Here is a 113,949-nt window from a genome sequence, read left to right as displayed (position 1 = left end):
GAATTCTGGCCGCGCGTCATCGACAGATAGACGTCGGCCAGCAGCTCCGCGTCCAGCAGCGCGCCGTGCAACTTGCGGTGCGCGTTCGAGACGCCGTAGCGGTCGCACAGGGCGTCCAGCGAGTTGCGTTTGCCCGGATGCATTTCCTTGGCGTTGATCAGGGTGTCGATCACGCCGCTGCAATGCGAGACGAAGCTCGGCAGGCCGAGGCGGCCGAACTCGTGGTTCAGGAAGCCCAGGTCGAACGGGGCGTTGTGGATGATGACTTCGGCGCCATCGATGTAGGCACGCAGTTCCTCGGCGATTTCGTGAAACTTCGGCTTGTCGCTGAGGAACTCGGTGGTCAAGCCGTGGACCGCGAGCGCGCCTTCGTCCGAGTCGCGCTCGGGGTTGATGTAGCGGTGGTAGTTGTTGCCGGTCAGGGTGCGGTTGACCAGTTCGACACAGCCGATTTCGATGACGCGGTCGCCGGTTCGTGGGTTCAGGCCGGTGGTTTCGGTATCGAGGACAATCTGGCGCATGGCAGGCTAGTAATGAATTGAGGCAAGCCCGCAGTATAACGCAAGCGAGCTCTTCCTAACGGCGCACCGTGGCCGCTCCGCGGTTCGCCAGCACGTCCGCGCGCTCGTTGCCGGGATGCCCGTTATGGCCGCGCACCCAGCGCCATTCGACCGCGTGCTGCTGCTGGGCCTGGTCGAGCGCCTTCCACAGATCGTCGTTTTTGACGGGCTCCTTCGCCGCCGTTTTCCAGCCGCGCGCCTTCCAGCCGTGGATCCATTCGGAGATGCCCTTCTGCACGTACTGGCTGTCGGTGTGCAGCACCACTTCGCAGGGGCGGTTCAGCACGCCCAGCGCCTCGATCACGGCCTTCAATTCCATGCGGTTGTTGGTCGTGTTCGGTTCGCCGCCGAAGATTTCCTTCTCGTGACCATCAGCAACCAGCAGCGCGCCCCAACCGCCCGCACCGGGATTGCCCTTGCAGGCGCCATCGGTAAAAATTTCCACTTTCGTCATGCCGCCTGGTCTTTCCTTGTTTATTCTCTGTTGGTTGCCGGGACCGCTTGCGGCGCCCGGCTGGACTTCTTGTTCCACGCCGGCCCGATCAAGTGCATGCCCTTCACACGCTTGATCGCGTGCACGATGTAGACGGCGCCCAGGTAGGGCCACCATTTCTGCCCTGCCGCTTCCATCATGTCGAAGCGGTTGATCCACTGGGCCGTGCGAAACGGCGGCGCGTAACAGCCGAAGTGGCTGCGCGTGACGCCGAGATTCAATAATTTTAACCAGTCTTTCATGCGCGGCATAGAGATGAATTCGCCTGCCGCCGGCAGGTAGCCGCTGCGCGTGACCTTGCCGATACCCTGGCGCACGCCCCACAGGCTGGCCGGATTGAAGCCGCAGATGATGACCTGGCCCTCGGGAATGAGCACGCGCTCGACCTCGCGCAGCACCTGGTGCGGCTCCGCCGCGAACTCGAGCACGTGCGGCAGCACGACCAGGTCCAGGCTCTGCGAGGCGAAGGGCAGCTCGGCGAAGTCGAGGGCGACGGCGACCTGCTTGCCGTTCGCGGCAAACTCGAGTTCGTCGAAGGTCGAAGTGCGTGTTGCCGCCTGCCACTTGTTAGGCATGCGGTTGGCGGCCAGCGCATCGATCTGCGGCACGCCGATCTGCACCGCGTTATACCCGAAGATATCGGCGGTGAGCTCGTCGAGGCAGGCTTGCTCGAAGGCACGCACGTAGGCGCCCGCCGGCGAAAGCAGCCATTCGTCGAGCGCTATAATGGATTTTTCGGATGCAGCGCTATCCATGACTACCTCTTATGCAAACCAGACCTGATTCCAGCGGCGAGAGCGCCGCGCGTAATGATTTGAGTGTGTTAGCCGTGCCCGCGTTCAAGGATAATTACCTTTGGCTGATTCACGACGGCAGGCAGGCCGCGGTCGTCGATCCGGGCGACGCCGCGCCCATCCTGGCGGCGCTGCGCGAACACGACCTCGCTCTTACCTCCATTCTACTCACCCATCACCATGCTGACCATATCGGCGGCGTACCGGCGCTGCTGGCGCACTATCCGGTGCCGGTATTCGGCCCGCGCGACGACGGCATCGACGCCGTGACGCGGCCGCTGGCCGAAGGCGACCGGATTACCCTGCCGGGACTCGGCCTGGAGTTCGCCGTCATCGACGTGCCCGGCCACACGCTCGGCCACATCGCCTACGTGCGCACCACGCCCGGGCTGCACTGGCTGTTCTGCGGCGACACGCTGTTCGCCGGCGGCTGCGGACGCTTGTTCGAAGGCAGCCCGGCGCAGATGGCGGCCTCGCTCGCCAAGCTGGCCGCGCTACCCGAGGATACGCACGTGTACTGCGCGCACGAATACACACTGGCGAACCTGCGCTTCGCGCAGGCCGTCGAACCGGGCAACGAGGCATTGACGCTGCGCATGCGCGAGGAGAGCGCCAAGCGCGCGGCCGGGCTGCCGACCGTGCCGTCGAGCATCGGACTGGAGCGGCGCACGAATCCCTTCCTGCGCTATCGCGAGCCGGAAATCGTCGCCTCGCTCATCGCCGCGGGCAAGCTGCCCGAGGGCGCCGCGCCGGTGCAGGCCTTCGCCGCCCTGCGCGAATGGAAAAACGTCTTCTAGACGAAACAACGGCGCCGTCCTGGAGGACGGCGCCGTCGGGTTTGCTTCAGACCGCGATCAGATTTCTTCGTACAGCGGCAGCGTCAGGAACTCCGCGAACTCTTCCGAGGTCGACATTTGCTCGAAGATGACGGCGGCACGCGCATAGCTCGGGTTGTCGCCGTTCGGCGCGGCTGCTTTCGCCTTGGCCAGCTCTTCCGGAATCATGGCACGCACCATCTCGGCGGTGACCTTGCGGCCGTCGTCCAGCACGCCTTTCGGCGAGCGGATCCATTGCCAGACCTGCGAGCGGCTGATCTCGGCGGTGGCCGCGTCTTCCATCAGGTTATGGATCGGCACGCAGCCATTGCCCGCCAGCCAGGCGCCCAGGTAATGGATGCCGACGTTGATGTTGTAACGCAAACCGGCCTCGGTGATCGGCGCTTCCGGCTTGAAGTCGAGCAGCTGCTCGGCAGTCACTTCGACGTCCGAACGCTGCTTGTCGATCTGGTTCGGCTTGTCGCCCAGCACCTTGGTAAATTCCGTCATCGCCAGTTCGACCAGGCCCGGATGGGCGACCCAGCCACCGTCGTAGCCATCGGTGGCATCGCGCGCCTTGTCGGTGCGCACGCCGGCCATCGCGGTGTCGTTCTTCTCCGGATCGTTCTTGATCGGAATGAGGGCTGCCATGCCGCCGATCGCCGGCGCATTGCGCTTGTGGCAGGTCTTCAGCAGCAGCAGGGCGTATGCCCGCATGAAGGGGGCGGTCATCGTCACCTTCGGACGGTCGGCCAGGCAGAAGTTCTTGTCGAGCTTGAATTTCTTGATGCAGGAGAAGATGTAATCCCAGCGGCCGGCATTCAGGCCGGCGCTGTGTTCGCGCAGTTCGTACAGGATCTCGTCCATCTCGAAGGCGGCGAGGATGGTTTCGATCAGCACGGTCGCCTTGACCGTGCCGCGCGGCAGGCCCAGCGCTTCCTGCGTCGCGATGAAGATGTCATTCCAGAGGCGCGCCTCGAGGTGCGATTCCATCTTCGGCAGATAGAAATAAGGACCTGCGCCGCGTGCGATTTGTTCCTTGGCATTGTGGAACATGAACAGGGCGAAATCGAAGATGCCGCCGGAAATGCGCTTGCCGTCGACCAGCACGTGCTTCTCGTCCAGGTGCCAGCCGCGCGGACGCACGACCAGCGTCGCAACCTTGTCGTTCAGTTTGTAGCTCTTGCCGTTCTGCTCGAGCGAGATCGTGCGGCGCACCGCGTCGCGCATGTTGATCTGGCCGGTGATCTGGTTGTCCCAGCTCGGCGCATTGGAGTCCTCGAAGTCGGTCATGTAGCTGTCGGCACCCGAGTTCAGGGCGTTGATGACCATCTTGCGCTCGACGGGACCGGTGATCTCGACGCGGCGGCATTCGAGCGCCGGCGGAATCGGCGCGATCTTCCAGTCGCCGTCGCGGATGTGCTTCGTTTCAGGTAGGAAATCGGGGCGCTCGCCGGCGTCCAGGCGCTTGGCGCGTTCGACGCGCGCGGCCAGCAATTCCTGGCGCCGCGGCTCGAACTTGCGAGTCAGCATCGCAACCAGCTCGAGTGCCTCGGGCGTGAGGATGGCGTCGAAACCGGGCTTGATGTCGCCCGAAATTTCCAGGCCTTGTGGAGTGGCGATGGTCATGTGGTGCTCCTTCTTGGAAGTAGATGATCGTGCGTGCGAACGTCAAGTATAAGCCAGCTTGGCGTTTGTCTTATCATCAAGTATATTCAACACAAAGTACTTAAACGATACATTTACGCACTTCATTCGTGCGTATTTGTCACAGATCGGAGCGGCATGGGCAAGTTCAGGGAGATGGCCACCTTCGTCGAAGTCGCCGCGCGCGGTAGCTTGTCGGCGGCCGCGCGCGCCGAGGGCATCGCGCCGGCCATGATCGGGCGCCGCCTCGATGCGCTGGAAAGCCGGCTCGGCGTCAAGCTGCTGCAGCGCACCACACGCCGGCTGGCCCTGACCGACGAAGGCGCGGCCTTCCTGGAGGATTGCCAGCGCATCCTGGCCGACATGGACGAGGCGGAAACGGCCGTGTCCGAGCGCAGCGCGCATGCACGGGGCCATCTGCTGGTGTCGGCGCCGGCCGGCTTCGGGCGCCAGCACGTCGCGCCCCTGCTGCCCTCCTTCCTGGCCGAACACCGCGACCTGACGGTCAACCTGAACCTGAACGACCGGGTCGTCGACGTGGTCGGCGAAGGCGTCGACGTGGCGATCCGGATCGCCAGCCTGGCCGATTCGAACCTGGTCGGCGTGAAGCTGGCCGACAATGCGCGCGTGGTGGTGGCCAGCCCGGCCTACCTGAAGCGCCACGGCACGCCGCGCACGCTGGACGACCTGGCACGCCATAACTGCCTGGCGATCAGCAGCGAAGGCAGCCAGCGCGGCTGGACCTTTCGCAACCATCACAAGACGGTCACGCTGAAGGTGGCCGGCAATCTGGTGTGCAATGACGGTGAGGTCTTGCACGACTGGGCGCTGGACGGGAAAGGACTGGCCTGGCGTTCGATGTGGGAAGTCGGCGCGCAGATCGAAGCGGGCCAGCTGGTGACGGTGCTCGACGATTACGCGGCGCCCGGCAACGATATCCATGCGGTGTTTGCCCAGCGCCGCCATCTGCCGCTGCGCATCCGTGTCTTCGTCGACTTTTTACGGCGTGCATACGCGCATGCTGATTACTGGCGACCAGCAAACAAACCGGCTCCGGCACCCTGAACGGCCCCTGGGCGGCGCGCCGATGCGCCTTCAAGGCCGGTTCGGCAGCGACATTTCCGGAACGTTGGACGAAAAAAAATCCCCGGCAAAGCCGAGGATTTTTCATCGGTAACTCAGACGATTAGATCGGCTGGATGTTCGATGCTTGTTTGCCCTTAGGACCCGAGGTCACGTCGAACGAGACGCGCTGGTTCTCTTGCAGGGACTTGAAGCCTTGGCTCTGGATAGCCGAGAAGTGCGCGAACAGATCTTCGCCGCCTTCATCAGGGGTGATGAAGCCGAAGCCCTTCGAGTCATTGAACCATTTAACGATGCCAGTTGCCATTACAATTTCCTATTTCAGTTAAGTGGGCTTACGCCCGTTTATGATCGTTTGAAGAAGCAAGAAAGAAATGACAGACAGACTGCACTACTAGCTCGAACCCAACGATCCCGTATTATACCGAATAAAACCGCTTACATGCGATTTTTGTAAAATAAAAAAGCGGGCCGCATGACAATGCTGTACATCAACTTCACGCAGCCTTCGTTCTTTATCGGCAGTAGGGACAATATAGGGTATCGACTGGCTTCAAGTTTGCGCTGTATCAAACGGCTCGCCGCTGGATTTTTAACTTACGGCAACAGCGAAAACGCGGCGCTATGGTATGGGGGCGCCGGACTGGTCATCCCGTTGCGGACAAATTCGTCCAGTTGAGACAGCCAGGCCTGCCAGTCGTTTTCCCCGACGATCTCGAACGCGGTCAGCACCCGCAGGCGCTGCTCTAGGGCGCGCGCACCCTGCCCCAGCTCGCGAAAGCCGAACGTCACGGCCGCGCCGGCGAGCGTGTGCAGCAGCGACTGCAGCTCGGCCGCGCGCTGGGGCGCCGGCGCGGCGGGATCGAAGTCGGCGCCGGCCTGGCCGAGCCGCCGCAGGGTCGCCGGCAGGCCGTTGCGGAAGCCCTCGTTGGCCTCGGTCAGGCGGACAAAGAAGTCCGCATCCACGGAGCGGACCATGGCTTACTTGGTGCCGAAGATGCGGTCGCCCGCATCGCCCAGGCCGGGCACGATGTAGGCGTGCTCGTTCAGGTGCGAGTCGAGCGCGGCGACATACAGCTTGACCTTCGGATGGGCGTCGTGGAAGACCTGGACGCCTTCCGGCGCGGCCACCAGGGCCAGGAAGATGATGTGCTCGTCCGGCACGCCGCGCTTTTTCAGCACATCGACCGCGTGCACCGCCGAGTTGCCGGTGGCCACCATCGGATCGCAGAGGATGAAGGTGCGCTCGGAGGTGTCGGGCAGGCGCACCAGGTATTCGACCGGCTCGTGGCTGACCGGATCGCGGAACACGCCGATGTGGCCGACGCGCGCCGACGGCACCAGTTCCAGCAGGCCGTCGCTCATGCCGATGCCGGCCCGCAGGATGGGCACGATGGCCAGCTTCTTGCCGGCGATGACGGGCGCGTCGATCGTCACCAGCGGGGTCCGGATCGAACGCGTGGTCAGCGGCAGGTCGCGCGTGATCTCATAGCCCATCAGCAGCGTGATTTCCTTGAGCAGCTCGCGGAAGGTGCGCGTCGAGGTGTCGTGCTCGCGCATGTGCGACAGCTTGTGCTGGATCAGCGGGTGGCTCAGGATGAAAAGGCTGGGAAAGCGCGGGTCTTGTTTCATGATGGACGTATCGGATGTGCTGTGAACGAAGCGTAAGCGCGCCATTATCCCAGTCGCGCGCGCTTTTGTCGCGCTCCCGGCGCAGAAATTTCATACGGCGGTGCAAGGCGGCGTGCCGCGCTGCGCGCTGCCGGCACGGGCCGGCAACCTGCCTGGTTCCGGACGAGCGCTCAGACGACCAGGGCCCGCCCGAGGATCGCCTCGAAATCGGTGTCGGCCGGCAGCCGCCCGAAGGCGCCCCCCACATCCTGCGCGATGCGCGAGGCGACGAAGGCCTGGGCCACGAACGGCGGCGCATGGCGCAGCAGCAGCGCGCCCTGGACCGCGATCACCACCCGCTCGGCCAGCCGGCGCGCGCCGGCTTCGACGGCATGCGCGATGTCGCCCTCGAGCGCACGCACGTAGGCGGCAAAGCGCGCGTCGAGGTGCGCCGCCGGCCGCAGTTCCGCGTCCAGCGCCGCGCGCGCCGCTTCCGGATGCTTGCCCAGCGCGCGCAGCAGGTCCAGGCACATCACGTTGCCGGAACCTTCCCAGATCGAGTTGACCGGAAATTCGCGGTACAGGCGCGCCAGCGGGCCGTCCTCGACATAGCCGTTGCCGCCCATGACTTCCATCGCCTCGGCGCCGAATGCGGGGCCGCGCTTGCAGAGCCAGTACTTGCCGGCCGGGGTCAGGATGCGCGCGAGCGCCGCTTCTAGCGGATCGCCGGGCTGGTCGAAGCAGCGCGCCAGGCGTAACGCGAAGGCGGTCGCGGCCTCGGATTCGAGCGCCAGGTCGGCCAGCACGTTCTGCATCAGCGGCTGCTGCGCAAGCGCCTTGCCGAAAGCGAAGCGGCCGCGCGCGTGGTGCAGCGCATGGCACAGGGCGGCTCGCATGATGCCGGCGGTGCCGACCACGCAGTCGAGCCGGGTGAGGCTGCCCATCTCGAGAATGGTTGGAATTCCGCGTCCGACGGCGCCGACCAGCCAGCCGAGCGCGCCGGCGAATTCGACCTCGGACGAGGCGTTCGAGCGGTTGCCGAGCTTGTCCTTCAGACGCTGCACGCGGATGGCGTTGCGGCTGCCGTCGGGCAGGAAGCGCGGCACGAAAAAGCAGGACAGTCCTGCACTGCCTCCCGCGTCGGCCTGGGCCAGGATCAGGTGCGCGTCGGACTGCGGGGCCGAGAAGAACCATTTGTGGCCGACGATGCGCCAGGCTCCCTCGCCCTCCTCGCCGAAACGCTCGCGTGCCTCCGACGGCGGGATCTCGGTGGCGCGCGTCGTGTTGGCGCGCACATCGGTGCCGCCCTGCTTTTCCGTCATGCCCATGCCGATCAGGGCGCCATGTTTCCGTTCAACCGGCAGCGAGCGCGGATCGTATTCGTTCGAAAGGATCTTCGGCAGCCAGCGCTCGCCGAGCCGGCCCGCGCGGCGCAAGGCCGGCACCGATGCATAGGTCATCGTCACCGGACACTGGGCGCCGTTTTCGACCTGCCCGAACAGCAGGTAGGCAGCGGCGCGCGCGACCTGGGCGCCGGGACGCGGGTCCAGCCACGGCGCGCAGTGGGCGCCGGCGCCGATCATCATCCCCATCAGCGCGTGCCAGGCCGGGTGGAATTCGATGTCGTCGACGCGCCGTCCGGCGCGGTCGAAGCTGACCAGGCGCGGGACGTTGCCGTTCGCCAGGCGCGCCAGGTCGAGTACCTCGAAGCGGCCCAGGCGGGCGCCGAGCGCGTCGAGCCGCCCGAGGGCCCAGGCCGCACCCTCGCGCGCCACGGCTTCCCCCAGCGCCGGATCGCAGCGCAGCAGGTTGACGTCGCCGAAAGGCGGCGCCTGGTTGAAGACCTCGTGTGTATCGAACTGGTCCATGGCGGCTCCTCGCTGGCTGGACACTTGCAGGGCTGCAATGTTGCAATAAAGCATCGGAACGGCGGTCCGTGCTTTCGGTAATGCAACTTTTGCGCCACAATGACCCTCCGGGTTGACGGCGCATGTTAGCGATCCTTTAATACGCTAGCGCAAATCGCCCCGTCGGACAAGGCCCTGCGCTAGCGCAAAGGGCCGTGCGGAAAGACTGGCGAGCCAGTTTTTTTAGTGCCTCTTGGCATTTTTCAGTGATAAAGTGCCCCGTGGTTTGTTAAACTCCCATGGCTTCGCCTGGTCCAGGTACCCGCACATAAGGCAACTATTTCAACGATGCGCTCTACTTCAGCCGCCGTGCCGTTCGAACAGCCGCGTCCCGCGCCCGCGCCTGGTCCAGAGGGTCTGATGGAAGCGGCCGGCGATTGCGTCTTCCGGATCGCGCCGGGCGGCGCGATCCGCGCCGCCAGCCGCCGTGCGCAACGCCTGCTGGAGTCGCCTCTGCCGCTCGAAGGCGCTTCCCTGTTTTCCCTGGTGCCGGACGCCGACGGCGCCGCCCTGCGCACCGCCGTCGCCGAAGCCATCGCCACCGCCGAACCGGTGCTGGCGCGCGCGCGCCTGCGCTGCGCCGCGCACGAGCTTCCCTTCGAGCTGCGCATCGCCGTCCTCGAAGACGGCGACACCCTGCTGGTGGTCGGCCGCGACATGAGCGCGCAGCAGGCCACCGAAGAGCGCCTGCGCCACATGGCGACCCACGACGCCCTGACCGAATTGCCGAACCGCCTGCTGTTGTCGGACCGGATCCGCATGGTGATCGCCAATGCGCGCCGCTCGGGCCAGGGCTTTGCCGTGGCCGCGATCGGCATCGACGGCTTCAAGAAGGTCAACGACGCGCTCGGCCGCGCGGTCGGCGACGCCGTGCTGTGCCAGGCCGCCGCGCGCCTGCGCAAGACGATGCGCGACAGCGATACGCTGGCGCGCGTGGGCGGCGACGAATTCGTCGTCATCCTGCCCGGCACCGCCAGCGAAGCGCAGATCAAGCTCGTCACCGGGCGCCTGCTGGCCGCCCTGCAGGCGCCGTTCGAGCGCGATGGCCACACGATCTACCTCGGCGCCTCGGTCGGCGTCGCGCTCTACCCGCAGCATGCCGAGGACGACCATGGCCTGCTGGCGCTGGCGGACGCGGCCCTGATACGCGCCAAGGAAACCGGCAAGGGCCGCGCGATCGTCTACAGCGTGCGCGAGCATGGCCTGCCGCAGCACGACATCTCGCTCGAGGCGGCCATGTTCACGGCCGTGCGCGAAGGCGAATTCCTGCTCTACTACCAGCCGATCGTCGACGCCAGGACGCGCCTGATCGAAGGCTTCGAGACGCTGATGCGCTGGAAGCACCCGACCCTGGGCATGGTGCCGCCGGTGCGCTTCATCCCGATCGCGGAAACGAACGGCCTGATCAACATGCTCGGCGCCTGGGCCCTGAAGGCGGCCTGCGTGCAGCTGCTGCAGTTCGAGCAGGCGGCCGGGCGCGAGCTCTACATCTCGGTGAACATCAGCCCGCGCCAGTTCCGCAACGATAAATTCCTCGGCGTGCTGGACGAGGCGCTGGCGCTGTCCGGCATGCCGGGCAACAAGCTGGTGCTGGAGATCACCGAAGGCACGCTGATGGTCGACCCGCAGCATGCCGAGGCCATCCTCACCAGGATGGCCGAGCGCCGGGCGCGCATCGCGATCGACGATTTCGGCACGGGCTACTCGTCGCTGGCTTACCTGAAGCGCTTCCCGATCTCGGTGCTGAAGATCGACCGCGCCTTCGTGAAAGACCTGCCGGGCGCGCCCAAGGAAACGGCCATCTGCAGCGCCGTGATGGACATGGCGCGCCACCTCGACCTGGTGGTGGTGGCCGAAGGCGTCGAGACCGAGGAGCAACTGGGCTGGCTCTCGACGCGCGACTGCCGCTATGTCCAGGGCTACCTGACCGGCAAACCGATGCCGGCGCACGTGGCCCTGGCAGCCCTGCACGACAACCACTACACGGCCTTGCTGCCGCCAGATCTTCGGGCAAGTACATCATGACCCCCTCCTCGACCGAACGCGTCCCGGCGGCCACGCCCGACGCCACGCTCTCACTGTTGTGGGAACGCATCCGCCGCCAGGGCGACATGCCCGGCTTCACGCGCGCCATCAACGCCATCCTGGCCTCGATGCGCGGCGAGGACGAGCACGAATTCTCGATGACGCAAACGGTCCTGTCGGACCCGGTCCTGACCCAGAAGGTGCTGCGCCTGGCCAACAGCGGCATGTATTCGGCCTTCGGGCAGCGCATCAACACGGTGTCGAAGGCGGTACTGGTGCTCGGCACCGAGGCAATCGGCCATCTCGCGCTGGGCCTGAAACTGATCGAGGAACTGTCGAAGAACACGCCCGATTCGGCGCATGCCCACGTCGAGATGGAGAAGGCGGTGCTGGCCGGGATGGTGGCGCAGCAGGTGGCCGCGCGCGCCGCCGCGCGCGACCCGGAGGAAGCCGTGGTCTGCTCGATCCTGCATTCGCTGGGCCGGATGATGGTGACCTTCTACATGCCCGAGCGCTGGAGCCGGATGCAGGCCCAGGCCGGCGCCGGGGCCGAGGGCGCCGCCGCCCAGCAGGTGCTGGGACTATCGCTCGAGGCGCTGGGCCGCGCCACCGCCGAGCATTGGGGCCTGCCGCGCAACCTGGTGGCGGGCATGCGCACGCTGGAGCCGGGCGAACGCCAGGACGGCTTCGAGCACGACGACTGGCTGGCCGCGCTCGGCACGATGTCGACCCGCTGCGCGAACTCGCTGTGGAACGACGATGAAGCCGGCGCCCTCGAGGTGGCCGCGCTGGCGCAGGCGTTCGCGCCGATGCTGGGCGTGGCGCCGGACCTGATGATGGCGGCGATCGATACCGCCAAGGCGACCGCCGCGGCCGACCTGACGATCGCGCCGCTGGCCAGGCCGCAGGAGAAGCAGGCGCAGGCCGAGGGGCAGTGGGCACTGCGCGCGCGCCAGCGCGAGGCCGGCAACCGGATCCTGATGAGCGGCGTGGCCGACATGCGCGACGCCGGCGTGGCCGTCAATCCGGGGCAGATGATGTCGATGGCGCTGGAAACGGTCTACCAGGGACTGTCGTTTACGCGCGCTTTCGCCTTCCTGCGCAACCGGCGCGAGGGCAAGTACCTGGCGCGCATGGGCTTTGGCGAAGGCGCCAGGGCCATGATGCCGAACCTCGCCTTCGGCGACGCCTACGAGGCCGACGTCTTCCATGCGGCCCTCGCCAGCGACCGTGTGATCTTCATCGAGAACGCGCGCGATCCGAACTTCGCCGCCAAGCTGCCCGGCTGGTGGTGCGGCACGCTGTCGCAGGCGCGCTGCTTCGTCGTCATCCCGATGTGCATGAACGGCCAGCCGGTCGGCTTCATCTACGGCGACTGGGACGACAGCTTCCCGTCGGTGCACCTCAGCCAGGCCGAATTCTCGCTGCTCAACGACGTGCGCGCGCTGGTCGTCGGCGCGCTCGAGCGGCGCGCCCAGGCCGAGCCGGCGGCGGCCGCCAAACCGTGAATCAGATCCGCGGCGTGTCGACGCGCACGTCGCCGCACTGGGCCCGCCCCATCAGGGCGTGATCGATCAGCACCAGGGCCAGCATCGCTTCGGCGATCGGCGTCGCGCGGATGCCCACGCAAGGGTCATGGCGGCCAAAGGTCTCCACCATCGCCGGCTGGCCCGCCTTGTCGATCGAACGGCGCGGCACGCGGATCGAGGACGTCGGCTTGATCGCCAGCGACACCGTGATGTCCTGCCCCGTCGAGATCCCGCCCAGCACGCCGCCTGACTGGTTGCCGACAAAGCCGCCGGGCGTCAGCTCATCGCCATGCTCGGAGCCTTTCTGGGTCACCGCGCCGAAGCCGGCGCCGATCTCGACGCCCTTGACCGCGTTAATCCCCATCATCGCGTAGGCGATGTCGGCGTCGAGCTTGTCGTAGATCGGCTGGCCGAAACCGACCGGCACGCCGGTGGCGACGACGTCGATGCGGGCGCCGATCGAGTCGCCCGCGCGGCGCAGCTCATCCATGTAGGTTTCCAGCCGCGCCAGCAGCGCCGCGTCGGCGGTGGCCGCGAAGAACGGGTTGTTCGCCACGTGCTCCCAGCCCTGGAACGGAATGGCGATCTCGCCCAGCTGGCGCATGCAGCCCATGAAGCCGATGCCGTAGCGCTCCTTCAGCCATTTCCTGGCCACGGCGCCGGCGCCGACTACGGGCGCGGTCAGGCGCGCCGACGAGCGGCCGCCGCCGCGCGGATCGCGCACGCCGTACTTGTGCCAGTAAGTGTAGTCGGCGTGGCCCGGGCGGAAGGTCTCGGCGATGTTGCCGTAGTCCTTGCTGCGCTGGTCCTCGTTCGGGATCAGCAGCGCGATCGGCGTGCCGGTCGTGACGCCTTCGTAGACGCCCGACAGGATCTGCACCCGGTCGCTTTCCTGGCGCTGCGTCACGTGGCGCGAGGTGCCCGGCTTACGCCGGTCGAGCTCGAACTGGATGTCGGCTTCCGACAGGGCCATGCCCGGCGGGCAGCCGTCGATGACGCAGCCGATCGCGGGACCGTGCGATTCGCCGAAGGTGGTAACTGAGAATAGCTTGCCGAAGGAATTACCAGACATATGCGTGGACGTCGAGAATGCGAAAAGGCCATTCTACCAGCCCGCGCGATCCGCGGCCGGCGCCTGGCTATTCCTCTCAAGAACGATCATTCGTTTCCTAGTAGCAATAGACTTTCCTTTGAAACCAAGAATCCATCTGTGCGTCCAGCAATGTCCGCTATACTCGGTCGGTATGAAATGCAGAGCCCGATCATGGAGACGCAACAATAATGCACGCATCGCTTACGCCCGGATCGGTCCAGCCCGGCCTCGCGCCCGACGTGAACGACGACCTGGTCTTCCTGGGTGAAGCAGCGCTGCAAGCGCGCGCAAGCCGCTCCGGCTGGCCCATCCTGATCGTGGACGACGATGCCGACGTCCATTCCACGACCACCTTCGCGCTGGCCGGGCTGGAAGTCCAGGATCGTCCGCTCGAATTCCTGCATGCCCATTCGGCGCACGCGGCGCGCGCCCTGCTGGCGAGGGAGCCCGGCATCGCCGTGATCCTGCTCGATGTCGTCATGGAACAGCCCGACGCCGGCCTGCACCTGGTGCGCTACATCCGCGAAACGCTCGGCATGCTCGACGTGCGTATCATCCTGCGCACCGGGCAGCCGGGTTACACGCCCGAGATGGAAGCGATCCGCGACCTCGACATCAACGACTACCGCACCAAGTCGGAACTCACCCGTACCAAGCTCTACACGACGGTCGCCGCCGCCGTGCGCGCCTACCAGCAGCTGCACGCGCTCGGCATCGGGCGCGCCGGCCTGGAGCGCATCGTCCATGCCGGCACCGAACTGATGCGCCTGCATGGCGCGCGCGACGTGGCGCGCTCGGTACTGCGCCAGGCCTGCGCCCTGCTCGGCCAGCACGCCGGCGGCGTGCTGTGCGCGCGCGACCCGCTCGGCCTGCGCGTGCTCGGCGCCGCGGGCGGCGCGCTGCACCTCGAAGGGCAATTGCTGGAACCGCAGCACGATGCGCAACTGGCCGGCGCCGCCGGCGACGCCCTGGCCGATCGCCGCGCCGCCTTCGGGCCGACTTGCCTGGCGCTCTATTTTCCTGGCAAATCGGGCCGCGATTTCGCCGCCGCGATCCCGCTCGCGCAGCCGGTCGGCGAGGGCAACCAGCGCCTGCTGCACGTGTTCGCCAGCGTCGTCGGCGTCAGCCTGGACAATGTCGAACTGCTCGGCCGCCTGAACCGGGCCGCCTTCTTCGACCAGCTCACCGGTCTCCCGAACCGCACCCAGCTGGTCGAGGATCTCGACAGCCTGGTGCAGGTGACCGCGGACGTCACGCTGGCCCTGGTCGACCTCGACCATTTTGCCGAAACCAACGACGCGCTCGGCCACCAGTTCGGCGACCAGCTGCTCGTCACCGTCGCCCAGCGCCTGCAGCGCCAGCTCGACCCGCGCCTGACGGTGGCGCGCATCGGCGGCGACATTTTCGCCGTGCTCGGCATGAGCCAGCTCAATACGCCGGCCGCGATCCAGGCGCTGTTCGCGCCGGCCTTCTCGATCGACGGCCAGGACGTACAGGTCTCGGCCACGCTCGGCCTGGTGCGCTTGAGCGAGCACGACGGCAGCGGCACCGACGCCCTGAAGGACGCCGACATCGCCCTGAAACGCGCCAAAACCCAGCAGCGCGGCGGCCACTTCTATTTTTCGCGCAGCATGGGCGTCGAGATCCGCGAACGGGTGCGCCTGATGCACGCGCTGCGCGGCGGCTTCCAGCGCGGCGAGCTGTTCCTCGCTTACCAGCCGCAAGTCGACCTGGCCACGCACCGCCCCTTCGGTGCCGAGGCGCTGCTGCGCTGGCGCCTGGAAGACGGCACCATGACTCCACCCGACCGCTTCATTCCGATCGCCGAGTATTCGGGCCTGATCGTCGAGATCGGCGCCTGGGTGCTGCGCGAAGCCTGCGCCGAACTGGTGCGCCTGCGCGGCGCCGGCCATGGCGACTTCACGATGTCGGTCAACGTCTCGCAAGCCCAGTTGCGCCATCCGCAGTTCATCGACGTGCTGCGCCGCGCGCTGCTCGATACCGGCGCGCCGCCCGAATACATCGAGCTGGAAATCACGGAATCGATGGCGATGGAAGAGCCGCAGCAGCTGGTCGAGATGCTGGCCTCGATCAAGCGCACGGGCGTGTCGATCGCGATCGACGATTTCGGCACCGGATTCTCGTCGCTGTCGCACCTGCAGCGCCTGCAGGTCGACCGCCTGAAGATCGACCGCGCCTTCGTCACCGAAATCACGGGTTCGGCGCGCGGCAGCAGCATCGCCGAGATGGTGATCCAGCTCGGGCGCAACCTGGGCCTGTCGGTGATCGCCGAAGGGGTCGAGGACGAGTGCCAGGCGCAAATCCTGCACGCGCTGGGCTGTCCGCTGGCGCAGGGCTACCTGTTCTCGCGGCCCTTGACACCGGAAGGCTTGCTGGAGTGGCTGGGAGCGCGGCGGCGCGATCAGGCCGCGTGACGCAAGGGCGGCCGGGGGCGGCGGCGACGCGCCTGCCCGTCCAACGGACTCAGTCCTCGGTCGCCTGCTCGGCCGGCCAATCCCGGATGTAGGCCTTGAGCATCCGGTTCTCGAAACTCTGCGCCTCGAGCACCGCGCGCGCAACGTCGTAGAACGAAATCACGCCTTGCAGCGTCCTGGCATCCATCACCGGCAGGTAGCGGGCATGCTTTTCGAGCATCATGCGCCGCACTTCGTTGACCTCGGTGTCGGGCGTGACGGTGATCGGACTGTCGTCCATGTGCTTGCGCACGGTACCGGCGCCGAGCGAGCCGCCGTTGGCATGGAGCACCTTGATCACTTCGCGGAAAGTCAGCATCCCGACGAGATCGCCATATTCCATGACCACCAGGGACCCGATGTCTTTTTCCGACATCGTTTCGACGGCGTCGGCGAGCCGTGTTTCGGGAGTCACCGTGTAGAGGATATGACCCTTCACTTGCAGGATTTCTGAAACTTTCATATTAGCCACCCCGGCTTCTGTTGGAATATTCACTAATCTATTTCTTTGTCTAAGACATAACACGAATGTAGCCTAAGCCTAGCAGAAAATCCAGTTACGCAGGGCGGAAAGCCGTTCTCGGCTTGCAAGGCCATGAAAGAATGCTACGATGCCGCCCATAATTATTCCCTGACCAGCGAAAGCGGAGACACTCATGAGCGGTCCACACTATCCGGGCTTCGACACCCTGGCATTGCACGCGGGCGCGGCGCCCGACCCGGCCACCGGCGCGCGCGCCACGCCCATCCACTTCACGTCCTCCTTTGCTTTCCGCGATTCCGACCACGCCGCCTCACTGTTCAACATGGAACGCAGCGGCCACGTGTACTCGCGCATTTCGAACCCGACCAATGCGGTGCTCGAAGAGCGCATCGCCGCGCTCGAGGGCGGCGTGGCCGGCATCGCCACGGCCAGCGGCCAGGCCGCGATGTTCCTGGGCCTGTCGACGATCGCCGGCGCCGGCTCGCACATCGTCGCATCGCGCGCGCTCTACGGCGGCTCGCACAACCTGCTGGCCTACACGCTGAAGCGCTTCGGCATCGACACCACCTTCGTCGACCCGCGCGATCCCGACGCCTGGCGCGCCGCGATCCGGCCCGGGACCAAGGTCCTGTTCGGCGAAACCCTGGGCAATCCGGGCCTGGACGTGCTCGACATCCCGCGCATCGGCGCCCTGGCCCACGAGCACGACCTGCCCCTGATGGTGGACGCCACCTTCACCACGCCCTACCTGCTGCGTCCCTTCGACCTGGGCGCCGACCTGGTCTTCCATTCGGCCACCAAATTCCTGTGCGGGCACGGCACGGCCATCGGCGGACTGCTGGTCGACGGCGGCACCTTCGACTGGCACCGGGCGCATGCGCGCAGCGGCCGCTTCGAAGAACTGTGCGAGCCGTACGAAGGCTTCCACGGGATGGTGTTCGCCGAAGAGTCGACCGTCGGCGCCTTCGCCCTGCGCGCGCGGCGCGAAGGCCTGCGCGACTTCGGCGCCGTGATGAGTCCGCACAATGCCTTCGCCATCCTGCAGGGGATCGAAACGCTCGGCCTGCGCATGGACCGCCACGTCGCCAACACGCGGCGCGTGATCGACTTCCTGCTGTCGAACCCGGCAGTGGCCTCGGTGTCCTATCCCGAGCTCGACACCCACCCGGACCACGCGCTGGCGAAAACGCTGCTGCCGCGCGGCTGCGGCGCCGTGCTGACCTTCAACCTGAAGGGCGACCGCGCCGCCGGCCGGCGTTTCGTCGATGCCCTGAAAGTGTTCTCGCACCTGGCCAATGTCGGCGACGCCAAGTCGCTCGTCATCCACCCGGCGTCGACCACCCACTTCCGGGTGCCGCCCGAGCAGCTCGCGGCGTCCGGCATCACCGCGGGCACGATGCGCCTTTCGGTCGGCCTGGAAGACGCGGACGACCTGATCGAAGATTTGGCGCGCGCGCTCAAGGCGTCGCAGAAGGGAGCATGAGAATGGGTACAGGCCTGACCCTCGACATCCAGGGCGAACCAGCTTATTGCTACACCGGCGGCAAGCCCTTCGATGCGGCGCTGCCGGCCGTCGTCTTCATCCACGGCGCCCAGAACGACCATTCGGTGTGGGGCTTGCAGTCGCGCTGGTTCGCGCACCATGGCTACGGCGTGCTGGCGGTCGACCTGCCGGGCCACGGCCGCAGCGGCGGTCCCGCGCTGGGCACGGTCGAACAGATGGCCGACTGGCTGCTGGCCGTGCTCGACGCGGCCGGCGTGCGCAAGGCGCTGCTGGTGGGCCACAGCATGGGGTCGCTCGTCGCACTGGAAGCCGCACGGCGCGCGCCGCAGAAGGTGCGCGCGCTGGCCATGCTCGGCACCACCTATCCGATGAAGGTGTCGGACGCCCTGCTTGCCAGCGCGCGCGACGACGAGGGCGCGGCGATCGACATGGTCAACATCTGGTCGCATTCGACCATCGCCCCCAAGCCCGCGAGCCCGGGCCCGGGCTTTTCGGTAATGGGCGGCGCGCGGCGCCTGATGCAGCGCATGTCGGCCATCAACCCCGACCGGCTGTTCTACAACGATTTCTCGGCCTGCAACGCCTACGCCAACGGCGAGGCGGCCGCGCAAGCGGTGCGCTGCCCGGTGCTCTTCATTTTCGGCAGCAAGGACATGATGACGCCGGCGCGCTCGACCCGGACGCTGACCGGCGCGATCGCACACGGCAAGGTGGTGCAGGTCGACGCCGGCCATGCGCTCATGAGCGAGCAGCCCGACGCCGTGCTCGACGCGCTGGACGCGTTCGCGCTCTCGCTCGAGACCACGCCCGGACCTTGACGCGACCGCCCGGCGGCCGGGCCGTCGCATCGCGCTAGCGTTCCATGAAATAGCCGCTGAGCGGCTGGTCCAGTCCCTGCGCCACGGCCGTCTCGACCTGCCGCGCCAGGCCGGCGGCGTCGAGCGACAGGTGCGATCCTGCCACCTGCTGCGCATTCGGCGCCAGTGCGGCGCGCGCGCCGCCGAAGACGAACAGGCGGTACACGTCGGCCACGCGCAGCTTGTCCGGATCGGCCAGCAGGACCCAGCTGTCCGATCCGGCGCGCGCCGCGCCGCGCCAGCGCGCCGGCGAGGGTGGCTCGGCCTGCACCCGCCCGACCCAGCCGGCCGCCACCATCTGCTCGAGCAGCAGGCTGATTTCGTCGTAGCCGATCCGGGTGTGGAGCCGGATCGCGCTCGCGCTCACCAGCGCCGAACCGGTCGCGTGCGCGCCGCCGTGCAGGACCTTGAGCACCGCCATCGCGTCGACGAACGCGCCGCCCGGCGCCGGCACGTGCCACCAGCGCTCGTACTTCACGACCGGCAGCGCGGCCGCGACCACCGCGCCGAGCAGCGTGATCAGCCAGGACAGGTACATCCACAGCAGGAACAGCGGCAGCGCCGCCAGCGCACCATAGATGATGGCGTAGGTCGGGAACTGGCGGATGAACAAGGCGAACAGGCGCTTGGCCAGCTCGAAGGCGATCGCGGCGGCCAGCGCGCCCCAGAGGGCGTCGCGCCAGTCGACGTGGCGGTTCGGCACGGCCACGTACAGCAGCGTATAGGCGCCGGTGGTGAGCGCGATCGAGGCGATGCTCGACAGGACGGTGCCCAGCAGCGGGACCGCCCGGGTCATGCCGCCGGTGGCCGTGAACAGCTGCGCCGTCAGCGAGATCGACAGGCCGAACAGCAAGGGGCCGAGCGTGATCAGGGCCCAGTAGGTCAGCATGCGCTGCATCAGGGGGCGCGGCTGACGCACGCGCCAGATCTGGTTGAATACGCGCTCGATCATGCCCATCATCGCGGTCGTCGTGAACAGCAGCGCCACCGCGCCCAGCGCCGAGAGACCCTTGGCCTTGTCGGCAAACTGGGTCAGGTTGGCGATGATCGTGTTCGAGATCGCCTTGGGCATCAGGGCCTGCGCGAAATACGTCTCCAGGGCCGTGCGGAGCTGACCGAAAATCGGAAACGTGGTAAAAATCGCTAGCACGATCGTCAGCAGCGGCACCAGTGCCAGCGTCGTGGTAAAGGTGAGGCTGCCTGCTACCTGGGGCAGCATTTCCTCGCGCAGGCGACGCCGCGCGAAGCGCACCAGGTCGCGCACTTCAGGCAGGCTCAGGCCGCGCACGCGCTCGACGCCGTCGCCGAAGATCTCGTTCGTGGAGCGCGAAAGCGCATGAACTGTTTTGGAAAGCATGATCTCGTTTCAGATTCGCCCAAGGTGGCAATGGCTCGAGCAAAGCATTCTATAATACCAACGATGAACCCGACCTCCCTGACTATTCTCGTGTTGTACTACTCGCGCCATGGCGCCACCCGCAAGCTGGCCGAGCTGATCGCCCAGGGCGTCGAAAGCGTCCCTGGCATGGAGGCCCGCATGCGCACGGTACCGGCGGTCTCGACGGTGGCCGAAGCGACGGCGCCCGCCATCCCCCAGGACGGCGCGCCCTATGTCGAACTGTCCGACCTGGCCGAGTGCGCGGGACTGGCGATGGGTTCGCCTACGCGCTTCGGCAACATGGCATCGGCAATGAAATACTTCCTCGACGGAACAGCCGCCGAATGGCTGGCCGGCACCCTGTCCGGCAAACCGGCGGTCGTGTTCGCCTCCACCGGCAGCCTGCACGGCGGCCAGGAAGCGACGCTGCTGTCGATGATGATTCCCTTGCTGCACCACGGCATGCTCGTCATGGGCCTGCCCTATACCCAACCCGAACTGATGACCACGACCAGCGGCGGCAGCCCCTACGGCGCCACCCACTGGGCCGGCATCGACGGCGACAAGCAGGTCACCGAGGACGAAAAGCGCCTGGCCGTGGCGCTCGGACGCCGCCTGGCCGAAGCCGCCGCAAAGTTGCAATACCCTTTGCACGGACCACGCTGATGCAAACCCAAAAAATCTTTCATGCCGGAGCGATCGCCAGCCTGATCCTGCTGATCGGCTGGCTCGTGGCCTGGGAAGCCTGGGTCGCCCCGCTGCAGGCGGGTGCCTGGCTGCTGGCCCTGAAAGCCCTGCCGCTGATGCTGCCCCTGCGCGGCGTGATCAAGCGCGACCTGTACACGCTGCAGTGGTCGTCGATGGTGATCCTGGTGTACTTCGCCGAAGGCGTGGTGCGCGCCTGGAGCGACACGCGCGAACTGTCGCGCATGATGGCGCTGGGTGAAGTGGCGCTGGTCTGCGTGTATTTCGCCTGCGCCCTGCTCTACCTGCGTCCCTACAAGAAGGCCGCGCAGCGGATGGCAAAGGAATTGCTCGACAAGGTAAAAGTGCCGCATGACTGAGGATTTCCTCGGGCGCTGCCGCGAGATCGTCGGCGCGCCCTGGGTGCTGGCGGCGCAGGCCGACATGGCGCCCTACCTCACCGACTGGCGCGGCCGCTTCACCGGCCGCGCCCGCGCCGTGCTGCTGCCCGGCAGCACCGGGGAAGTGGCGCAACTGGTCGCCGCCTGCGCCGCCAGCCGGGTGCCGATCGTGCCCCAGGGCGGGCGCACCGGGCTGGTGCTGGGCAGCGTGCCCGATGCCAGCGGCGCGGCCGTGGTGCTGTCGCTGCGGCGCATGGACCGCATCCTCGAACTGGACACGACCAACCGCACGATCACCGTCCAGGCCGGCGCCATCCTGCAGCAGATCCAGGACGCGGCCGCCGGCGCCGGCCTGCTGTTCCCGCTCTCGCTGGCGGCCGAAGGCAGCTGCACCATCGGCGGCAACCTGTCGACGAATGCCGGCGGCACCGCCGTCCTGCGCTACGGGAACACGCGCGACCTGTGCCTGGGCCTGCAAGTGGTCACACCCGGCGGCGACGTGTGGGACGGTTTGCGTGGCCTGCGCAAGGACAACACCGGCTACGCCCTGCGCGACCTGTTCGTCGGCGCCGAGGGCACGCTCGGCGTGATCACGGCCGCCGTGCTCAAACTCTACCCGCAGCCGAAGGCCTCGACCACGGCGCTCGTGGCCATGGATTCGCCGGAACGCGCGCTCTCGCTGCTCTCGCTCATGCAGGACCGGTGCGCCTCGAGCCTGACGGCCTACGAACTGATGTCCGACTTCTGCCTGCGCCTGGTGGCCGAGCATTTCCCGCACCTGCCCTGCCCCTTCGCGCGCAGCCATGCGCAGTATGCGCTGCTGGAAGTGTCGAGCAGCGAATCGGAAGCGCATGCGGTGAGCCTGCTCGAAGGCGCGATCGAAGCGGCGCTCGAGGGTGGCCTGGCCGACGACGCCGTGGTGGCGACCTCGCTGGGCCAGTCGAGCGCCCTGTGGCAGCTGCGCGAGCACATCCCGCTGGCCCAGGCCAGCGCCGGCAAGAACATCAAGCACGACGTCTCGCTGCCCATTTCGCAGATCGGCGCCTTCATCGCCGCCACCGATGCCCGGCTGGCCAGCGCCTTCCCCGGCTGCCAGGTGGTCTGCTTCGGCCACCTGGGCGACGGCAACCTGCACTACAACGTGGCGCCCATGGCCGGGGTCTCGCACGACGCATTCCTGGCCAACCAGGATGCGATCAACCGCATCGTGCACGACAGCGTGGCCGCCTTCGGCGGCTCGATCTCGGCCGAACACGGCATCGGCGCGCTCAAGCGCGAGGAGCTCAAACGCTACAAGGACCCCGTCGAACTGAACATGATGCGCGCCATCAAGGGCGCCCTCGACCCGCTCGGCATCATGAACCCCGGCAAAATCTTGTGATGCGGGGAGCGCATCGATGAAGACCAGGCACGCGCCCGACAGCGCGCAGCCCGGCGCAGGCGTTGGCGGTGCGATGTCCGGCCTGAACGTCCTGGCGCGCTGGCTGCTGGTCGGCGAATGGCGCGCCCATCCGCTGCGCGCCGTGCTGGCGGTGGCGGCGATCGCGGTCGGCGTCGCCATGGGCTTCGCCATCCACCTGATCAACGCGGCCGCCTTCAACGAATTCTCGAGCGCCATCAAGAGCCTGTCGGGCCAGGCCGACGTCCAGGTCGCCGGGCGCGAGCCGCTCTTCGACGAAGCCATCTATCCGGTGCTGGCGCAGCACGAGGGCGTGGCGCTGGCCTCGCCCGTGCTCGAGATCCAGGCCGCGGTGCCGGGCGCGAAAGGCTCGCTGCGCCTGATCGGCATCGATCCGCTGCGCGCCGGCCTGATCGCGCCCGACCTGATGGGCGTGCCCGCCGAAGGCCGCGCCACCGACGTGCTGGCCGACGATACCGTCTTTCTCTCGCCCGCCGCCCGCAGCTGGCTGGACCTGCGGGGCGGCCCGCTCACGGTGCGCGCCGGCACCAGCGACATCGCGCTGCGCGTGGCCGGTCCGGTGCAGCGCGCGCGGCCCGGCCAGCGCTTCGGCGTGATGGATGTGGGCGCCCTGCAGTGGCGCTTCGGCCAGCTCGGCAAGCTATCGCGGGTCGACCTCAAACTGCGCGACGGCGTGAACCGCGCCCAGTTCGAGGCGCGCCTCGGCGCCAGGCTCGAACGCGATTTTCCCGGGCGCTTCCGGGTCCAGCAGCCGAACGACAGCGACCAGGAAAGCCGCAACAACAATCTCAGCCGCGCCTACCGCGTGAACCTCACGGTGCTGGCCCTGGTCGCCCTGTTTACCGGCGCTTTCCTCGTGTTCTCGACCCAGGCCTTGTCGGTGATGCGCCGGCGCAGCCAGTTCGCGCTCCTGCGCGTGCTCGGCGTCGAGCGCGGCCAACTGCTGCGCCAGGTGCTGGTCGAAGGCGCCAGCCTGGGCGTCGTCGGCGCGCTGCTGGGCGTGGCGGGCGGCTACGCGCTGGCCGCCGCCGCCCTGCGCCTGTTCGGTGGCGACCTCGGCGCCGGCTACTTCCCCGGCATCAAGCCGCAGGTCGTGTTCACGCCGGTGGCGGCCCTGGTCTTTTTCGCGCTCGGCCTGGGCGTGGCCCTGCTGGGCTGCCTGGGGCCGGCGCTGGAGGCGGCGCGCGCGCGGCCGGCCGTCGCCCTGAAGGCCGGCAACGACGAAGCGGCGCTGTCGCACCTGTCGCGCCTCTGGCCCTCGCTGGCCTGCTTGGTCCTTGCCGCCCTGTTCGCCTTCGCGCCGCCGGTATTCGAGCTGCCGCTGTTCGGCTACGCCGCCATCGCCCTCCTGCTCATCGGCGGCATCGGCCTGATGCCGCGCCTGGCGTCGGGCAGCTTCCACCTGCTCGCGCGCCTGCTGGAGCCCGCGCCGCGGCCGCCGCCGGTGCTGGCGCTGACGCTCGCGCGCCTGGCCAATGCGCCGGGCCAGGCCTCGATCGCGCTGGGCGGCATCCTCGCCAGCTTCAGCCTGATGGTGGCGATGGGGATCATGGTGGCCAGCTTCCGGATCTCGGTCGACGACTGGATGCGGCACATCCTGCCGGCCGACCTGTACGTGCGCAGCGCCGCCGGCGGCAGCTCGGGCTTTTTCGGCAAACCGGAACAGGAGGCCATCGTGCGCGCAGCCGGCGGCGGCCAGGTGCAGTTCCTGCGCACCCGCCCGCTGTCGCTGGCCGCCGACCGTCCGGACGTGATCCTGATCGCGCGCGACATCGACGCCGCCAATCCCGGCCGGCTGCTGCTCCTGGTCGGGGACGCGGCCCCGGTGCCGGCCGGCGCGCGCCCGGCCTGGGTCTCGGAAGCGATGGTCGACTTGTACGGCGCCCGGGTCGGCCAGACGCTGGCCCTGCCGCTGGGCGGCAAGCCGTCGCCCTTCTTCGTTGCCGGCGTCTGGCGCGACTATGCCAACCAGTCCGGTTCGATCGTCGTGCGCCTGGCCGACTACCGCGCCCTGACGGGCGTGCCCGAGGTCACCGACGCCGCCATCTACGCCGGCGGCGCGGCAAACGCCGACGGGATCGAGCGGGCGCTGCGCGCGCTGCCCTTCGGTTCCGCGCTGCAGCTGGCGCGTCCTGGCGAGATCCGCGCCATGAGCCTGCAGATTTTCGACCGCAGCTTCGCCGTCACCTACCTGCTGGAGGCGATCGCCATCGTCATCGGCCTGTCGGGCGTGGCCGCCACCTTTTCGGCCCAGACGCTGGCGCGGGCGCGCGAGTTCGGCATGCTGCGCCACGTGGGCGTCACGCGGCGCCAGGTGCTCGGCATCCTCGCCGTCGAGGGCGGCCTGCTCACCACGCTGGGCGTGGCCTGCGGCTTCGGCCTGGGCCTGTTGATCAGCCTGATCCTCGTCTTCGTAGTCAACCCGCAATCCTTCCACTGGACCATGGGCCTGCACCTGCCCTGGGGCTTGCTGGGAACGGTCGCCGCGGTGCTGGTGGCCGCCTCGGTGGGCACCGCGCTGGTATCGGGCCGGTATGCATTGTCCGGCGGCCCGGTGCGCGCCGTCAGAGAGGACTGGTAATGCGCTTGCTGCTACTGCTGCTCTTGTTCGTCGCCGGCCTGGCGCAGGCCGCGCCGCCGGCTTTCGCGCCCGTCACGCCCGGCCGGCCCCTCGTCTTCCCGCGCGACTACGGCGCCCATCCCGATTTTCGCACCGAATGGTGGTACGTGACGGGCTGGCTCAAGACCGCCGCCGGCAAGCCGCTCGGGTTCCAGGTGACCTTTTTCCGCAGCCGCACCGAACACGATCCCGCCAATCCGAGCGCGTTCGCCCCTCACCAGCTGGTGATCGGCCATGCGGCCCTGTCCGACCCCGGCCACGGGCGCCTGGTGCACGACCAGCGCAGCAGCCGCGCGGGCTTCGGGCTGGCCTGGGCCAAGGCGGGCGACCTCGACCTGAAACTCGACGACTGGCGCATGGTGCGCGCGCCCGACGGCAGCTACCGCGTCGCGCTCAAGTCGTCCGAACTGACGCTCGAACTGACGCTCGCGCCGACCCAGCCGGTCCTGCCGCAAGGCGAAGGCGGCTATTCGCGCAAGGGTGCCGCGGCCAGGCATGCCAGCTATTACTACAGCCTGCCGCACCTGGCGGTGACCGGCGTGGCCGGCCGCGCGGGCGCCGTCGAGCCGGTCACGGGCAGCGCCTGGTTCGATCACGAATGGTCGAGCGAGGCGCTGCAGCCCGAGGCCAGCGGCTGGGACTGGATCGGCGCGAATCTCGACGACGGCTCGGCGCTGATGGCTTTCCAGATCCGCGCCAGGGACGGTGGTAAACTATGGGCGCACGCCACCGTGCGCGGGCCCGATGGAAAGATCACCCGCTACGCGCCCGGACAGGTGGGATTTTCTCCGCAGGCGCGCTGGAAGTCGCCGCGCACCAATGCCGAATACCCGGTCGCCACGACGATCACGACCGGGGCCACGCGCTGGCAGATCTCGCCCCTGCTGCAGGACCAGGAACTCGACTCGCGCCGCTCGACCGGCGCCGTGTATTGGGAAGGCGCGGTGAGCGTCGCGCGCGACGGCGTGCCGGCAGGACGCGGCTACCTGGAGATGACGGGCTATGTACGCGCGATGAAACTTTGAAGCAGCGACTCCGGCCACCAGAACAACAAGCAGAACAACAACAAGCGACACGATGACCAAGCGTTCTCCCGGCAGTACCGATTCCGCCTCCAGCAGCGCAGCAGCACGCAAGGGCAGCCTCTCCGCCTTCAAGGGCCTGCTGCCCTTCCTGCTCCCTTACCGCCGCCAGTTCATCCTGGCCGGCATCGCCCTGCTGTTCGCGGCCGGCGCCACGCTTGCCATCCCGGCCGCCTTCAAGCAGATGATCGATCTCGGCTTCGGCGCGCAAGCGGGCGAGCACAGCATCCGCCATGTCGACGCCACCTTCCTGGCGCTGTTCGGCGTGGCCGCCGTGCTGGGCGTGGCCACGGCGGCGCGTTTCTACATGGTGTCCTGGCTGGGCGAGCGCGTCACGGCCGACATCCGCAGCGCCGTCTACCGCCACGTCGTGCACCAGAGTCCCGAATTCTTCGAAAGCACCCAGACCGGCGAGGTGCTCTCGCGCCTGACCACCGACACCACCCTGATCCAGACCGTGGTCGGCACCAGCATCTCGCTCGCGCTGAGAAATACCCTGCTCTTCGTGGGCGGCCTGGCGATGCTGTTCGTGACCAGCGCCAAGCTGACCGCGATCATCCTCGCCTTGCTGGTGCTGGTCATCGTGCCGATCGTGCTGTTCGGCCGCCGCGTGCGCAAGCTCTCGCGCGACTCGCAGGACCGCATCGCCGACGCCTCGGCCCTGGCCGGCGAGATCCTGAACGCCATGCCGACCGTGCAGGCCTATACCCACGAGAAGATCGAGGCCGAGCGCTTCGGCGCCAGCGTCGAAGGCGCTTTTCAAGCGGCCATGCAGCGCATCCGCGCCCGTTCCCTGCTCACCATGCTGGCCATCGTGCTGGTATTCGGCACCATCGTCTTCGTGCTGTGGCTGGGCGCGCACGCGGTACTGGAAGGGACCATGACCGGGGGCGACCTCGGCCAGTTCATCCTGTACGCCGCGATCGTGTCCGGCTCGATCGGCGCCCTGGCCGAAGTGATGGGCGAAGCCCAGCGCGCCGCGGGCGCCACCGAGCGCCTGCTCGAATTGCTGGCCGCCCGCTCCGACATCCGCAACCCAGCGCATCCGCGTCCGCTCCCGGCCCGCTCCTCGAACGGCGCGGCGCTGGCCCTGCACGACCTGACCTTCGCCTATCCGTCGCGCCCGGAGACGGCGGCCCTGTCGCACCTGACGCTGTCGATCCGCCCCGGCGAGACCGTGGCCGTGGTAGGCCCTTCGGGCGCCGGCAAGACCACGCTGTTCCAGCTGCTGCTGCGCTACTACGATCCGCAGTCCGGCGCCATCACCCTCGACGGCGTCGACATCCGCGACCTCGACCTGCATGCGCTGCGCGGTGCGATCGGCATCGTCCCGCAAGACACCGTCATCTTCTCGGCCGACGCCATGGAAAACATCCGCTACGGCCGTCCCGATGCCGGCGACGAGGAGGTGATCGCCGCGGCCAGGCTGGCCGCGGCCCACGAATTCATCGAGCGCCTGCCCCAGGGCTACCGCTCCTTCCTGGGCGAGCGCGGGGTGCGCCTGTCGGGCGGCCAGCGCCAGCGCATCGCGATCGCGCGCGCGCTGCTGAAGAACCCGCCGCTGCTGCTGCTCGACGAAGCCACCAGTGCGCTCGACGCCGAATCCGAGCGCCTGGTGCAGGGCGCGCTGGAAGCGGCCATGGTCGGCCGCACCACCGTCATCATCGCGCACCGCCTGGCCACCGTGCAGCGGGCCGACCGCATCGTCGTCATGGAAGACGGCCGGGTGGTCGAAACCGGCACCCACGCCTCGCTGGTGGCGCTCGGCGGCATCTATGCCAACCTGGCGGCGCTGCAATTCCACCACGTTCATGTGGAGCATTAATTATCGAACATGGTGTTGTTTTGCAGCAAAAGATTACCGGATTTTCCGATATTTATAATTGACTGAGAGCAAGCAATCGGTATGATCGGCAATATCAACCATTGCCCCTCTCCGAAATGACTAATCAATACCACCCTGCAAACTGGAACGTCGGTACCAAAGTCAGCGCCTTCAGCTTCGCTCTCGTCGGCGCCATCATCGCCACCCTGGTACTGATGATGACATTTACAACCGCCTCGATGCTCGAGGAGCGCGCCACCCACAACATGCAGAACGAGCTCAAGGGCGTCGTCAGCACCGTGGAACTGTTCAACCGCACGGTCTCGAGCGAAGCGGTCAGCTTCGGCAAGATCTTCGCGTCCGGTTTCGGCGGCACCTTCGAAAGCGATCCTGCCGCCATGGTCGATGTCGGCGGCAGGAAGGTGCCGTCCCTGAAGCACGAGGGCACCGCCCTCAATCTCGATTTCAGCGCGCCCGACCGCTTCAGCGCCTCGACCGGCGGGAATGCCACCATTTTCGTGGCCGACGGCGACGACTTCGTGCGCGTCAGCACCTCGGTCAAGAAGGAAAACGGCGAGCGCGCCGTCGGTACCCAGCTCGACCGCGCCAGCCCGGCCTACGCCGCCCTGAAGGACGGCAAGGTCTATGTCGGTCTCGCCAAGCTGTTCGGCAAGCACTTCATCACCCAGTACACACCGGTGCGCGATGCCGGCGGCAAGATCATCGGCGCGATGTATGTCGGCGTCGACATCAGCGGCGACGTCGCCGCCCTCAAGGAGCGCATCCTGTCGATCAAGGTCGGCGACACCGGCTACTTCTACGTGCTCAACGCCGCCGCCGGCAAGAACTACGGCGAGCTGCTGGTGCACCCGAAACGCGAAGGCGACAACCTCCTCGACAGCCGCAGTGCGGACGGCCATGCATTCGTGAAAGAGATCCTCGAGAAGAAGACCGGCATGATTACCTACGACTGGCAGAATCCGGGCGACAGCGGCGCGCGTGAAAAGGTCGTCGCCTATGCCCACTTCAAGGACTGGAACTGGGTGATCGCCGGCGGCACCTACCGCGAAGAAATCACGCAGGAAGCTTCGCGCCAGCGCAACAGGTTCATCGTCTTCGGCCTGGTCGCCCTTACGGTCTTCGCCGCCGTCCTCTATGCGTTCGTGCGCGCCACGGTGACCCGCCCCCTGGCCGCCGCCCGCGACGCCGCCTTGCGCATCGCCGAAGGCGACCTGACCGTGACGATCGAACGCCGCCACGCCGACGAGATCGGCCTGCTGACGGAGGCCATGAACGGCATCAGCAGCAAGCTCTCGGCGGTGGTGGGCAAGGTGCGCATCGGCGCCGAGCAGATCGCCAATGCCTCGAACGAAATCTCGACCGGCAACCTGGACCTGTGCACCCGTACCGAACAGCAGGCCAGCAGCCTGGCCACGACTTCCTCGTCGATGGGCGAGCTGACAGAGACCGTGCGCCAGAACGCCGAGCACGCGCGCCAGGCCAACACGCTGGCCGTCTCCGCCTCGACCATCGCCCAGAAGGGCGGCAGCATGGTGGCGCAGGTGGTCGACACGATGGAGTCGATCAACCAGTCTTCGCGCAAGATCGCCGACATTACCGGCGTCATCGACGGGATCGCCTTCCAGACCAACATCCTGGCGCTGAACGCCGCCGTGGAAGCGGCACGCGCCGGCGAACAGGGACGCGGCTTCGCCGTCGTCGCCAACGAGGTGCGCAACCTGGCCCAGCGCAGCGCCGCCGCGGCCAAGGAAATCAAGACCCTGATCGCCGCCTCCTCCAGCGAAGTCGACGCGGGCCGCGAGCTGGTCTCGAAAGCCGGCGCCACCATGAACGAAGTGCTCGCCAGCGTCGGCCGCGTGACCAGCATCATGGCCGACATCACGGCCGCCAGCGCCGAACAGAGCAGCGGCATCGAGCAGGTCAACCGCGCCATCGGCGAGATGGACGACACGACCCAGCACAATGCGGCGCTGGTCGAAGAAGCGAGCGCGGCCGCCCAGGCGCTGCACGACCAGGCCGACGAACTGGCGCGCGCGGTGCGTTTGTTCAGGCTCGACGACAGTACCGCCGCGCTGCCGGCACCGGTGCGGCACGCTGCGCTGACGCACGGTTGACGCACGGTTGACGCGCGGTTCAGGCGGGCCGGCTGCCTGGGTGGGCACGCGTGCCCGCCCAGGCGCTTCGCCACCGCTTCCCACGCCTTCGTCGACGGTGTAAAGTTGCCTGCCACCCCAGGAGCCCACCTTGACCGACGCTGAACTGATCCGCCGCTGCGACACCGTCTTTCCCGGCCACCGCGCCCGGACTCCCGCCGAGATGTACGCGTGCATGGCCGCCTGGTGCGACCGGCACAGGGTCGAGCACGACATCTACGGCAGCGGCGACCTGGTCGAAGCCTTCGAGGAAAAGATCGCCGCCCTGCTCGGCTTCCCGGCCGCCGTCTTCTGCATCAGCGGCACCATGGCGCAGGCGACCGCCCTGCGCCTGGCCTGCGAGGAGCGCGGCAAGGCCCCGGCCGCCCTGCACCCGACCTCGCATATCTTCGTCCACGAGCGCTCCAACTACCAGCTTCTGGACCACTTCGATGCGCTGCAGGCCGGCGAGCGCACCCGCCCCTGGACGGTGGCGGACCTGGAAGCCATTCCGGACCGGCTCGGCGCCGTCGGCCTTGAAATCCCGATGCGCGAGATCGGCGGCCAGCTCTCGCCCTGGCACGAACTCGACGCCATCAAGGCGCACTGCAAGGCGCGCGGCGTCCACCTGCACATGGACGGCGCGCGCCTGTGGGAGGCGCAAGCCGGCTACGGCCGCAGCGCGCGCGAGATCGCGGCCGGCTTCGATTCGGTCTATGTCTCGCTGTACAAGGGCATCGGCGGCCTCGGTGGCGCCATGCTGCTGGGCAGCCGCGCCTTCGTCGAGCGCGCCGCCGAGTGGTTCCGGCGCCAGGGCGGCAACGTCATCCACCGTTCGCCCTACGTGGTCTCGGCGGCGATGCAGTTCGACGCCCGCCTGGCCGCGATGCCGGACTATTTCAGCCGCACCGAACTGCTCGTCGAACTGCTGCGCGCGCACCCCGAGATCCGCGTCAATCCCGCCAAGCCGGGCGCCAACATGCTGCACCTGCACCTGGACGTGGGCCGCGCGCGCGCGCTGGCGATCCGCGCGGAGCTGGCCGAGCGCCACGGGATCTGGCTCTTCAACCGCGTCTCGCACGGCCCGCTGCCGGACACCAGCTACTTCGAGCTGTACGTGGGCGACAACCTGCTCGCCATTCCCGAAGAGCGGCTGCGCGCGGCGCTGGCCATTTTCGCAAGCGCCTTGCGCATCGGTTAAAATAGCCCGTTTCGCCGCAAGGACAGCAATGCGCCAATACCTCGACTTCATGCGCCATGTGAGAGAGCACGGCGCGCTCAAGACCGACCGCACGGGCACCGGCACCCTGTCCGTCTTCGGCCACCAGATGCGCTTCAACCTGGCCGACGGCTTTCCGCTGGTGACCACCAAGAAGGTGCACCTGAAATCGATCGTGCACGAACTCATCTGGTTCCTGCAGGGTTCGACCAACATCGCCTACCTGAAGGATAACGGCGTCTCGATCTGGGACGAATGGGCCGACGCCGACGGCGACCTCGGCCCCATCTACGGCTACCAGTGGCGCAGCTGGCCGACCCCGTCGGGCGAACACATCGACCAGATCAGCCAGGTGCTCGAACAGATCAGGCACACGCCGGACTCGCGCCGCATGATCGTATCGAGCTGGAACGTGGCCGACATCCCGCGAATGAAGCTGCCGCCCTGCCACGCCTTCTTCCAGTTCTACGTGGCCGACGGCAAGCTCTCCTGCCAGCTGTACCAGCGCAGCGCCGACATCTTCCTGGGCGTGCCCTTCAATATCGCCTCCTACGCGCTGCTGACCCACATGATGGCGCAGCAGGCGGGCCTGGAGGTGGGCGACTTCATCTGGACCGGCGGCGACTGCCACCTCTACGCGAACCACCTCGCGCAGGCCGATCTGCAGCTCGCGCGCGAACCCTTTCCGCTGCCCAGGCTCGTCATCAAGCGCCGACCGGAATCGATCTTCGACTATCGCTTCGAGGATATCGAGGTCGTGGATTACCAGTCGCATCCGGGGATCAAGGCGCCGGTGGCGGTGTGAAGTCCGGGCGGCCGGGCGGGCCGGCGCGCGACCGCGCCACGCCTGGCTGCGTCCTCGCTCTCGCCTGGCGCCCCCTGCCGGACCGGACCCTGGTAGCGGCCGACCGCATCGAAACCCTTGCCGGTACGGGTATCCTGGGAGACCTGCATGCCGACGCCTGCTCGCCGCGCCAGCTGCTTCTTGCCGGCGGCCCCGCATACAGCGACCTGGCACTTCCTCCGCATGCCTTGCGTGAAAACCTGCTCGTCGACTTCGATACGGCCAGTCTCGGTTCCGGAACGGTCCTGCAGATCGGCGCGACCGTCCGCTTACGCATGATGTTCCAGTGCGAGGCCTGTGGGCTGCTCGATACCGTCCAGCCGCGCCTTGCCCGGCGCATCGGGGACCGGCGCGGCATGCTGGCGCGGGTGCTGACAGGGGGCGTCATCCACAACGGCGACCCGGTGCGCGACCTCGGCCTGCTGGAATCTCCCTGGCCGGACGACTGGCGCGAGCGCGTGCGCCGGGTGGTCGAGGCCGTGCCGGCCGATTCGGTCATCGAATACCGCCAGCTGGCTCGCCTGGCCGGCATCCAGTCGAGCTACTGCCGCGCGTTTCCGCGACTGCTCGCCGGCCTCGGCACGGCCTGCGCGGCAAAGGCCGTCGCCGCGAATTCGCCGGCGACGCGCCCGCGCTGGCAGGGCGAGGGGCTGTTCGGGCGCTGGTGAGCACCGTGGCGCCGCACAAGGGACTTGACACGCCGTCCCACTCGCGACACCATCTGCCCTCCCCACATGCTCAATCGACAAGGACTACCGACATGCGCGCGCCCGCCCCCGCTTTCCACCGCCACGGCGGGAACTTCCGAGGGGATGCCCGATGAGCCGCCTGACCCTGGTCGTGGCGATCGACGCGCAGCGCGGTATCGGCATCGCCAACCGCCTGCCCTGGCACCTGCCCGAGGACCTGGCCCACTTCAAGCGCGTCACGCTGGGCCAGCCGATCATCATGGGCCGCAAGACCTTCGATTCGATCGGCCGCCCGCTGCCGGGGCGGCGCAACATCGTCATTACCCGCAATCCCGGCTGGCGCCACGAGGGCGTCGAGGCGGTCGCTTCGCTGGAAGCGGCGCTCGCACTCATCGGCGACGGGCCGGCCAGCATCATCGGCGGCGCCCAGGTCTTCGCCGCCGCGATCGACCGCGCCGACCGCATGATCGTGACCGAGATCGCCCACACCTTCGACTGCGACACCTTCTTTCCACCGATCGACGCCGCGGCCTGGGTCGAAGCCGCCCGCGAGACGCACCATTCCGAGGCCAACGGCGTCGACTACGCCTTCGTAACCTACCTGCGCAAGGGCGCCGCCGCATGAGCGCGCCGGCCCGGCACTGATGTGCGCCAGACACGGCCGCATCCCGCTACCCTAGTTGCAAAGCCATTAGGTCGGCTAGTAAAAAAACTCACACCGGGCAGCGGATTTTCTGCGAAAATCCGCTTCTTATTTTTCGGTGCCGTGCGTGGCGGACCGCCCAACCCGGGCGGGTCCGCTCCCACGGCGCTTCGCATTGGAGCTGTCAATGAAATTTCGTTTCCCCATCATCATTATTGACGAGGACTTCCGTTCCGAGAACACGTCGGGCCTGGGCATCCGCGCGCTCGCCGCGGCCATGGAAAAGGAAGGCATGGAGGTGCTCGGCCTGACCAGCTACGGCGACCTGTCGCAGTTCGCGCAGCAGCAGTCGCGCGCCTCGGCCTTCGTGCTGTCGATCGACGATGAGGAATTCGGCGGCGGCTCGATCGAAGAGACCGATACCGCGCTGACCCGCCTGCGCGCCTTCGTGCAGGAGATCCGCCACAAGAATTCGAACATCCCGATCTACATCTACGGCGAGACCCGCACCAGCCGCCACATCCCGAACGACATCCTGAAGGAGCTACACGGCTTCATCCACATGTTCGAGGACACGCCGGAATTCGTCGCGCGCCACATCATCCGCGAAGCCAAGGCCTATCTCGATTCGCTGGCGCCGCCCTTCTTCCGCGCGCTGGTCAACTACGCCTACGACGGCTCCTATTCCTGGCACTGCCCGGGCCACTCGGGCGGCGTCGCCTTCCTGAAGAGCCCGGTCGGCCAGATGTTCCACCAGTTCTTCGGCGAGAACATGCTGCGCGCCGACGTCTGCAACGCGGTCGAGGAACTCGGCCAGCTGCTCGACCACACCGGTCCGGTCGCCAAGTCCGAACGCAACGCCGCGCGCATCTACGGCGCCGACCACTGCTATTTCGTCACCAACGGCACCTCGACCTCGAACAAGATGGTCTGGCACAGCACCGTCGCGCCGGGCGACATCGTCGTGGTCGACCGCAACTGCCACAAGTCGATCCTGCACTCGATCATCATGTGCGGCGCGATCCCCGTGTTCCTGATGCCGACCCGGAACAACCTCGGCATCATCGGCCCGATCCCGCTCGAAGAGTTTACGGAAGAATCGATCGCCCGCAAGATCGAGGCCAATCCCTTCGCGCGCGAGGCGAAGGACAAGAAGCCGCGCATCCTGACCATCACCCAGTCGACCTACGACGGCGTGGTCTACAACGTCGAGACCCTGCGCGAAATGTTGGACGGGAAGATCGAGACCCTGCACTTCGACGAAGCCTGGCTGCCGCACGCGACCTTCCACGACTTCTACAGGAACATGCACGCGATCGGCCGCGACCGCCCGCGCGCCAGGCAGTCGATGATCTTCTCGACCCAGTCGACGCACAAGCTGCTGGCCGGCCTGTCGCAGGCCTCGCAGGTGCTGGTGCGCGAATCGGAAACGGTCAAGCTCGACCAGGACGCCTTCAACGAAGCCTTCCTGATGCACACCTCGACCTCGCCCCAGTACTCGATCATCGCCTCCTGCGACGTGGCCGCGGCCATGATGGAAGCGCCGGGCGGCACCGCCCTGGTCGAGGAATCGATCCTGGAAGCGCTCGACTTCCGCCGCGCCATGAAGAAGGTCGACGCCGAATTCGGCAACGACTGGTGGTTCAAGGTCTGGGGCCCGAACACCCTGTGCGAGGAAGGCATCGGCACCCAGGAAGACTGGATGATCGGCGCCGACGACGACTGGCACGGCTTCGGCAAGCTGGCGCCGGGCTTCAACATGCTCGACCCGATCAAGGCGACCGTCGTCACGCCCGGCCTGTCGCTCGACGGCCAGTTCGGCGAGAGCGGCATCCCGGCCTCGATCGTGACCAAGTACCTGGCCGAACACGGCGTGATCATCGAGAAGTGCGGCCTGTACTCGTTCTTCATCATGTTCACCATCGGGATCACCAAGGGCCGCTGGAACACCCTGGTGACGGCGCTGCAGCAGTTCAAGGACGACTACGACCGCAACCAGCCGATGTGGCGCGTGATGCCGAAGTTCGCCGCCGCCAACCCGCGCTACGAAAGCAGCGGCCTGCGCGACCTGTGCACGCAGATCCACACTTTCTACAAGCAGTACGACGTGGCGCGCCTGACGACCGAGATGTACCTGTCGGACATGGTCCCTGCGATGAAGCCGTCGGACGCGTTTGCCAAGATGGCGCGCCGCGACATCGAGCGCGTGGCCATCGAAGACCTCGAAGGCCGCACCACCGCGATCCTGCTGACGCCTTACCCGCCGGGCATTCCGCTGCTGATCCCGGGCGAGCGCTTCAACAAGATCATCGTCGACTACCTGCGCTTCGCGCGCGACTTCAACGAGCGCTTCCCGGGTTTCGAGACCGACGTGCACGGGCTGGTCAAGCGCGAGGTGAACGGCAAGCGCGATTACTTCGTCGATTGCGTGAAGCTGGACTGATTGTTACGGTCCCGATGCGCAAAGAGGAGCCGTGGGCTCCTCTTTTCCTTTGCAGGCCAAGGCCGGCATGCGCTTGCGGGATCTTCAGCGGCGCCTGAGTTCGACGACCGGTGCCGGCACGACGGTGCTTGCCGCGTTCATCTCGCCGCGCGCCTGCACGATCACGCTGCGCGCCGCCGTCAAGCCCAGCACGCCCATCACGCCGGCAACGAGCAGGTCGGGCCAGCCGCTGCCGGCCTGGTAGACGCCCAGCGCCGCCAGCATCACGGCGACGTTCCCGATCGCGTCGTTACGCGTGCAGAGCCACACGGAGCGCATGTTCGAGTCGCCGTTGCGGTAGGCGAACAGCAGCGCCGCGACCAGGACATTGGCCGCCAGCGCCGCCAAGCCGATCGTACCCATGGTGGACGCGTTCGGCACAGTGCCGGCCGCCAGGTGCCAGAGCGCGCTGCCGATCACGAACACGCCGTAGCCGCCCATGGTCGCGCCCTTGACCAGGGCGGTGCGCGAACGCCAGACCGGCGCCATGCCGAGCACGAACAGGGACACGCCGTAGTTGGCCGCGTCGCCGAAGAAGTCGACCGCGTCGGCCAGCAGCGAGACCGAGCCCGAGGCCCAGCCGCCGGCCAGCTCGACGACGAACATGGACGCGTTGACGACCAGCGCGATCCAGAGGATGCGCCGGTAGACGGGATCGACGGGCGGCTTGTCGGGCGAACAGCCGCCGCTGCAGCAATCGGCCATGACGGCCTCCGCTAAAAGTGATACAGATTCAACAGGCCGCCTTCGAAAACCGTATCAGGTTTTCGGCAGCGTGACGCCGACCTGGCCCTGGTATTTGCCGCCGCGGTCCTTGTACGAGGTTTCGCAGACTTCGTCGGATTCGAAGAACAGCACCTGGGCACAGCCTTCGCCGGCGTAGATCTTGGCCGGCAGCGGCGTCGTGTTCGAGAACTCCAGCGTCACATAGCCTTCCCATTCCGGCTCGAAGGGCGTGACGTTGACGATGATGCCGCAGCGCGCGTAGGTCGACTTGCCGAGGCAGACGGTCAGCACGTTGCGCGGGATGCGGAAGTATTCGATGGTGCGCGCCAGCGCGAACGAATTCGGCGGGATGATGCAGACATCGCTCTTGACGTCGACGAAGGAATTCGAATCGAAATTCTTCGGGTCGACGATGGTGCTGTTGATGTTCGTGAAAATCTTGAATTCGTCGGCGCAGCGGATGTCGTAGCCGTAGGACGAGGTGCCCCAGGAGATGATGCGGCGACCCTCTTCCTCGCGGACCTGGTTGGGAGAAAAAGGCTCGATCATGCCGGTTTCTTCGGCCATGCGGCGGATCCATCTATCGCTCTTGATTGCCATGCTGGGTTCTTTCAGGATTGCTCGGAATGTTGCGATTTTACGCGAAAAGCGGCCGGCGGTCCCTCTCGAACGCCGCCCTCAGGCCTGCTCGCGTGCCGGCGTTGCCTTGTCCGCGAGGCGGCTGCCGAGCAGGCGCTTGACCATCTCGTGCGTGAGGCGGGCGGTGCGCTCCGGATGCTCGAGCGGATACAGGTGCGAGCCTTCGGTCATCACGAAATGCTCGCCGACGAGCTTGCGCGTCGACGCCAGCCCCGCCTGGCGCAGTTCTTCCGAGTCGACCGCGCCGATGAAGCCGACCGGCACCGGGAAGCCGTGGCGGATCACCTCGCCCATATGGTGCGGTAGCGAATTGTAGATGGCCGTTTCGACCGCACGGTCGAAGCGCAGCTGCACGCCCTCCGGATGCGGGGCCAGGCCGACGTCCAGGTAGTCGTCGAGCACGCCCGGCGCCCAGGCCGCGAAGAGGTCTTTCGCGATGAAGTGCTCGTAGGCGGCGGCGCGGCTGGGCCAGACGTTGCGGCGGCGCTCCGAAAAGCGCGCCGGCGAAAAGCGTGAACCCTTGCCCAGCAGTTTCACGAGGCGCCAGGCCAGCGCGCGCCAGCCCGCCACCACGGGCGAATCGAGCATCACCACGCAGCGCGCCAGCTCGGGACGGCGCGCGGCCACCATCGTGCCGAGCATGCCGCCCAGCGAATGGCCGACCAGGATCGCCGGACGCCCGTGGCCTTCGAGGTGCCCGATCAGCTCGTCCACCAGCCCGCTCCAGCCGTCGCCCACCGGGAAGCGCGGATCGTGCCCGACCATGTCGGTCATGCGCACCTCGTAATGCGGGCGCAGCGCGTCGAGCAGCTGGCGGTAGGTGCCGGAAGGAAAACTGTTACCGTGACAGAAATGCAGCAGGGGCTTGGTCATGAATGCGCGCGGCCAGTCGAAAGGAGCCCCGATTGTAATGTGACAGTCACCCGTGCGAACTTCGTTTAGAGGGAAACACCTATCGTCGGCGTCGCCGGATGGCCGCCGACCATGCCGCCATCCATAATCGGCCATTGCAGCGGGGGCCATCGCAGCGGGTGCCGCCGCGGAAGACGGCCGGCCTAGCGTCCGTGCCAGTAGCGCGCGTGCTCGCGGCGGTAGGAACGCGCCCTGACGGTAGCGCCGAATTCCAGGCCGATAGCCCCCGCCTCGTCGGTGCGCAGGCGTTCGATGGCGTGCTCGCCGTAGCGCGCGAACACCTCTTTCTTGGGGTGCTTGTAGCGATTCCTGTGCCCCACCTGGAACAGGGCAATCGACGGCCGGACCGCCGCCAGGAAGGCCGGCGTCGACGAGGTGCCGCTGCCGTGGTGCGGCGCCAGCAGGACGTCGGCGCGCAGTTTGCCGGCCGCGTTCGCGACCAGGGCCGCCTCCTGCGCCGCTTCGATGTCGGCCGCCAGCAGGATTGCCCTGCCATGCGCCGCTATGCGCAAGGTGCAGCTGCGCGCATTCGCCTTCAGGGATGGGTCGTCATAGCTGGCCGGTGTCGGATGGAGCATCTCGAAGACGACGCCGTCCCATTCCCAGCGCTGCCCGCCGACACACGGCGTGTGCGCCTTCGCGCCGTGCACGACCCGGTGCCCCGGTCCCAGCGAACTGGTCACATGGTCGACGCGCAGCGCCTCGAGCAGCGTGGGCGCACCGCCCGCGTGATCCAGATCGCTGTGCGAAACCACCATTGTATCGAGACGCCGGATGCCGCGCGCCCGCAGGTAGGGCAGGATCACGCGCCCGCCCGCATCCTGGCCGGGCGCGTACCGGGGGCCGGTGTCGTACAGCAGCCGGTGGCCGTGCGTTTCCACCAGCAGCGCCATGCCCTGGCCGACGTCGAAGGCGGTGACGTCGAAGCGGCCGGGCTCGGGCCGGGTCGGCTGCAGCAGGAACAAGGGCAGCCAGGCTGCCGCGCCGGCCCAGCGATGCGGCCAGCCGCGCGGCGCCAGCATCCATCCCGTGCCGATCAAGGCCAGCGCGAATAGCGGGGGCGGCGGCGCGGGCGCGCTCCAGACGGCCAGCGGCAGCGCCGCCAGCCATTCGAGCACCCAGGCCAGCGACGCGAGCGCGAGGTGCGCGCACCACAGTACCGGCTGGGCCAGCGGCGCCGGCAGCAGGCTGCCCGCCAGCGCCAGCGGCGTGACGACGAAGCTCACCAGGGGAATGGCGATCGCATTGGCGAGCGGACCGACCAGCGACACCTGCGAGAACAGCAGCAGCGTCAGCGGCACCAGCCCGAGCGTGACCGCGTACTGCGTGCGAGCCGCCAGCCGCAGGCTGCCGCGCCAGCCGGCGCGCGCGCGCCCCACCCGGCCCAGTCCCGCGTACAGGATCGCCCCGACCGCGCCGAACGAGAGCCAGAAGCCGGGCCACAGCACGGCCCAGGGATCGAGCAGCACGACCAGCCCGAGCGCCAGGCACAGGATGCGCGACACGCTCGTCGTGCGTCCCATCCACAGCGCCGCCGCCACGACCGCCAGCATGTACAGCGTGCGCTGGGCGGGCACGCCGAAGCCGGCCAGCAGCACATACAGCAGGGCTGCGACGGCGCCGCCGAGCGCCGCCACCTTCTGCGCGGGCAGGCGCAAGGGCAGCTGCGCCCGGGTGAAGAAGGAACGCCGCCACAGGCAGGAAAGCATGAATGCCGCGAGGCCGGCGACCATCGTGATGTGCAGGCCCGAGATGGCGACCAGGTGGCTGACGCCGGTGCGGTTGAACACGTCCCATTCGGGCTGCCCGATGCCGCGCTGGTCGCCGACGACCAGGGCCACGATCACGGCGGCATAGGGTTGGCCTTGCAATGCGTCCAGGATGCGCGCGCGCAGGGCGTCGCGGCTGCGCTCGACCAGGTGGCCGGGCGTGAGGACGAAATCGTCGAGCCGGCGGTTGCCGCCGGCCGCGCGCACGTAGCCGGTCGCGCGGATGCCCTGCCCCAGCAACCAGGCTTCATAGTCGAAGCCGTGCGGGTTGGCGTTGCCGTGCGGGCGCTGCAGGCGCACCGTCAGGCGCCAGCGCTGGCCCGGACGCAGCTGGCCGGGTTCGCCCTCGCCGCGGTACCACGACAGGGCCAGCGTCGGCGGCACCCGCGTCGCGGCGGTCAGCACGCGCTCGACCGCGAACTGGAAGCGCACGCCCTGGCCGGCATCGTGGGGCAGCTTGGCCACCGTGCCGACGATCTCGATGTCGCGGCCTTCGTCGGCCGCGTCGAGCCGGGGCGCGAGGCTCAGGTGGGCGATGAAGGCGGCCCAGCCGAAGCCGGTCAGGACGCCGGCCAGGGCGGCGCGCAGCACGCCGCGCATGGCGAACAGCAGGGTCGATGCCGCAGCTGCGCAGGCGGCGATCTGCCAGAACTCGGGCAGCGTGGCGCGGGTTTGCAGGAAGGCGGCGCCGGCGACGAAGCCGAGGATGGTCGAGCGCATCGGGCGCCGCCGGGCATGGTGCCGTCAGGCGCCGTTCGGCATACCGGTTTCGCCGCCCGGGTCACCGGCTCCGGCGCCGGCGCCAACCTGCTCGCCGGGCGCGGTCGCAAGCCGCACCAAACGCCAGGCACCGCGGCGCTCGATCGACCTGGCGGCGTGCGCCGGGCGGCCGAAGGCGCCGGGCGGCACCGCGAAGGTCGCCGGCGGCAGCAAGCTTCCGAGCGCAAACCAGCGCGTTCCATCCAGCGCACGCGGGTCTTCGCAGCGCCACCAGCCACTGGCCGGGCACGCCAGCCCCGTCGCGGCGAAGCTCCCGACCGGCACCCGCTGCTGCTCCATGACGCTGGGACCGGTGCCGGCGGTGGTGATGCTGGCGGACGCCGCCGGCGTGGCCTGCGCCAGCGGCAGCGGCGACGGCACGCGCTTGCGGTTGCGCTTGTCGACCAGCTTCCACGAGGTCTGGGTCTGCGACTCGAAGCTCGGCTGCACGCCGCGCAGCTTCTCCCACAAGGTTTGCGGCGGCAGCAACAGCGCCTGCGGCATGCGCTCGCCCTTCGCGATGTACTGGCGCTGCCCGCCCAGCACGCCGATGCCGTTGCCGCCGGCGCTGCATGACCACCAGCCGCTTTCGGGGCAGCGGTCGCCGGCCCAGGCGTAGGTGCCGAGCGGCGTCGGCGGCGGCACGGCTGCGACAGGCCTGGGCGGTTCCGACGGACGCAAGCGGATGCTGGACGAAATCTTGTCCCAGAGTGCCATGGCGGCATCTTCCGACAAGGAAGTGGGAACCGGCTCGTCGGCGCCTTCGCCGGTGGTCATCTTGAACACAAAGTGGGGAGCGAGCACGTTGTCTTCCGTTCCACCCGCCTCCCACCAGAACGAGTAACCGACGGTGTCGTTCATCTCGGCGACCCGCTTGACCAGTTCATCGCCGGTAACGCCGCCAATCGTGCGCGGGGCCGCGCGCAGCGTGGAAATGCGCCATTGCTCCGCCAGCGTCGACGTCGCCTGCGTGGCCGCCGCCCTTTCGAGCAAGCCTTGGGAAGCGGGCTTGTTGCCGGCGGCCAGGATGGTCAGGAATTCGATGTCCGGGTGGCTCGGCAATTGGGCCGACATCATCACTTGTTCGCGCTGGTGAGGGGTCAGCGGATCGCGAAACCAGGCGCGGTCGATGCAGAAGCCGGGTTCGGTCGGAATCTGGTTGCGTGGATTCGGCACCAGTTTGGCGACAAGCCTCGGCAGATTGTCGATATTGTCAGGGTTATAATTGTTCGCTGCCAGGGCAAAGCTCGTTCCCTGGCCATGCACCATGGCTTCGATCGCGACACCTTCATCGCGGTAGCGTTCCAGTGCCAGGCCATTCGCCTGGGTGCCTTCCGTCACCTTGCGGCCATGGACAAAGATCTTGCCGACAACGCCGTTGTCGGTCTTGACCTCCCTGACCGATTCGAGGTTCCTGTTTCCGCCAAACTGGTCCGGCGCCGCCCGCAGCTCGGCTTCGCGCCGTGCAAGGCGAACTTGAAAATCGGCTTGCTGCTCGTCGACGGACGAGATGTCGAATCCATGGATGCGCGGCCTGCGCAGTTCGAGGCGCGTTTCGTCGGGCAGATCGATCAGGAACCTGCCGATGCATACCGTTTTCATTTTCTGCGTCATGCGCGCCACCTTATCCTTGTCCTGTTGCGCAGCAGCGCGTCGTTCCACTGCGCCGACCGCCCACACAATCGCCAGGGCGGCGACGACGAGTCCCGCCAGCAGCGCCGCCGGCCCGCTCCGCCGCCAGGGCTTCACGACATCTCCTGGACGATCTTTACCACCAGGCGCAGCGTCAACATGAGCATGTCGGGATGTTTGTACGCACCCTGATGGTCATAGCCCTGGGTCGCGAACACCTGCATGACCTTGCCTCGCGGCGCCATGCCCGACTGCTGCGGAACCGTGCCGTCGCCGCGGGCGTCCTGCTGTTCCAGCGTGAACAACAGGTTCGCCCGGCCTTCCACGCGCACGCGCCGCTGGCCCAGCGCCGTGTGGCCAATGGTGCTTGCAGCGCCGACGTTCGCCGCGGTAACGACGGTCGCCGCTCCCGCCTGTTGCCAGGCAACCCAGCGTACCTGGCCGTAGGCGCGCTTGCGCTGATCGTCGCCGTAGAACGCATAGGTATTCGGATGGTAATAGTCGCCCAAGGTACGGTGAAATTGCTCGGCAGTGGCAATGGCCGTCCTGATCGCTGCTTTCACGCCGCCCTTTTCTTCGATATATTTTCCAGCCGGATCAGCCAGTGCCGGGTTGATCAACCGGTACCACGAATCCATGTCGCGATACAGGTCGTACGGATTGGGCGTCCTGCTGCCCGGAAGCTGCAGGCAGTCGCGCGTTGTCGTGACCTGGCCCGCGCCGTTCGCATGTCCGCCGCTGCTTGCGGGCGGCGGCGCGCCCCCCGTCATGACCCGCACGTGCAACCAGGGTCCGGGATACAGGTGGTTCGGCAGCAGCTCGAGCGCGCCGGGCGAAGTCGACAGCACCGGCGTGGTTTTTTCGGTCGTCTCGCCCAGGATCAGTGCCAGCCTGGAGGCGGCCAGGTCGTCGAGCGGGCCGTTGTCCGGACTTGCGCTTTCGGTACCACAGGCCAGGCGGCGGTAGGCGGCCGGCGCGCCGAGCGCCGGCATGACGCCATGGATGACCCCGGCGATCTTGTCCGGAATGCGCCTGGCGCAGGCGCGCGCGACGAGGCCGCCCATCGAGTGCGTCACCAGGATCACCCGGTCGCAGCGCTGTTTTGCTCCGGTCCAGAATGCGATGATCTCGAGAATGCGCCGCTCCAGCCGGCGCGACGACCGCTCGCAATCGTCAAGCCAGTTGTAGCCGACGGCGTACACCGGAAAATTGTACTGCGCATGTTTTTTGAGATGGGCCAGCGTCAGCGGTTCGAACTCGCGCAGCCCCCATTGGGCCGGCGCGCACGCCATCACGTCGCGCCAGTGCTTGCGCGGGACGCTGCCGGTACCCTTGTAGTCGGGCTCGAAGGTATGGTTCAGGCGTATCTCGAGCGCGTCGAGCAGGGCGCCGTACGAGTCGGCGTGGACTTCGCCCCAACCGCGCGCACGGGCGTCGGCCACCGTCAGCACATTGCCGTAGGCGGCGTTCTGCAACATGACCGGGCCGCCATCGTCGACTTCCAGGGTCGCGCCGTCGAACAGCCGCTGGCGGTCTTGCGGCGACACTGTCTTCCATTGGTCCGACGCGTTCAGCCCTTGTTTCATGCCGTTCGGCGGGCGCCAGACCACGCCGCCGGGCACGGCCTTCGTGTTTTTCCCGTTGGACGCACTGCCAGGGGGCGGCGTGCGCTTGGCGCGCAGATTCGTGCCCATGATGCCGGGCACGAAGATGACCGGCACGACACGGTCGGCGGGCACCAGCGCCAGCCCCATGACCTTGTAGTCGGTGGACGACGTAAAGGAGTCGATCGCCCAGCCGCCGCCGGGCAAGGGGGATGGTGGCGGCAAGGGTCGGGTCGGTTCGCTCATGGTCGATTCGGGGCGGGACTCAGGCAAGCAGTTCGAAACGCACCGGCCCCAGGGTGGCCGTGGTGACCAGCTGGGTGCGCCCGGCGGCGTCGCTCACGCCGCTGACGGTCGTGCCGTCCTCGAGGTGGGCAATGTAGCGCTGGTGCGCGATCGGCTCGAGGGTCTGCCTGTGGCGCAGCACCAGGCGTTCGTCGGCGCGGATGCTCGACTTGGCGAAATCGAGGGTCGCGGGCGTGCCGCCAGCTGGACTGTCGTGCACGATGGCGGCGGCCTTCACCACCTGCTTGCCCCTGCATTGCTGGACGATGGTTCCATCCGCCCACTCCGTTTGCGCGCCCTGCGAAACGATGCGCACCAGCGGCGCCTCGATGTGGATGGCTTCCGACGAAATCAGGCTGATGCGGCCCGACGACTTGATCTCGACGCCGCCCTGGTGCGCTTCGAGCGTAAGGTTGCCGCGCGCGGCCACCAGCTTGATGCCGAGCGCATGCGCGAATGCGCTGATGCCGCGCGCGGCGCGCACGAACACGTTGCGCCCGGCCGTCACTTCGGCGTCGCCGCCGCTGACGACGTCGACCTTCCTTTCCGAGGCCAGCGCCACGTTGTCGTGGCTGGCCAGGACGATGCCGGCCGGAGCGGTGACGGCGACCATCGGCGCGCCGGCGCCGGCGCCCGTGCCGGGACCGGTATTGGTCCCGTCCTCCCAGCGTTTCAGCTTTTCGGCCAGTTCCGCCAGCTTGCCGCTGCTGTCTTCGTCGCCCGCGTGCTGCCCGGCCAGTCTGGCCATCTCCTCGACCACGCTCTGCATCAGGTCGGCCAGCCCGATCAGGCCGGCGCGCGCCAGCTGCCGGCCCTCGTCCGAAGGCAGCGCCTCGGCGCTGACCAGCACGCCCTGCGTCCCGCGGATCGCCACGGCCTGGTCGCTGCGCAGCTCGGCGCCCTCGCCGCGCGCCGCGCCTTCGCCGTGCGCCCGGGCTCCCGCCAGCCAGCCCAGATTGAGTTCGGAGGCCGCGTGGTCGCTCGCGAGCTGGGCGCTGATCTGGCCGCGCGTGTCGTCGAAGCGCAGCTGGCTGCCGCGCAGGCCGCCGATTTCGCGGCTGCGCAGGCCCGCCAGGTAGCGGTTGCCGGGCAGCTGTCCATTTCTGCTCAGCGCCGGCGGCGCGGCCTGGCCGTTGAAGAGCTGGGCCAGGACGATGGGCTTGTCCGGGTCGCCGCCGAGGAAGGCCACCAGCACTTCGCTGCCCACGCGCGGCAGGCCGAGGGCGCCGCACTGCTGCTGGCTGCCCGGGCCGTTGCCGGCCCAGTTCGAGGCGACGCGGACCCAGGCCGAGTCGAGCGGGGAGCCGGAAGCGCCGGCGCCCTGCGCATGGGCGTGGTCCTGCGCGCGCATGCCGGGAAAGCGGATCTTCACCCGGCCCAGGCTGTCGCAATGGACTTCCTCGCCGGCGGGGCCGACCACGAGCGCGCTTTGCAGCTGGGGATGCGGCAGGTCGACGCGCGGGTCGAAGGCCGGGACGATCGGCACGCCGCGGCGCACCGCGGTAAAGCGCACCTGCACCGGCGCGGCGCCCATCGGCGCGGCCCAGCCGGCGCGTGCCATCAGGCGCTCGGCGCGCTGGGCCATCTCGCCGGGCAGGTTGTTGCGCACGCTGGCGTGCAGTTCGGTGACTAGGAATTCGCGCTCGGCGTCCGGATGGGTATCGATCTCGGGATGGCCGGCCAGGCTGAAATACTGGCCGGCGCGCAGGTCGCGCACCGTGCCCTCGCCATGGAAGCATTTGGCGTCGAACGCGTGGCGCGCCATGCGCAGCTGGCCCAGGCGCAGGCCGTCCTCGACGTCGTCGCCGGCATGGGGCGCCTCGACCAGGTAATCGTCGAGACTGGCCGCCAGTGCATTGCCCTGGCCGCCCTGGTCGAAGCCGGCGCGCGCGCCGGCCGTCATGAAGCGCTCGCCCGTACTGGCCTTGTAGTCCCAGCTGTGGCGCGAGGCCAGGCCCGGCTGCAGGGTGCGCGCCGCGCCCCAGGCCTGGATCGTGTCGCGTTGTTCGGCGGCGTCGTCGCGGTGGTAGCGCACGGTGCCGGCGCTGCTGCGCGGGAGCCGCGCGGCGTCGGCGAACAGCACCAGCGTGTGCGCGGCGATCCGGTCGTGCGCCGGATCGACGCTGCTGGCACGGCCGCGCCCGGGACGCACGCACCAGGAGATGCCGCGCCGGCGCAGCAGGCGCCGCACGAAGGCGGCGTCGGACTCGTTGTACTGCATGGTCTGTTCGCGCGCCGGATACCGGGCCAGGTCGAGCAAGGGGTCGAGTTCGTATTCGAAGGCGCCGGCCAGCACGGCGTTCGCATGGCGCCACTCGTCGAACAGGGTCTGCACGATGGCGATCTCGTTCTGGTTGCGGAAGATGCGGCTGTTGACGCGCTTTTCCATGATCGCCAGCGCGTCGCGCAGCACCAGCTGGTAGGTGCACAGGGCGCCGTCGCTGTCCCCGGAACGCGCCTCGGCGACGATGCCGCAAATGCTGCGCAAGGCACCGCGGTCGGTGACGATCTGGATCTCGGCCGGCAGCGCGATGAATCGTTTCAAGGGGAGCGCCGGATCGCTGGCGACGCAGGCGACGCGGTACTCGATGCCGCCGCAGATCGACTCGCTGCCCGTGACCTGCTGCGGCAGCAGGACGTCGTCGGGCAGGCCGTCCGCATGCGCCAGGCGCAGGCGCAGCGCGCGGTGCGCGGTACTCAGTGACTGTTCGTGCCGTAGCACCCGCAGGAAGGCACTTGCGCTGTCCAATGTCGTCTCCCGTGGCGAAAGAGCCATGGTCACACGAACCCGACAATTCACGATTGCGCAGCGTCAGTGTGTCCGGGCAGAATGTGGCGAACTTAGCACCGTCTGGACACTCGTCTGTATGTCTGCACAGCCGAGTCCGGCCAGCGCAAATGGTTCCTCCGGGGCCCGGATTTATTCCGCCAGCAGCGCCCGCAAACGGGGTATCGCCGCGACCGAGCCATGCCAGGCCGCGTGCCGGATGGCGGCCGCGTCGACGCCGCGCAGCGCGGCCAGGGCGGCGCCGATCGCCGGCAGCTGCTCCGGGCTGTTGCGCCCCGGGTGGATCCAGGTCGGGGCAATGTCGGGCGCATCGGTCTCCAGCACGATCCGGTCCAGCGGCAGCCTGGCCGCCAGGCGCCGTATCTGCAGCGCGCGCGTGAAGGTCATGGCGCCGCCGAAGCCCAGGTGCATGCCGAGCTTGATGAAGCCGGCGGCCTGCTGCTCGCTGCCATTGAAGGCGTGGGCGATGCCGCCCGCAGGCGCGATCTGGCGCAGGTGCTTTACAACCTGGTCCTGTGAGCGGCGCACGTGGGTCAGCACCGGCAGGCCGAAGTCGCGCGCGATGCGCAGCTGCGCGCGAAAGAAGCGCTCCTGCTTCTCGCGCATGGCCGGTTCGCAAAGGAGCGGAATGAAGAAGTCGAGCCCGATTTCACCGATGGCCACGAAACGCGGATCGCCCAGCGCCGCTTCGACCGCGGCGCGCATGGCAACCAGGTCCTCGTCGGTCGCCTGCGGAACGTGGATCGGATGGATGCCGAGCGCATAGCTGGCGTTCGGCGCCGCATGCGCGAGCCGCGCGACGGTCCCGAAGTTGGCGCGGGCCACCGCCGGGATCACGATCATCGACACCCCGTTCGCCCCCGCCCGCGCCGCGATTTCCAGCGCCTCCTGGCCGAATTCGCCGGCGTCGAGATGGCAGTGGGTGTCGATCCACATGTCGTCAGTCTTCCAGCGGCACCAGCCCGTGCTCGGTCAGGCGCAGCGCGCGGTCGCAGCGGCGCGCCAGTTCCATGTCGTGGGTGACGATGACGAAGGCGGTGCCGAGGGTGCGCGACAGTTCCAGCATCAGGTCGAAGATGACGAGCGCCGTCGTGTGGTCGAGGTTGCCGGTAGGCTCGTCGGCCAGCACGCAGGCCGGCTGCGTCACCAGGGCGCGCGCCAGGGCCACGCGCTGGCGCTCGCCGCCCGACAGTTCGCCGGGACGGTGGACGACGCGCTTGGCCAGGCCCACGCGCGCCAGGATCGCCTCGGCCTGCTCGACTGCCCTGGCGCGCTTTTCGCGCCGGATCAGCAGTGGCATGGCCACGTTGTCGAGCGCCGAGAATTCGGGCAGCAGGTGGTGGAACTGGTAGACGAAGCCGAGCGAGGAATTGCGCAGGTCGCCGCGGCGGGTCTCCGACAGCGTCGCGAAATCCTCGCCCAGCAGCGTGACCGAACCGGCGGTCGGCGTATCGAGCCCGCCCAGCAGGTGCAGCAGCGTCGACTTGCCCGAACCGGAGGCGCCGACGATGGCGACGCGCTCGCCGCGCGCGATCGAAAAATCGATGCGGTCGAGCACCTGGACCTGGTAGTCGCCCTGCTTGAAGGTCTTGCTCAGGCCGCGGCAGGCCAGCACCGGGGTGGTCGCGGCATCACTCATAGCGCAGCGCCTCCGCCGGTTTCACGCGCGAGGCCGACCAGCTCGGATACACGGTGGCCAGGAAAGACAGGATCACGGCCACGACGCCGATGCGGGCCACGTCGGGCCAGCGCAGGTCGGAGGGCACGGACGTGAATTGGTAAATATCCTTGGACAAGAACTGCACTCCCAATAACTGTTCAATGAATGGAACGATGACATCGATATTCAGCGCCACCAGCACCCCGCCGCCCACGCCCGCCGCGGTGCCCAGCAGGCCCGCGACCGCGCCCTGGACCATGAAGATCTTCATGATCGAGCGCGGCGACGCCCCCAGCGTGCGCAGGATGGCGATGTCGGCCTGCTTGTCGGTCACCGTCATCACCAGCGTCGACACCAGGTTGAAGGCGGCCACCGTCACGATCAGGGTCAGGATGATGAACATCATCTTCTTCTCGGTCTGTACGGCGCCGAACCAGACGGCGTTGAGCTTCGACCAGTCGCGCATGACGAGCTCGCCCGACATCGATCGCTTCAGCTCCTGGGCGATCTGCGGCGCCAGGTGCATGTCGGCCACGCGCAGGCGCAGGCCGGCCGGCGCCGGCAGGCGCTCCATCTTCTGCGCGTCCTCCAGGCTGACGAAGGCCATGCCGGCATCGAACTCGGCGTGCCCGGCCTCGAAGATGCCCGAGACGGTGAAGCTGCGCATGCGCGGCAGCAGGCCCGCCGGCGTGGCCTGGGCCTGGGCCAGCAGCATGGTCACCTTGTCGCCCACCTGCAGGTTCAGGGCCGCGGCCAGTGCATGGCCGAGCACGATGTTGAAGCTGCCCGGCGCGAGCGAATCGATGCGGCCCTGGCGCATCGTGCCGGCGACCTGCGAGACGTCCTTTTCCGCCTCCGGCAGGATGCCGCGGACGATCGCCGGGCGCATCGTGCCGTCGTGCTGCTGCAGCAGCGCTTCGCTCTGCACGAAAGGCGCGGCGCCCAGCACGGCCGGGTTGCGCCTGGCTTCCCGGGCCGCCTCGCGCCACTGCGGCATGCTGCCGGCCGCGTCGAACACTTCGATATGGGCCAGCACCGAGAGCATGCGGTCGGTGACCTGCTTCTGGAAGCCGTTCATCACCGACAGCACGATGATCAGCGCCGCCACGCCCAGGGCGATGCCCGCCACCGAAATGAGGGAAATGAAGGAAATGAAGCCGTTGTTGTCGCTGCCCTTGCCGGCGCGCGTGTAGCGCAGGCCGACCAGCCACTCGAACGGCAGTTTGTGGACGATGCCCATGGTGCTCCGCTTCTCCATCATTCGTAACGCAGCGCCTGCGCCGGTTTCACGCGCGCGGCCGCCCAGCTCGGGTAGAGCGTCGACAGGAAGGCCAGCACGACGGCCAGGGCGCCGATGCTGGCCACGTCCGGCCAGCGCAGCTCGGACGGGATCTCGCTGATCAGATAGATCTCCTTCGACAGGAACTGCACGCCCAGCACGCGCTCGATGGCGGGCACGATGACGTCGACATTGAGCGCCACCGTCACGCCCAGCAGTACGCCCAACGCGCTGCCCAGCAGGCCGACCAGGGTGCCCTGCACGATGAAGATCTTCATGATCGAGCGCGGCGACGCGCCCAGGGTGCGCAGGATGGCGATGTCGGACTGCTTGTCCTTGACCGTCATGACCAGGGTCGAGACCAGGTTGAACGCGGCCACCGCGATGATCATCGCCAGGATGATGAACATCATGCGCTTTTGCGACTGCACCGCGGCGAACCAGATCGCATTGACCTGCGACCAGTCGCGCATCACCACGTCGCCCGACAAGGCCGCGCGCAGCTCGGCCGCCACCTGCGGCGCCGCGTGCATGTCACGCAGGCGCAGGCGCACCCCGGCCGGGCCGTCGGCGCGCGCGGCGGCCACGGCGTCGTCGAGGTTGGCGAACGCCAGCGTCGAATCGAATTCGTAATGGCCGGCCTCGAACAGGCCGACCACCGTGAAGGTCTGGGTACGCGGCCCGGCCCCGGACCCACCGGCGCCGGCGCCGCCGCCGACCGAACCGAGCAGCATAGTCACGCGCTCGCCCACGCCCACGTCGAGCGACTTGGCCAGCGCGCTGCCGAGCACGATGTGCATCGAGCCGGGCGTGAGCTGGTCCAGCCGGCCCCGGCGCATCTGCCGCGCCACTTCCGACACCCCGGCTTCCTGCGCCGGCAAGATGCCGCGCAGCAGCACCGGCTTCATGACGCCGTCGCGCAGCAGCATGCCCTGGACATCGGCGAACGGCGCCGCCGCCACCACTGCCCGGTTGCGCGCGGCGTCGCGCTCGACCGCGCGCCAGTCGGGCATGGCGCCGCGCACGTCGTAGATCTCGATATGGGCCAGCACCGACAGCATGCGGTCGGTGACCTCTTTCTGGAAGCCGTTCATCACCGACAGCACGACGATCAGCGCGGCCGCGCCGAGCGCGATGCCGGCCACGGAGATCATCGAAATGAAGGAGATGAAGCGGTTGCGGCCGCTGCGCTTGCCGGCGCGCGTATAGCGCAGCCCGACCAGCCATTCGTACGGCAGCTTGTAGATGATGCTCATGACTTTAAGTGTTTGACAACCAAGCCCGCAGTGTGCCACACAAAGCTCATCCGTGACAGCACGCCATGCGGCCGCACGGCGTGCCCGATGGCTGCCGAACTTCGTCCGGCTGGCGCCGGTCGAACCGATTTGGCCTACAATCACGCCATGTCCCAGATCACGCTCGTCCTTCCGTTCGCCCTGCCCTTTCCCGAATTCGCACCCGACCTGGTGCGCGCCCTCGAAGCGCCGGCGCTGGCCGCGCTGCTGACGCGCACCAGCAGCCATGCGCGCGTGCCGGCCGATGACGCGGTGCGCGCGCTGCCGCACGAGCAGTGGCTGGCGCGGGCGCTTGGCTTGCAGCAGGCCGGGCGCCCCGCCTTCGCCGCGGCCGCGATGCGCGCGCGCGGCATGCAGCAGGAGGCCGGCACCTGGTTCATCGTCAACCCGGTCCATATCGAGATCGCACGCACCCACCTGATGATGGGCGACCCGGCCCGGGTGCGCCTGGACGAACGCGAGAGCCGCGCCCTGTTCGACACGGCCTTGCCCTTTTTCGAGGAAGCCGGCCATGCGCTGCGCTACGGCGACGCCGCAACCTGGTTCATGCGCGCCGACGACTGGGCCGAGCTCGACACGGCCACGCCCGACGCCGCCCTCGGCATGGACCTGACCGACTGGATGCCGCTCGGCGCCGCGGCGGCGGCCTTCCGGCGCCTGCAGAACGAAGTGCAGATCGTGTGGCACGCGCATCCGGTCAATGCGGCGCGCGAGGAACGGCGCCTGCCGCCGGTGAACGCGTTCTGGGCCTGGGGCGCGGCCGACGCGCAGCGCCAGGGCGCCGCGGGCGCGCCGGCACTGGTCGCACTGGAGGCGGGCAGCACGGTGGGGGCCCTGGCCGGCTCCCATGCGGCCGTGTTGCCCGACTTCGGCGCGCCATTCGATGCCGACGCCATCGTGTACTGCGGCGGCCCCGCGCCGCACGCTGTGGGCGCCGACTGGGGTGGCTGGATCGGCCAGCTGCAGCAGCTTGAAGCCGGGCTGTTCGCCCCCATCCTTGCAGCATTGATGAAGGGCCGCGTGCGCAAGGTCTCGCTGGTGCTGAGCCACCGCGACGCGCATGCCGAATTCACCACCACCGCCCTGGCGCAACGCAGTTTCTGGCGCCGCCCTACCCTGGACCGACTGCTTTGATTACCCGTATTTCCACCCGCCCCTGCCCGTTCCGCCAGTCCGAAATGCTGCGCCAGGGCGGCGTGCACCCCGTGCTCGCCCGCATCTACGCCGCCCGCGGCCTGTTCGACGTGCGCGAACTGTCCTGCGAACTGGCGGCGCTGGTGCCGCCCGGCGGCCTGAAACACATCGACGCCGCCGCCGTGTTCCTGGCCGACGCGATCGCCGCCGGCAAGAAGATGACCATCGTCGCCGACTACGACTGCGACGGCGCCACCGCCTGCGCCACCGCCCTGCGCGGCCTGCGCGCGATGGGGGCCGCTGTCGACTACATCGTGCCCGACCGCGTGGTGCACGGCTATGGCCTGACGCCCGAGATCGTCGAACTGACCGCGCGCGAAAAGTCGCCCGACATCATCGTCACCGTCGACAACGGCATCGCCAGCGTCGACGGCGTGATCGAGGCCAACCGGCGCGGCATCGAAGTCGTCGTCACCGACCACCACCTGCCGGGCGACTGCCTGCCGCCGGCGCGCGTGATCGTCAATCCGAACCAGCCCGAATGCGGCTTCCCGAGCAAGCACCTGGCCGGCGTCGGCGTGGTGTTTTACGTGCTGCTGGCCCTGCGCGCGGAACTGCGCCGGCGCGGCGTGTTCGATGCCCGGACCCAGCCCAAGCTCGACAACCTGCTCGACCTGGTGGCGCTGGGCACCGTGGCCGACGTCGTCAGGCTCGACGCCAACAACCGCATCCTGGTCGCGCAAGGCATCAAGCGCATGCGCGCCGGACGCATGCATGCGGGCGTGGCGGCGCTGTTCCGGGTCGCGGGGCGCGAAGCGCGCTGCGCCTCGCCCTTCGACCTCGGTTTCGCCCTCGGTCCGCGCCTGAACGCGGCCGGCCGCCTGCAGGACATGGCGCTCGGGATCGAGTGCCTGACGACCGACGACGAAGGACGCGCCTGGGCGATCGCCCAGCAGCTCAACGAAATCAACCTCAAGCGGCGTGAGATCGAGGCCGACATGCAGGACGCGGCGCTGCTGCACCTGGACGACTTCCAGCCGAGCGACAGCAGCACGATCACCGTCTTCGACGACGGCTGGCACCAGGGCGTGATCGGCATCGTCGCCTCGCGCCTGAAGGAGAAATTTTTCCGCCCGACGATCACCTTCGCGCCGGGCGGACCCGGGCTGATCAAGGGTTCGGGCCGGTCGATTCCCGGCTTTCACATGCGCGACGCGCTCGACCTGGTCTCGAAACGGGTGCCCGGCCTGATCGACAAGTTCGGCGGACATGCGATGGCGGCGGGCCTGACGATGAAACAGGAATCCTTCGCGGCCTTCCAGCAAGCCTTCGAGGCGGTCGGGCGCGCCTGGCTGACGCAGGCGCAGCTCGAACGCGTGGTCGAGACCGACGGGCCGCTCGAGGACGAGTACTATTCGACCGCCTTCATCGCGCTGATGGATGAGCAAGTGTGGGGCCAGGGCTTCGCGCCGCCGGTGTTCTGCGACGAATTCCGGGTGCTGAGCCAGCGCATTCTGAAGGAGAAGCACCTGAAGCTGCTACTCGAGCGCAACGGGCGGCGCTATGACGCGATCTGGTTCGGGCGCACGGACGGCCTCGGCGAGCGGGCGCGGGTCGCGTTCAGGCTCGATGCGAACGAGTACAACGGCGTGACCAAGGTGCAGTTGCTGGTGGAGCACGCCGAACCGGTGTAGTCCTTCGGCGCAGCGTGCCGCCGTGCGCCCGACTGCGCCGCCGCGGCCGGGCCAGGCGCTCATCCGGCACCCGAGGCATGCTAGTATCTCGGCATTCCGGACCATCGAGTCCAGCAGCCCCAGGAAAGGCACGGATGAGCGAACCCCAGGAAGTCACTCTTGTCACCGGCGGCAGTTCCGGCATCGGCCGGGCCATTTGCGAAGCCTTGCTGGCGCAGGGCCGCGCCGTCGTCAATCTCGACTGCAAGGCCCCCGACTGGCGCCACGACAGGCTGGTCTCGCTCCAGGCCGACCTGACCCGCCAGGACCAACTCGAAGCCAGCGCCCGCCACATCGCCGCCACCTGGGCCGTCACCGCCCTGGTCAACAATGCCGGCGCCACCCGCCCCGGCAGCATCGACACGGCCACCATGGCCGACCTGGACGACGTCGTCGGCCTGCACCTGAAAGCGGCCATCGTCCTGACCCAGGCCGCGCTGCCCGCGCTGCGCGCGTCGGGCCGCGGCCGCATCGTCAACATCGCCTCGCGCGCGGCGCTGGGCAAGCCCGAGCGCGTCGTCTACGCCGCCACCAAGGCCGGCCTGATCGGCCTGACGCGCACGCTGGCCATGGAACTGGGCGCCGACGGCATCACGGTCAACGCCGTGGCGCCCGGCCCGATCGCGACCGAGCTTTTCCGCACCAGCAATCCCGAAGGCGCGCCGCAGACCAGGCGCATCCTCGATAGCATCGTCGTCAAGCGCCTCGGCACACCCGAAGACGTGGCGCGCGCCGCGCTGTTCTTCCTCGCGCCGGACAACGGCTTCGTCACCGGCCAGGTGCTGTACGTCTGCGGCGGCACCACGCTCGGTGTCGCACCGGTCTAGCCCGACTACCCGAGCGGCAATCCATGCGAATCTCGACAACCGGAACCGGATGCGGTGCAAGGCATCGCCCCGCTCCCGGCGGTCGACCACACATTGCATGCCGGGCGCGTACCCGGCAGCATGCTTTCCCCGTCGTACCACCATAACTATTCAGGAGACCCGTCATGATTCGTTCCCGTATCGCCCCCGTTCCGCAGCGCCGCTCGCTCGCACTGGCCGTCGCGGCCGCGGGCGTGCTCGCGCTGGCGCCTGCCGCCGCCATGGCCCAGGCCGCGTTCCCTACCAAGCCGATCACGATCGTGGTCGGCTTCTCGCCCGGCGGCACGACCGATACCCTGGCGCGCGTCGTCGGGCAGGCCATGAGCCGCGACCTGGGACAGCCGGTCATGATCGACAACCGTCCCGGCGCGGGCGGCAATATCGGCACCCAGATGGTGGCGCGCGCGCCGGCAGACGGCCACACCCTGCTCATGGGCACCGTCGGCACGCATGCGATCAACCAGAGCCTCTACAAGAAGATGGGCTTCGACCCGATCAAGGACTTCCAGCCGATCTCGCGCGTGGCGCTGGTGCCGAACCTGCTCGTGGCCCATCCGTCGCAGCCCTTCAAGAACGTCAAGGAGCTGATCGCGCATGCGAAGGCCAATCCGGGCAAGATCAACTTCGCCTCGTCCGGCAGCGGCACCTCGATCCACCTGTCGGCCGAGATGTTCAACCAGATGACCGGCGTCGACATGCAGCACATCCCGTACAAGGGCAGCGCGCCGGCGCTGACCGACCTGCTGGCCGGGCAGACCGCGATCATGTTCGACAACATGCCATCGGTGATCAGCCATGTGAAAGCGGGCAAGCTGCGCCCGATCGCGGTGACGACGCCGCAGCGCTCGCCGGCCCTGCCGGACGTGCCGACGATCGCCGAGTCGGGTGTGCCGGGCTACAGCGCGACGTCCTGGTTCGGCCTGCTCGCGCCGGCCGGCACGCCGGCGCCGGTGGTGGCGAAGCTGAACGCATCGATCCTGAAAGCCCTGGCGGACCCGGAAGTGAAGAAGAAGATGGCCGAGCAAGGCGCCGAGCCGCATGGCGAGAAGCCCGAGCAGTTCGCGGAATTCATCCGCAGCGAGACGGCGAAGTGGGGACAGACCGTCAAGGCCTCGGGCGCGACGGCCGACTGATGCGCGCCTGAACGCCGGTGGGCGTCGAGCGCGGGCCGGCGCCGGCGCCTGGCACCTGTCCCGGCATCTTGCCGCGGCCAGCGCGGCCGCGGTCGAAGACCACGCGCCAGGCGCCCGGCCCTTCCAGGCGCCACACCGCATCGAAGCGCCCGACTTGCTTGCCGGCGCCGTCGCGCACCGGGCCGCTGCCGAACGCGAGCGAAGGCCGCCGCCCCGACGCAGCCGATCACCGCCGGGAACACCGCCGCCGAGCGCCGCCGCATGGCATAAGCTTTTCATTTCGACAATTCGGTGCCGACTTCCGGCATGGCGCGCACCGCTCGACGACGGTCCGTTGCACCTCCTCCGAAAACGGAGTATAAATACTCCAGAAATGGAGGAACCATGAATCTTGCCCATGCCTATCCGCGCAGCCGCTTCGAGCCGGCGGTCCTGGTGGACCTGCATTCCCGCGCCGAGCGCGAGCGCCTGTCGAAGTCGGCCCTGAAGGGCTTCTTCAAGCTTGCCGCGGCCTGGCGGCTGCGCGACGAGGATGCCCGCGAATTGCTCGGCGGCCTGTCGCCCTCCTCGTTCTACGACTGGAAGAAGAACCCGGACCGGGTGCTCGAAGTCGACCGCATCACGCGCATCTCCTACCTGCTGGGCGTCTACAAGGCGCTGCATATCCTGTACGGGGACAAGCTGGCCGACGAATGGATCCATCTGCCCAACACCAACCTGATCTTCGGCGGACGCACGCCGCTGGCACTGATGCTGGGCGGTGGCCTGCTGGCCATGCAAACGGTGCGCCAGTTGCTGGACGCGCGCCGCGGAGGTCTCTGATCTTGCCGGCCCTGCCGCCACTGACCGGCCTGCGCCAGTTCGACACCTGGCGCCTGCTTCCCTCGCGTTTCGCCGACCTCGACGATTCGGTGCTGGCGCCGCTATCGGACAACGACGATACGCTGCGCGACCTGTTCGATCTCGACAACGCGACCAATGCGCGCCTGCGCGGCGAAGCCGGCCTGCTGCCGGGCATCGGCATGGACGAACTGGTATTCGGCGTGGCCAACTTCCGCATCGTCAACGCGGCCTATACCTATGCGCGCCCGGAAGGCAGCCGCTTCAACGACGGCGCGCGCGGCGCCTGGTACTGCGCCTTCGACGCGCAGACGGCCCTGGCCGAAGTAAGCTTCCACAAGACGGTGGAATACGGGGAGATCGGGCGTTTCGACGACAGCGTGACCTACCAGGCGATGCTGGCCGATTTCAACGCCAGCTTCCACGATATCCGCGCCGCGCGCGCGTTTCGGAAATGCCTCGATCCGCGCAGCTACGTGGCCTCGCAGGAACTGGCCAATACCCTGCTCGAACTCGGTTCGATGGGCATCGTCTACCCGAGCGTGCGGGCGCCGCAGGGCACCAACCTCGCCTGCTTTCGCCCTGCGCTGGTCGGCAATGTCCGCAAGGGCGCAGCGTATCGGTTAACATGGGCCGGTTCGCCGACGCCTTCCGTCGAGATTATCTGAATTGAAGAAGCAAGGCATGAAAACCAATCCCAGCAACGACACCGAACTGCACGACAAGATCAACCGCGAGACCGGACGCATCGAATGGAGCGAGCTCGAACGCCATTTCGCCCAGGGCAATGTGATCTATGTCAGCGAAGAACTCGACCTGATCGACGTCGCGATGCGCGTCTCGCACGACGACAAGGACAATATCGCCCGCTGGATGGCCGACGGCAAGGTTGCGAAAGTATCGGACCTGCAAGCCCAAACCTGGAGCGCGGGCGGCATCGCGCTGTGGGCGGCGGTCGTGCATCCTTTTATCCTGGTGCAGCCCGAAAAAAAGCAGCTTCACTGAGCGCATGCTGGAGCGCCTGTCCACCGGCCTTGCGGTCGATACCCCGAAGGCGCAGGCGGACCTGCTTTTCCGCTTCGATGATCGCCGATAGCGCCGCGCCGGTCACGACGATCGATACGCCAACCCGGCAAGGAACGGGGACGCTAGCGAGAACCGCCTGCAAAGGCGGCGGGTAGGTCGCTATCCCCGACAGGCGAAACCGGCAGCCGCCGAGGCCGAACGGCGGACCCTGAATTGACGAAATAGAAAAAGTTTCCTTTTTAAACTTTTCTAAACGCTAATTTTATTTGCGGTTTTTACCGTTCTTGTGCCAAATTTTCGGGACAAACCCGGAACATGCGGCAAATTTCATCAAATCGGCTATACTCCCATAAACAGCGGGAATATTGATGAACAGCAACTTAATGGAAGAGGACGCCATCCTCACCACCAGCGCCGCCGCGCGCATGCTCGGTGTGGCGACCAGTACCGTCCAGCTCTGGATGGAAAGCGGTGCGATCGAGTCGTGGAAAACCCCGGGCGGCCACCGCCGCACGCGCGAAAGCCACATCCGTGCCCTGATGACCAAGGTGTCCGGCCAGGCCGCGCCGCTCGAGCGGCGCGCGCCGCCGACGCCGACCGACCCGGAATTCCTGCCCCATCCCGATCCGGGCTATCCGGTGCCTGAGGACGAAGCGCTGCGCCTGGCCGCGCTGGCCGCGACGCGGCTGGTCGACAGCGCGCCGGAAGAACGATTCGACCGCATCGCGCGCCTCGCCTCGAAAGTGACCGGGTCGCCGATCGCCCTGATCTGCATGCTGACCGCGCGCCGCCAGTGGTTCAAGGCGCGCGTCGGCATGCCGGCCCAGCAGACGCCGCGCGAATGGGCCTTCTGCACGCATGCGATCCTGCAGGAGGGGCCGTTCATCGTGGAGGACGCGTTGAGCGACGCGCGCTTTTCCGGCAACCCGCTGGTACTGGCCGAGCCGCACATGCGTTTCTACGCGGGCGTGCCGCTGCGCGACCGTTCCGGCCTGGCGATGGGCACCCTGTGCGTGATCGACCGCGAACCGCGCAAGCTGCGCGCATCGGAATTGCAGGCGCTGATGGATCTCGCCGCGATCGCGGCAAGCGAGATCGAGGGGTCGGCCGAGGGCTGACACCCGGCCATCGCTATGCACCGCAGGCTCGGCACCCGTGCCGGCGGTGACACCTGCGCCCTGTCGGCGGCTCGACGATCACGGCCTGCGCATGCCGCAACCCTTTGCTCACCATCGGCGAGAGCGCCTTTGCGGCGACGGCGTCGCCGCCGCGCCCATCGCTCAACGCCGCGGGTGGTGCTGCAAGGCGTGTGCCGCCTGCCGCATCAGCAGCTCGGCCTGGCGCGGGTCGGGTTCGCGCAGGGCCAGTTCCTGCAAGGCCGCCGGATAACCCAGCGCCGCGGCCGCTTCCAGCCACCTGCGCGCACCGGCCGGGTCCGGCGCGACACCCTCCCCCGCCGCCAGCATGTTCGACAGCAGGAACATCGCCTCCGGCACCTGGCCGCGCGCCGCGACCGCCATCCACTTGGCCGCCAGCGCGGGATCGGCCGCCACGCCCGCGCCATGCCGATACATCAAGCCGCGCTGGTACGCGGCCGCCACGTCGCCGGCATGCGCGCCCCCGCACAGCAGCGCCAGCAGCAGCGCCAGCTTCCTCATTGCGCCAGGTCCAGCGCATACAGCGCCAAGCCCTTGCCCAGGCCGTCGTCGGCGCGCAGCAGCGTCACGTTCTCCAGCCCCGCTTCGTGCGCCAGTGCCAGCACGCCCGGCGCCGAACGAAACACCACCGGCCCGGCCGTCTGCACGGGCGCGAAGCGCCAGCTGCGCGGCGCGCCGTGGACCGCGCGCGTCAGCTTCTTGACCTCGCGCAGGTAGGCGATCAGGACGTCGCGGCTGGCGTCGGGCGAAGCCAGCACCGTGCTGCTGCCGTCCAGGCCGGGGAAATTACCGCCGCCGCTGGCGCGGTAGTTGTTGGTGGCGACGATGAATTCCTGGCCCGGCGCGACCGGCACGCCGCGCAGCGCCAGCTTGCGGATGCGCGCGCCGGGCGGCCGGGTGAGGTCGATCTCGTAGCTGAGCTCGGCGGAAGTGGGCATATCGAAGTTGTAGCCCGGGACGGTCGCGTCGACCAGCTCCTGCGGCTCGCGCCGGGACGGATCGATCGTGTTGAAACGGCGCGCCGAGGTTTCCAGCCAGGCTTTCAGGCCGGCGCCGTCGACCTTCACCGCATACAGCGCATTCGGGTACAAATACAAGTCGGCCGCGTTGTTGAGCGCCAGGTTCCCGGCCGGGACATCGGTGAAGTCGAAGGCGCCGGCCGAGCCGCTCTTGAACGGCGCCGACATCGACAGCACCGGCAGCGCCGCATACTGGGGCAGGTTCGCCGCCACATACTTCTTCACATACGCGGTCTGCGCCAGGTTGACCACGGCGATCGCCGAAGGATCGCCGACATCGGCGAAATAGGTCGTCATCCGAAAATCGGTGCTGCCGACCGGCGTCCTGACATAGCCGATCGCCGCTTCGTGTTCCGTGCGGATCAGGTTCATGACGGCCGGGTCGGCGGCGACGAAACGCCGCTCGGCGTCCTGCGCGCTGCGCGTCTCGACGACCGTCTTGTCCTTCTCGACCCGCCAGCGCTTGCCGTCGGCGCGCAGCCGCAACGCGATCACGCCCAGGTGCTTGCCCCACAGGCTGGCCATCACGGTCGGCACCCCGTGCACCAGCCCCTTCGCCTTGTCGACGCCCGGCAGACTGAACTGCGGCGCCTTGCTGGCCGCGTTCGGGAACAGCTGGTGCGCGTGGCCGAGCAGCAGCGCGTCCACGCCCGGCACCCGCGCCAGGTACCAGCCGGCGTTTTCCATCCGCGGCGTGTAGGGACTGGCGTCCAGGCCGCCGTGCGAGAGGGCGACGACGATATCGGCGCCCTTCCTGCGCATCTCGGGGATGTACTTCAGCGCCGCCTCGCGCACGCCGGTCGTGTAGACCTTGCCCTCGAGCCAGCGCTTGTCCCAGGCCATGATGGCCGGCGGCGTGAAGCCGATAATGCCGACCCGGACCGTCGCCCTGATGGCGCGGCCGTCGGCGCCGGTCGCCCTCACCCGTTTCGCGATGATGCGGTAGGGTTCGAACAGGGGCTTGCCGGTCCTGACGCTGTAGACGTTCGCCAGTACTTGCGGGAACGCCGGCCCGGCGCAGCGCTTCGGCTGGTTCACGCCCGCCACCTGAAAGCGGCTGCCCGTCACCTGGCTGAGGAAGCCCAGGCCATAGTTGAATTCGTGGTTCCCGATCGCGGCGCCATCGTACTTGAGTGCATTCATCACCTTGTAGATGGCCAGCGTTTCGCCGCAGCCCAGCGGTTTGACGAGCGCCTGGTAGTCGGCCAGCGCATTGCCCTGGATGGTGTCGCCATTGTCGAGCAGGAGCGTATTCGGGAACTGCGCGCGCGCCTGCGCGATCAGGCGCGCCGTGCGGTCCAGGCCGATCGAGGGCTCGGCGGCGAGCTTGAAATAATCGTAGCCGACGACGTTCGAATGCAGGTCGGTGGTCTCGAGCACGGCCAGGGTCGCGCTGGCGCCTCTCGGCGCCGCGGCTGCCGCGACGGCCGGGGTGGCGAGGACGGCGGACAGGAGGGCGATGCCGGTTTGACAAGGAAACAGGTGGCGCATGGGCATTCTTCGATGGGGAAACGGCGCGATGATACGGCAGCGGCGGGAACGGCCGCAAGCCGGCGCCGGGGCGTCGCGCCGGCGCCACCGGCGCTTGGGGCGAGTGGGGTATAATCGAAGGTTCGATTCAATCATTTTAGACGCCACGACCATGGAAGCTGAACGCATCAACGCCATCTCCGCCCTGCTGAACGACCTGACCGGTCGCGAGGCCGAACTTCGGAGGTATCTTTGACTTCGATCGGAAGTCGGAGAAACTAGAGCAGGTCAACGAAGAACTCGAGGACCCGACCGTCTGGAACGACCAGAAACGGGCGCTCGACCTCGGTAAAGAGAAAAAAGCGCTGGAAGGCGTCGTGCTCACGCTCGAGAAGGCGAAAGCCGATCTCGCGGACGCGGCCGACCTGTTCGAGATGGCGCGCGAGGAAGGCGACGACGACACCATCGAAGCCGTCAGCGCCGATGTCGAGGGCATCCGCGCCGTGATCGAGGGGATGGAGTTCCGCCGCATGTTCGGCAACCCCATGGACCACGCCAACTGCTTCATCGACATCCAGGCCGGCGCCGGCGGCACCGAAGCCCAGGACTGGGCCTCGATGCTGCTGCGCCAGTACCTGCGCTATTGCGAGCGCAAGGGCTTCAAGGCCGAGATCCTGGAGCAGTCCGACGGCGAGGTTGCCGGCATCAAGACCGCGACCATCAAGGTCGAGGGCGAGTACGCCTATGGCCACCTGCGCACCGAAACGGGCGTGCACCGCCTGGTGCGCAAGTCGCCCTTCGACTCGGCCAACGGCCGCCATACCTCGTTCACCTCGCTGTTCGTGTACCCGGAAGTCGATGATTCGATCGAGATCGAGATCAACCCGGCCGACGTGCGCATCGATACCTACCGCGCCTCCGGCGCCGGCGGCCAGCACATCAACAAGACCGATTCCGCGGTGCGCCTGACGCACGGCCCGTCGGGCATCGTCGTGCAGTGCCAGAACGACCGTTCGCAGCACCGCAACAAGGCCGAGGCGTTCGACATGCTGCGCGCCAAGCTGTTCGAACTCGAAATGCGCAACCGCATGAGCGAGCAGCAGAAGCTGGAAGACTCGAAGACCGACGTCGGCTGGGGCCACCAGATCCGTTCCTACGTGCTCGACCAGTCGCGCATCAAGGATTTGCGTACCGGTTACGAGACCGGCAACACCAAGAACGTGCTCGACGGCGACCTCGACGACTTCATCTCCGCCTCGCTCAAGCAAGGCGTGGGCGCATGAGCGCAGCGATGACCCCGGCGAAGCGCGCCTTCATTTTTGACATGGATGGCACCATCGTCGACAACATGGCCTTCCACACGCAGTCGTGGGTGACCTTCTTCAAGCGGCGCGGGCGCGGCATCGATGCGGATGAATTCTTCCGCACGACAGCCGGGCGCCAGGGCAAGGAAATCATCCGTTCGCACATGGGCGAAGACCTCGGCGACGACGAAGTCGCGCTGCTGAACCACGAGAAGGAAGCCGTCTACCGCGAGCTCTACGCGCCGCACCTGAAAGCCGTCGCCGGCTTCGAGGACCTGGTCGCCGAGGCCCGCTCGCGAGGCATCGCGCTGGCGGTCGGCACGGCCGCCCCGCCGGCGAACGTCGCCTTCACGCTCGACGGGCTCGACCTGCGGCGCCATTTCGAGACCGTCGTCGGCGCCACCGACGTCGCGCGCGGCAAGCCGCATCCGGACGTGTTCCTGGAAGCGGCCAGGCGCTGCGGCGCCTCCCCGGGCAACTGCATCGTGTTCGAGGACGCGCCCCTGGGCGTCGAAGCGGCGCGCCGCGCCGGCATGCGCGTGGTGGCGATCACCACCACCCTCCCCGCCGAGGCCTTCGCCGGATTCGACAACGTGATCGCGATCGTGTCCGACTTCTCGGACCTGCCGGTCGACGCACTGTTCGCCTGATCAAACCAACAAGACTTACACCAACCATGACTATGGAAAACCACGAGAACACGGCAGCGCCGGCGACGCTGACGACCACGGCCGCCGCCGCCGACGAAAACAAGATCATGACCGAGCGCCGCGCCAAGCTGGCGGCGATCCGCCAGGCGGGCGTCGCCTTCCCGAACGACTTCAAGCCGCAGCACAAGGCGGCCGACCTGTGCGAGCAGTACGGTTCGCTGTCGCGCGAGGAACTCGAGGAAAAAGCCATCCCGGTGGTGCTGGCCGGGCGCATGATGCTCAAGCGCGAAGCCGGCAAGAAGGCCGCTTTCGCCACCCTGCAGGACGCCTCAGGCGCCCGCGCCGACGGCCGCATCCAGATCTACGTGACCCTGGACGCGACCGGCGAAGCGGCGATGGAAGCCTTCCGCGGCTACGACCTGGGCGACATCCTTGGCGTGGAAGGCACGCTGTTCAAGACCAAGGTCGACGAGCTCACCATCAAGGTCGGCAAGCTGCGCCTGCTCACGAAGTCCCTGCGTCCGCTGCCGGACAAGTTCCACGGCCTGGCCGACCAGGAAACGAAATACCGCCAGCGCTACGTCGACCTGATCATGAACGAAGAGACGCGCCGCACCTTCAAGGCGCGTACCGCCGCGCTGTCGTCGATGCGCCGCTTCATGGAAAAGAACGCGTTCATGGAAGTCGAGACGCCAATGCTGCACCCGATCCCGGGCGGCGCCGCTGCGAAACCGTTCACGACGCACCACAATGCGCTCGACATGCAGATGTTCCTGCGTATCGCGCCCGAGCTGTACCTGAAGCGCCTGGTCGTCGGCGGTTTCGACCGCGTGTTCGAGGTGAACCGCAACTTCCGCAACGAAGGCGTCTCGATCCGCCACAATCCCGAATTCACGATGATGGAGTTCTACGCGGCCTATGTGGAATACACCTGGCTGATGGACTTCACCGAAGCGATCATCCGCCAGGCGGCGATCGACGCCCAGGGTACGGCCGTGCTGTCGTACGGCGGGCGCGAGCTGGACCTGTCCAAGCCCTTCCAGCGCCTGACCATCGTCGACGCCATCAACAAGTATGCGCCGGGTTACACGGCCGAGCAGCTCGACGACGCAGAGTTCATCAAGGCGGAACTGAAGAAGTTCGGCGTCAAGCCCTTCGCCGGCGCCGGCCTCGGCGCCCTGCAGCTGGCGCTGTTCGAGGAGACAGCCGAGTCGCAGCTCTGGGAACCGACCTATATCATCGACTATCCGGTGGAAGTCTCGCCGCTGGCGCGCGCCTCCGATACCCGTGCCGGGATCACCGAGCGTTTCGAGCTGTTCATGGTGGGCCGCGAGATCGCCAACGGGTTCTCCGAGCTGAACGATCCGGAAGACCAGGCCGCGCGCTTCCTGTCGCAGGTCGAGGCCAAGGATGCGGGCGACGAAGAAGCGATGTACTACGACGCCGACTATATCCGCGCGCTCGAATACGGCATGCCGCCGGCCGGCGGCTGCGGGATCGGGATCGATCGCCTGATCATGATTCTGACGGACTCGCCGAATATCCGGGACGTCCTGCTGTTCCCGCATCTGCGCAAGGAAGACTGAAAAACGGGGCGCTCGGCGCCCCGTTCCATTTTCGGCTTCGATCGCATGGACCGTTCACACGCTCACTGCACGATCGTGTAGCAGGGCACGTAGGCCTTGCCTGGCAGCTTCATGCGGCTTTGCTCGACGAAGGACGCCAGCAGCGCGTCCATCGGCCCCATGATCTCGCTCTCGCCGTGGATTTCATACTTGCCGAATTCCTCGATCGCGCGGATGCCCTCTTCCTTCACGTTGCCGGCCACGACGCCCGAGAAGGCGCGGCGCAGGTTGGCGGCGAGGAGGTGCGCATCCTGGTTCTTGTGCAGCTTCAGGTTGCGCATGTTCTCGTGGGTCGGCTTGAACGGCTTCTGGAATTCCTGGTCGATCTTCAGCAGCCAGTTGAAATAATAGGCGTCGCTGCGCGCCTTGCGGAACTCGCGCACCTGCCGGATCCCGGCCTGCATCTCGCGCGCGACCGCATCCGGGTCGTCGATGATGATCTTGTACATGGCCTGGGCGCGCGCGCCGAGGGTCTGGCCGATGAAGCCGTCGATCTGGTCGAAATAGTCGCGCGCGGTGGCCGGACCGGTGAAGATCAGCGGGAACGGCATCTCGGCATTGTCCGGATGGAGCAGGATGCCGAGGATGTACAGGATTTCCTCGGCCGTGCCGGCGCCGCCCGGAAATACGCAGATGCCGTGGCCGGTGCGCACGAACGCTTCCAGGCGCTTTTCGATGTCGGGCATGATGACCAGGTCGTTGACGATCGGGTTCGGCGATTCGGCGGCGATGATGCCCGGTTCCGAAATGCCGAGGTAGCGTCCGGCGCCGAGGCGCTGCTTCGAGTGGCCGATCGCGGCGCCCTTCATCGGTCCCTTCATCGCGCCCGGACCGCAGCCGGTGCAGATATCAAGTTCGCGCAGGCCGAACGCATAGCCGACCTCCTTCGAATAGTTGTACTCGACCCGGTTGATCGAGTGGCCGCCCCAGCACACCACCAGGTTGGGACTGCGCTGCGGCTGCAGGATGTTCGCGTTGCGCAGGATGTGGAATACCGCGTCGGTGATGCCTTCCGGCTTGGCGAGATTGAATTTCGGGTTTTCGGTGATCTCGAAATGGACGTAGACGATGTCGCGCAGCACCGCGAACAGGTGTTCATGGATGCCCTTGATCATCTTGCCATCGACGAAGGCGATCGAGGGGGCGCCGCGGATGTCGAGCTTGATGCCGCGCTCGCGCTGGATGATGCTGATGTCGAAGTTGCTATAGCGCTCGAGCAGTTCCTTGCCATCGTCGATCGAGCTGCCGCAGTTCAGGACTGCGAGCGCGCACTTGCGGAAGATGTTGTACAAGCCGCCCTGGCTGGTGTCGAGCAGCTTGGCCACTTCGGCCTTCGACAGCACTTCGAGCCGGCCTTCGGGAGAAATCAGGGTATCGACGACTTCGTAATTCATGCGGTCTTCCTTTTCAAATACGCCGGAAAAAAAGGTTTCCGGAAACATGGCTGGCTGTTTCACCAATATACGACAACTGGGCGCCGCCTGCCCGCGCAGATGTGCCGTCGCGCTCCCTGAGTGCTGCGGCGCGGCAACACGCTGCAGCGCGTGCGCGCGTGTTTACCACAATGGCAAATATTTTTCTTGTAGTAAGCAATTTCTACTAAAATGCGTCCCAACTGGAAATCCCGGCAGGTCGGGCGTTCCAACAAAACAGTTTTTTTAAAACCTATTTCGGGAGGACCCGCATGAGCGGTGCAGCTGCTATACCAGGCAAGGAAGTCGTCATTCCAGAGTTCAAACAGATCATGGGCCACCCAGCGCCGCTGTGGATGCTGTTCATGACCGAATTCTGGGAGCGCTTCGCTTTCTACGGCATCCGTTGGGCCCTCGTGCTCTACATCGTCGCCCAGTTCTACGGCGGCGCCGCGGTCGGCCAGGCCGACGCCAACCTGACCTACGGTTCCTACCTCGCGCTGGTGTATGCCGGCGCCGTCTTCGGCGGCCTGATCGCCGACCGCGTCATCGGCTACCAGCGCTCGATCCTGATCGGCGCCGTCTTCATGGCGGCCGGCCTGTTCATGATCACCCTGCCCGACCAGGATATCTTCAAGCTCGGCCTGGCCACCATCATCGTCGGTAACGGCATGTTCAAGCCGAACATCTCGACCATGGTCGGCAAGCTGTACGCGCTGAACGACACCCGCCGCGATTCCGGCTTCACCATCTTCTACATGGGTATCAATGCCGGCGCCTTCATCGCGCCGATCCTCACCCAGGTCCTGGCGCAGGAATTCGGCGACGGCACCACGCCTGCCTACAAGGTCGTGTTCTTCGTCTCGGGCCTGGGCATGCTGGTCAGCCTGGTGTGGTTCTACATCGGCCGCAAGACGCTTGCCGGCATCGGCGCTCCCGAGCCGCAAGCCCAGGGCCGCGGCCGCTCGCTCGCCGTCATCGTCGGCAGCGTCGTCGTCATCCCCGGCGTGTATTTCCTGCTCAAGCTCGGCGCCGGCACCCTGCAGATCATCCTGACCGTGCTGTTCATCGCCCTGGCGGCGATGCTGATGGTCGAAGGCATCCGCAACGGCAAGGTCGCGCGCGACAAGACCATCGCCATGATGATCATCTTCTTCTTCAATATCCTGTTCTGGATGTTCTTCGAGCAGGCAGGCAGCTCGTTCACCTTCCTGGCCGACCAGATCGTCGACCGCGACCTGAACGGCTGGGTCTTCCCGGTCGCCTGGTTCCAGAGCGTGAATTCGGTCGCGATCATCGCCTTCGCGCCGATCGTCGCCGCCATCTGGGTGATGCTGGGCCGCCGCAACGCCAATCCGTCGATCCCGCGCAAGTTCGGCCTGGGCCTGATCTTCAACGGCCTGGCTTTCGGCCTGCTGATGTTCGCCCTGGGCAGCCTGGTCGACATGAACAACAAGATCCCGTTCTGGACCCTGTTCACGGTCTACTTCATCCAGTCGATCGGCGAGCTGTGCCTGTCGCCGATCGGCCTGTCGATGGTCACCAAGCTCGCGCCGGTGCGCCTGGTCGGCCTGGGCATGGGCGGCTGGTTCCTCTCGACCGGTATCGGCAACAACCTGTCCGGTATCTTCGCCTCGCACGTCTCGGGCGAGTCGGGCATGTCGATCGCCTCGGCGCTGGACGGCTACACCTTCGGCTTCTGGTCGCTGGTGGGCGGCGGCGTGCTGCTGTTCCTGATCGCACCGCTGATCCAGAAGCTGATGCACGGCGTGAAGTAATCGGCCTTCGCCAGCTTCAACAAGAGACGGCAGCTTCGGCTGCCGTTTTTTCATGGCGCTGTCACCGCTACGTGTAGAAATTGAACTGCTGGGCTCTAGCGAGGTCGAACTGCTATTCGACCATCGAGCGGAGTCTGGCATGCAGGCAAGACGCTTCACACTATGGCTAAGGCAATTGAGTACATTGACGAGGCGCCAGCGCGCGCACCTCGTGCAGGCGCTGCGGCCCCCGCTCGGGCTGGACCGGGTTTGCGAGGCGATCGACGGCGCAGCTTGCCTGCCACCGCCTTGCCCTGCTTGCGAATGCCTTTTAGCGCCGATTCAGGCAGTGGCTGGCACGCTTCCATGGCGTTGCTTCTCGGTACTTGCCGAATTACCTGGGCTGGCGCTGGGCGCTCGATGGCGAGCGCATTGCGTCACCGGAGCGCTTCCTGCGAGCGGCAATGGGACTCGTCCACACGTAACGCTGACAGCGCCAAGAAAAACGGGCGCCGCCTGGCGCTCGTCCGATCCTTCCCGCACCTGCCGATTCCAGCGCCTGACTTCTGCGCCCGACTTCTGCGCCCTACTTCTGCGCCCTACTTTTGCGCCTTCTCGAGCGCCACCCAGTACAGCAGCAGCACGATCGCCGCATACGGTATCAGCGACAGCAGGTCCGCATTCGGCCCCGATACGAACGGGTTCGCACCCTTCGCCCACTCCGCCATCGTGCTGTCGAAGTCGGTCAGCACCCCCGCCGTGATGGCGATGATGATGCCGGCCAGCGCACCGCCGGCAATGTAGCCGGAGGCCAGCAGGGTGCCGGAACTGCGGTCGCCGGCGGCCACGCGTTCCTCGGCATTCAATTGCGCATACTGCGGCAGCCTGTTGTTGCGGCGATCCGCCGCCCAGCGCACCGCGCCGCCGATCGCGATCGGCAGGGTCGACACCAGCGGCAAATACACGCCGACCGAGAACGCCAGCGCCTGGATGCCGGCCATCTCCAGCACGACGGCGATCATCACGCCGAACAGCACCAGCGTCCATGGCAGCTGCTGGTCAAGGATTCCCTTGATGATGTAGGACATGAGCACGGCCTTCGGCGCATCGTATTTCTTCACTTCGGTGCCGTCGGGCCGCTTGTCGTAATGGCCGTTGATGCCCGGGTCGACCAGGTAGGCCAGCCTGCCGTCGTCGCCGACCAGGTACTTGCCTTCCGGGCCGCCGGCGGTGCCGGTCTTGCGCCAGACCTTGTAGGTCTTGCCGTCCGTCTCGGCTTGCGGGCCCTGCAGCCGCGCGGTCTCCGTCAGCTTCGAAGCGTCGACCGTGATGCCCGGCGCGACCTGGGCAGCCGGCACGTAAACCGTGCCGGCATCGTTCAGTTTAAGGAGGATCGGTCCCAGGACCAGCGCCGAGGCAAAGGCGCCGCACAGGATCGCGTACTGCTGCAGGCGCGGCGTCGAGCCGACCAGGAAGCCGGTCTTCAGGTCCTGCGAGGTGGTGCCGGCGTTACTGGCGGCGATGCAGACGATGGCGCCGACCGACAGTGCGGTGACGTAATACCGTCCGCCGGTCCAGCCCATGACGAGGAAGATCAGGCAGGTGAAGAGCAAGGTGGCCACCGCCATGCCCGAGATCGGATTCGAGGACGAACCGACTTCGCCGGTCAGGCGCGAGGAGACGGTGGCGAACAGGAAGCCGAACACCAGGATCAGCAAGGCGCCCAGCAGGTTCATGTGCAGCGGCGTGGCGACCGTGATGATGGCGATGATCGCCAGGCAGCCGATGGCGACCCATTTGAACGGGATGTCCTGGTCGGTGCGCAGCGGGGACACCGGCGCCGCCCCCTTCCCCTTGCCCATGCCGGCCAGGCCGCCCTTGAGGCCGTTCCAGATCGACGGCAGCGAACGCACCAGCGAAATCAGGCCGCCCGCGGCCACGGCCCCGGCGCCGATGTACAGCACATAGGCGTCGCGGATGTCGTCCGGCGACATGTCCTTGATGAGCATGGTGCCCGGCGAGACCGGCACGGTGAGCAGCTCGCCGAAGAACTTGATCATCGGGATCAGCAGCAGGTAGGACAGCACGCCGCCGGCCGCCATCGTGAACGCGATGCGCGGGCCGATGATGTAGCCCACGCCCACCAGCTCGGGCGAAATCTCGGCGCCGGCCGATCCCGCCTTCAAGGGCGCGCCGAACTCGGAGTTGGCGACATCCTTCCAGCCCTTGAGCGAAACGTTGGCCACCTTGTACAAGAGACCGAGGCCGAAACCGCCGAAGATGATGGCCGCGCGGCGCCTGGCGTCGCGCGCCGCGTCCGACCCGGCTTCGCGCACTTCGCCGGCGGCGGCGCGCGAGGTTTCGGTGGCGGCGGCCTTCAGCACTTCGGCGCAGGCAGTGCCCTCCGGGTATTTCAGCTCGCGGTGGGCCTCGACGATCATGGTGCGGCGCATCGGGATCATCATCAGGATGCCGAGCAGGCCGCCCAGTACCCCCACCAGCATCACGCGCGAGATCTCCAGGTCGAAGCCGAGGATCAAAATGGCCGGCATGGTCACGCCCAGGCCGAAGGCGAGCGACTCGCCGGCCGAACCGGCGGTCTGGGTGATGCTGTTTTCGAGGATGGTCGATTCGCGCCCGCCCATTTTCCTGAACATGCCGAACAGCGTGATCGCGATCACCGCCACGGGAATCGAGGCGCTGACCGTCAGCCCTACTTTCAGTACCAGGTAGAGCGAGGAGGCACCGAAGACCATGCCCAGCACGACGCCCATGACGAGGGCGCGGACGGTGAATTCGGGAAGGTTCGCCGTGGCCGGGATATACGGCTTGACGGGGACGGGAGCGGGATCGTAGGGCATCGTGGTCCTGGGTGAATGGGGTGCCAGGCTTTCTTAAGGGGGCCTGAAGGCGTGACTATCGCATACGTCGGGAGCGAAAGAAAGCGGATTATAATGACCCGCCGGGCCTGCCTTTTGCGCGGTCCACAGCAGGAGAATACCGTCTTGACCAAGTCCCTTCGACGCCCTCGGCCGCCGCTGCGCCGCGCGGGTGGCTTCATCTTCCTCTTCCTCGCCGCCATCGGCTTCGCGGTCGCCGGCGTGGCCGTCTGGTTCATAACGGCGGTGCTGCCCAACGTGCCGTCGATCGGCGCCGTCACCGACTACAAGCCGAAGATCCCGCTGCGCATCTATACCGCCGACAAGGTCCTGATCGGCGAATTCGGCGAGGAGCACCGCGACTTCGTGCCGATCGCCGCCATGCCGCCGATGATGAAGAAGGCCGTGCTGGCGATCGAGGACGCGCGCTTCTACGAACACAAGGGCATCGACTGGATGGGCGCGGCGCGCGCGGTGAAGGCGAACCTGGAGGGCGGCTTCGGCTCCGGCGGCGCATCGACCATCACGATGCAGGTGGCGCGCAATTTCTTCCTGTCGCGCGAAAAGGTCTTGTCGCGCAAGCTCAACGAGGTCGTCCTGGCCTACAAGATCGAGGATGCGCTGAGCAAGGACCAGATTCTCGAGCTGTACATGAACCAGATCTTCCTGGGCCAGCGCTCGTACGGCTTTGCCAGCGCGGCGCGCAGCTATTTCAGCAAGAAGCTGGACCAGTTGACGATCGCCGAGACCGCGATGCTGGCCGGCCTGCCGCAAAACCCCTCGCGCCACAATCCGGCGGTCAATCCGAAACGCGCCAAGCTGCGCCAGGAACAGGTGCTGCGGCGCATGCGCGACCTGAAGTACATCGACGAGGCCCAGTATGCGCAGGCGGTGGCCGAACCGCTGCGCGTGCACTCCAAGCCGCAGGAATTCGGCACCCACGCCCAGTACGTGGCCGAACTGGCGCGCCAGGCGGTCTTCGCCCAGTACGCGGAAGCGTCGTACACGCGCGGCATCAAGGTCTATACCACGATCGACTCGAAGGCCCAGGAAGCGGCCTACGAGGCCGTGCGGCGCAACGTGCTGGCCTACGACAGCCGCCACGGCTACCGCGGTCCGGAGGCGCGCATCGAGCTGCCCGAACTGGAAGAAGAGCGCGAGGAAGCGATCGTCGAGGCGCTCCAGAAGCGGCCCTCGAGCGACGGCCTGCTGGCGGCGGTCGTGGTCGCGAAAACCGGTAAATCGGTGAAGGTCGAGACCATCGCCGGCGACACCATCACGATCTCCGGCGCCGGCCTGAAGTTCGCCGCCGCGGGACTGTCGGAAAAGGCCAAGGACAGCCAGCGCATCGCACCGGGCGCGGTGGTGCGCATCAGCAAACTCGGCAAGGATGGCTGGGGCATCACCCAGGTCCCGCTGGTGGCGGCCGCCTTTGTCGCGCTCGACGCCGACACCGGCGCCTACCAGGCCCTGGTCGGCGGCTTCGACTACAACCTGCAGAAGTTCAACCACGTCACGCAGGCATGGCGCCAGCCGGGGTCGGCGATCAAGCCCTTCGTGTATTCGGCCGCGCTGGAGAAAGGCTACGGGCCGGGCACCCTGATCCTCGACCAGGAACTGGTCATGCCGGGCGAAAACGCCGGCGCCGACTGGTCGCCGCAGAACGACGACGGCGTCTTCAGCGGCCCGGTCACGATGCGCCATTCGCTGGCGCACTCGAAGAACGTGCCGACCGTGCGCCTGCTGCGCGCGGTCGAGGTGCCGTATGCGCACGATTTCCTCGGCAAGTTCGGTTTCGACGGCGCGCGCCACCCGCAGAACCTGACCCTGGCCCTGGGCACGGGCGCCGTGACCCCGCTGCAGATGGCGGGCGCCTACGCCGTGTTCGCGAACGGCGGCTATGGCGTCAAGCCTTACCTGATCGCGCGCGTCGAGGATGGCGACGGCACGGTCCTGATCGAGACCATACCGCCCGCGCCGCGCCAGGAGGCGGCGCGCGTGCTCGACGCCCGCAACGCCTGGGTCACCGACAGCATGCTGCGCGACGTGACCCGCTACGGTACCGGCGCCGCCGCCAAGCGCCTGGCGCGCCTCGATATCGCGGGCAAGACCGGGACGACAAGCGACGCGATCGACGGCTGGTTCGCCGGCTATGGCGGCAATATCGTGGCCGTGGCCTGGATGGGCTACGACGAGCCGCGCTCGCTGGGCGGACGCGAGTTCGGCGCCACCCTGGCCCTGCCGATCTGGCTCGACTACATGCATGTCGCGCTGGCCAAGCGCCCGCAGGTGGCGCGCCCCGAGCCGGAAGGCGTGCTGCGCGAGAACGACGACTGGATCTATGCGGAATTCGCGGAAATGCCGCAGTTCCGGGCGATCGATGTCGAGACGGCATCGCCGGTGCCGGCGCCGGCCGAGACGGAAGAAGACGACAACGACGACCACCTGCTGCATCCACGCGCGGACGGCGAGGCGGCGCCGGCCGAGCCGGCGCCGCTGTTCGTGCCCGCGCAATAAGGCGGCGTCGGCCGGCCAGCGCCCGCGGCGGACATGCAGCGCCAACCCTGGCCCGGCGCCTTCACTCCCAGGCGTCGATCACCCAGTCGGCCGGCTTGCCGCCCGGCTGGCGCGGCAGCGCCGGGCCGAAGGAGACGGCAGCCGGCCGCTCGGGCGGCAGGAGGCGCTCGGCGAGCCAGCCGTCCAGTTCCTCCCGCAGCGCCATGGGCGGGTAGCCGTCGGCGGGCACCACGAAGGCCTTCAGGCGCGCCCCCTCGTCCGGTCGCATCAGACGCACGGCGCATTCGCGCACGCCGGGATGCTGCGCCAGCACCTCGGCCACGTACCCCGGATGCACGTTCGTGCCGCCCACCTGCACCGCCTGGTCGATACGCCCGGCCGGCACGAAGCGTTCGCCGTCGAGCCAGTCCAGGCGGTCCTGCAAGGTGAAGCATTCGCTGGCGCCGGAAACCGGGCGCTCGAGCGTGTTCTCGCGCGCGCCGCGCCGCCAATAGGGCAGCAGCCGGTACGGCGCCCCGGCCGCATCGCGCCAGCCGACACCGGCGGTCTCCGAACTGCCGTACATCTGCAGCAGGCGCAGGCCCCCTTCGTGGAGCATGCGCGCCGTCGCATCCGGACAAGGGGCGCCCGAGCTGACGCCGATGACATCCTGCGCGAAGCGCGGCGCCAGCGCCGCCACCTGCCCCCAGAAATCCGGATGCGCGACGACCAGGTCGCCAGGCTGAACCTGCGCCGCCAGCGCCGCCGGCGAGGCGCCGCGCAGCTCCAGCACCGGGAGCGCGCCGCCGCCCGCCTGCGGCAGCAGCACTGTAAACAGGAAGCCATAGATATGATGCGCCGGGACTGCCGAGAAGATGCGGCGCCGGCCAGGAACCAGCCTGGCCAGTTCGTCCACCTCGCGCCAGAGTCCGGCCAGCCCGTGCGTGCAGCGCTTCGGCGCACCCGAGCTGCCCGAGGTGCGGAACGTGAGCGCGCTGTCGTCGACGGCCAGGCTGGCCCGCGCCGCGGCAATCCAGTCCGCCAGCCGGGTCCGCGCCAGCAGCGCATCCTGGCAACCGGCGCGGGCGAAGCCGAGCAGGTCGGCCAGGCTGGTGGCGGCCCCCATCATGTCGAGCGAATCGGCGCCAAGGTCGGCGGCCAGATCGAGGTCCGCGCTCCAGAGCGCGGGCAGCGCCATGACACGTCCGGGACGCGCGGCCGTCAGTTCCGCGGCCACCAGGTCGCGTACGAGGTGCTCCAGGGCCGGGCCATGCTGCCACCAATGTAGACGCTGAATCGATTCCATTCTGTCATTTTCGGCAAATAAAGATAGGCGATGGTGCGGCCGGCCGCTCCATCTGTCAACAGCCGAGCTAGAATTGTGACATCCCGCGCGCGATACGATTGACACCAGCGCGAGCGCATGCCAACATTTGTTTCTGAAAATCAATTCATCAAATCGTCCACCGGGCGGAGACCCTTATGACCACTATTATTCCCACTTTCGACGCGCGCGGTCTGGCCGACGTCCTCGAAGCCAGCAGCCAGGAGCAGCTCGACGCGCTCGATTTCGGCGTGATCGGCTTCGATGGCGACGCCGTCGTGCAACGTTACAACGCTTTCGAATCGCAGGCCGCCGGCCTGTCGCCGCAGCGCGTGCTCGGCGAGCCGCTGTTCACCAATGTGGCGCCGTGCCTGAACAACTTCCTGGTGGCCCAGCGCTTCGAAGACGCGGCCCAGGACGGCAGCGAACTCGACGACACGATCGATTACGTGCTGACCCTGCGCATGCGCCCGATCAAGGTCAAGCTGCGCCTGCTCGCCAGCGCCGCCGGCGCCACCAGGTATGTTCTGGTGCAGCGCCGGTGATCGCAGCGGACGACAGCGTGGAAAGCCTGCGCGCCGAACATGAAGCCCTGATGCAGTTCCTTTACCTTGCACCGGTCGGACTGGTGCAGGCGGGGATCGACGGCGAGATCGTGATGATCAACCCGATTTCGGCCCAGCTTCTGCTGCCGCTGTCGCCGGACGGCTGCCTGACCAATCTGTTCAGCGCCCTGGAGAGCGTGGCGCCCGACCTGCGCCTGCAGTGCGCGCAGTACCCGCGCGATAACGGGATGGTCTTCGAAGGCCTGCACATCCACCTGCGCGCCGACGACCAGGTGCGCGGTACTCCGCAGATCCTCTCGCTGACCCTCCTGAAACTCGACCACGCGCGCGTGATGGCCGTGATCTCCGACGTGACGGCAGAGATGCGGCGCGAGCGCCAGTTGCGCCAGAGCGACGCCTGGCTCAACGCCATCCTGACCCGGATCAGCGACTACGCCCTGGCCACGATCGACAAGGACGGCCGCCTGTTCGACTGGAACGACAGCATCGCGCGCGTGACCGGCTTCGACGATCACATCGTCGGCTCGCCCTATTCCGTGTTCTACCCGAAGGATACGATGACGAGCGAACACTTGCTCGATCGTTTGCGCGAAGCCGACAACAATGGCTGGAGCATGGACGAAGGCCTGCGCCTGCGCGCCGACGGCAGCCAGTTCTGGTGCAACGCCCTGATCGCGCCGCTGCCGGACCGCGAAGCCTTCGGCGACGACGCGCACGCGCCGGCCTACTGCCTGATCCTGCGCGACATCAGCGACAAGCGGGCCGCGACCGAAAAGCGGCGCCAGGCGGCCTTTTCCGACCATCTGACTTCGCTCGCGAACCGGCGCGCCTTTTTCGAGGCGGCCGAACTGGAACTCGAACGCGCCGCCCATACCCCGCGCTCGCTGGCGCTGATCGTGTTCGACGCCGACCACTTCAAGGGCATCAACGACCGTTACGGCCACCCCGCCGGCGATCGCGTCCTGTGCGACCTGGCCGACGCCCTGCGCGATACCTTCCGCGCGGTCGATACGGTGGCGCGCCTGGGCGGCGAAGAGTTCGGCGTGCTGCTGCCCTCGACGGGCATCGAGCAGGCCGTGGCCAGCGCCGACCGCCTGCGCGCCCAGGTCGCCACGCGCCTGGTGGCCGTGGACGGCGTCGAAATCGCCTACACCGTCAGTGCCGGCATCGCCGTCCTGAACGGCGACGCCGGCGGCATCGACGTGCTGATCAAGCGCGCCGACGAAGCGCTGTACCTGGCCAAAGCACAGGGACGCAACCGCGTCACCTCCTGGACCCCAAAGATCACCACGCATGAAAACCCTCCACAGCGAAGCCGCAATGCAGGTTGAACAGATCGACGCCTACGAGTCCCTGGTCCAGTTCTTGTACCGCGCCCCGATCGGGCTGGTGCAGACCGACCTCGCGGGCACCGTCGAGATGCTCAACCCGATGGCCTCGAATCTCCTGATGCCGCTTGCCAGCAACGGCGGGCTCGACAACCTGTTTGCCGTGTTCGAGCAGATCGCGCCCGAGGTCAAGGCCCTGGTCGATGGCTTCGACCAGCCTTCGGGCGTGGTCTGCGACGCCTTGCGCGTGCCGCTCGGCGCGGGCCAGCATGCCCCGGGCGCCCCGCAAGTGCTGTCGATCAGCCTGATGAAACTCGATACCCAGCGCTTGATGGCGGCGATCACCGACGCCACGCTGGAAATGCAACGCGAGCAGGAAAACCTGCGCCGCCGCCTCCGTAGCGCCGCCCGCACCGACGCCCTGACACGGCTGCCGAACCGCGCGGCGGCCTCCGAGCGGCTGCAACACCTGCTGGATCGGGGAGTGACGCGGGAGGCCGGCGAGACGCAGTTCGCGCTGCTGTTCCTGAATTGCGATCGCTTCCGCCAGATCAACGACACGCTCGGCCAGGGTGTCGGCGACCGCCTCCTGATCGCGGTCGGCGACAGCCTGCTGACCACCCTGGCCGACCGCATGCGCGCCGGCGGCCTGCCCGCGAACGGCCGCGTCGACCCCGCGGCCGGCGGCACCGGCCTGGTGGCCCGGGTCGGCGGCGACGAATTCGTGGTCCTGCTCGACGGCCTGCTTCACTCCGACGAAGCCGAACGCCTGGCCCTGCGCCTGCTCGACACGCTGGCGCGTCCGCACACGATCGACGGCCACGACATCGCCTGCCGCGCCAGCGTCGGCGTGTTCTGGAGCGGCGCCGTCGGCACCGGCGGCAATGCCGACGAAGCCCTGCGCGACGCCAGCATCGCCATGATCGAGGCCAAGCGCGCCGGCGGTGCGCGCCACGTGATGTTCGAGGCCAGCATGCGCGAGCGCGCCGCCAGGCGCGCCGACATCGAGGCCCAGCTGCGCACCGCCCTGAACGAGGAGCAGCTGTTCGTCATGTACCAGCCGGTCGTCGGCTTGTCCGCCGACGGCACCATCGACCACTCGGCCGGCGTCGAGGCGCTGGTGCGCTGGCAGCATCCGACCCGCGGCCTGGTGCCGCCCTTCGACTTCATCGGCATCGCCGAGGAGTGCGGCCTGATCGACCAGATCGGCGATTTCGTGCTCGAGCGCGCCTGCACCGACTTCATGCGCTGGCGCGCGCAACTGGGCGATCACGCGCCGCGCCTGATGGCGGTGAACCTGTCGCGCGCCCAGCTGGCCCAGCCCGACTGGACGGCGAAGGTGGCGCGCATCCTGGAAAAAACCGCGATGCCGGCCGCCGGCCTGCAACTCGAAGTCACCGAAAGCCTGGCGGCCCAGGACGAACACATCCAGCTGCGCCTGCATGAGCTCAAGGCCCTCGGCATCAAGCTGGCGCTGGACGACTTCGGCACCGGCTATTCCTCGCTGTCGAGCCTGCACCTGCTGCCGGTCGACACCGTCAAGATCGACCGTTCCTTCGTCTCCAAGGCCGACACCAGCCATCACCACCGGGTCCTGATCGAAGCGACCGTCAAGGTCGCGCAAAGCCTGGGCATGAACACGGTGGCCGAAGGGATCGAAACGGCCGGCCAGCTCGACGCCGTGCGCGCCCAGTCCTGCGCCAAGGGCCAGGGTTATTTCTTCAGCCGTCCGCTGGTATCGCAGGCGCTGGTCGACTGGATCGGTGCCCAGCAGGGCAGCGCCTTGCCCGCTTGATAGTGCAAGGCGTGTCCTACACGCCTTGCAGGGGTGTTCCTATGGCGCGCCCTGACGCAGCACCGCATCATGCAAGCTGTGTTCATCACGGGAGAATAATTATGAAGCATGTCACCACCACGCTGCTGCTCGCTTGCGGGCTGGCCCTGGCCGGCTGTGCCGCCACCGCCGACAAGGACACGATGGACAGCAGTGTCTCGGGCAGCAGCAGCGGCTCGATGACCAGCGGCAGCACCGGCAGCGCCGGCGCCACCAGCACCTCGGGCACGACCGGCGGCGTCGACGCGGCCAATGCCGATGTCAAGGGTTCCACCAGCGCCACCGGCGCCACGCCTGCCATGCCACCTGCGGGCGAGCGGCGCTGAATCGGCCGGTCTCGTCGAGGCAGGCTTAACTGTCCGGTAACTCCTACACGTGCTGACGTTTCTTTCCTATAGCGGATTCAACAGAGCGCTTGCATGATGAAGATCTTAACCATTCACGGAGGGTAAAATATGAAACGAACGACCCTGAGCTTGATCTTTGCCGCCACCATGGGCCTTGGCCTGTCTGCCTGCACCTCGACCCCGACTGCCGACACCATGTCGGGCAGCAGCACCACGGGCACGTCGATGAGCGGTCCGGCCATGAAGGAACGCGGCAGCGTGAACATGGGCAACCCCGCCAACCCAGCCGCCACCGGCCCGGCAGGCACCGCCGGCTCCACCGACAGCACCGGGACTGGCAGCATGACCGGCACTACTGGCACTACTGGCACCACCGGCACTACCATGCCGCCGCCAGCCACGACCGGTACGGGCCGCTAACCGCGCTCGTCTCCGCTAGTCACGATCCTCGCAAGAGCTTCCCTGCGGACGCGGGGTCGGCCAAATGGCCGGCTCGGCGTCCGTTTTTCATGGCGGGTCGCCGCACCATCGGCGATCCCGTGTTTCGCCGCAAACTTGTCAGGTAGAATCTCACTGTTGCATGCCTGAAGATCATCGCGGATGAAATCGTCGAGCGCCCTGGTGCCGCCGCACCGGTGCCGCAATGCGCGCGGCCGGCCATGGCGGTGGGATGGCGTGCCTGCACCCTGACTTCGATCAACACGCCCTGGGGACGCCTGAATGCCATTTCAAATCGACGACAAACTCGTGATCGGGATCGCCTCCAGCGCCCTGTTCGACCTGTCCGCCTCGCACCAGGTCTATCTCGACCAGGGTGCGGAACCATACCGGCTGTACCAAGAACAGCACCTCGACACCATCCTCGGCAAGGGCGTTGCCTTCCCCTTTATCAAACGCTTCCTGAACATCAACAAGTGCTTCCCGCGCCAGTCGCCGGTCGAAGTAGTACTGTTTTCGCGAAATTCGCCCGAGACCGGCCTGCGCGTGCTGCGCTCGATCGCTCATTACGGGCTCGATATCTCGCGCGCCGCCTTCATGACCGGCAAGTCGCCCTACTCCTACCTGCCCGCCTTCAACGCCTCGCTGTTCCTGAGCGCGAACGAGGACGACGTGAAAAGCGCGATCGCCGTGAATTACCCGGCGGGGCTGGTGCTGCCGTCGCAGATCGACGACGGCGACGACGACCTCGAACTGCGGGTGGCCTTCGACTTCGACGGCGTGCTGGCCGACGACGAATCGGAAACCGTCTTCAAGACCGGCGGCCTGGACCAGTTCCATGCCCACGAAACCCTGCACATGGGCCGCCCGCACAGCCCGGGGCCGCTGGCCAGCATGTTCCAGAAGCTGGCCATGATGCAGCGCCTGGAAGAGCGCGCACAGCGGCGCGACCCGGCGTACCGGCGCATCGTGCGCATCGCCATCATCACGGCGCGCAGCGCGCCCTCGCACGAGCGCGTGGTCACCACCCTGAAAAGCTGGGGGGTATCGGCCGACGAGACCTTCTTCCTGGGCGGAATGGACAAGTCGCGCGTGCTCGGCGTATTCAAGCCGCACATTTTCTTCGACGACCAGCTGACGCATTTGCGGGCGGCGCCGGGCGGGACTATTCCAATGGTGCACGTGCCATTCGGGGTGGCGAACCGTGCGCCGGCGCTGCCGGCGTAGAGAATCGAGGCCACGCAAGCACGTGGTGTCAAGACCCTGGAGACCCTGGTGTCAGGTCTGACATTAGTACACGGCGTCAGCCGAGATCCTGGTGTCAGGTCTGACATTAGTACACGGCGTCAGCCGTACAAGCGGTAGGTAGGCTGCGTCGCAAGGCTGAGGCCGTGTCCAAATGTCAGACCTGACACCAGCAGTTCCTGACACCAGCAGTTCGGCGTCGGCCGTACACATAGGAGGCGGGCTGCGTCGCAAGGCCGAGGCCGTGTCTGAATGTCAGACCTGACACCAGCAGTTGTGTTCGAATGTCAGACCTGACACCAGCAGTTGCCGGCGATTTAATGGCATCGATGACATATTCTTACGTTGAGGCAATTGCGCCACAGTCTAGTGCGCTTCCTGGTATGCAAACGGCCGCTGGGGACGGATAGGCCATGCGCCGTCGCGTATGATGAGCGCCTGCACAACGCTCTCTTTCACCTCATGACCACGGATTCACCAAGCAACGACATTTCCTTCGCCGACGTCGCCACGGCCGCTTCCAGCCTGCGCGATGCCGGCTTGCCCGTGACGCTCGACGCGCTGCGCGAGGCCCTGCCGGCCGGCGCCTCCCCTGCGATCGCGCGTCACCTGCGCACCTGGCGCGCCGAACAAGCCGCGCCGCCTGTGGTCGCGCCGGCAGTGCTGCCCGCCGCGCTGGCCGCCGACCTTGCCGAATGGGCTAGGCAGCACGCCGAACAGGCCGGTGCCGGTCCGCGCGCCGCGCTCGCCGAGCGCGAACGCGAGATCGATGAAGCCCTGAGCGAAGCGGAGCGCCTGGAAAATGAACGCGCCGCATTCGAAGCCGAAGCCGACAGCGCCGCGCTCGCCCGCGACGCGGCGCAGGCCGTCGCCGACGAACGCCAGGAAGAAATCGAACGCCTGATGGCCGAACTGCGCGACGCGCGCCAGATCGCCATGGACGCGCTGGTCGGCAAGGCCAAGGACCAACTGGCGATCGAAGGCAAGGACGCGCAACTGCTCGACCTGCGCGGACAACTCGAACGCAGTGTCTCGGCCTCGTCCGCCCAGTCGGACGCGCGCCTGGCCGCCGAAATGGAACTGATCGGCGCCACCACCGCGCGCGACAGCCTGGCGCTCGAGGTCAAGGATTTGCAGGCGCAGCTGGCGGCGGCGAAGAGCGACCGCGGCGCGCTGCGCATGGAGCTGGAGAAGTTGCGGGCAAAGGCGAAATAAGCCGGGCCGCCGTCTCCGCCGCGGGCCGGTTTACCCGGCGCCTCAAGGCGTCACCGACACCGTCCGCTTCAGGCACCGCAGCGTAAACGTCGAGCGCGTGTGCTTCACGCCCGGCAGCTTGTAGAGCTTCTGGCGCAGGAAACGCTCGTAGCCCTCGGTGCCCGACACCGCCACCTTGATCAGGTAATCGTATTCGCCCGAGAGCAGGTAGGCCTCCATCACTTCCGGCAAGTCGGCCAGCGCGTCCGAAAAGGCCTGGAATATCTCGTCGTCGTGGCGGTCGACCGTCACTTCGATGATCACCGTATCGGGCAGCCCCAGCATGCGCTGGTCGAGCACGGCGACATAGCCGTCGATATGCCCCGCTTCTTCCAGCGCCCGCACCCGGTGCCAGCACGGCGTGGGCGACAGGTTCACCGTCTCGGCCAGCTTCTGGTTGCTGATGCGCCCGTCGCGGCTGAGCGTGCGCAGGATCTTCCGGTCGATTTCGTCGAGCATTCCTTCCCGCATTTTTGACCGCCTCCTGTCCATTCGCAAATAAAGAGATATATCTCCTGCATTTTAACCGATATAAAGAAGATCCTTTGGATAAACGAGCATATTCAGCCTTAAACAAAAGAACATTTTTTGTGCACCGCAGTAAAATTCTGCTCCGCCATTTTGGCAGGAGGCACGGCCTGTTTCACTCCGGTGAAGCACCTGCCCCTGCGCAGTGCAGCATCACCCGTCCGGAGTGTCAGTGTCAGAAGCAATCTCGCGTGCAGGATCAGGTTACCGGCTCGACTCCCAGGGAGCCGAACTGCCGCTCATGCTGGTCACCCCCGCCCTGTTCGCCGCCAACCTGCTGGTGGCGCGCTGGGCCGAGAGCGCTGCCCTGCCGCCGCTGCTGCTCGCCTTCGGACGCTGGGCGCTGGCGTTCGCGCTGCTGCTGCCGGCGGTCGGACCGCGCCTGTGGGCGCTGCGCCACCTGGTCATGGCCAACTTCCCGCGCCTGATCCTGCTCGCCGGCCTCGGCATGGGCCTGGCCGTCGGTCCCCAATACATCGGCGCGCGCCACACCAGCGCGGCCAACATCGCCATCATTTTCGCGGCCTGCCCGGCGCTGGTGATGCTGCTCGAGACCCTGGTCTGGAAGGCGCCCTTGTCGCGCCAGGGGACCGCCGGCATGCTGCTCGCCATCGCCGGCGTGCTGGTCGTACTGGCCCGTGGCGACGTCGGCGCGCTCGGCGGCCTGGCCTTCGGCAGCGGCGACTTGTGGGTGGTGCTGGCCGCCTGCGGCTGGGCGCTCTACACGGTGCTGGGCAAGCGCCTGCCGCTGCCGCACCTGCCGAGCACGGTCAAGCTGATGGCGCTCATCGGCGGCGGCGCGCTGGTGCTGGCGCCCTTCGCGGTGCTGGAAGCGTCGCTCGGCAACGTCGCCGATGTCGGCGATCCGCGCCTGTACCTTGCGCTCGGCTTCCTTGCCGTGGTGCCGAGCCTGGGGGCCTACTTCTGCTTCGACCGCCTGGTCGCGATTGCCGGGCCGGCGCGCGCCAGCCTGTCGGTCTACCTGATCCCGGTGTTCGCGACCCTGGCCGCACGGCCGCTGCTGGGCGAGGCGCCGCGCCTCTACCATGCGGCCGGCTTTGGCATCATCCTCGGCGGCGTGGTGCTGGGTTCTCGACGGCGCGGATAGGCCGCGCGCATGCGCGGCATCGCGCGCGCGGGGCGCGGGCAGGTAGGTTCGTCTATAATCAACAACCCATCGGCCCGAACCCAACAGCGCACGTCTGCATGCCTTTCGACCTCACCAAGCACCTTCCGAAACCCGGACACCGTTTCGTCCTGCCTGCACTCTCGGGTTCCGCCGATGCCTATGCGCTCTGCGTGGCGGGCCTTGCCTTCAAGGCGGAAAAACGGCTCCTGACCGTCATCGTCGCCAATGCCAGCGACGGCCAGCGCCTGCTCGACGAAATCGCCTGGTTCGCCGACGACAAACTCGCCTGCCACCTGCTGCCGGACTGGGAAACGCTGCCCTACGACGCCTTTTCGCCGCACCAGGACCTGGTCTCGGAACGCCTGGCCACGCTGCACGAAATCCGCAACGGCCAGTGCGACGTGCTGGTGGTCCCGGCCACGACCGCCCTGGTGCGCCTGGCGCCGCCGTCCTTCCTGGCCGCCTACACCTTCTTCTTCCGCCAGGGCGAGAGTCTCGACGAAGCCAGGCTGAAGGCCCAGCTGACCCTGGCCGGCTATTCGCACGTGTCGCAGGTGATGTCGCCGGGCGAATACTCGGTGCGCGGCGGCCTGATCGACCTGTTCCCGATGGGTTCCGCCCTGCCCTACCGGCTCGACCTGTTCGGCGACGAGATCGAAACCATCCGCACCTTCGATGCCGACACCCAGCGCTCGCTCTATCCGGTGCGCGAGGTGCGCCTGCTGCCGGGCCGCGAATTCCCGATGGACGAGGCGGCGCGCACGAGTTTTCGCAGCCGCTGGCGCGAGCGCTTCGAGGGCGACCCGTCGCGCTCGCCCGTGTACAAGGACATCGGCAGCGGCATCGCCTCGGCCGGCATCGAGTACTACCTGCCGCTGTTTTTCGACGAGACCGCCACGCTGTTCGATTACCTGCCGGACGACGGGCCGCTGGCCCTGGTCGGCGACATCGACGCGGCGATCGCCCGCTTCTGGCTCGATACCGAATCGCGCTACCGCTTCCTCAAGAGCGACCGCGAGCGGCCGCTGCTGGAACCGCGCGAACTGTTCCTCTCGAGCGAGCAGTTCTTCGCCTGCGCCAAGCGCCACGGGCGCTGGAACATCGGGCGCGAGCCGGGCGTCGCCTCGGAGCTGTCGGCGCCGATTCCCGACATCGCCGTCAACCGCCGCCTCGAAGACCCGCTGGCGAACCTGCGTTCCTATCTGGCCCGCTCGAACGCGCGCGTGATGATCTGCGCCGAATCGAACGGACGGCGCGAAACGCTGCAGCAGTATTTCAACGAATACCGTCTCGACGTGACGCCGGTCGAGGGCTTTGCCGGCATGCGCGCCAGCAGTGCGGCACTGACCCTGGGCGTGGCGCCGCTGCAGGCCGGCTTCGAGCTGGTCGAGGAGTCGAGCGGACACCTGGTGTTCATCACCGAGACCGAGCTGTATGCCGGTTCCGGCCGGCGCGCCGGCAAGAAGAAGCAGGAAGCGACCAGCCAGGTCGAATCGATGGTGCGCGACCTGTCGGAGCTGAAAATCGGCGACCCGGTGGTCCACATCAACCACGGCATCGGCCGCTACATGGGCCTGACCAGCATGGACATCGGCGAAGGCGAGACCGAATTCCTGCACCTCGAATACGCCAAGGACACCAAACTCTACGTTCCGGTGTCGCAGCTGCACGTCATTTCGCGCTATTCCGGCACCTCGCCGGAAGACGCTCCCCTGCATTCGCTCGGCTCCGGCCAGTGGGACAAGGCCAAGCGAAAAGCGGCCGAGCAGGTGCGCGACACCGCTGCCGAACTGCTGAACCTGTATGCGCGGCGCGCCGCCCGCGTCGGCCACTCCTTCGAGTATTCGTCGATCGATTACGAGAACTTCGCCCAGAGCTTCGGTTTCGACGAGACGCCGGACCAGGCCGAGGCCATTTCGAACGTGATCAAGGACATGACCTCGGGCCGCCCGATGGACCGCCTGGTCTGCGGCGACGTCGGCTTCGGCAAGACCGAGGTCGCCCTGCGCGCGGCCTTCATCGCCGTCATGGGCGGCAAGCAGGTCGCGATCCTGGCGCCGACGACGCTGCTGGCCGAGCAGCACGCCCAGACCTTTGCCGACCGCTTCGCCGACTGGCCGGTGAAGATCGCGGAACTGTCGCGCTTTCGCACCGGCAAGGAGATCAACACGGCGATCAAGGGCATGGCCGACGGCACGCTCGACATCGTGATCGGCACCCACAAGCTGCTCTCGCCGGACGTCAAGTTCACGCGCCTGGGCCTGGTCATCATCGACGAGGAACACCGCTTCGGCGTGCGCCAGAAGGAGGCGCTCAAGGCGCTGCGCGCGGAAGTCGACGTGCTCACGCTGACCGCCACGCCGATCCCGCGCACGCTGGGCATGGCCCTGGAGGGACTGCGCGATTTTTCGATCATCGCGACCGCCCCGCAAAAGCGCCTGGCGATCAAGACGTTCGTGCGCAGCGAGGACGGCTCGGTGATCCGCGAAGCCTGCCTGCGCGAACTCAAACGCGGCGGCCAGATCTATTTCCTGCACAACGAGGTCGAGACCATCGAGAACCGCCACGCGATGCTGCAGGAGCTGCTGCCCGAAGCGCGCATCGGCGTCGCCCATGGCCAGATGCACGAGCGCGACCTGGAGAAGGTGATGCGCGATTTCGTCGCGCAGCGTTTCAACATCCTGCTGTGCACGACCATCATCGAGACCGGCATCGACGTGCCGACCGCGAACACGATCATCATGCACCGCGCCGACAAATTCGGCCTGGCCCAGCTGCACCAGCTGCGCGGCCGCGTGGGCCGCTCGCACCACCAGGCCTATGCCTACCTGCTCGTGACGGACGTGCAGAACCTGACCAAGCAGGCGCAGCGCCGGCTGGACGCGATCCAGGCGATGGAGGAGCTGGGCAGCGGGTTCTACCTGGCCATGCACGACCTCGAGATCCGCGGCGCCGGCGAGGTGCTGGGCGAGAACCAGTCCGGCGAAATGCTGGAGATCGGGTTCCAGCTGTATTCGGACATGCTCAACGAGGCGGTGCGCTCGCTGAAAGCCGGCAAGGAGCCGGACCTGGCCGCGCCGCTGGCGACGACCACCGAGATCAACCTGCACGTGCCGGCCCTGCTGCCGGCCGACTTCTGCGGCGACGTGCACGAGCGCCTGTCGATCTACAAGCGCCTGGCCAACTGCGAAAGCCAGGGCAGGATCGACGACATGCAGGAAGAACTGATCGACCGCTTCGGCAAGCTGCCCGAGCCGGTGAAGGCCCTGATCGAGACGCACCGCCTGCGCGTCGCGGCGAAAACCGTCGGCATCGTCAAGATCGACGCCCACGGCGAGGCGGCCAGCCTGCAGTTCATGGAAAAACCGCCGATCGATCCGATCAGGATCATCACGCTGATCCAGAAGAACCGCCACATCAAGCTCGCGGGCCAGGACAAGCTGCGCATCACCGCCGCCATGCCGGACCTGGCAGCGCGGGTGCTGCAGGTGAAACAAACAATCAAACAACTGCTTGCACAAGACTGACATGGTGACGAATCTGGTTTTACAGGGGCCGGGCGTGCCGGCTTCGCTGCTCGAAGGGATCGGCTGGCTGGCCCGTCCCGCACGGATGATCGTGCTGCCTTCGGGCGCGCTGCGCTGCGAGGACGTGGCGGCCACGCCCGATGTGGTGGAGGCGGTGCAGGCCGCCGCGCTGGCGGCCAGGGCCGACGCGACGTTCGTCGCGGCCGGGCGCACGCTGGCCGACTTCTCCCTGGTGGCGATGGACATGGACTCGACCCTGATCACGATCGAGTGCATCGACGAGATCGCGGACATGCAGGGCCTGAAAGCCCAGGTCTCGGAAATCACCGAAAGCGCGATGCGCGGCGAACTCGATTTCTCCGCCAGCCTGACGCGCCGCGTGGCGCTGCTGGCGGGCCTGGAAGCGTCGGCGCTGGAACGCGTGTACGAAGAGCGCCTGCGGCTGTCGCCTGGCGCCGAGCCCATGCTGGCCGCGGTCAAGGCGGCCGGCCTGAAGACGCTGCTGGTGTCGGGCGGCTTCACCTTCTTCACCGAGCGCCTCAAGACGCGCCTCGGCCTGGACTACACGCATGCGAACGTGCTCGAGGTGGAGCACGGCCGCCTGACCGGGCGCGTGGTGGGCGGCATCGTCGACGCCGAGGAAAAGATGCGTACCGTCGAGCGTGTCTGTGCCGGACTGGGCGTCGAACCACGGCGCGCGATCGTGATGGGCGACGGCGCCAACGATCTGAAGATGATGGGCATCGGCGGCCTGTCGGTGGCGTTCCGGGCCAAGCCGGTGGTGCGGGCGCAGGCCGACGTGGCGCTCAATTTCAGCGGCCTCGACGCAATACTGGCGGTGCTGGGCGGCTGATCCGTCCGCGCCCTCCCCGGCTTGCCCCGACAGCTGGCAGGCGCGGGCCTTGCACTGAACAGACAATTGCTCAGCTTCACTGCAATTCTCATCCACGTCTGCGCTAGCGCAAATTCCCTGTCGTGCGCCGCTTGAGTCGCATTCTCCCGCCATTTAGATTGGTCTTCACGCCGCGTGCATGTACGGAGGCGTCGCAACCGCCAATCTGCCCGTGGGAGCACGACCATGACGAAGCTTAGGTTCGCAGCGCCCGTCCCCGACGCCGGGCCGCGGCGGCGTTCCTTCCTGACAGCCGGCCCGCTGCTGGCCGCAAGCCTTGCCGTACCGGCCCTGCCGGCGCACGCGCAGACGGGCGGCGCAGGCTGGTGCGCGACCTGGGGCGCGGCGCCCGCCGGGCCGCCGCCATCGGGCAGCGTCCAGACCTACGCCGGCCAGACCCTGCGCCTGCTCGTACGGTCCAGCATCGGCGGCAGCCGGCTGCGCATCCGCGTCTCCAACGAAATGGGCAGCACGCCCTTGCGCATCGGCCGCGCCAGCATCGCCCTGCGCGCGAGCGGGGCGGCGGTGATCCAGGCCAGCCTGCGCGGGCTGCGCTTCGGCGGCGCGGAGTCGGTCACGATTCCCGCGCGGGCGCCGGCCGTCTCCGATCCGCTCGACCTGGACCTTCCCGCCCAGGCCGACCTGGCCATCAGTCTTTACCTGGCCGGCAGCGTCCAGGGCAGCACCCTGCACAATGCCGCGCTCCAGGGCAGTTATGTGTCGCCGGGCGGCGACTATACGTCCACCGTTTCCATGCCGGTCGCGCGCACGCTCGCGTCCTGGCCCTTTCTCACCGGGGTCGACGTCAGTGTCGCGGCGCCCTGCCTGGTGGTTCTGGGCGACTCGCTGACCGATGGCCAGGGCAGCACGTCCAACGCGAACCGGCGCTGGCCCGACTACCTGGCGCGGCGCTTGCCGTCCGCACTCGGCGCGGCGGGGCGCATCGGCGTCGTGAACCGCGGCATCAGCGGCAATTCCATGCTCACCGACTACCCGAACGCCTTGCTCGCCGGCCATGCCGCGCTCGCGCGTTTCGACCGCGACGTGCTGGCGACCAGCGGCGTGCGCCACCTGATCGCCCTCATCGGCATCAACGACATCTGCTACAGCCCCGGCTCGAACCCGATCCCGGTGGAAGAGCTCATCGCCGGCTATCGCCAGCTGATCGCGCGCGCCCAGGCGCGCGATATCACCATCATCGGGGCGACCCTCCCGCCCTTCGAGGGTTTCAGTTACTACACGGCAGCGCGCGAACGGGTGCGGCGTGCCGTCAACGACTGGATGCGCGCCGGGGCAGAATTCGACGCCCTGCTCGATACCGAAGCGGCGCTGCGCGACCCGGCGCGGCCGAGCCGCCTGCTGCCGGTCTACGATAGCGGCGACCACCTGCACCCGAACGACGCCGGCTACCAGGCGGTCGCCGACGCGGTACCGCTCGCGCCCTTCGTGCCGAACCCCGTCCTTGCCGGCGAACGGACGGGATGGCCCGGCTTGCTTGCCGGCCGCGGCACCGGCGCATGAGGGGCTGGCGGGCCGTTCGCGGCGGGCCAAGGGGCGCACGTCGGCGCTGTCGGCGGCCCAACCGGAATCGAGGCGATGTAAATGTAACAAGCTGTAACTGGGCACCAACACAAAAAAGGAAACACTATGATGGCCCCATCAGGAGGACCGCCATGAAACAATCCATCTTCGTCTTCGCCGCGCTGGCAGTACTGGCCGGTTGCGCCGCGCCCGGTCCGGCCAATGACGCCACCCGCGCCGATGCGCGGCCGACCGGTACGGACGGCTGGCAAGTCGTCTCGGTGACGCCGGTGCCGCTCGGCACGGGCGCACGCGCCGGCGATGCCGGCGTCATTACCAGCTCGACCGTCATCACCGATCCGGGCCCGATCGGGGGCCGCGCGGTCCATGGCGCCGCGCCCGTCCACGGCGCGCCGATCTACGGTGCACCGGTGTATGTGCCGGTTCCGGTCTACGTGCGGGAGCCGTACTGGTATCCGCCGGTGTCGATCGGCCTTGGCTTTCACTTCGGCAAAAGCTGGGGTGGACACCGGCATCGCGGCTACCGCCGCCGCTGAAACCGCACGCCGGCACCGCACTGCCGCAAAAACGCACCAAAACAGGGAGGCCGCCTGCCGAATGCGGCCTTTGTTATTACCGCCTCCCTACACCCTTTTCCTTACCGTTTGCTTACGCTGTCTTATGTGTGGTGCATTGTGCAGTGCGTCATAGCAATCGTTTGCTGCTTATCAATTGCTAACCTACAATGAGCTCGTCACTGGCGCGAAGCGCGCCTGACAAAATCGCGCATGTCAAGGCCCATTGTCGACGACGATGCCCCAACATGAGAGGACGTCTCGAAGGCTGTCCAGCGCGTTTTGTCAGGCGTTCCAGCGTACGGGCATGATCAAAAACACACTACGGAGATGGCAATGAATTTCAAGTTGAAGGCATTGGTTGCAGGGGTAGCACTGGGTTTTTCGATGTCGAGCATGGCCGCGGATCCGATCAAGATCGGCGTGTCCGGTCCTTTCACGGGCGGCTCGGCCCCGATGGGCGTATCGATGCGTGACGGCGTCAAACTGGCTGTCAACGAGATCAACGCCTCCGGTGGTGTCCTCGGCCGCCAGATCCAGCTGATCGAGCGCGACGACGAAGCGAAGAACGAACGCGGCGTGCAGATTGCCCAGGAACTGATCAACAAGGAACGCGTCGTCGCCACCGTCGGCTATATCAACACCGGCGTCGCGCAAGCTTCGCAGCGCTTCTACCAGCAGGCGCAGATCCCGGTGATGAACAACGTCGCCACCGGCACCGTCATCACCCAGCAATTCGCCACCCAGCCGATCAACTTCGTGTTCCGCACCTCGGCCAGCGATGCGATCCAGTCGCAGATGATCGTCGAGGAAGCCCTTACCCGCCGCGGCTTCAAGAAGGTCGCGATCCTGGCCGACTCGACCAACTACGGCCAGCTGGGCCGCGCCGACCTCGAGAAAGCGCTCGAGAAGAAAGGCGTCAAGCCGGTCGTCGTCGAAAAATACAACCTGCAGGACGTCGACATGACGTCCCAGCTGCTCAAGGCGAAGCAGGCCGGCGCCGAAGCGGTGCTCACCTACGGCATCGGACCGGAGCTGGCCCAGATCGCCAACGGCATGGAAAAGCTGGGCTGGAAAGTGCCGATGATCGGCAGCTGGACGCTGTCGATGGCGAACTTCGTCGACAACGCCGGCAAGAACGGCGAAGGCACGCGCATGCCGCAAACCTTCATCCAGGAGCCGAGCACGCCCAAGCGCAAGGCCTTCATCGACGCCTACGTGAAAGCCTACAACCCGCCGGGCGGCCGCATGCCGTCGGCCGTTTCCGCGGCCCAGGGCTACGACTCGATCTACCTGCTGGCCGCGGCCATGAAGCAGGCCAATTCCACCGAGGGCCCGAAGATCGTCGCCGCGCTGGAAAACCTCAACACCAAGGTCGAGGGCGTCGTCGCCACCTACGACAAGCCGTACACCAAGGCCGACCACGAAGCCATCAACTTCAACAACACCGTCTTCGGTGAAGTGCGCGGCGGACGCGTGGTCCAGGCCAAGTAAGGCAGTGGCGGCATCGCACTGATCGTGGCCGGCCGGGGTGTGCCCTGGCCGGCCATTTTCTTGTTGACCGGAGGCCGGGTCCCGGGACCGCGCGCCTCCTTATGGTGAAATCATGGATATTCTTCTGCAGCTCGTCTTCAGCGGTATCGCGCTCGGCATGATCTATGCCGTCGTCGCGTTCGGCTATCAACTTACCTTTGCCACTTCCGGCACCCTCAATTTCGGCCAGGGCGAGGCGCTCATGCTCGGCGCCCTGGTCGGCCTGTCCCTGGTGGGCGGCATCCACGGCGGTCCCTACATGAGCTACTGGCTCATGATCCCGCTGGTGATCATGTTCGGCGCGCTGCAAGGCATGTTCGTCGAGTGGATCGGCGTGCGTCCGGCCATCCGGATCAAGTCCGAATTCGGCTGGATCATGTCGACCATCGCGCTGGCCATCATCTTCAAGAACGTCGCGGAGAACATCTGGGGCAAGGACGTGCTGCCCTTCCCTTCGCCGCTGTCGGCCACCCCGTTCCAGGTCATGGGCGCGAACGTGCAGCCGATGCAGATCGCCGTCATCATCGGCGCGCTGTCGATGATGCTCGCCGTCGAGATCTTCAACCGCAAGTCGATCTACGGCAAGGCCGTCGTCGCCACCTCGAACGACCGCGACGCCGCCGGCCTGATGGGCATTAACACGGGCCGCGTGATCACCTTCTCGTATGCCCTGTCCTCGGCCACGGCGGCGTTCGCCGGCGCCCTGATCGCGCCGCTCACGCTCACCAGCGCCACCATGGGCGCCTCGCTCGGCCTGAAAGCCTTCGCGGTGGCCATCATCGGCGGCCTGACCTCCGGCATGGGCGCCATCGTCGGCGGCCTGATCCTCGGCATCGCGGAAGTCGCGACCGGCTATTACATCTCGACCGGCTACAAGGAAGTGCCGGGACTGATCCTGCTGCTGCTGGTGCTGGCGGTGAAACCGTCCGGCCTGTTCGGCAAGGCTGCGATCAAGAAGGTCTGATCATGATGAAAAATAAAACCCTGCTCATCGCGAGCGTGCTCGGCCTGATCGTGCTGGCCGTCTTCCCGCTCGCCTTCACCAACCCCTACTACATTCACCTCGCCGAAACCATCCTGATCTACGCGATCCTGCTGTTCGGCCTGGACATCGTGGTCGGCTATACCGGCCAGGTTTCGCTCGGCCATGCCGGCCTGTTCGGCATCGGCTCCTATGTCACCGGCGTGCTGGTGATGAAAATGGGCGCGCCCTGGTTCCTCGCCATCCCGGCCAGCATCGCCATCACCGCGCTGTTCGGGGCGATCCTTGCGCTGCCGGCGCTGCGCGTGACCGGTCCCTACCTGGCCATGGTGACGCTCGCCTTCGGCACCATCGCCCAGATCATGATCAACGAGATGACCTTCCTCACCGAAGGCCCGATGGGCATCACCGTGCCGAAGCCGCACGTGCTGGGCGCTGAACTGACCGAGACCCAGTACTACTACATGGTCGCCGCGTTCATGGTGCTCTCGCTGGTGCTGGTGCACCGCCTGCTGAAGTCGAATATCGGGCGCGCCTTCGAGGCGCTGCGCGACAGTCCGATCGCATCGGACTGCATGGGCGTGTCGGTCTACCGCTACAAGGTCTACGCCTTCGTCATCAGCGCCGGCTTCGCCGGCCTGGCCGGCAGCCTGTACGCCTACTCGGAACAGTACATCTCGCCGAACACCTACAACTTCGAGCTGACCATCCTGTTCCTGCTGGCCGTGATCATGGGCGGGCGCAAGACCCGTACCGGCGCCATCCTCGGCGCGATCATCGTCGTCATGCTGCCCAGCCTCCTGTCCGACATCGCCCTGTTCCGCCAGATCGCGGTCGCCGCGGCCGTGCTGGGCGTGATCGGCTCGGTGCTGGCCCTGGTGAAGAAAAGCGCCACGCCGCGCAAGGTGCTGATCCCGCTGGTGGCCACCATCGGCCTGGCGTTCTGGTCCTACCGGATCGAGAACATGGTCGACTGGCGCCTGACCATCTTCGGCCTGATGACCCTGTTCGTCGTCTACTACCTGCAGGACGGCATCGTCGGCTTCTTCCGCCAGTTGCTGGGACGGCGCACGGCCCACGTGCACGCGGTCGGACTCGACGCCACGGCCGATGCCTTCGAAGGCGTGGCCAAGGGCACGGCCCACGGCCAGGCCGGTGCGGACCTGCTGCGCGCCGAAAAGATCCTGATGCAGTTCGGCGGCCTGAAAGCGCTGAACCAGGTCGACCTGAACGTGGCGCGCGGCTCCGTGCACGGCCTGATCGGGCCGAACGGCTCCGGCAAGAGCACGATGATGAACGTCCTGACCGGCATCTACAAGCCGACCGCGGGCGGCGTCGTGTTCGCGGGCCAGCAGATCACCGGACGCACGCCGTCCCAGATCGCGCTCGGCGGCGTGGCGCGCACCTTCCAGAACGTGCAGCTGTTCGGCGAGATGACGGCGACCGAGAACGTGCTGGTCGGCCTGCACCACACCTTCCGCTCGACCGTGTTCGATGCGATGGTCAGCACGCCGCGCATGCGGCGCGAAGAAACGGCGGCGAGAAGGCGCGCCGCGGCGATCCTCGAGTTCGTCGGCTTGTCGAACCTGGCCGACGAGGAGGCGCGCAACCTCCCCTACGGCAAGCAGCGCCTCCTGGAAATCGGGCGCGCGCTGGGCCTGAACCCGCAGCTGCTGCTGCTCGACGAACCGGCCGCCGGCCTCACGGCGCCCGACATCCGCGAGCTGATGGCGATCATCCGCAAGATCCGCGACCACGGCATCACCATCATCCTGATCGAACACCACATGGACGTCGTCATGTCGATCTCGGACACGGTCACCGTGCTCGACTTCGGCCAGAAGATCGCCGAGGGCGTGCCGGCCAGCGTGCAGGCCGACCCGAAGGTCATCGAGGCTTACCTGGGCGGCACCGTCGAAGACACCCCACCGGCCACGGCCACCGTTTAAGGAGATACCAGACCATGCTCACCATTCAGAATCTGGAAGCGGCCTACGGCAAGGTGCAGGTCCTGCACGGCATCTCGCTCGACGTCCCCAAGGGAAAACTCGTGACCCTGATCGGCTCGAACGGCGCCGGCAAGACCACGACCATGCGCGCCATCTCGGGCATGATCAAGCCGAAGGCCGGCAGCATCACCCTGGGCGGCAAGGACATCACGGGCCTGGACTCGCACCGCATCGCGCGTGCCGGCCTGGCCCACTCGCCGGAAGGAAGGCGCGTGTTCGCGACCATGAGCGTGACCGACAACCTGCTCCTGGGCGCCTTCCCGCGCTATACCCGCGCCCGTCCCAAGGGCGACATCCAGCACGACCTGGACAAGGCCATGGACCTGTTCCCGCGCCTGAAGGAGCGGCGCACGCAGCTGGCCGGCACCTTGTCGGGCGGCGAGCAGCAGATGCTGGCCATGGCGCGCGCCGTCATGCTCAACCCGGACGTCGTGCTGCTCGACGAGCCGTCGATGGGCCTGGCGCCGATCCTGGTCGAGGAAGTCTTCCGCATCATCACGCGCCTGAAGAGCGAAGGCGTGACGATGCTGCTGGTCGAGCAATTCGCGGCCGCCGCCCTGAACGTGGCCGACTACGGCTATGTGCTGGAGAACGGCCGCATCTCGGTGCACGGCCCGGCCGAGAGCCTGAAAAACGATCCGAAAGTGGTGGCGGCCTACCTCGGCGGCGGACACGCGCATTAAGAACCCATCTCGGCAGGCGGGAGAAAGTCGATGACGATGCATGACAGGCGGGAGCAAGGCGCAAGGAGGCCGCGCGGCGCGCCGCGCAATGGCGAGCAACGCGGCACCCGCCTGTCAGGCGCGTCGGCAACGACTCGCTTCCTGCTGGGATAGGTTCTCAATGAGCGAGCAGGGCGCACTGGAAGGACGCGACTATGCCGCCGCCCTTTGCGTCGTGCTGGTCTGGGGCACCAATTTCGTGGCCATGAAGCTGGGCCTGCGCGAGGTAACCCCGTTCCAGCTCGGCGCCGGGCGCTACCTGTTCGCGCTGCTGCCCCTGCTGCTGTTCGTGCGCCCGCCAAGGCTGGCGGCGCGCTGGGTCGTGCTGTATGGCCTGTTCCAGGGCGTCGGCCAGTTCGGCCTGCTGTTCCTGGCGCTCAAGGAAGGCATGTCGGCGTCGCTGGCGCCCGTGATGCTGCAGATGCAGGTCTTCTTCACGGCCCTGTTCGCATTTGTGATCCTGAAGGAAAAGGTCGGGCGCAGGCTGCAGGGGGCGATGGGAATCGCCGCCCTGGGCCTCGCCTGCCTGTGCGTCGATGCGCTGGGGCGCGGCTCGCAAGTGACGCTGGCCGGCTTCCTGCTCAGCGTTGCGTCGGCGGCGATGTGGGCGGCCTCGAACATCGTCGTGCGCATCGCCCAGCGCAGCACCCCACGGTTCGACGTGCTGCCTTTCATGGTCTGGAGCAGCATGGTGCCGATCCTGCCCTTCGTCCTGCTCTCGCTCGCCTTCGATCCACCGGCAACCCACTGGGACTGGCGCGCCATTTCCCCCACGGCCTGGGCCTCGATGGCGTATCTCGGCTGGTTCGCCACCATTCTCGGCTACGCGATGTGGACCGGCCTGCTCAAGCGCCATCCGGCCAACCGGGTGGCACCCTTTTCGCTGGCCGTGCCGCCGGTCGGCATCGCGGCCGGCATGCTGGTCCTGAACGAGGTCGTCACGCCCTGGCAGTGGGCCGGCATCGTGCTGGTGGTGGCCTCGCTGGCCCTGGTCATCCTCAAGCCGCGGCCTGCGGCCGCCCCTTTATAATGCGGTTTTGACAGCACGCAACCCCATGGACACTTCAAAATTCTCGCGCTACACCGGCTCGCGCATCTTCTGGTTTTTGTTCGGCACCATCCTCGGCGGCCTCGGCTTCTGGAACGGATTGAAACAGAACCTGACCGGCGAAACCCTGATCGGCCTGGGCCTGATCCTGCTCGGCATCCAGGGCCTGCTGCGCCCGGTCGTGCTCTCGCGCGTGGCCAGGATCAGCAAGGAAGAGATGGCGCGCGATGTGGCGATCGGCTCGGACACCCTGCACGGCGCGCTGTCGCTGGTGATGGCCGCCACGCTGGTGGTCGGCTTCGTCATGAAATACCTGGTGAAGGTCTGAGCGCCCGAAGGGATGGCGTGCCCGCCCCTGCGTGGCGACACGGCTGTGCGGGGTGACTACAATCGGATCTTGAAAACGAGACCGCCACCCAGGAGCCGATACCGATGACATCCCCCAGCCTGCTTCCTTCCGCCTTGATCGGCGCCGTCGCCAGCGCGCGCTCGATGACGCCGATGGCCACCCTCGCCACCGCGCGCCTGGCCGGCCGCCAGACCGACGGCGTATTGCTCCTGCTCGACCGGCCCTTGTTCAAGTACGGCGCGCTCGCGATGGGCCTTGGCGAACTGGTGGGCGACAAGGTGAAAAGCGCGCCCGACCGCACGGTGTTGCCGGGACTGCTGGCGCGCGTGATGAGCGCGGCAATCGCCGGGGCCGCCCTGGCGCCGCGCGGCCGCGAGCGGGCCGGAGCGGCGGTCGCGATCGCCACCGCCGTGCCCTTGGCCTATCTGACGCTCGCCGCCCGCAAGCAGGCCATGGCGCGCATCGGCCAGACCCGCAGCGGCTTGATCGAGGACGCATTGATCGTCGCCGCGGGCGCCGCGATCGTCGCCCTGTCGACCCGGCCCCAGGAAAGCGACCGGGAATGAACGTCGATTCCACCACACGGAGCCGGAGCCGGAGCGGGCGCCGGCCAGGGCGGCGACGCGCCGGTCCCGGCCGCGAGAAACCGGTGCGTTCCTGGATGGGCGCCCGGGCCGTTCAAGCGGCGCCGAACAGGTCGCCGGCGTCGAGGATCGCGTAGGCGATCTCGGGCTTTTCCTGCAGGCGCTTGCGCACCGCCGCCGGCACCGACTGGCGCACCTTCTTGCACAGCCCCGGTTTTTCCTCGAGCACGATGATGATGCCGCGCAGGGTCCGCACTTCGTTCGGTCCGGGCGCGATATGCAGCTCGGCGCCGATATTCCTGCGAATCAATTCCTGCACATGGCGCAAGTCGGCATAGGTATCGATCCGTTCGATGCGCTCGATCAGGCGCATCTCCTGCCTGCGGTCGATCGCCAGCGGACGCATGTCGGCCTCGGGATCGGACATCAGTCGCTCGCGCCCGCACACGCAGGCACCGGGCGGGCACCCGGCGCGGACCGGAAAGCTCAGCAGGGGCAAGGAAGGATTCACGTGTCGTCGGCAGCTCGTTGCGATGGGAACGATTCTAGACCAATCGCGCCGCCAAGCATGGCCAGCATGCGCTGGTAGTGCGAGCCTTTCCAGAACACCCGCCCGCAGGCGTCGCAGGTGGTGAATTGCTGCTGCTGCGCGCGCACGGCCGGCGGCAGGCGCTCGGCGACCGCGGCCTTGGCGACGGGGCGCAGCGGCCGGTTGCAGTCCAGGCAGCGCGTGAACGGCAGCGCCGCCGCGGCCAGGCGCAGGCGCGCGGAGAGCTCGCGCAGCTGCTGCTCGGGCCGGATCGCATGCAGGTAGCAGCCATGGGCAAGCTCGCGCCGCTTGAGCAGTTCGCGGTCGCGCGTGAGCACGGTGCGCGCCTGGCCGCGGGCGATGGCGACGATCTCTTCATCCCGGTAGCCGTTATCGTAGAGCGTATCGAAGCCGGCCATGCGCAGCAGGCGCGCCAGCCCCCCGAGGTGGGCGTCGGCCACGAAACCCGTTCCGGCCAGATCCGCCTGCGACTGCGGATAAACGGCCAGGTCGTCGCCCTCCTGCAGCAGCCGTTCGAATGCGCCGGGCAGGCCATTGACGCGCAGCTGGCCGACCTCGGTGTGCGGCACGCCCAGCGCTTCGATCATGTGCTTGGCCGTGGCGGCGCGTGCGCACGGGGCGGCGAACGCGCTGTCGCGCCGGTCGCGCGGCAGGAAGTCGTTGAGCGCTCCGAAAAAGCGGAAGGTCGCCGTGACCATGGCACGCAGCCCCTGAACGGTCACGCCGGCGGCGGCACGCCGCCGCGCAGCGCGGTCAACACGTCGAGCGCATTGGGCACCGCCTCGCCGGCCGCGGTGTTGTCGAAGATGCACCAGACCTGGCGGCCGGCCGCGCCGTGCACGGTCAGGTCGCGCACCAGGGCGTCGAGATAGTCGCGCGAATACGAGGAGTAATAGATGCGCGGGGCGCCGTGCAGGCGCACATACAGGTCGCTCGTGGTCGGCACGTGCGGACCCGGCTGGCCGGCGGCCGGGTCGGCGATCACGCGCGTGACCTTGCGCTCGCGCAGCACTTCGGTGGCGGTCTCGCTGAACCAGCTCGGATGCCGGCCTTCACAGGCGACCATGCAGCCGAAGGTGTCTTCCAGTTTCATGAAGAAGTCGCGCGCGGTCTCGTCGTGGAAGCCGAGCTTGGGCGGAAACTGGACCAGCAGGCAGCCGAGCTTGTGCTTGAGTTCCCCGACCTCGCCGGCGAAGCGCGCGAGCAGGCCGTCGATGCCGCGCATCTGCGCGTCGTGCGTGATCGAGCGCGGCACCTTCACCGCGAACCTGAAGTCGTCAGGCACGCTCTCGGCCCAGCGCGCATAGGTCGCCGGCCGGTGCGGCTTGTAGAAGGACGTGTTGATCTCCACCGCCGGGAACACGGCGGCGTAGCGTTCGAGGTGGCTGCCGGCCTCGGGGAAGCGTTCAGCCGCTTCTTTCGGAATATTCCAGCCGGCGCAACCGATCAGCGCAGTGGCGGCATCGCTCGATTTTTTCATTGACTATCTTACAAGTGGTATGGACCGATTGTACCCCCGCGGCGCTTGCCCGGTCGCATGGTTGAGCCGCGCGCGGGGCAACGCGGCTCAACCATGCGACGGACACCCACAAGCGTTAGAATATCGCCAACACCAACGCCAAGGAGTCTTACGTGAGCGACCACCTGCACATCGTCTGTCCGGCCTGCGACGCCGTCAACCGCCTCGCCCCCGCGCGCCTGTCCGACCAGCCTGTTTGCGGCAAATGCGCGGCGCCCCTGTTCGCGGGCCGCCCGCTCGACGTCGGTTCGGAACGCTTCGGCAAACACATCGCCCGCAACGACATCCCCGTGCTGGTCGACTTCTGGGCCGAATGGTGCGGCCCCTGCAAGATGATGGCGCCGGCCTACGCCCAGGCGGCTGGCCGGCTCGAGCCGCGCGTGCGCCTGCTGAAGGTCGATACCGAGCGCGCCCAGGACTTGTCGGCGCAGTTCGGCATCCGCAGCATTCCCACGCTGGCCCTGTTCAAGGGCGGGCGCGAAGTGGCGCGCCAGGCCGGGGCCATGGATGCGGGCAGGATCGTCGCCTGGGTGCAGTCGCAGCTGTAAGCGCCGCTCGCGGCCGCCGCGCATTGCCGTGTCTCCGGCGGCCTGGCAGGCGCGCGCCGGAGCACGCAGCCGCACGGCAAAGCACGATTGGCAGGGTTAGCGAAATTGCCACGAATGGCTGCTACAATCTGGACCGGAGCGGGGTCGTCCCGCAAGGAGCCATTCATGTCGCAACAACTCGTACTCGACAGCGGAACCGAAGACGCCAAGCAGATGGCGCGCATCCTGTACCTGGTCCACGCGGCCACCTTCTTCTTTTCGCTCGGGATGCTGTCCTTCCTGCCGCTGATCGTCAACTACCTCAAGCGCCCGGAGACCAACGGCACCATCGTCTACAGCCACCACGGCTGGATGATCCGCTCGTTCTGGTTCTACTTCCTGTGGATGGTCGTCGGCGGCATCCTGTTTGCCACGATCATCGGCATTCCAGTTGCCTGGCTGGTATGGACGCTTGCGTGGTTGTGGAAAGCGTATCGTCTTATTCGTGGCTTTTTGGATCTGAACAGCAACAAATCGATGCCGATCTGACGATTGTTTTGCGCTTTCCGACATATTCGCGGCTAGAATACTTTCCTGATGGCACCAACTCTATTCGGGATCACATATGAAATCGGTTCAGCAGGAAGTCGACGAGCGCAGCAATCTGACGGGCACCAACAAATTCGAGCTGCTGCTGTTTCGCCTCGGCGGAGATGAGAACGGCGAACGAAGCGAACTGTTCGGCATTAACGTTTTCAAGATCCGCGAGATCGTGGCGATGCCGCAGATTACCGCCGTGGCCGGCTCGCCGGACCACGTGCTCGGCGTGGTCAACCTGCGTGGTCAGATCATCCAGGTGCTGGACTTGCCTGCAATCGCCGGCGTCAAGCCCAAGACCGGCCTGAACATCATGCTGGTCACCGAGTTCGCCCGCACTACCCAGGCCTTCGCCGTCGAAAGCGTCGAGGAAATCGTGCGCCTGGACTGGAGCCAGGTCATGTCGGCCGAAAAGAGCGCCGGCAGCGGCATGGTCACCAGCATTGCCCGCCTCGAAGGCGAGAACGGCGCGCCGGGCCGGCTGGCGCAGGTACTCGACGTCGAAACCATCCTGCGTTCGATGAATCCGGACACGGGTCCCGAGATCAGCCCGCAGACCGTGGGCGCGCAGATCCATCTGAAGCCGGGCGCGGTGATCCTGGCGGCCGACGATTCGGTGGTCGCGCGCGCGCTGATCGAGCAAGGCCTCGACGCGATGGGCCTGCCCTTCATCATGACCAAGAGCGGCCAGGAGTGCTGGGACCAGCTCAACGCGATCGCCAACGCCGCCGAGACCGAGGGCAAGACCGTCTACGACCGCGTGGCACTGGTGCTGACCGACCTCGAGATGCCGGAAATGGACGGCTTCACGCTGACCCGGAACGTCAAGAAGAACGTCCGCTTTGCCAACCTGCCGGTGGTGATCCACTCCTCGCTGTCGGGCACGACGAACGAAGAGCACGTCAAGAACGTGGGCGCGGATGCGTACGTGGCGAAGTTCTCGGCGGAAGACCTGTCGGGTACCTTGCGCCGCGTCCTGAAGCAGTAAGAACCCATCTTATGTCAGGCCCTGGCATGGAGTAAACGGCGCGCGGGCTTTCCCGTCCAGCGATCGCGCCGCTTCCGCTTGCCGGGGCGGACGCCGTGGCGGCTTACGCCAACCGCCCGAAGGCCCGCTCGATGTCGCCGATCAGGTCAGCCGGATCTTCCAGCCCGATATTGAAGCGCACCAGCACCCCCTTGCCCACCCAGTTGCGCCGGATCGCGCTCATCCGGTACGGCATCACCAGGCTGTTCGCCCCGCCCCAGCTATACCCGATGCCGAACAATTCCAGCGCGTCGACGAAGCGGTCCACCTGCTCTTCCGTGTAGCGCTCGTCGAACACCACCGAGAACAGTCCGCCCGCGCCCGAAAAATCGCGCTTCCACGTGGCGTGGCCGGGACAGTCGGCAAACGCCGGATGCAGCACCCGCGCCACCTCGGGACGTCCTTTCAGCCAGGCCGCCACGCGGCGCGCCGCCGCGTCGTGGGCTTCGAAGCGCAGCTTCATGCTCGGCAGAGCGCGCATGACCAGGTAGGCGTCGTCGGCCGACACGCCCAGTCCCAGGCGCATGTGCGCCATGGCCAGCTTGTCGTGCAGCGCGCGCTCGCGCGTGATGAGCGCGCCCATCAGCACGTCCGAGCCGCCCGACTGGTACTTGGTCAATGCCTGCATGACGATGTCCACGCCCAGGTCGAAGCCGCGCAGCGCCAGCCCCGCCGACCAGGTGTTGTCCAGGGCGACGAGCACGCCGCGCGCGCTGGCGGCGGCGCAGATGGCCGGCAGGTCCGGCACTTCCATCGACACCGATCCAGGCGCCTCGGTCCAGATCAGGCGGGTGTTCGGTTGGATCAGCTGCGCGATGCCGGCGCCGGCCATCGGGTCGTAGTACCGGGCGCTGACGCCGAAATCGTTCGACAGCCAGCGCCCCAGTTCCCGGTTCGGGTTGTAGACGTTATCGGGCAGCAGGAGGTCGTCGCCGCTTTTCAGCAAGGCGAAGTCGACCATCGCGATCGCCGCCAGGCCCGAAGGCGCCAGCAGGCAGTGCTTGCCGTCCTCGATCTCGGCCAGGCGCGCTTCCAGCGTGAAGGTGGTCGGCGTGCCGTGCAGGCCGTAGGTATAGGCGTTCTTCTCTTTCCACTGGCCCGAGCGCATCGCCGCCACGTTCTTGAACAGCACCGTCGAGGCGTGGTGGATCGCCGGCGGGAAGGCATCGAAGCCCTCCGGGGCCGTGTAGTCGGTGTGGACCAGCGTGGTCTGCAGTGACTTCTTCATGCTCTTCGCGCAGGCAGAGCGCTCACGCGACCGGGCTGGCCCACAGGTCGTGGGCGTCGGCCCTGGTGACGACCACGTCGGCGAACTGGCCGACGCCCAGCTTGGCCTTGCCCGGCACCAGCGGGCGCTTGATATGGACGACGCCGTCGATTTCCGGAGCGTCCGCTGCCGAACGGCCGATCGCCTCGCGTGGCGTGACTTCGTCGATCAGCACGCGGATGGTCTTGCCGACCTTGGCCTGCAGGCGCTTGGCGGAAATTTCTTCCTGCAGCAGCATGACGCGCGCGCGGCGCTCTTCGCGCACTTCCTGCGGCACCGGGTTGGCGAGCAGGTTCGCGCTCGCGCCTTCCACCGGCGAATAGGCGAAGCAGCCCAGGCGGTCGATCTGCGCTTCCTTCAGGAAGTCGAGCAGGTAGTCGAACTCGGCCTCGGTCTCGCCGGGGAAGCCGGCAATGAAGGTCGAGCGGATCGTCAGGTCCCGGTTCATCGCGCGCCAGGCCAGGATGCGGTCCAGGTTCTTTTCGCCGGACGCCGGACGCTTCATGCGCTTGAGCACGTCCGGGTGCGCGTGCTGCATCGGGATGTCGAGGTAAGGCAGCACATGGCCGTCGCCCATCAGCGGGATGACCTGGTCGACGTGCGGGTACGGGTAGACATAGTGCAGGCGCACCCAGGCGTCGTACTGGCGCGCCAGCTGGCCCAGCGCTTCGGTCAGCTGGGTCATGTGGGTCTTGACCGGGCGACCGTTCCAGAAACCGGTGCGGAACTTGACGTCCACGCCATAGGCGCTGGTGTCCTGGGAAATGACGAGCAATTCCTTGACGCCGGCCTTGAACAGGTTCTCGGCCTCGACCAGCACTTCGTGGATCGGGCGCGAGACCAGGTCGCCGCGCATCGACGGGATGATGCAGAAGCTGCAGCGGTGGTTGCAGCCCTCGGAAATCTTCAGGTAGGCGTAGTGCTTGGGCGTCAGTTTCACGCCATGGTCCGGCATCAGGTCGAGGAAGGGCTCGTAGGGCTTGGGCAGGTGCAGGTGGACCGACTCCATCACCTCCGCCATCGCATGCGGGCCGGTCACGGCCAGCACCTTCGGGTGCACCTTGGTGATGATGTCGTCGCCCGCCGCATCCTTCTTCGCGCCCAGGCAGCCGGTCACGATGACCTTGCCGTTTTCCGCCAGCGCCTCGCCGATGGCATCGAGCGACTCCTGCACCGCCGCGTCGATGAAACCGCAGGTGTTGACGATGACGAGGTCGGCGCCGGCGTAGGACTTGGCGGTCTGGTAACCCTCCGCGCGCAGCTGGGTCAGGATCTGTTCGGAGTCGACCAGCGCCTTCGGGCAGCCGAGCGAGACGAAACCAACCTTGGGCGCGGCGGCAGGGGCGGCGGCAGCGCTTTCAGGGTTGGCGGCGGGGACGGGATTGCGGCGGAGTTCGAGCATGGGCGGGAGAGGAAAGATTCTGGGCAATCGGCGATTGTACAGGAAGGCGCCGGCGGCGAGAACCGGGGCGGCATTTTGACGCCCGCGACGGCGACGGCTTGCACCGGTTTGTCGTTTTCCGGGAAGCGGCGCCGCTTGCCGTGCCATTGCGCGGTTGCGGCCTGCCGCTTGCTTGCGCCCTGCGCGCGGCGCAAGCCTGGCTACGCTCGTCAGGGCCGCACGAGGCCATCTTCCAGAACAGCGCGAAAAACGCCCGGCGACAGCGCCGGGCGTTTTCGTCGCACCGCCGAGCCGCTTACTTTTTATCCGTCGGCACCGACGGGAACGGGAAGGCGCTGAACAGTACCTTGCTCTGGTTTTGCATCTGCTCCTGCATCTGCATGAACAGGTTCTTGCTCTGGTCGATGTAGTTGTTCATCATGCCCTGCATCATCGGACCCTGGACGTTCATGAACTGGGTCCACATTTCCGGACTGAAGGGCTTGCCTTCGAGTGCGCCGGCGGCGTTGCTGGTGAACTTGTTCTGGATGTCGGTGAACGCTTGCACGTTCTTTTCCAGGTAGGAGCCCATCATGCCCTGCATCGCGTGGCCATAGTAGCGGATGATCTGGGCCAGCACGGCGCTCGAGAACATCGGCGCGCCATTCGCTTCCTCTTCGAGGATGATCTGCAGCAGGATCGCCCGGGTCAGGTCTTCACTGGTTTTGGCGTCGACCACCGTGAACTCGTCGGCATCGAGGACCAGCTGCTTCACGTCCGTCAGGGTAATGTAGGAACTGGTCTGGGTGTCGTAGAGGCGACGGTTCGGGTATTTCTTGATCAGGCGTTCAGTACTGTTTTTTGCACTACTCATCTCAAGTTCCATTGTTGCGCCGCCTTGTGGGCAGCACGCTGCGAAGATTGTTCAAATGTCGCGCCGGCTTGTCTCGCCGGCTTGCCGCGATGGCTCGTTTTGACCGGCAAAAGTGTCGCCGAGCAAAAGCGGACTAAAAATACCACGTTCGATACGCAGGTGCAGCAATTATTGCTTTTTCCAACCAATTTGTTGGAAGGCTAGCGACAGTTCGCCGCACCCTGCCCCCCTTTCCGCCACGACCTTATTCCGCACGCATCTTGACATACCGTCCCGGCGCCGGTTCCGACGGCTGGTACTGGTCGTTGCCCGCCCGCGTCGGCGCCGGCACTTCCTCGCCACCGTTCTCTTGCAGGAAGCGTGCCCATTCCGGCCACCAGCTGCCCTTGTGCTCGGTGGCGCCGGCGAACCAATCCTCGGCCGAACGCGGTCCCTTGCCGGCCGGCTGGTCGTTCACCCAGTGGCTGCGCTTGCCCTTCGAGGCCGGATTGATGACGCCGGCGATATGGCCCGACGCGCCCAGCACGTAGCGGTTCGCCTTCGGTTTTTTCGGATTGAGCAGGCTCATCGAGGCGAACGCTGCCTCCCAGGGCACGATGTGGTCTTCCTTCGAACCGTACAGAAATACTGGCGCGTCGATCCGGCCGAGGTCGACCTTCTCGCCACAGACGGTCAGCTGGCCCGGCAGCATGAGCTTGTTTTCCAGGTAGGTGTTGCGCAGGTACCAGCAAAACATCGGCCCTGGCAGGTTCGTGCTGTCGGCATTCCAGTACAGCAGGTCGAAGGCCGGCGGTGTCTTGCCTTTCAAATAGTTTTGCTGGACATAGTTCCAGACCAGGTCGTTCGGCCGCAGCGCCGAGAAAGTCGTCGCCAGGTCGCGCCCCGGCATGATGCCGCCCTTGGCCAGCTTGGCCTCGCGCTGCGCCACCTGGGTTTCGTCGATGAAGACGTCCAGCACGCCGGTGTCGGAAAAGTCGAGTAGCGTGGTGAGCAGCGAGAGACTGGCCGCCGGTTGCTGGCCGCGCGCCGCCAGCACGGCCAGCGCGGTGGCGGCGATCGTGCCGCCGACGCAGAAACCGAACACGTGCACCTTTTCCTGGGCGGTGATCTCGCGCGCCACCCGAATGGCCTCGATGGCGCCGCGCTCGACGTAATCGTCCCAGGCCAGGTTGCCCATCGATTTGTCGGGATTGCGCCACGACACCATGAAGACCGTATTGCCCTGCTCGACCACGTAGCGCACCACCGAGTTTTCCGGCTGCAGGTCGAGGATGTAGAACTTGTTGATACACGGCGGGATCATCAGCAAGGGCACGGCACGCACGGTCGGCGTGGCCGGGCTGTACTGGATCAGCTGGAACAGGTCGTTCTCGTACACGACCTCGCCGGGCGTGGTGCCGACGTTCTTGCCAACCTCGAAGGCCGACTCGTCGGTCTGCGAAATGCGGCCCTTGGCCAGGTCTTCCAGCATGTGCTGCAAGCCCTTGGTCAGGCTTTCGCCCTTGGTTTCGATCAGCTTGGCCTGGGCTTCCGGATTCGTTGCCAAGAAATTGGCCGGCGACATTGCATCGACCATTTGCTGCACCGTGAAGCGGATCTTCTGGCGCTCGCGCGGGCCGGTCTCGACGGCGTCGGCCATGGCCAGCATGAATTCGCCGTTGAGCAGGTAAGAGGCGGCGGTGAAGGCGGCAAAGGGCGTGGCCGTCCATTCCGAGCTGGAAAAGCGCTTGTCGTGCAAGGCCGGAGTCTTGCCCGACATAAAGTCCTGCCACAGCTGCCCGGCCTTCTGCAGATAGTCGGTGCGCAGCGCATCCATGCGCGCCGGGGCGATACTGACCTTGAGATCCTTGAACGCCGCGACCAGCGGATGGGCGCCGTGAGCCTGCAAGCCGCCGGCGGCAGGCATGTTCATCCACCCCTGCCATGCCGACGGATCGGTCAGCTGGTTCATCCAGGTGGTAGCGAAAGCTTGAGGGTCGGGCATATTCATGTCGGCGTCCGTTAGAATCGGTTGAGTGGCTGGATTAAATCATTTAACTGGCGAACTGGCGCAATCGTGGAGAACAGCATGTGGATCGTTGCAATCGGCTGGAGTTATGTCGTCATCCTGATGGCAGCGACGGAAACGTCGATCACTGCGGCAATCATGACTTTTCTCTTCTACTGCATGATACCCCTGTCTATCCTTTTTTACCTCACCGGTGGCAAGCGGCGCCGGACGCGGCGCGCGCTGCGGGATGCCGCCTACGCCCGGCAGGCGGCCCTGGCCGAGGCCGCAGCGCGCGACAAGAATGCGGAAAACGTTGTGGAAAAGGCACAACCTGCGGGGACTGCAAGCACGCGCCAGGGCGCCGACAGCGACGGCGCCGGCATCGGCAACTAGTCAGTATTGATGACGCAGGGAAGCATTACTTGAGCCAGATCAAACTCGCCTGGCGTCCCGTCACGCCGTCGCGCCGGTATGAATAAAAACGGTCGGCCTGGGTGGCCGTGCAGTCGCCGCCGCCGGCGACGCTGCTGACGCCGGCGGCGGCCAGCATCAGGCGCGCCAGCGCGAACATGTCGGCAAGATATTTGCCCGGGTGGGCGGGATGCGCGGTGAACGCGAAGCCGACGTCGATGCCCGGCAAGGCGCGCGTGAAGGTGTCGAACACATCCTTCCCGACCTCGAAGGCTTGCGGCCCGATGGCCGGTCCCATCCAGGCCGTCACTTCCCCGGCCCCGGCCGCGCGCATGCGCGCCACCGTCTGCCCCAGCACGCCGCCGGCCAGTCCGCGCCAGCCGGCATGGGCCGCGCCGACCACCTTGCCTGCGCGGTCGGCAAACAGCACCGGTAGGCAGTCGGCGGTGAGGATGGCGCACACGATGCCGGGCGCGCCGGCAATGCTGGCGTCGCCGGTGCGCACCGGCTGGCCGGGACCGACGCTGGCGGCGTCGACCACGTCGGTCCCGTGCACCTGCGCGATCCAGGCCGGCCGGCCGGGCAGCAGCGCCTGCAGGCGCGCGCGATTCTCGGCCACATGCGCCGGATCGTCGGCGACGTGCAAGCCCAGGTTCAGGCCGCCGGCGCCGCGTCCGTCGTCATACGGCGCGCGCGAGACGCCGCCGCGCCGGGTCGTCGCCAGCGCGCCGACGTTGGCGGGCGCATCCGGCCAATCCGGAATGACGAGATCGCCCTCTTCCATCATGCCGCGTCCGGTTCGGCAATGCCGGCCCGCGCGATCAGGGCGGCGAAATCCTCGGCCAGCGGCACCACCCACTCGCACTGCTCGCCCGTGGCCGGATGCACCAGGCCCAGGCGGCGTGCCTGCAGCGCCTGGCGGTGGAACACCGGGGAAAGGTGGGTCTTGCCGTAGACCGAATCGCCCACCAGGCCGAACCCGATCGACAGCATGTGCACGCGGATCTGGTGGGTGCGGCCCGTCTCCAGGCGGCACTGCACCAGGCTTACCGGACGGCGGTCGAGCATGCCTTCGGCGATGCGCGCATAGTGGGTGATCGCCGGTTTCGCGCCCAGGCTGGTCGAGACCGCCATCTTGACGCGGTCTTTCGGATGGCGGCCCATCGACGCGTCGATGGTGCCCGACAGCAGCGGCGTGCCCCAGACCAGGGCGAAATATTCGCGCTTGACGCTGCGCGCCTGCAACTGGCGTACCAGATCGGTCTGCGCGGCCAGGGTCTTGCCGACCACCATCAGGCCGCTCGTGTCCTTGTCCAGGCGGTGCACGATGCCGGCGCGCGGCACCGAGCCCAGCTGCGGTGCATGGTGCAGCAGGCCGTTCAGCAGCGTGCCCGACCAGTTGCCGGCGCCGGGGTGCACGACCAGGCCGGCCGGCTTGTTGATGACGAGGATGTGCTCGTCCTCATGGACGATGTTCAGTGCGATGTCTTCCGGTGCAAACGCCGTGTCTTCGGGGGCCGGCTGGGGCAGCACCTCGACCGTTTCGTCGCCGTAGGCCGTGTCTTTGCCGCGCGCGGTCTTGCCGTCGACCAGCACATGGCCGCCGTCGAACCAGAGCTGCAGGCGGCTGCGCGAGAACTGCGGCACGAGCGCGGCGACGACCTTGTCCAGGCGCTGGCCGCAAGCGGACTCGTCAAGGTGCAGGGTGATCGGGGAGAGATCGATGCCGCTCGGGGCAAGCAACTCGGTGTCGATCTCGTCGTCGAAATCGGGGTCCAGGGGCAAATCCGCCGAAATCGGCGCAGGAGTTAATATCACGTCAGTCCCATCGGCTATAATCAGCCGTTCGTTGAATCTCGGTAAAACTTTTCTGCAAAAAGCTATGCAAAAAAAACTGTTGGTGGTTGCTACAAGTGTCCTGCTAAGTCTGTCTGGCTGCGGGCTCTTGCCTGAAAAGGCCGACGAGACCGCAAAGTGGTCAGCGGAGAAATTATACGCCGAGGCACGCGAGGAGATGGCCGGCGCCCGTTACGAGGCCGCGATCAAGCTGTTCCAGCGCCTCGAAGCGAACTACCCGTTCGGGACCTATGCCACCCAGGCGCAGATGGAAATCGCCTATGCGCACTACAAGTCGCAGGACCAGGCCGAGGCCCTGGCCGCGGTCGAGCGCTTCATCAAGCTGCACCCGAATCACCCGCAGGTCGACTACATGTACTACCTGCGCGGCCTGATCAACTTCAACGACCAGATCGGCTTCCTTAGCGTGATCTACTCCCAGGACCCGACCGAGCGCGACCCGAAGGCGACGCGCGAAGCCTTCGCCGCCTTCAAGGCCCTGGTCGACAAGTTCCCGAACAGCAAATACACGCCCGACGCGATCGCGCGCATGAATTACCTGATCAACGCGATGGCTTCTTATGAAGTGCACGTGGCGAACTACTACTACCGCCGCGGCGCCTACCTTGCCGCCCTCAACCGCGCCCAGAATGCCGTGGCCGACTACGCCGGTGCGCCGGCGCGCGAAGAAGCGCTGTTCATCATGGTGCGCAGCTACGACCGCCTCGGCATGCTGTCCCTGCGCGACGACGCCCAGCGCGTGCTGACCCTGAACTATCCGAACAGCCGCTTCCTCAATCCCAACGCCAGGGGCGACGCGCCCTGGTGGCAGTTCTGGGCCAAGTCGGGACCGAAAGCGGCGCCCGCGGACGTCTTGAAATAAGCGCGACCCGGCGCGCGGCGCCGTGCCGCCGGCCCGCCGCTCTCAGGCCACGGCCTTGCGCCGGAACAGCCAGCTGTGCTGCGTCGATTCGGCGGCGACGAAAGCGTAGCCGCCGACGTCGAATCCTTTCAAGTCTTGCGGGTCCGTGATTGCGTTCTCGATCGCAAAGCGCGCCATCGTCCCGCGCGCCCGCTTGGCGTAGAACGAGATGATCTTGTACTGGCCGTTCTTCCAGTCCTGGAACACCGGCGCGATCACCGGCGCGTCCAGCAGCCCGGGCTTGACCGACCTGAAGTATTCTTCGGAAGCGAGGTTGATCAGCGCCGCCGACCGCGTCGCGGCAAGCTCGGCGTTGAGGGCGCGGGTGATGGTGTCGCCCCAGAACGCATACAAGTCCTTGCCGCCGGGCGTTTCCAGCCTGGTGCCCATTTCCAGCCGATATGGGTGGATCAGGTCGAGCGGTCGCAGCAGGCCATACAGGCCGGACAGGATGCGCAGGCGGCGCTGGGCGAAGTCGATCGCCGCCGGCGCCAGGCTGCGCGCGTCGAGCCCCGCATATACGTCGCCGTTGAAGGCCATCGCCGCCTGGTAGCCGTCGGCATGGTCGAGCGTCCAGCTCGCGTACCGGGCCACGTTCAGGACGGACAGGGTATCCGAAATGTGCATCAGGTCGCCGACCTGGCCGGGCGAGAGGTCGCGCAGCACGCCGATCAGCCGGGCGGCCTGCTGGGTAAAGTCGGGCAGCGTGTGCTGGCGGGTGGGACTGGGGGTGTCGAGGTCGAGCGACTTGGCGGGCGATAGGACGATCAGCATAAACACGCAAGCTCATTCATTTACATTACGCAGGCGAAAAGATTTCCCACATGATACCCGCTTCCACGCCACCCATCGTCATCGACACCAATGTCTGCCTCGACCTGTTCGTTTTTCGCGACCCGCGTTGGGCACCCTTGCTGCAGGCACTCGAGGGCGGCGCCTTGCAGGCGGTCACCCGCGCCGACTGCCGCGAGGAATACCTGGTCGTGCTGCGCTATCCGCACCTGCCGCTCGACGACGACAGCCGCGCCCTTGCCGCCGCGCGTTTCGACACGCTGATCGCGGTCGTCGCGCCGGCCAGCCGGCCCGTGCGCCTGCCGGTCTGCACCGACCGCGACGACCAGAAATTCCTGGAACTGGCGCGCGATGCCGGCGCCGCGACCCTCATCACCAAGGACAAGGCGCTCTTGAAGCTCAACCGCAAGACGAGCCAGGCCGGGATGTTCCGGATCATGCTGCCCGAGGTCTGGATCGCGCAGCAGGCCACCGGCGCGCTAGAATAAGCCACCGCAATTTTCTTCCTTCCGATGAATAGCCCTGCCCTGCAATCGCGCCTGCCCCTGGTGGGCACCACCGTTTTTTCCACCATGTCGGCGCTGGCCGTCGAGCATGGCGCCGTCAACCTCGGCCAGGGCTTTCCCGATTTTGGCTGCGACCCGCGCCTGGTCGACGCGGTCAGCGAGGCCATGCGGGCCGGCCACAACCAGTACCCCATGATGACCGGCGTGCCGGCGCTGCGCGAAGCCATCGCCGCCAAGATCGCCGCACTGTACGGCCGCCGGTACGACGCCGCCGCCGAGATCACGGTCACGGCCGGCGCCACCCAGGCCCTGACCACGGCCATCCTGTGCTGCATGCATCCGGGCGACGAGGCGATCGTCGTCGAGCCGGCCTACGACAGCTATGCGCCGGCGATCGCGCTGGCCGGGGGCGTGGTCGTGCCGCTGGAAATGGACCTGGGCGAGGACGGCTACAGCCTGCCCTGGCAAAGGCTGGCCGCCGCTGTCACGCCGCGCACGCGCCTGATCGTGATCAATTCGCCGCACAACCCGACCGGTTCGGTTTTGCGCCGCGCCGACCTCGACCAGCTGGCGGCGATCGTCGCCGGCACCGATATCCTGATCCTGTCGGACGAGGTCTACGAGCACATGGTCTACGACGGCCAGCAGCATGTCTCGGTGGCCAGCCATCCCGGCCTGGCCGCGCGCGCGTTCGTCGTTTCCAGCTTCGGCAAGACCTTCCACGTCACCGGCTGGAAGGTCGGCTACGTGGCCGCGCCCGCCGCGCTCACGGCCGAATTTCGCAAGGTACACCAGTACAACGTGTTCACCGTGAACACCCCCATGCAGCACGGGCTGGCCGCCTACCTGCACGACCCGGCGCCCTACCTGGGACTGTCCGATTTCTACCAGCGCAAGCGCGACCTGTTCCGGGCCGGCCTGGCGCACACCCGCCTGCGCCTGCTGCCGGCGGACGGCACCTATTTCCAGTGCGTGGATTACCGGGCCGTGTCGGACCTGCCGGAAGCGGCGTTTGCGCGCTGGCTGACGACGGCGTTGAAAGTGGCGGCGATCCCGGTGTCGGCCTTCTACACCAGCAAGAAGGAAACGGGCATCGTGCGCTTCTGCTTTGCGAAGGAAGAGGCGACCCTGCGCCTGGCACTCGCGCGGCTGGCCAGCGTATAGCGGCCGACGCGCCGGCGGCGCCGCCGGCCTGCGGGAATAGGATAGGCGCTCAGCGCGCGAGCTGCTGCAACCTGCGCTCGACGAAGGCGTGCAGCTCCGGCGACAAGGTGCCCAGCGCCTTCGCCTGCCGGAACGCGTCGCCTGCCTCGGCATGGCGCTTGTCGCCGTGCAGCGCGATGCCCAGCCCCATCCACCACACGGCATTGTCCGGCGCCGTGCGCAAGGCTGTCTCGTACTGCTCGGCCGCTTCGCGCAGGCGCCCGTGGCGCTGGAGCGCGCCGCCCAGGAAGGCATGGTATTCGCCATTCCCGGCGGCATGCGGCAAGGTGCGCTGCAAGGCCTCGATGCCGCTTTTTCCCCGTTCGATCTGCAAACGCGCCAGGAGCATGGCCAGCGCCGGCTGGCGCGGGTCGAGCGCCAGGGCTTGCCCGAGCTGGATCATGGCTTCGTCGCCGCGGTTGTTTTCGACCAGCAGGCTGACCAGGGTCTGGCGCGCCGCTTCGTGGCGCGGATTGAGGCGCAGGGTCTGCTGCAGGCCGGCGATCGCCTCGCCGGCGCGGCCGTCCTGCAGGCTCGCGAGCGCGCGCCGGTAGGCGTTTTCCGCGCCCTGGCCGCTGGTTTCGACCCGGCCCGGGCCGCGCGCCTGCTGCGCGGGCGTGGGCGCGGCATCGACGGCGACGTTGCCG

The 113,949-nt window shown here is 67.3% G+C and carries 97 protein-coding genes and 1 pseudogene (2 of these 98 only partly in view); 59 read left to right on the top strand and 39 right to left on the bottom strand.

Features of this window, described 5'->3' with window-relative positions:
• The 3 genes in view from dnaQ to ACFPOU_RS04090 are tightly spaced (at most 55 nt apart) and all read right to left on the bottom strand, a layout consistent with a single transcriptional unit that may run on beyond the window.
• A protein-coding gene (gene dnaQ, locus ACFPOU_RS04100; protein ID WP_379717475.1) for a DNA polymerase III subunit epsilon crosses the window boundary here: on the bottom strand, positions 1–521 show its 5' portion. Its footprint begins 187 nt before the window's first position; only the first 521 of its 708 coding nucleotides appear in the window; its start codon is at positions 519–521; the stop codon falls past the left edge of the window.
• Positions 522–576: 55 nt separating this feature from the next.
• A complete protein-coding gene (rnhA, locus tag ACFPOU_RS04095; protein ID WP_379717473.1) occupies positions 577–1,014 on the bottom strand; it encodes a ribonuclease HI in 438 nt (145 codons plus the stop codon).
• 20 nt (positions 1,015–1,034) lie between these two features.
• Positions 1,035–1,808, bottom strand: coding sequence for a class I SAM-dependent methyltransferase (locus ACFPOU_RS04090; RefSeq protein WP_379717471.1), 774 nt, complete (start codon positions 1,806–1,808; stop codon positions 1,035–1,037).
• Between the two features lie 11 nt (positions 1,809–1,819).
• Here ACFPOU_RS04090 and gloB point away from each other — a divergent pair, with 11 nt between their 5' ends.
• The gene (gloB, locus tag ACFPOU_RS04085; protein ID WP_379717469.1) at positions 1,820–2,644 is read left to right on the top strand and encodes a hydroxyacylglutathione hydrolase; all 825 of its coding nucleotides are present in this window, start codon (positions 1,820–1,822) and stop codon (positions 2,642–2,644) included.
• Between the two features lie 57 nt (positions 2,645–2,701).
• Here gloB and aceB read toward each other — a convergent pair whose 3' ends face one another.
• Positions 2,702–4,291, bottom strand: a complete 1,590-nt coding sequence (gene aceB, locus ACFPOU_RS04080) for a malate synthase A (protein ID WP_379717467.1) — start codon at positions 4,289–4,291, stop codon at positions 2,702–2,704.
• 156 nt (positions 4,292–4,447) lie between these two features.
• On the opposite strand from aceB, the gene ACFPOU_RS04075 reads away from it, so the two are divergent.
• Positions 4,448–5,374 (top strand): LysR family transcriptional regulator, encoded by a 927-nt coding sequence (locus ACFPOU_RS04075; protein WP_379717465.1) that lies wholly within the window; start codon positions 4,448–4,450, stop codon positions 5,372–5,374.
• 121 nt (positions 5,375–5,495) lie between these two features.
• Here the strand turns inward: ACFPOU_RS04075 and ACFPOU_RS04070 are convergent, their stop codons facing one another.
• The 4 genes from ACFPOU_RS04070 to ACFPOU_RS04055 all read right to left on the bottom strand — a co-directional run bounded on the left by ACFPOU_RS04070 (position 5,496) and on the right by ACFPOU_RS04055 (position 8,871).
• Entirely contained in the window at positions 5,496–5,699 is a 204-nt protein-coding gene (locus tag ACFPOU_RS04070; RefSeq protein ID WP_182988379.1) for a cold-shock protein, read from the bottom strand.
• Between the two features lie 290 nt (positions 5,700–5,989).
• Positions 5,990–6,370: an Hpt domain-containing protein gene (locus tag ACFPOU_RS04065; RefSeq protein WP_379717463.1), complete on the bottom strand. Its 381-nt coding sequence runs from the start codon at positions 6,368–6,370 to the stop codon at positions 5,990–5,992.
• A 3-nt stretch (positions 6,371–6,373) separates the two neighbouring features.
• Entirely contained in the window at positions 6,374–7,024 is a 651-nt protein-coding gene (gene upp, locus ACFPOU_RS04060) for a uracil phosphoribosyltransferase (RefSeq protein WP_379717461.1), read from the bottom strand.
• Between the two features lie 170 nt (positions 7,025–7,194).
• Positions 7,195–8,871, bottom strand: a complete 1,677-nt coding sequence (locus ACFPOU_RS04055) for an isovaleryl-CoA dehydrogenase (RefSeq protein ID WP_379717459.1) — start codon at positions 8,869–8,871, stop codon at positions 7,195–7,197.
• Positions 8,872–9,270: 399 nt separating this feature from the next.
• Here ACFPOU_RS04055 and ACFPOU_RS04050 point away from each other — a divergent pair, with 399 nt between their 5' ends.
• Both ACFPOU_RS04050 and ACFPOU_RS04045 read left to right on the top strand, forming a co-directional pair.
• Complete coding sequence (locus ACFPOU_RS04050; protein ID WP_379717563.1) at positions 9,271–10,935, top strand: putative bifunctional diguanylate cyclase/phosphodiesterase; 1,665 nt, start codon at positions 9,271–9,273, stop codon at positions 10,933–10,935.
• A complete protein-coding gene (locus ACFPOU_RS04045) occupies positions 10,932–12,443 on the top strand; it encodes an HDOD domain-containing protein (protein ID WP_379717457.1) in 1,512 nt (503 codons plus the stop codon). Before ACFPOU_RS04050 ends, ACFPOU_RS04045 begins: the two co-directional genes overlap by 4 nt.
• Before the next feature lies 1 nt (position 12,444).
• On the opposite strand, the gene aroC is transcribed toward ACFPOU_RS04045, so the two are convergent.
• Positions 12,445–13,536 (bottom strand): chorismate synthase, encoded by a 1,092-nt coding sequence (aroC, locus tag ACFPOU_RS04040; RefSeq protein ID WP_379717455.1) that lies wholly within the window; start codon positions 13,534–13,536, stop codon positions 12,445–12,447.
• 209 nt (positions 13,537–13,745) lie between these two features.
• Between aroC and ACFPOU_RS04035 the strand changes: the two genes are divergently transcribed.
• Complete coding sequence (locus ACFPOU_RS04035; protein ID WP_379717453.1) at positions 13,746–15,992, top strand: putative bifunctional diguanylate cyclase/phosphodiesterase; 2,247 nt, start codon at positions 13,746–13,748, stop codon at positions 15,990–15,992.
• 49 nt (positions 15,993–16,041) lie between these two features.
• Here ACFPOU_RS04035 and ACFPOU_RS04030 read toward each other — a convergent pair whose 3' ends face one another.
• Positions 16,042–16,494, bottom strand: coding sequence for a CBS domain-containing protein (locus ACFPOU_RS04030; protein ID WP_379717451.1), 453 nt, complete (start codon positions 16,492–16,494; stop codon positions 16,042–16,044).
• A gap of 193 nt (positions 16,495–16,687) precedes the next feature.
• On the opposite strand from ACFPOU_RS04030, the gene ACFPOU_RS04025 reads away from it, so the two are divergent.
• Positions 16,688–17,998 (top strand): O-acetylhomoserine aminocarboxypropyltransferase, encoded by a 1,311-nt coding sequence (locus ACFPOU_RS04025; protein ID WP_379717449.1) that lies wholly within the window; start codon positions 16,688–16,690, stop codon positions 17,996–17,998.
• A 14-nt stretch (positions 17,999–18,012) separates the two neighbouring features.
• Positions 18,013–18,837, top strand: coding sequence for an alpha/beta fold hydrolase (locus ACFPOU_RS04020; protein WP_379717561.1), 825 nt, complete (start codon positions 18,013–18,015; stop codon positions 18,835–18,837).
• A 34-nt stretch (positions 18,838–18,871) separates the two neighbouring features.
• On the opposite strand, the gene ACFPOU_RS04015 is transcribed toward ACFPOU_RS04020, so the two are convergent.
• Complete coding sequence (locus ACFPOU_RS04015; RefSeq protein ID WP_379717447.1) at positions 18,872–20,233, bottom strand: YihY family inner membrane protein; 1,362 nt, start codon at positions 20,231–20,233, stop codon at positions 18,872–18,874.
• Between the two features lie 63 nt (positions 20,234–20,296).
• Here ACFPOU_RS04015 and wrbA point away from each other — a divergent pair, with 63 nt between their 5' ends.
• From wrbA to ACFPOU_RS03955, 12 genes are all read left to right on the top strand, one after another.
• Complete coding sequence (gene wrbA, locus ACFPOU_RS04010) at positions 20,297–20,920, top strand: NAD(P)H:quinone oxidoreductase (protein ID WP_379717445.1); 624 nt, start codon at positions 20,297–20,299, stop codon at positions 20,918–20,920.
• Positions 20,920–21,318, top strand: coding sequence for a DUF2069 domain-containing protein (locus tag ACFPOU_RS04005; protein ID WP_379717443.1), 399 nt, complete (start codon positions 20,920–20,922; stop codon positions 21,316–21,318). The genes wrbA and ACFPOU_RS04005 overlap by 1 nt, the downstream gene beginning before the upstream one ends.
• Positions 21,311–22,720 (top strand): FAD-binding oxidoreductase, encoded by a 1,410-nt coding sequence (locus ACFPOU_RS04000; RefSeq protein WP_379717441.1) that lies wholly within the window; start codon positions 21,311–21,313, stop codon positions 22,718–22,720. The genes ACFPOU_RS04005 and ACFPOU_RS04000 overlap by 8 nt, the downstream gene beginning before the upstream one ends.
• 73 nt (positions 22,721–22,793) lie before the next feature.
• Entirely contained in the window at positions 22,794–25,340 is a 2,547-nt protein-coding gene (locus ACFPOU_RS03995) for an FtsX-like permease family protein (RefSeq protein WP_379717559.1), read from the top strand.
• A complete protein-coding gene (locus tag ACFPOU_RS03990) occupies positions 25,340–26,404 on the top strand; it encodes a lipocalin-like domain-containing protein (protein ID WP_379717439.1) in 1,065 nt (354 codons plus the stop codon). Before ACFPOU_RS03995 ends, ACFPOU_RS03990 begins: the two co-directional genes overlap by 1 nt.
• 52 nt (positions 26,405–26,456) lie before the next feature.
• Positions 26,457–28,286, top strand: coding sequence for an ABC transporter transmembrane domain-containing protein (locus ACFPOU_RS03985; RefSeq protein WP_379717437.1), 1,830 nt, complete (start codon positions 26,457–26,459; stop codon positions 28,284–28,286).
• A 116-nt stretch (positions 28,287–28,402) separates the two neighbouring features.
• A complete protein-coding gene (locus ACFPOU_RS03980; protein WP_379717435.1) occupies positions 28,403–30,421 on the top strand; it encodes a methyl-accepting chemotaxis protein in 2,019 nt (672 codons plus the stop codon).
• A 130-nt stretch (positions 30,422–30,551) separates the two neighbouring features.
• Positions 30,552–31,640: a threonine aldolase family protein gene (locus ACFPOU_RS03975; RefSeq protein ID WP_379717433.1), complete on the top strand. Its 1,089-nt coding sequence runs from the start codon at positions 30,552–30,554 to the stop codon at positions 31,638–31,640.
• A gap of 28 nt (positions 31,641–31,668) precedes the next feature.
• Positions 31,669–32,463, top strand: a complete 795-nt coding sequence (gene thyA / locus ACFPOU_RS03970) for a thymidylate synthase (protein ID WP_379717431.1) — start codon at positions 31,669–31,671, stop codon at positions 32,461–32,463.
• Positions 32,460–33,170 carry an MOSC domain-containing protein gene (locus ACFPOU_RS03965; protein WP_379717429.1) on the top strand — a complete coding sequence of 237 codons (711 nt, stop codon included), beginning with the start codon at positions 32,460–32,462 and terminating at the stop codon, positions 33,168–33,170. The genes thyA and ACFPOU_RS03965 overlap by 4 nt, the downstream gene beginning before the upstream one ends.
• 151 nt (positions 33,171–33,321) lie before the next feature.
• Positions 33,322–33,816 (top strand): dihydrofolate reductase, encoded by a 495-nt coding sequence (locus tag ACFPOU_RS03960; protein ID WP_379717427.1) that lies wholly within the window; start codon positions 33,322–33,324, stop codon positions 33,814–33,816.
• 205 nt (positions 33,817–34,021) lie between these two features.
• A complete protein-coding gene (locus ACFPOU_RS03955; protein WP_379717425.1) occupies positions 34,022–36,277 on the top strand; it encodes an Orn/Lys/Arg family decarboxylase in 2,256 nt (751 codons plus the stop codon).
• 84 nt (positions 36,278–36,361) lie between these two features.
• Here ACFPOU_RS03955 and ACFPOU_RS03950 read toward each other — a convergent pair whose 3' ends face one another.
• The 11 genes from ACFPOU_RS03950 to ACFPOU_RS03900 form a co-directional block, all read right to left on the bottom strand.
• Positions 36,362–37,021 carry a cation efflux transmembrane domain-containing protein gene (locus ACFPOU_RS03950; protein ID WP_379717423.1) on the bottom strand — a complete coding sequence of 220 codons (660 nt, stop codon included), beginning with the start codon at positions 37,019–37,021 and terminating at the stop codon, positions 36,362–36,364.
• 54 nt (positions 37,022–37,075) lie between these two features.
• Positions 37,076–37,642 carry a dCTP deaminase gene (gene dcd / locus ACFPOU_RS03945; protein WP_379717421.1) on the bottom strand — a complete coding sequence of 189 codons (567 nt, stop codon included), beginning with the start codon at positions 37,640–37,642 and terminating at the stop codon, positions 37,076–37,078.
• A gap of 78 nt (positions 37,643–37,720) precedes the next feature.
• Positions 37,721–38,554 carry an alpha/beta hydrolase gene (locus tag ACFPOU_RS03940; protein WP_379717419.1) on the bottom strand — a complete coding sequence of 278 codons (834 nt, stop codon included), beginning with the start codon at positions 38,552–38,554 and terminating at the stop codon, positions 37,721–37,723.
• A gap of 182 nt (positions 38,555–38,736) precedes the next feature.
• Entirely contained in the window at positions 38,737–41,082 is a 2,346-nt protein-coding gene (locus tag ACFPOU_RS03935) for a DNA internalization-related competence protein ComEC/Rec2 (RefSeq protein WP_379717417.1), read from the bottom strand.
• Positions 41,083–41,106: 24 nt separating this feature from the next.
• On the bottom strand, positions 41,107–42,870 hold the full coding sequence (locus tag ACFPOU_RS03930; protein WP_379717415.1) for a T6SS immunity protein Tli4 family protein: 1,764 nt from the start codon (positions 42,868–42,870) through the stop codon (positions 41,107–41,109).
• Positions 42,867–44,603, bottom strand: a complete 1,737-nt coding sequence (locus ACFPOU_RS03925) for a PGAP1-like alpha/beta domain-containing protein (protein ID WP_379717413.1) — start codon at positions 44,601–44,603, stop codon at positions 42,867–42,869. The genes ACFPOU_RS03930 and ACFPOU_RS03925 overlap by 4 nt, the downstream gene beginning before the upstream one ends.
• A gap of 19 nt (positions 44,604–44,622) precedes the next feature.
• Positions 44,623–47,391 (bottom strand): type VI secretion system Vgr family protein, encoded by a 2,769-nt coding sequence (locus tag ACFPOU_RS03920; protein ID WP_379717411.1) that lies wholly within the window; start codon positions 47,389–47,391, stop codon positions 44,623–44,625.
• Positions 47,392–47,562: 171 nt separating this feature from the next.
• Entirely contained in the window at positions 47,563–48,366 is an 804-nt protein-coding gene (locus ACFPOU_RS03915) for a TatD family hydrolase (protein WP_379717409.1), read from the bottom strand.
• A gap of 4 nt (positions 48,367–48,370) precedes the next feature.
• Positions 48,371–49,069 carry a lipoprotein-releasing ABC transporter ATP-binding protein LolD gene (lolD, locus tag ACFPOU_RS03910; protein ID WP_379717407.1) on the bottom strand — a complete coding sequence of 233 codons (699 nt, stop codon included), beginning with the start codon at positions 49,067–49,069 and terminating at the stop codon, positions 48,371–48,373.
• Positions 49,062–50,330 (bottom strand): lipoprotein-releasing ABC transporter permease subunit, encoded by a 1,269-nt coding sequence (locus ACFPOU_RS03905; protein ID WP_379717405.1) that lies wholly within the window; start codon positions 50,328–50,330, stop codon positions 49,062–49,064. The genes lolD and ACFPOU_RS03905 overlap by 8 nt, the downstream gene beginning before the upstream one ends.
• A 17-nt stretch (positions 50,331–50,347) precedes the next feature.
• On the bottom strand, positions 50,348–51,625 hold the full coding sequence (locus ACFPOU_RS03900) for a lipoprotein-releasing ABC transporter permease subunit (protein ID WP_379717403.1): 1,278 nt from the start codon (positions 51,623–51,625) through the stop codon (positions 50,348–50,350).
• A gap of 147 nt (positions 51,626–51,772) precedes the next feature.
• Here ACFPOU_RS03900 and ACFPOU_RS03895 point away from each other — a divergent pair, with 147 nt between their 5' ends.
• From ACFPOU_RS03895 to ACFPOU_RS03860, 8 genes are all read left to right on the top strand, one after another.
• Positions 51,773–52,798: a hypothetical protein gene (locus ACFPOU_RS03895; RefSeq protein WP_379717401.1), complete on the top strand. Its 1,026-nt coding sequence runs from the start codon at positions 51,773–51,775 to the stop codon at positions 52,796–52,798.
• On the top strand, positions 52,798–54,492 hold the full coding sequence (gene recJ / locus ACFPOU_RS03890; protein WP_379717557.1) for a single-stranded-DNA-specific exonuclease RecJ: 1,695 nt from the start codon (positions 52,798–52,800) through the stop codon (positions 54,490–54,492). Before ACFPOU_RS03895 ends, recJ begins: the two co-directional genes overlap by 1 nt.
• A gap of 134 nt (positions 54,493–54,626) precedes the next feature.
• Positions 54,627–55,358 carry an SDR family NAD(P)-dependent oxidoreductase gene (locus ACFPOU_RS03885; protein ID WP_379717399.1) on the top strand — a complete coding sequence of 244 codons (732 nt, stop codon included), beginning with the start codon at positions 54,627–54,629 and terminating at the stop codon, positions 55,356–55,358.
• Between the two features lie 164 nt (positions 55,359–55,522).
• Positions 55,523–56,530, top strand: a complete 1,008-nt coding sequence (locus tag ACFPOU_RS03880) for a Bug family tripartite tricarboxylate transporter substrate binding protein (protein WP_379717397.1) — start codon at positions 55,523–55,525, stop codon at positions 56,528–56,530.
• Between the two features lie 384 nt (positions 56,531–56,914).
• Entirely contained in the window at positions 56,915–57,352 is a 438-nt protein-coding gene (locus ACFPOU_RS03875; protein WP_379717395.1) for an antitoxin Xre/MbcA/ParS toxin-binding domain-containing protein, read from the top strand.
• Positions 57,353–57,354: 2 nt separating this feature from the next.
• Positions 57,355–58,038, top strand: a complete 684-nt coding sequence (locus ACFPOU_RS03870) for an RES family NAD+ phosphorylase (protein WP_379717393.1) — start codon at positions 57,355–57,357, stop codon at positions 58,036–58,038.
• A gap of 16 nt (positions 58,039–58,054) precedes the next feature.
• Positions 58,055–58,375 (top strand): DUF2288 domain-containing protein, encoded by a 321-nt coding sequence (locus tag ACFPOU_RS03865; RefSeq protein ID WP_379717391.1) that lies wholly within the window; start codon positions 58,055–58,057, stop codon positions 58,373–58,375.
• A gap of 389 nt (positions 58,376–58,764) precedes the next feature.
• Positions 58,765–59,514, top strand: coding sequence for a GAF domain-containing protein (locus tag ACFPOU_RS03860; RefSeq protein ID WP_379717389.1), 750 nt, complete (start codon positions 58,765–58,767; stop codon positions 59,512–59,514).
• A 162-nt stretch (positions 59,515–59,676) separates the two neighbouring features.
• Here the strand turns inward: ACFPOU_RS03860 and ACFPOU_RS03855 are convergent, their stop codons facing one another.
• Together ACFPOU_RS03855 and ACFPOU_RS03850 are read right to left on the bottom strand one after the other, a co-directional pair.
• On the bottom strand, positions 59,677–60,054 hold the full coding sequence (locus ACFPOU_RS03855; RefSeq protein WP_379717387.1) for a tetratricopeptide repeat protein: 378 nt from the start codon (positions 60,052–60,054) through the stop codon (positions 59,677–59,679).
• A complete protein-coding gene (locus ACFPOU_RS03850) occupies positions 60,051–62,063 on the bottom strand; it encodes a bifunctional 2',3'-cyclic-nucleotide 2'-phosphodiesterase/3'-nucleotidase (protein ID WP_379717385.1) in 2,013 nt (670 codons plus the stop codon). The genes ACFPOU_RS03855 and ACFPOU_RS03850 overlap by 4 nt, the downstream gene beginning before the upstream one ends.
• A gap of 151 nt (positions 62,064–62,214) precedes the next feature.
• Between ACFPOU_RS03850 and prfB the strand changes: the two genes are divergently transcribed.
• The 3 genes from prfB to lysS all read left to right on the top strand — a co-directional run bounded on the left by prfB (position 62,215) and on the right by lysS (position 65,582).
• Positions 62,215–63,325 (top strand): peptide chain release factor 2 gene (gene prfB, locus ACFPOU_RS03845; protein WP_379717383.1). Its coding sequence is split into 2 segments (ribosomal slippage): positions 62,215–62,295 and positions 62,297–63,325, totalling 1,110 coding nucleotides; the frame shifts between segments, so codons are not numbered across the junction.
• Positions 63,326–63,333: 8 nt separating this feature from the next.
• Positions 63,334–63,996, top strand: coding sequence for an HAD family hydrolase (locus tag ACFPOU_RS03840; protein WP_379717555.1), 663 nt, complete (start codon positions 63,334–63,336; stop codon positions 63,994–63,996).
• Between the two features lie 32 nt (positions 63,997–64,028).
• The gene (gene lysS, locus ACFPOU_RS03835; RefSeq protein WP_379717553.1) at positions 64,029–65,582 is read left to right on the top strand and encodes a lysine--tRNA ligase; all 1,554 of its coding nucleotides are present in this window, start codon (positions 64,029–64,031) and stop codon (positions 65,580–65,582) included.
• 62 nt (positions 65,583–65,644) lie between these two features.
• Here lysS and ppnN read toward each other — a convergent pair whose 3' ends face one another.
• Positions 65,645–67,015 carry a nucleotide 5'-monophosphate nucleosidase PpnN gene (ppnN, locus tag ACFPOU_RS03830; protein WP_379717381.1) on the bottom strand — a complete coding sequence of 457 codons (1,371 nt, stop codon included), beginning with the start codon at positions 67,013–67,015 and terminating at the stop codon, positions 65,645–65,647.
• 290 nt (positions 67,016–67,305) lie between these two features.
• On the opposite strand from ppnN, the gene ACFPOU_RS03825 reads away from it, so the two are divergent.
• Both ACFPOU_RS03825 and ACFPOU_RS03820 read left to right on the top strand, forming a co-directional pair.
• Positions 67,306–68,811, top strand: coding sequence for a peptide MFS transporter (locus ACFPOU_RS03825; RefSeq protein ID WP_379717379.1), 1,506 nt, complete (start codon positions 67,306–67,308; stop codon positions 68,809–68,811).
• A gap of 317 nt (positions 68,812–69,128) precedes the next feature.
• A pseudogene (locus ACFPOU_RS03820) lies at positions 69,129–69,283 on the top strand (IS1595 family transposase); the annotation flags it as partial.
• A gap of 106 nt (positions 69,284–69,389) precedes the next feature.
• On the opposite strand, the gene ACFPOU_RS03815 reads toward ACFPOU_RS03820, so the two are convergent.
• The gene (locus ACFPOU_RS03815; protein ID WP_379717377.1) at positions 69,390–71,651 is read right to left on the bottom strand and encodes an OPT family oligopeptide transporter; all 2,262 of its coding nucleotides are present in this window, start codon (positions 71,649–71,651) and stop codon (positions 69,390–69,392) included.
• Positions 71,652–71,744: 93 nt separating this feature from the next.
• Between ACFPOU_RS03815 and ACFPOU_RS03810 the strand changes: the two genes are divergently transcribed.
• Complete coding sequence (locus ACFPOU_RS03810; protein ID WP_379717375.1) at positions 71,745–74,186, top strand: penicillin-binding protein 1A; 2,442 nt, start codon at positions 71,745–71,747, stop codon at positions 74,184–74,186.
• Positions 74,187–74,247: 61 nt separating this feature from the next.
• Here ACFPOU_RS03810 and ACFPOU_RS03805 read toward each other — a convergent pair whose 3' ends face one another.
• A complete protein-coding gene (locus ACFPOU_RS03805; protein WP_379717373.1) occupies positions 74,248–75,471 on the bottom strand; it encodes an AMP-binding protein in 1,224 nt (407 codons plus the stop codon).
• Positions 75,472–75,647: 176 nt separating this feature from the next.
• Between ACFPOU_RS03805 and ACFPOU_RS03800 the strand changes: the two genes are divergently transcribed.
• The 7 genes from ACFPOU_RS03800 (at position 75,648) to ACFPOU_RS03770 (ending at position 82,462) form a co-directional block, all read left to right on the top strand.
• Positions 75,648–76,034 carry a PAS domain-containing protein gene (locus tag ACFPOU_RS03800; protein ID WP_379717371.1) on the top strand — a complete coding sequence of 129 codons (387 nt, stop codon included), beginning with the start codon at positions 75,648–75,650 and terminating at the stop codon, positions 76,032–76,034.
• Positions 76,031–77,386, top strand: coding sequence for a sensor domain-containing diguanylate cyclase (locus ACFPOU_RS03795; RefSeq protein ID WP_379717369.1), 1,356 nt, complete (start codon positions 76,031–76,033; stop codon positions 77,384–77,386). The genes ACFPOU_RS03800 and ACFPOU_RS03795 overlap by 4 nt, the downstream gene beginning before the upstream one ends.
• Complete coding sequence (locus ACFPOU_RS03790; RefSeq protein WP_379717367.1) at positions 77,349–79,178, top strand: putative bifunctional diguanylate cyclase/phosphodiesterase; 1,830 nt, start codon at positions 77,349–77,351, stop codon at positions 79,176–79,178. The genes ACFPOU_RS03795 and ACFPOU_RS03790 overlap by 38 nt, the downstream gene beginning before the upstream one ends.
• 101 nt (positions 79,179–79,279) lie before the next feature.
• The gene (locus ACFPOU_RS03785; RefSeq protein ID WP_379717365.1) at positions 79,280–79,543 is read left to right on the top strand and encodes a hypothetical protein; all 264 of its coding nucleotides are present in this window, start codon (positions 79,280–79,282) and stop codon (positions 79,541–79,543) included.
• 129 nt (positions 79,544–79,672) lie between these two features.
• Positions 79,673–79,984 (top strand): hypothetical protein, encoded by a 312-nt coding sequence (locus tag ACFPOU_RS03780; protein WP_379717363.1) that lies wholly within the window; start codon positions 79,673–79,675, stop codon positions 79,982–79,984.
• Between the two features lie 300 nt (positions 79,985–80,284).
• Positions 80,285–81,229, top strand: coding sequence for a 5'-nucleotidase (locus ACFPOU_RS03775; protein WP_379717361.1), 945 nt, complete (start codon positions 80,285–80,287; stop codon positions 81,227–81,229).
• 480 nt (positions 81,230–81,709) lie between these two features.
• Positions 81,710–82,462, top strand: a complete 753-nt coding sequence (locus tag ACFPOU_RS03770) for a DNA-binding protein (RefSeq protein WP_379717359.1) — start codon at positions 81,710–81,712, stop codon at positions 82,460–82,462.
• A gap of 42 nt (positions 82,463–82,504) precedes the next feature.
• On the opposite strand, the gene ACFPOU_RS03765 is transcribed toward ACFPOU_RS03770, so the two are convergent.
• Positions 82,505–82,960 carry an Lrp/AsnC family transcriptional regulator gene (locus ACFPOU_RS03765; RefSeq protein WP_379717357.1) on the bottom strand — a complete coding sequence of 152 codons (456 nt, stop codon included), beginning with the start codon at positions 82,958–82,960 and terminating at the stop codon, positions 82,505–82,507.
• A gap of 310 nt (positions 82,961–83,270) precedes the next feature.
• Here ACFPOU_RS03765 and ACFPOU_RS03760 point away from each other — a divergent pair, with 310 nt between their 5' ends.
• From ACFPOU_RS03760 to ACFPOU_RS03705, 12 genes are all read left to right on the top strand, one after another.
• Complete coding sequence (locus ACFPOU_RS03760; protein WP_379717355.1) at positions 83,271–84,137, top strand: DMT family transporter; 867 nt, start codon at positions 83,271–83,273, stop codon at positions 84,135–84,137.
• 98 nt (positions 84,138–84,235) lie between these two features.
• Positions 84,236–87,685: a transcription-repair coupling factor gene (gene mfd, locus ACFPOU_RS03755; RefSeq protein ID WP_379717353.1), complete on the top strand. Its 3,450-nt coding sequence runs from the start codon at positions 84,236–84,238 to the stop codon at positions 87,683–87,685.
• A 1-nt stretch (position 87,686) separates the two neighbouring features.
• Positions 87,687–88,538: a phosphoserine phosphatase SerB gene (serB, locus tag ACFPOU_RS03750; protein WP_379717351.1), complete on the top strand. Its 852-nt coding sequence runs from the start codon at positions 87,687–87,689 to the stop codon at positions 88,536–88,538.
• Between the two features lie 225 nt (positions 88,539–88,763).
• Complete coding sequence (locus ACFPOU_RS03745) at positions 88,764–90,098, top strand: SGNH/GDSL hydrolase family protein (RefSeq protein ID WP_379717349.1); 1,335 nt, start codon at positions 88,764–88,766, stop codon at positions 90,096–90,098.
• A 152-nt stretch (positions 90,099–90,250) separates the two neighbouring features.
• On the top strand, positions 90,251–90,655 hold the full coding sequence (locus ACFPOU_RS03740) for a hypothetical protein (RefSeq protein ID WP_379717347.1): 405 nt from the start codon (positions 90,251–90,253) through the stop codon (positions 90,653–90,655).
• Between the two features lie 354 nt (positions 90,656–91,009).
• Positions 91,010–92,167 carry an ABC transporter substrate-binding protein gene (locus ACFPOU_RS03735; RefSeq protein ID WP_379717345.1) on the top strand — a complete coding sequence of 386 codons (1,158 nt, stop codon included), beginning with the start codon at positions 91,010–91,012 and terminating at the stop codon, positions 92,165–92,167.
• Positions 92,168–92,279: 112 nt separating this feature from the next.
• Entirely contained in the window at positions 92,280–93,170 is an 891-nt protein-coding gene (locus tag ACFPOU_RS03730) for a branched-chain amino acid ABC transporter permease (protein ID WP_379717343.1), read from the top strand.
• Positions 93,171–93,172: 2 nt separating this feature from the next.
• Entirely contained in the window at positions 93,173–95,137 is a 1,965-nt protein-coding gene (locus ACFPOU_RS03725; protein ID WP_379717341.1) for a branched-chain amino acid ABC transporter ATP-binding protein/permease, read from the top strand.
• Between the two features lie 14 nt (positions 95,138–95,151).
• Positions 95,152–95,880: an ABC transporter ATP-binding protein gene (locus ACFPOU_RS03720; RefSeq protein WP_379717339.1), complete on the top strand. Its 729-nt coding sequence runs from the start codon at positions 95,152–95,154 to the stop codon at positions 95,878–95,880.
• Positions 95,881–96,040: 160 nt separating this feature from the next.
• On the top strand, positions 96,041–96,949 hold the full coding sequence (locus ACFPOU_RS03715; RefSeq protein ID WP_379717337.1) for an EamA family transporter: 909 nt from the start codon (positions 96,041–96,043) through the stop codon (positions 96,947–96,949).
• Between the two features lie 25 nt (positions 96,950–96,974).
• Positions 96,975–97,295: a hypothetical protein gene (locus ACFPOU_RS03710; protein ID WP_379717335.1), complete on the top strand. Its 321-nt coding sequence runs from the start codon at positions 96,975–96,977 to the stop codon at positions 97,293–97,295.
• 104 nt (positions 97,296–97,399) lie between these two features.
• Positions 97,400–97,882 carry a hypothetical protein gene (locus tag ACFPOU_RS03705; RefSeq protein WP_379717333.1) on the top strand — a complete coding sequence of 161 codons (483 nt, stop codon included), beginning with the start codon at positions 97,400–97,402 and terminating at the stop codon, positions 97,880–97,882.
• A 112-nt stretch (positions 97,883–97,994) separates the two neighbouring features.
• Here ACFPOU_RS03705 and ACFPOU_RS03700 read toward each other — a convergent pair whose 3' ends face one another.
• The 3 genes from ACFPOU_RS03700 to ACFPOU_RS03690 form a co-directional block, all read right to left on the bottom strand.
• Positions 97,995–98,327: a hypothetical protein gene (locus ACFPOU_RS03700; protein WP_379717331.1), complete on the bottom strand. Its 333-nt coding sequence runs from the start codon at positions 98,325–98,327 to the stop codon at positions 97,995–97,997.
• Between the two features lie 80 nt (positions 98,328–98,407).
• The gene (locus ACFPOU_RS03695; RefSeq protein ID WP_379717329.1) at positions 98,408–99,148 is read right to left on the bottom strand and encodes a Mut7-C RNAse domain-containing protein; all 741 of its coding nucleotides are present in this window, start codon (positions 99,146–99,148) and stop codon (positions 98,408–98,410) included.
• Between the two features lie 20 nt (positions 99,149–99,168).
• Positions 99,169–99,930, bottom strand: a complete 762-nt coding sequence (locus ACFPOU_RS03690; protein ID WP_379717327.1) for a DUF72 domain-containing protein — start codon at positions 99,928–99,930, stop codon at positions 99,169–99,171.
• 152 nt (positions 99,931–100,082) lie between these two features.
• On the opposite strand from ACFPOU_RS03690, the gene trxC reads away from it, so the two are divergent.
• From trxC to ACFPOU_RS03675, 3 genes are all read left to right on the top strand, one after another.
• Entirely contained in the window at positions 100,083–100,517 is a 435-nt protein-coding gene (gene trxC, locus ACFPOU_RS03685; RefSeq protein WP_379717325.1) for a thioredoxin TrxC, read from the top strand.
• A gap of 165 nt (positions 100,518–100,682) precedes the next feature.
• Complete coding sequence (locus ACFPOU_RS03680) at positions 100,683–101,045, top strand: DUF4870 family protein (protein ID WP_379717323.1); 363 nt, start codon at positions 100,683–100,685, stop codon at positions 101,043–101,045.
• Positions 101,046–101,121: 76 nt separating this feature from the next.
• On the top strand, positions 101,122–102,081 hold the full coding sequence (locus tag ACFPOU_RS03675) for a chemotaxis protein (protein WP_379717321.1): 960 nt from the start codon (positions 101,122–101,124) through the stop codon (positions 102,079–102,081).
• Between the two features lie 103 nt (positions 102,082–102,184).
• Here ACFPOU_RS03675 and ACFPOU_RS03670 read toward each other — a convergent pair whose 3' ends face one another.
• The 4 genes from ACFPOU_RS03670 to phaC form a co-directional block, all read right to left on the bottom strand.
• Positions 102,185–103,348, bottom strand: a complete 1,164-nt coding sequence (locus ACFPOU_RS03670; protein ID WP_379717319.1) for a cystathionine beta-lyase — start codon at positions 103,346–103,348, stop codon at positions 102,185–102,187.
• Positions 103,349–103,370: 22 nt separating this feature from the next.
• Positions 103,371–104,789 (bottom strand): 30S ribosomal protein S12 methylthiotransferase RimO, encoded by a 1,419-nt coding sequence (rimO, locus tag ACFPOU_RS03665; protein ID WP_379717317.1) that lies wholly within the window; start codon positions 104,787–104,789, stop codon positions 103,371–103,373.
• A 295-nt stretch (positions 104,790–105,084) separates the two neighbouring features.
• On the bottom strand, positions 105,085–105,642 hold the full coding sequence (phaR, locus tag ACFPOU_RS03660) for a polyhydroxyalkanoate synthesis repressor PhaR (RefSeq protein WP_379717315.1): 558 nt from the start codon (positions 105,640–105,642) through the stop codon (positions 105,085–105,087).
• 244 nt (positions 105,643–105,886) lie between these two features.
• Entirely contained in the window at positions 105,887–107,632 is a 1,746-nt protein-coding gene (gene phaC / locus ACFPOU_RS03655; RefSeq protein WP_379717313.1) for a class I poly(R)-hydroxyalkanoic acid synthase, read from the bottom strand.
• A gap of 78 nt (positions 107,633–107,710) precedes the next feature.
• Between phaC and ACFPOU_RS03650 the strand changes: the two genes are divergently transcribed.
• The gene (locus ACFPOU_RS03650) at positions 107,711–108,025 is read left to right on the top strand and encodes a hypothetical protein (RefSeq protein WP_379717311.1); all 315 of its coding nucleotides are present in this window, start codon (positions 107,711–107,713) and stop codon (positions 108,023–108,025) included.
• 25 nt (positions 108,026–108,050) lie between these two features.
• Here ACFPOU_RS03650 and pgeF read toward each other — a convergent pair whose 3' ends face one another.
• Together pgeF and ACFPOU_RS03640 are read right to left on the bottom strand one after the other, a co-directional pair.
• Positions 108,051–108,827, bottom strand: coding sequence for a peptidoglycan editing factor PgeF (pgeF, locus tag ACFPOU_RS03645; protein WP_379717551.1), 777 nt, complete (start codon positions 108,825–108,827; stop codon positions 108,051–108,053).
• Complete coding sequence (locus ACFPOU_RS03640; protein WP_379717309.1) at positions 108,827–109,861, bottom strand: RluA family pseudouridine synthase; 1,035 nt, start codon at positions 109,859–109,861, stop codon at positions 108,827–108,829. Before ACFPOU_RS03640 ends, pgeF begins: the two co-directional genes overlap by 1 nt.
• A gap of 64 nt (positions 109,862–109,925) precedes the next feature.
• On the opposite strand from ACFPOU_RS03640, the gene ACFPOU_RS03635 reads away from it, so the two are divergent.
• Positions 109,926–110,762, top strand: coding sequence for an outer membrane protein assembly factor BamD (locus ACFPOU_RS03635; protein ID WP_379717307.1), 837 nt, complete (start codon positions 109,926–109,928; stop codon positions 110,760–110,762).
• 42 nt (positions 110,763–110,804) lie between these two features.
• On the opposite strand, the gene yaaA is transcribed toward ACFPOU_RS03635, so the two are convergent.
• Positions 110,805–111,575, bottom strand: coding sequence for a peroxide stress protein YaaA (yaaA, locus tag ACFPOU_RS03630; protein WP_379717305.1), 771 nt, complete (start codon positions 111,573–111,575; stop codon positions 110,805–110,807).
• Between the two features lie 50 nt (positions 111,576–111,625).
• On the opposite strand from yaaA, the gene ACFPOU_RS03625 reads away from it, so the two are divergent.
• Together ACFPOU_RS03625 and ACFPOU_RS03620 are read left to right on the top strand one after the other, a co-directional pair.
• Complete coding sequence (locus tag ACFPOU_RS03625; RefSeq protein ID WP_379717303.1) at positions 111,626–112,081, top strand: PIN domain-containing protein; 456 nt, start codon at positions 111,626–111,628, stop codon at positions 112,079–112,081.
• Positions 112,082–112,105: 24 nt separating this feature from the next.
• Positions 112,106–113,263: a pyridoxal phosphate-dependent aminotransferase gene (locus ACFPOU_RS03620; RefSeq protein ID WP_379717301.1), complete on the top strand. Its 1,158-nt coding sequence runs from the start codon at positions 112,106–112,108 to the stop codon at positions 113,261–113,263.
• Between the two features lie 49 nt (positions 113,264–113,312).
• Here the strand turns inward: ACFPOU_RS03620 and ACFPOU_RS03615 are convergent, their stop codons facing one another.
• Positions 113,313–113,949 carry the final stretch of a tetratricopeptide repeat protein gene (locus tag ACFPOU_RS03615; RefSeq protein ID WP_379717299.1) on the bottom strand. It continues 737 nt past the right edge of the window, so only the last 637 of its 1,374 coding nucleotides appear in the window; its start codon lies beyond the right edge, outside the window — the gene reads right to left on this strand; the stop codon is at positions 113,313–113,315.

Origin of the sequence: Massilia jejuensis, from assembly GCF_042656795.1 — a bacterium.
Classification (GTDB): Bacteria; Pseudomonadota; Gammaproteobacteria; order Burkholderiales; family Burkholderiaceae_D; genus Telluria; species Telluria jejuensis.
Note: the sequence above shows the minus strand (reverse complement) of the source record. Positions and strands in the feature narration are given on the sequence as shown.

Excerpts from the sequence above, each read along its gene's own strand:
- rnhA (WP_379717473.1), bottom strand. The coding sequence starts at position 1,014 with ATGACGAAAGTGGAAATTTTTACCGATGGCGCCTGCAAGGGCAATCCC.
- ACFPOU_RS04090 (WP_379717471.1), bottom strand. The coding sequence starts at position 1,808 with ATGGATAGCGCTGCATCCGAAAAATCCATTATAGCGCTCGACGAATGG.
- gloB (WP_379717469.1), top strand. The coding sequence starts at position 1,820 with ATGCAAACCAGACCTGATTCCAGCGGCGAGAGCGCCGCGCGTAATGAT.
- aceB (WP_379717467.1), bottom strand. The coding sequence starts at position 4,291 with ATGACCATCGCCACTCCACAAGGCCTGGAAATTTCGGGCGACATCAAG.
- ACFPOU_RS04075 (WP_379717465.1), top strand. The coding sequence starts at position 4,448 with ATGGGCAAGTTCAGGGAGATGGCCACCTTCGTCGAAGTCGCCGCGCGC.
- ACFPOU_RS04070 (WP_182988379.1), bottom strand. The coding sequence starts at position 5,699 with ATGGCAACTGGCATCGTTAAATGGTTCAATGACTCGAAGGGCTTCGGC.
- ACFPOU_RS04065 (WP_379717463.1), bottom strand. The coding sequence starts at position 6,370 with ATGGTCCGCTCCGTGGATGCGGACTTCTTTGTCCGCCTGACCGAGGCC.
- upp (WP_379717461.1), bottom strand. The coding sequence starts at position 7,024 with ATGAAACAAGACCCGCGCTTTCCCAGCCTTTTCATCCTGAGCCACCCG.
- ACFPOU_RS04055 (WP_379717459.1), bottom strand. The coding sequence starts at position 8,871 with ATGGACCAGTTCGATACACACGAGGTCTTCAACCAGGCGCCGCCTTTC.
- ACFPOU_RS04050 (WP_379717563.1), top strand. The coding sequence starts at position 9,271 with ATGGAAGCGGCCGGCGATTGCGTCTTCCGGATCGCGCCGGGCGGCGCG.
- ACFPOU_RS04045 (WP_379717457.1), top strand. The coding sequence starts at position 10,932 with ATGACCCCCTCCTCGACCGAACGCGTCCCGGCGGCCACGCCCGACGCC.
- aroC (WP_379717455.1), bottom strand. The coding sequence starts at position 13,536 with ATGTCTGGTAATTCCTTCGGCAAGCTATTCTCAGTTACCACCTTCGGC.
- ACFPOU_RS04035 (WP_379717453.1), top strand. The coding sequence starts at position 13,746 with ATGCACGCATCGCTTACGCCCGGATCGGTCCAGCCCGGCCTCGCGCCC.
- ACFPOU_RS04030 (WP_379717451.1), bottom strand. The coding sequence starts at position 16,494 with ATGAAAGTTTCAGAAATCCTGCAAGTGAAGGGTCATATCCTCTACACG.
- ACFPOU_RS04025 (WP_379717449.1), top strand. The coding sequence starts at position 16,688 with ATGAGCGGTCCACACTATCCGGGCTTCGACACCCTGGCATTGCACGCG.
- ACFPOU_RS04015 (WP_379717447.1), bottom strand. The coding sequence starts at position 20,233 with ATGCTTTCCAAAACAGTTCATGCGCTTTCGCGCTCCACGAACGAGATC.
- wrbA (WP_379717445.1), top strand. The coding sequence starts at position 20,297 with ATGAACCCGACCTCCCTGACTATTCTCGTGTTGTACTACTCGCGCCAT.
- ACFPOU_RS04005 (WP_379717443.1), top strand. The coding sequence starts at position 20,920 with ATGCAAACCCAAAAAATCTTTCATGCCGGAGCGATCGCCAGCCTGATC.
- ACFPOU_RS04000 (WP_379717441.1), top strand. The coding sequence starts at position 21,311 with ATGACTGAGGATTTCCTCGGGCGCTGCCGCGAGATCGTCGGCGCGCCC.
- ACFPOU_RS03995 (WP_379717559.1), top strand. The coding sequence starts at position 22,794 with ATGTCCGGCCTGAACGTCCTGGCGCGCTGGCTGCTGGTCGGCGAATGG.
- ACFPOU_RS03990 (WP_379717439.1), top strand. The coding sequence starts at position 25,340 with ATGCGCTTGCTGCTACTGCTGCTCTTGTTCGTCGCCGGCCTGGCGCAG.
- ACFPOU_RS03985 (WP_379717437.1), top strand. The coding sequence starts at position 26,457 with ATGACCAAGCGTTCTCCCGGCAGTACCGATTCCGCCTCCAGCAGCGCA.
- ACFPOU_RS03980 (WP_379717435.1), top strand. The coding sequence starts at position 28,403 with ATGACTAATCAATACCACCCTGCAAACTGGAACGTCGGTACCAAAGTC.
- thyA (WP_379717431.1), top strand. The coding sequence starts at position 31,669 with ATGCGCCAATACCTCGACTTCATGCGCCATGTGAGAGAGCACGGCGCG.
- ACFPOU_RS03960 (WP_379717427.1), top strand. The coding sequence starts at position 33,322 with ATGAGCCGCCTGACCCTGGTCGTGGCGATCGACGCGCAGCGCGGTATC.
- ACFPOU_RS03955 (WP_379717425.1), top strand. The coding sequence starts at position 34,022 with ATGAAATTTCGTTTCCCCATCATCATTATTGACGAGGACTTCCGTTCC.
- ACFPOU_RS03950 (WP_379717423.1), bottom strand. The coding sequence starts at position 37,021 with ATGGCCGATTGCTGCAGCGGCGGCTGTTCGCCCGACAAGCCGCCCGTC.
- dcd (WP_379717421.1), bottom strand. The coding sequence starts at position 37,642 with ATGGCAATCAAGAGCGATAGATGGATCCGCCGCATGGCCGAAGAAACC.
- ACFPOU_RS03940 (WP_379717419.1), bottom strand. The coding sequence starts at position 38,554 with ATGACCAAGCCCCTGCTGCATTTCTGTCACGGTAACAGTTTTCCTTCC.
- ACFPOU_RS03935 (WP_379717417.1), bottom strand. The coding sequence starts at position 41,082 with ATGCGCTCGACCATCCTCGGCTTCGTCGCCGGCGCCGCCTTCCTGCAA.
- ACFPOU_RS03925 (WP_379717413.1), bottom strand. The coding sequence starts at position 44,603 with ATGAGCGAACCGACCCGACCCTTGCCGCCACCATCCCCCTTGCCCGGC.
- ACFPOU_RS03915 (WP_379717409.1), bottom strand. The coding sequence starts at position 48,366 with ATGTGGATCGACACCCACTGCCATCTCGACGCCGGCGAATTCGGCCAG.
- lolD (WP_379717407.1), bottom strand. The coding sequence starts at position 49,069 with ATGAGTGATGCCGCGACCACCCCGGTGCTGGCCTGCCGCGGCCTGAGC.
- ACFPOU_RS03905 (WP_379717405.1), bottom strand. The coding sequence starts at position 50,330 with ATGGGCATCGTCCACAAACTGCCGTTCGAGTGGCTGGTCGGCCTGCGC.
- ACFPOU_RS03900 (WP_379717403.1), bottom strand. The coding sequence starts at position 51,625 with ATGAGCATCATCTACAAGCTGCCGTACGAATGGCTGGTCGGGCTGCGC.
- ACFPOU_RS03895 (WP_379717401.1), top strand. The coding sequence starts at position 51,773 with ATGTCCCAGATCACGCTCGTCCTTCCGTTCGCCCTGCCCTTTCCCGAA.
- ACFPOU_RS03885 (WP_379717399.1), top strand. The coding sequence starts at position 54,627 with ATGAGCGAACCCCAGGAAGTCACTCTTGTCACCGGCGGCAGTTCCGGC.
- ACFPOU_RS03880 (WP_379717397.1), top strand. The coding sequence starts at position 55,523 with ATGATTCGTTCCCGTATCGCCCCCGTTCCGCAGCGCCGCTCGCTCGCA.
- ACFPOU_RS03875 (WP_379717395.1), top strand. The coding sequence starts at position 56,915 with ATGAATCTTGCCCATGCCTATCCGCGCAGCCGCTTCGAGCCGGCGGTC.
- ACFPOU_RS03865 (WP_379717391.1), top strand. The coding sequence starts at position 58,055 with ATGAAAACCAATCCCAGCAACGACACCGAACTGCACGACAAGATCAAC.
- ACFPOU_RS03860 (WP_379717389.1), top strand. The coding sequence starts at position 58,765 with ATGAACAGCAACTTAATGGAAGAGGACGCCATCCTCACCACCAGCGCC.
- ACFPOU_RS03855 (WP_379717387.1), bottom strand. The coding sequence starts at position 60,054 with ATGAGGAAGCTGGCGCTGCTGCTGGCGCTGCTGTGCGGGGGCGCGCAT.
- ACFPOU_RS03850 (WP_379717385.1), bottom strand. The coding sequence starts at position 62,063 with ATGCGCCACCTGTTTCCTTGTCAAACCGGCATCGCCCTCCTGTCCGCC.
- ACFPOU_RS03840 (WP_379717555.1), top strand. The coding sequence starts at position 63,334 with ATGACCCCGGCGAAGCGCGCCTTCATTTTTGACATGGATGGCACCATC.
- lysS (WP_379717553.1), top strand. The coding sequence starts at position 64,029 with ATGGAAAACCACGAGAACACGGCAGCGCCGGCGACGCTGACGACCACG.
- ppnN (WP_379717381.1), bottom strand. The coding sequence starts at position 67,015 with ATGAATTACGAAGTCGTCGATACCCTGATTTCTCCCGAAGGCCGGCTC.
- ACFPOU_RS03825 (WP_379717379.1), top strand. The coding sequence starts at position 67,306 with ATGAGCGGTGCAGCTGCTATACCAGGCAAGGAAGTCGTCATTCCAGAG.
- ACFPOU_RS03815 (WP_379717377.1), bottom strand. The coding sequence starts at position 71,651 with ATGCCCTACGATCCCGCTCCCGTCCCCGTCAAGCCGTATATCCCGGCC.
- ACFPOU_RS03810 (WP_379717375.1), top strand. The coding sequence starts at position 71,745 with ATGACCCGCCGGGCCTGCCTTTTGCGCGGTCCACAGCAGGAGAATACC.
- ACFPOU_RS03805 (WP_379717373.1), bottom strand. The coding sequence starts at position 75,471 with ATGGAATCGATTCAGCGTCTACATTGGTGGCAGCATGGCCCGGCCCTG.
- ACFPOU_RS03800 (WP_379717371.1), top strand. The coding sequence starts at position 75,648 with ATGACCACTATTATTCCCACTTTCGACGCGCGCGGTCTGGCCGACGTC.
- ACFPOU_RS03790 (WP_379717367.1), top strand. The coding sequence starts at position 77,349 with ATGAAAACCCTCCACAGCGAAGCCGCAATGCAGGTTGAACAGATCGAC.
- ACFPOU_RS03785 (WP_379717365.1), top strand. The coding sequence starts at position 79,280 with ATGAAGCATGTCACCACCACGCTGCTGCTCGCTTGCGGGCTGGCCCTG.
- ACFPOU_RS03780 (WP_379717363.1), top strand. The coding sequence starts at position 79,673 with ATGAAACGAACGACCCTGAGCTTGATCTTTGCCGCCACCATGGGCCTT.
- ACFPOU_RS03775 (WP_379717361.1), top strand. The coding sequence starts at position 80,285 with ATGCCATTTCAAATCGACGACAAACTCGTGATCGGGATCGCCTCCAGC.
- ACFPOU_RS03770 (WP_379717359.1), top strand. The coding sequence starts at position 81,710 with ATGACCACGGATTCACCAAGCAACGACATTTCCTTCGCCGACGTCGCC.
- ACFPOU_RS03765 (WP_379717357.1), bottom strand. The coding sequence starts at position 82,960 with ATGCTCGACGAAATCGACCGGAAGATCCTGCGCACGCTCAGCCGCGAC.
- ACFPOU_RS03760 (WP_379717355.1), top strand. The coding sequence starts at position 83,271 with ATGCTGGTCACCCCCGCCCTGTTCGCCGCCAACCTGCTGGTGGCGCGC.
- mfd (WP_379717353.1), top strand. The coding sequence starts at position 84,236 with ATGCCTTTCGACCTCACCAAGCACCTTCCGAAACCCGGACACCGTTTC.
- serB (WP_379717351.1), top strand. The coding sequence starts at position 87,687 with ATGGTGACGAATCTGGTTTTACAGGGGCCGGGCGTGCCGGCTTCGCTG.
- ACFPOU_RS03745 (WP_379717349.1), top strand. The coding sequence starts at position 88,764 with ATGACGAAGCTTAGGTTCGCAGCGCCCGTCCCCGACGCCGGGCCGCGG.
- ACFPOU_RS03740 (WP_379717347.1), top strand. The coding sequence starts at position 90,251 with ATGAAACAATCCATCTTCGTCTTCGCCGCGCTGGCAGTACTGGCCGGT.
- ACFPOU_RS03735 (WP_379717345.1), top strand. The coding sequence starts at position 91,010 with ATGAATTTCAAGTTGAAGGCATTGGTTGCAGGGGTAGCACTGGGTTTT.
- ACFPOU_RS03730 (WP_379717343.1), top strand. The coding sequence starts at position 92,280 with ATGGATATTCTTCTGCAGCTCGTCTTCAGCGGTATCGCGCTCGGCATG.
- ACFPOU_RS03725 (WP_379717341.1), top strand. The coding sequence starts at position 93,173 with ATGATGAAAAATAAAACCCTGCTCATCGCGAGCGTGCTCGGCCTGATC.
- ACFPOU_RS03720 (WP_379717339.1), top strand. The coding sequence starts at position 95,152 with ATGCTCACCATTCAGAATCTGGAAGCGGCCTACGGCAAGGTGCAGGTC.
- ACFPOU_RS03715 (WP_379717337.1), top strand. The coding sequence starts at position 96,041 with ATGAGCGAGCAGGGCGCACTGGAAGGACGCGACTATGCCGCCGCCCTT.
- ACFPOU_RS03710 (WP_379717335.1), top strand. The coding sequence starts at position 96,975 with ATGGACACTTCAAAATTCTCGCGCTACACCGGCTCGCGCATCTTCTGG.
- ACFPOU_RS03705 (WP_379717333.1), top strand. The coding sequence starts at position 97,400 with ATGACATCCCCCAGCCTGCTTCCTTCCGCCTTGATCGGCGCCGTCGCC.
- ACFPOU_RS03700 (WP_379717331.1), bottom strand. The coding sequence starts at position 98,327 with ATGTCCGATCCCGAGGCCGACATGCGTCCGCTGGCGATCGACCGCAGG.
- ACFPOU_RS03695 (WP_379717329.1), bottom strand. The coding sequence starts at position 99,148 with ATGGTCACGGCGACCTTCCGCTTTTTCGGAGCGCTCAACGACTTCCTG.
- ACFPOU_RS03690 (WP_379717327.1), bottom strand. The coding sequence starts at position 99,930 with ATGAAAAAATCGAGCGATGCCGCCACTGCGCTGATCGGTTGCGCCGGC.
- ACFPOU_RS03680 (WP_379717323.1), top strand. The coding sequence starts at position 100,683 with ATGTCGCAACAACTCGTACTCGACAGCGGAACCGAAGACGCCAAGCAG.
- ACFPOU_RS03675 (WP_379717321.1), top strand. The coding sequence starts at position 101,122 with ATGAAATCGGTTCAGCAGGAAGTCGACGAGCGCAGCAATCTGACGGGC.
- ACFPOU_RS03670 (WP_379717319.1), bottom strand. The coding sequence starts at position 103,348 with ATGAAGAAGTCACTGCAGACCACGCTGGTCCACACCGACTACACGGCC.
- rimO (WP_379717317.1), bottom strand. The coding sequence starts at position 104,789 with ATGCTCGAACTCCGCCGCAATCCCGTCCCCGCCGCCAACCCTGAAAGC.
- phaR (WP_379717315.1), bottom strand. The coding sequence starts at position 105,642 with ATGAGTAGTGCAAAAAACAGTACTGAACGCCTGATCAAGAAATACCCG.
- phaC (WP_379717313.1), bottom strand. The coding sequence starts at position 107,632 with ATGAATATGCCCGACCCTCAAGCTTTCGCTACCACCTGGATGAACCAG.
- ACFPOU_RS03650 (WP_379717311.1), top strand. The coding sequence starts at position 107,711 with ATGTGGATCGTTGCAATCGGCTGGAGTTATGTCGTCATCCTGATGGCA.
- pgeF (WP_379717551.1), bottom strand. The coding sequence starts at position 108,827 with ATGGAAGAGGGCGATCTCGTCATTCCGGATTGGCCGGATGCGCCCGCC.
- ACFPOU_RS03635 (WP_379717307.1), top strand. The coding sequence starts at position 109,926 with ATGCAAAAAAAACTGTTGGTGGTTGCTACAAGTGTCCTGCTAAGTCTG.
- yaaA (WP_379717305.1), bottom strand. The coding sequence starts at position 111,575 with ATGCTGATCGTCCTATCGCCCGCCAAGTCGCTCGACCTCGACACCCCC.
- ACFPOU_RS03625 (WP_379717303.1), top strand. The coding sequence starts at position 111,626 with ATGATACCCGCTTCCACGCCACCCATCGTCATCGACACCAATGTCTGC.
- ACFPOU_RS03620 (WP_379717301.1), top strand. The coding sequence starts at position 112,106 with ATGAATAGCCCTGCCCTGCAATCGCGCCTGCCCCTGGTGGGCACCACC.